Source organism: Synechococcus sp. UW179A (genome assembly GCF_900473965.1).
GTDB lineage: Bacteria > Cyanobacteriota > Cyanobacteriia > PCC-6307 > Cyanobiaceae > Synechococcus_C.
This window is the reverse complement of the sequence record NZ_UCNJ01000002.1, coordinates 172,757-284,080: the sequence shown is the minus strand read 5'-3', so window position 1 is coordinate 284,080 and position 111,324 is coordinate 172,757. Positions and strand designations below refer to the sequence as shown.

The 111,324-nt window shown below is 54.1% G+C and carries 129 protein-coding genes, 1 tRNA gene and 1 pseudogene (2 of these 131 only partly in view); 79 read left to right on the top strand and 52 right to left on the bottom strand.

Annotation, left to right across the window (positions count from 1 at the left end):
* Nucleotides 1–308 carry the 5' portion of a TVP38/TMEM64 family protein gene (locus DXY31_RS01430; RefSeq protein WP_114991011.1) on the bottom strand. It extends 334 nt beyond the left edge of the window, so 308 of the gene's 642 nt are visible here — the first part of the coding sequence; the start codon lies at nt 306–308; its stop codon lies beyond the left edge, outside the window.
* Nucleotides 309–532: 224 nt separating this feature from the next.
* On the opposite strand from DXY31_RS01430, the gene DXY31_RS01425 reads away from it, so the two are divergent.
* Both DXY31_RS01425 and DXY31_RS01420 read left to right on the top strand, forming a co-directional pair.
* Entirely contained in the window at nt 533–1,801 is a 1,269-nt protein-coding gene (locus DXY31_RS01425) for an extracellular solute-binding protein (RefSeq protein WP_114991007.1), read from the top strand.
* On the top strand, nt 1,798–3,180 hold the full coding sequence (locus tag DXY31_RS01420) for a mechanosensitive ion channel family protein (protein WP_114991005.1): 1,383 nt from the start codon (nt 1,798–1,800) through the stop codon (nt 3,178–3,180). Before DXY31_RS01425 ends, DXY31_RS01420 begins: the two co-directional genes overlap by 4 nt.
* On the opposite strand, the gene DXY31_RS17495 is transcribed toward DXY31_RS01420, so the two are convergent.
* Nucleotides 3,177–3,422, bottom strand: coding sequence for a hypothetical protein (locus tag DXY31_RS17495; protein WP_244279442.1), 246 nt, complete (start codon nt 3,420–3,422; stop codon nt 3,177–3,179). The two genes, DXY31_RS01420 and DXY31_RS17495, sit on opposite strands and share 4 nt — an antisense overlap.
* A gap of 69 nt (nt 3,423–3,491) precedes the next feature.
* On the opposite strand from DXY31_RS17495, the gene DXY31_RS01415 reads away from it, so the two are divergent.
* The 3 genes from DXY31_RS01415 to DXY31_RS01405 all read left to right on the top strand — a co-directional run bounded on the left by DXY31_RS01415 (nt 3,492) and on the right by DXY31_RS01405 (nt 7,089).
* Nucleotides 3,492–4,280, top strand: coding sequence for a mechanosensitive ion channel family protein (locus tag DXY31_RS01415; RefSeq protein WP_371638935.1), 789 nt, complete (start codon nt 3,492–3,494; stop codon nt 4,278–4,280).
* Nucleotides 4,281–4,522: 242 nt separating this feature from the next.
* Nucleotides 4,523–5,731 (top strand): ABC transporter substrate-binding protein, encoded by a 1,209-nt coding sequence (locus DXY31_RS01410; protein WP_170953472.1) that lies wholly within the window; start codon nt 4,523–4,525, stop codon nt 5,729–5,731.
* A gap of 209 nt (nt 5,732–5,940) precedes the next feature.
* Complete coding sequence (locus DXY31_RS01405; protein ID WP_244279425.1) at nt 5,941–7,089, top strand: mechanosensitive ion channel family protein; 1,149 nt, start codon at nt 5,941–5,943, stop codon at nt 7,087–7,089.
* Here DXY31_RS01405 and DXY31_RS01400 read toward each other — a convergent pair.
* The 4 genes from DXY31_RS01400 to DXY31_RS01385 form a co-directional block, all read right to left on the bottom strand.
* Nucleotides 6,982–7,770 carry an ABC transporter permease gene (locus DXY31_RS01400; protein WP_114990996.1) on the bottom strand — a complete coding sequence of 263 codons (789 nt, stop codon included), beginning with the start codon at nt 7,768–7,770 and terminating at the stop codon, nt 6,982–6,984. The genes DXY31_RS01405 and DXY31_RS01400 overlap by 108 nt on opposite strands.
* A gap of 1 nt (nt 7,771) precedes the next feature.
* Nucleotides 7,772–8,569 carry an ABC-2 family transporter protein gene (locus tag DXY31_RS01395; RefSeq protein WP_114990994.1) on the bottom strand — a complete coding sequence of 266 codons (798 nt, stop codon included), beginning with the start codon at nt 8,567–8,569 and terminating at the stop codon, nt 7,772–7,774.
* Nucleotides 8,569–9,543, bottom strand: coding sequence for an ATP-binding cassette domain-containing protein (locus DXY31_RS01390; protein WP_114990992.1), 975 nt, complete (start codon nt 9,541–9,543; stop codon nt 8,569–8,571). Before DXY31_RS01390 ends, DXY31_RS01395 begins: the two co-directional genes overlap by 1 nt.
* Nucleotides 9,544–9,607: 64 nt before the next feature.
* Nucleotides 9,608–12,352, bottom strand: coding sequence for a valine--tRNA ligase (locus DXY31_RS01385; protein WP_114990990.1), 2,745 nt, complete (start codon nt 12,350–12,352; stop codon nt 9,608–9,610).
* A 174-nt stretch (nt 12,353–12,526) separates the two neighbouring features.
* Between DXY31_RS01385 and DXY31_RS01380 the strand changes: the two genes are divergently transcribed.
* The gene (locus DXY31_RS01380; RefSeq protein ID WP_244279424.1) at nt 12,527–13,756 is read left to right on the top strand and encodes an extracellular solute-binding protein; all 1,230 of its coding nucleotides are present in this window, start codon (nt 12,527–12,529) and stop codon (nt 13,754–13,756) included.
* Nucleotides 13,753–15,027, top strand: coding sequence for a mechanosensitive ion channel family protein (locus DXY31_RS01375; RefSeq protein ID WP_114990986.1), 1,275 nt, complete (start codon nt 13,753–13,755; stop codon nt 15,025–15,027). The genes DXY31_RS01380 and DXY31_RS01375 overlap by 4 nt, the downstream gene beginning before the upstream one ends.
* Here DXY31_RS01375 and DXY31_RS01370 read toward each other — a convergent pair.
* Complete coding sequence (locus DXY31_RS01370) at nt 14,978–15,604, bottom strand: 2OG-Fe(II) oxygenase (RefSeq protein ID WP_114991144.1); 627 nt, start codon at nt 15,602–15,604, stop codon at nt 14,978–14,980. The two genes, DXY31_RS01375 and DXY31_RS01370, sit on opposite strands and share 50 nt — an antisense overlap.
* 17 nt (nt 15,605–15,621) lie before the next feature.
* Nucleotides 15,622–16,071 carry a protein phosphatase gene (locus DXY31_RS01365; RefSeq protein WP_114990984.1) on the bottom strand — a complete coding sequence of 150 codons (450 nt, stop codon included), beginning with the start codon at nt 16,069–16,071 and terminating at the stop codon, nt 15,622–15,624.
* Between the two features lie 68 nt (nt 16,072–16,139).
* On the opposite strand from DXY31_RS01365, the gene DXY31_RS01360 reads away from it, so the two are divergent.
* From DXY31_RS01360 to DXY31_RS01345, 4 genes are all read left to right on the top strand, one after another.
* A complete protein-coding gene (locus tag DXY31_RS01360) occupies nt 16,140–16,397 on the top strand; it encodes a hypothetical protein (RefSeq protein ID WP_114990982.1) in 258 nt (85 codons plus the stop codon).
* Nucleotides 16,398–16,435: 38 nt separating this feature from the next.
* A complete protein-coding gene (locus DXY31_RS01355) occupies nt 16,436–17,356 on the top strand; it encodes an oxidoreductase (protein WP_114990979.1) in 921 nt (306 codons plus the stop codon).
* Nucleotides 17,353–17,766 carry a transcriptional repressor gene (locus tag DXY31_RS01350; protein ID WP_244279423.1) on the top strand — a complete coding sequence of 138 codons (414 nt, stop codon included), beginning with the start codon at nt 17,353–17,355 and terminating at the stop codon, nt 17,764–17,766. The genes DXY31_RS01355 and DXY31_RS01350 overlap by 4 nt, the downstream gene beginning before the upstream one ends.
* Nucleotides 17,767–17,860: 94 nt before the next feature.
* Nucleotides 17,861–18,133 carry a DUF1651 domain-containing protein gene (locus DXY31_RS01345; protein ID WP_114991138.1) on the top strand — a complete coding sequence of 91 codons (273 nt, stop codon included), beginning with the start codon at nt 17,861–17,863 and terminating at the stop codon, nt 18,131–18,133.
* A gap of 81 nt (nt 18,134–18,214) precedes the next feature.
* Here DXY31_RS01345 and DXY31_RS01340 read toward each other — a convergent pair whose 3' ends face one another.
* A complete protein-coding gene (locus DXY31_RS01340; protein ID WP_114990975.1) occupies nt 18,215–18,412 on the bottom strand; it encodes a hypothetical protein in 198 nt (65 codons plus the stop codon).
* Between the two features lie 13 nt (nt 18,413–18,425).
* Here DXY31_RS01340 and DXY31_RS16630 point away from each other — a divergent pair, with 13 nt between their 5' ends.
* Nucleotides 18,426–18,566, top strand: a complete 141-nt coding sequence (locus tag DXY31_RS16630) for a hypothetical protein (protein WP_170953471.1) — start codon at nt 18,426–18,428, stop codon at nt 18,564–18,566.
* Nucleotides 18,550–18,714, top strand: a complete 165-nt coding sequence (locus DXY31_RS16285) for a hypothetical protein (protein WP_170951801.1) — start codon at nt 18,550–18,552, stop codon at nt 18,712–18,714. The genes DXY31_RS16630 and DXY31_RS16285 overlap by 17 nt, the downstream gene beginning before the upstream one ends.
* Before the next feature lie 31 nt (nt 18,715–18,745).
* Here the strand turns inward: DXY31_RS16285 and DXY31_RS01335 are convergent, their stop codons facing one another.
* Nucleotides 18,746–18,985, bottom strand: a complete 240-nt coding sequence (locus tag DXY31_RS01335; protein WP_114990972.1) for a hypothetical protein — start codon at nt 18,983–18,985, stop codon at nt 18,746–18,748.
* Here DXY31_RS01335 and DXY31_RS01330 point away from each other — a divergent pair.
* Complete coding sequence (locus DXY31_RS01330; RefSeq protein WP_114990969.1) at nt 18,984–19,217, top strand: chlorophyll a/b-binding protein; 234 nt, start codon at nt 18,984–18,986, stop codon at nt 19,215–19,217. The two genes, DXY31_RS01335 and DXY31_RS01330, sit on opposite strands and share 2 nt — an antisense overlap.
* Before the next feature lie 51 nt (nt 19,218–19,268).
* Here DXY31_RS01330 and DXY31_RS01325 read toward each other — a convergent pair whose 3' ends face one another.
* Together DXY31_RS01325 and DXY31_RS17255 are read right to left on the bottom strand one after the other, a co-directional pair.
* Complete coding sequence (locus DXY31_RS01325) at nt 19,269–19,484, bottom strand: hypothetical protein (RefSeq protein ID WP_114990965.1); 216 nt, start codon at nt 19,482–19,484, stop codon at nt 19,269–19,271.
* A 168-nt stretch (nt 19,485–19,652) separates the two neighbouring features.
* Entirely contained in the window at nt 19,653–19,826 is a 174-nt protein-coding gene (locus DXY31_RS17255; RefSeq protein WP_206749778.1) for a hypothetical protein, read from the bottom strand.
* A 491-nt stretch (nt 19,827–20,317) separates the two neighbouring features.
* Between DXY31_RS17255 and DXY31_RS01315 the strand changes: the two genes are divergently transcribed.
* The 4 genes from DXY31_RS01315 to DXY31_RS01300 all read left to right on the top strand — a co-directional run bounded on the left by DXY31_RS01315 (nt 20,318) and on the right by DXY31_RS01300 (nt 22,336).
* Nucleotides 20,318–20,932, top strand: coding sequence for an AAA family ATPase (locus tag DXY31_RS01315; protein WP_244279422.1), 615 nt, complete (start codon nt 20,318–20,320; stop codon nt 20,930–20,932).
* A 127-nt stretch (nt 20,933–21,059) separates the two neighbouring features.
* Entirely contained in the window at nt 21,060–21,182 is a 123-nt protein-coding gene (locus DXY31_RS17670; RefSeq protein WP_256359613.1) for a hypothetical protein, read from the top strand.
* A gap of 336 nt (nt 21,183–21,518) precedes the next feature.
* Nucleotides 21,519–21,704, top strand: a complete 186-nt coding sequence (locus DXY31_RS01305) for a chlorophyll a/b-binding protein (protein ID WP_114990956.1) — start codon at nt 21,519–21,521, stop codon at nt 21,702–21,704.
* A 365-nt stretch (nt 21,705–22,069) separates the two neighbouring features.
* The gene (locus DXY31_RS01300; RefSeq protein ID WP_114991132.1) at nt 22,070–22,336 is read left to right on the top strand and encodes a hypothetical protein; all 267 of its coding nucleotides are present in this window, start codon (nt 22,070–22,072) and stop codon (nt 22,334–22,336) included.
* Nucleotides 22,337–22,546: 210 nt separating this feature from the next.
* Here DXY31_RS01300 and DXY31_RS01295 read toward each other — a convergent pair whose 3' ends face one another.
* A complete protein-coding gene (locus DXY31_RS01295) occupies nt 22,547–22,969 on the bottom strand; it encodes a hypothetical protein (protein WP_137024846.1) in 423 nt (140 codons plus the stop codon).
* 199 nt (nt 22,970–23,168) lie between these two features.
* The gene (locus tag DXY31_RS01290; protein ID WP_114990949.1) at nt 23,169–23,861 is read right to left on the bottom strand and encodes a response regulator transcription factor; all 693 of its coding nucleotides are present in this window, start codon (nt 23,859–23,861) and stop codon (nt 23,169–23,171) included.
* Nucleotides 23,862–23,987: 126 nt separating this feature from the next.
* On the opposite strand from DXY31_RS01290, the gene DXY31_RS01285 reads away from it, so the two are divergent.
* The 3 genes from DXY31_RS01285 to DXY31_RS16280 all read left to right on the top strand — a co-directional run bounded on the left by DXY31_RS01285 (nt 23,988) and on the right by DXY31_RS16280 (nt 27,348).
* Nucleotides 23,988–24,956: a PhnD/SsuA/transferrin family substrate-binding protein gene (locus DXY31_RS01285; protein ID WP_114990945.1), complete on the top strand. Its 969-nt coding sequence runs from the start codon at nt 23,988–23,990 to the stop codon at nt 24,954–24,956.
* A gap of 18 nt (nt 24,957–24,974) precedes the next feature.
* Nucleotides 24,975–26,534, top strand: a complete 1,560-nt coding sequence (locus DXY31_RS01280; protein ID WP_244279421.1) for a cell wall metabolism sensor histidine kinase WalK — start codon at nt 24,975–24,977, stop codon at nt 26,532–26,534.
* 619 nt (nt 26,535–27,153) lie between these two features.
* Nucleotides 27,154–27,348, top strand: a complete 195-nt coding sequence (locus DXY31_RS16280; RefSeq protein ID WP_206749777.1) for a hypothetical protein — start codon at nt 27,154–27,156, stop codon at nt 27,346–27,348.
* A gap of 25 nt (nt 27,349–27,373) precedes the next feature.
* On the opposite strand, the gene DXY31_RS16275 is transcribed toward DXY31_RS16280, so the two are convergent.
* A complete protein-coding gene (locus tag DXY31_RS16275) occupies nt 27,374–27,808 on the bottom strand; it encodes a hypothetical protein (protein WP_206749776.1) in 435 nt (144 codons plus the stop codon).
* 194 nt (nt 27,809–28,002) lie between these two features.
* Between DXY31_RS16275 and DXY31_RS16270 the strand changes: the two genes are divergently transcribed.
* The 12 genes from DXY31_RS16270 (at nt 28,003) to DXY31_RS01225 (ending at nt 33,072) form a co-directional block, all read left to right on the top strand.
* Nucleotides 28,003–28,491, top strand: coding sequence for a hypothetical protein (locus tag DXY31_RS16270; protein WP_137024843.1), 489 nt, complete (start codon nt 28,003–28,005; stop codon nt 28,489–28,491).
* Nucleotides 28,492–28,797: 306 nt separating this feature from the next.
* On the top strand, nt 28,798–29,061 hold the full coding sequence (locus tag DXY31_RS01270; RefSeq protein WP_114990938.1) for a DUF1651 domain-containing protein: 264 nt from the start codon (nt 28,798–28,800) through the stop codon (nt 29,059–29,061).
* 40 nt (nt 29,062–29,101) lie between these two features.
* Nucleotides 29,102–29,383 carry a Nif11-like leader peptide family natural product precursor gene (locus DXY31_RS01265; protein WP_114990935.1) on the top strand — a complete coding sequence of 94 codons (282 nt, stop codon included), beginning with the start codon at nt 29,102–29,104 and terminating at the stop codon, nt 29,381–29,383.
* A 175-nt stretch (nt 29,384–29,558) separates the two neighbouring features.
* Nucleotides 29,559–29,831: a Nif11-like leader peptide family natural product precursor gene (locus tag DXY31_RS01260; RefSeq protein WP_114990932.1), complete on the top strand. Its 273-nt coding sequence runs from the start codon at nt 29,559–29,561 to the stop codon at nt 29,829–29,831.
* Between the two features lie 192 nt (nt 29,832–30,023).
* Nucleotides 30,024–30,272: a Nif11-like leader peptide family natural product precursor gene (locus DXY31_RS01255; RefSeq protein ID WP_114990928.1), complete on the top strand. Its 249-nt coding sequence runs from the start codon at nt 30,024–30,026 to the stop codon at nt 30,270–30,272.
* A 215-nt stretch (nt 30,273–30,487) separates the two neighbouring features.
* Nucleotides 30,488–30,718, top strand: coding sequence for a Nif11-like leader peptide family natural product precursor (locus DXY31_RS01250; protein ID WP_114990925.1), 231 nt, complete (start codon nt 30,488–30,490; stop codon nt 30,716–30,718).
* 209 nt (nt 30,719–30,927) lie between these two features.
* Nucleotides 30,928–31,212 (top strand): Nif11-like leader peptide family natural product precursor, encoded by a 285-nt coding sequence (locus DXY31_RS01245; protein WP_114990922.1) that lies wholly within the window; start codon nt 30,928–30,930, stop codon nt 31,210–31,212.
* A gap of 34 nt (nt 31,213–31,246) precedes the next feature.
* Nucleotides 31,247–31,555 carry a Nif11-like leader peptide family natural product precursor gene (locus DXY31_RS01240; RefSeq protein ID WP_114990919.1) on the top strand — a complete coding sequence of 103 codons (309 nt, stop codon included), beginning with the start codon at nt 31,247–31,249 and terminating at the stop codon, nt 31,553–31,555.
* Nucleotides 31,556–31,683: 128 nt separating this feature from the next.
* Nucleotides 31,684–31,887 (top strand): hypothetical protein, encoded by a 204-nt coding sequence (locus tag DXY31_RS17250; RefSeq protein ID WP_206749775.1) that lies wholly within the window; start codon nt 31,684–31,686, stop codon nt 31,885–31,887.
* Between the two features lie 54 nt (nt 31,888–31,941).
* Nucleotides 31,942–32,163: a Nif11-like leader peptide family natural product precursor gene (locus tag DXY31_RS01235; RefSeq protein ID WP_114990916.1), complete on the top strand. Its 222-nt coding sequence runs from the start codon at nt 31,942–31,944 to the stop codon at nt 32,161–32,163.
* A 170-nt stretch (nt 32,164–32,333) separates the two neighbouring features.
* Entirely contained in the window at nt 32,334–32,534 is a 201-nt protein-coding gene (locus DXY31_RS01230; protein WP_114990913.1) for a Nif11-like leader peptide family natural product precursor, read from the top strand.
* Between the two features lie 265 nt (nt 32,535–32,799).
* Entirely contained in the window at nt 32,800–33,072 is a 273-nt protein-coding gene (locus DXY31_RS01225) for a Nif11-like leader peptide family natural product precursor (RefSeq protein ID WP_114990910.1), read from the top strand.
* Nucleotides 33,073–33,253: 181 nt separating this feature from the next.
* On the opposite strand, the gene DXY31_RS01220 is transcribed toward DXY31_RS01225, so the two are convergent.
* Both DXY31_RS01220 and DXY31_RS01215 read right to left on the bottom strand, forming a co-directional pair.
* Complete coding sequence (locus tag DXY31_RS01220) at nt 33,254–33,904, bottom strand: hypothetical protein (RefSeq protein WP_137024842.1); 651 nt, start codon at nt 33,902–33,904, stop codon at nt 33,254–33,256.
* Between the two features lie 715 nt (nt 33,905–34,619).
* Nucleotides 34,620–34,691, bottom strand: a tRNA-Val gene (locus DXY31_RS01215).
* A gap of 1 nt (nt 34,692) precedes the next feature.
* On the opposite strand from DXY31_RS01215, the gene DXY31_RS01210 reads away from it, so the two are divergent.
* Both DXY31_RS01210 and mazG read left to right on the top strand, forming a co-directional pair.
* On the top strand, nt 34,693–35,259 hold the full coding sequence (locus tag DXY31_RS01210) for a metal-binding protein (protein WP_371638927.1): 567 nt from the start codon (nt 34,693–34,695) through the stop codon (nt 35,257–35,259).
* Nucleotides 35,260–35,288: 29 nt separating this feature from the next.
* Entirely contained in the window at nt 35,289–36,143 is an 855-nt protein-coding gene (gene mazG, locus DXY31_RS01205) for a nucleoside triphosphate pyrophosphohydrolase (RefSeq protein ID WP_114990904.1), read from the top strand.
* Here mazG and DXY31_RS01200 read toward each other — a convergent pair whose 3' ends face one another.
* From DXY31_RS01200 to arfB, 3 genes are all read right to left on the bottom strand, one after another.
* On the bottom strand, nt 36,144–36,836 hold the full coding sequence (locus DXY31_RS01200; protein ID WP_244279420.1) for a dienelactone hydrolase family protein: 693 nt from the start codon (nt 36,834–36,836) through the stop codon (nt 36,144–36,146). It abuts the gene before it with no gap.
* 102 nt (nt 36,837–36,938) lie between these two features.
* The gene (locus DXY31_RS16620; protein WP_170953470.1) at nt 36,939–37,115 is read right to left on the bottom strand and encodes a hypothetical protein; all 177 of its coding nucleotides are present in this window, start codon (nt 37,113–37,115) and stop codon (nt 36,939–36,941) included.
* Nucleotides 37,116–37,179: 64 nt separating this feature from the next.
* Nucleotides 37,180–37,614 (bottom strand): alternative ribosome rescue aminoacyl-tRNA hydrolase ArfB, encoded by a 435-nt coding sequence (gene arfB / locus DXY31_RS01195; protein ID WP_114990897.1) that lies wholly within the window; start codon nt 37,612–37,614, stop codon nt 37,180–37,182.
* Between the two features lie 110 nt (nt 37,615–37,724).
* Here arfB and speE point away from each other — a divergent pair, with 110 nt between their 5' ends.
* Both speE and speB read left to right on the top strand, forming a co-directional pair.
* Nucleotides 37,725–38,588, top strand: coding sequence for a polyamine aminopropyltransferase (gene speE, locus DXY31_RS01190; protein ID WP_114990894.1), 864 nt, complete (start codon nt 37,725–37,727; stop codon nt 38,586–38,588).
* A 44-nt stretch (nt 38,589–38,632) separates the two neighbouring features.
* Nucleotides 38,633–39,451 carry an agmatinase gene (gene speB, locus DXY31_RS01185; protein ID WP_114991123.1) on the top strand — a complete coding sequence of 273 codons (819 nt, stop codon included), beginning with the start codon at nt 38,633–38,635 and terminating at the stop codon, nt 39,449–39,451.
* Here speB and DXY31_RS01180 read toward each other — a convergent pair.
* On the bottom strand, nt 39,445–39,843 hold the full coding sequence (locus tag DXY31_RS01180; RefSeq protein WP_244279419.1) for a cyclic nucleotide-binding domain-containing protein: 399 nt from the start codon (nt 39,841–39,843) through the stop codon (nt 39,445–39,447). The two genes, speB and DXY31_RS01180, sit on opposite strands and share 7 nt — an antisense overlap.
* Before the next feature lie 83 nt (nt 39,844–39,926).
* Entirely contained in the window at nt 39,927–40,115 is a 189-nt protein-coding gene (locus DXY31_RS01175; RefSeq protein ID WP_244279418.1) for a hypothetical protein, read from the bottom strand.
* Between the two features lie 219 nt (nt 40,116–40,334).
* Here DXY31_RS01175 and gcvT point away from each other — a divergent pair, with 219 nt between their 5' ends.
* From gcvT to DXY31_RS01120, 10 genes are all read left to right on the top strand, one after another.
* Complete coding sequence (gcvT, locus tag DXY31_RS01165) at nt 40,335–41,438, top strand: glycine cleavage system aminomethyltransferase GcvT (RefSeq protein ID WP_114990880.1); 1,104 nt, start codon at nt 40,335–40,337, stop codon at nt 41,436–41,438.
* 48 nt (nt 41,439–41,486) lie between these two features.
* On the top strand, nt 41,487–43,322 hold the full coding sequence (gene aspS, locus DXY31_RS01160) for an aspartate--tRNA ligase (protein WP_114990877.1): 1,836 nt from the start codon (nt 41,487–41,489) through the stop codon (nt 43,320–43,322).
* Nucleotides 43,323–43,404: 82 nt separating this feature from the next.
* Nucleotides 43,405–44,535 carry an RNA polymerase sigma factor, RpoD/SigA family gene (locus DXY31_RS01155; protein WP_114990874.1) on the top strand — a complete coding sequence of 377 codons (1,131 nt, stop codon included), beginning with the start codon at nt 43,405–43,407 and terminating at the stop codon, nt 44,533–44,535.
* A 29-nt stretch (nt 44,536–44,564) separates the two neighbouring features.
* Nucleotides 44,565–45,047, top strand: coding sequence for a Dps family protein (locus tag DXY31_RS01150; protein WP_114990870.1), 483 nt, complete (start codon nt 44,565–44,567; stop codon nt 45,045–45,047).
* A gap of 61 nt (nt 45,048–45,108) precedes the next feature.
* Nucleotides 45,109–46,788: a CTP synthase gene (locus DXY31_RS01145; RefSeq protein ID WP_114990866.1), complete on the top strand. Its 1,680-nt coding sequence runs from the start codon at nt 45,109–45,111 to the stop codon at nt 46,786–46,788.
* Nucleotides 46,789–46,790: 2 nt separating this feature from the next.
* On the top strand, nt 46,791–47,408 hold the full coding sequence (locus DXY31_RS01140) for a 7-carboxy-7-deazaguanine synthase QueE (RefSeq protein WP_114991120.1): 618 nt from the start codon (nt 46,791–46,793) through the stop codon (nt 47,406–47,408).
* A 33-nt stretch (nt 47,409–47,441) separates the two neighbouring features.
* Nucleotides 47,442–48,098, top strand: coding sequence for a M23 family metallopeptidase (locus DXY31_RS01135; protein WP_244279417.1), 657 nt, complete (start codon nt 47,442–47,444; stop codon nt 48,096–48,098).
* A 3-nt stretch (nt 48,099–48,101) separates the two neighbouring features.
* Complete coding sequence (locus DXY31_RS01130; RefSeq protein WP_114990863.1) at nt 48,102–48,860, top strand: peptidylprolyl isomerase; 759 nt, start codon at nt 48,102–48,104, stop codon at nt 48,858–48,860.
* Between the two features lie 17 nt (nt 48,861–48,877).
* Entirely contained in the window at nt 48,878–51,814 is a 2,937-nt protein-coding gene (locus DXY31_RS01125; protein WP_114990860.1) for an ABC transporter transmembrane domain-containing protein, read from the top strand.
* Nucleotide 51,815: 1 nt separating this feature from the next.
* Nucleotides 51,816–53,096 carry an HlyD family secretion protein gene (locus tag DXY31_RS01120; protein WP_114990856.1) on the top strand — a complete coding sequence of 427 codons (1,281 nt, stop codon included), beginning with the start codon at nt 51,816–51,818 and terminating at the stop codon, nt 53,094–53,096.
* Here the strand turns inward: DXY31_RS01120 and DXY31_RS01115 are convergent, their stop codons facing one another.
* Nucleotides 53,097–53,642 carry an ecotin family protein gene (locus DXY31_RS01115; RefSeq protein ID WP_114990852.1) on the bottom strand — a complete coding sequence of 182 codons (546 nt, stop codon included), beginning with the start codon at nt 53,640–53,642 and terminating at the stop codon, nt 53,097–53,099.
* Nucleotides 53,643–53,669: 27 nt separating this feature from the next.
* On the opposite strand from DXY31_RS01115, the gene queC reads away from it, so the two are divergent.
* The 3 genes from queC to DXY31_RS01100 are packed head-to-tail and all read left to right on the top strand — an operon-like array spanning nt 53,670 to nt 56,487.
* Entirely contained in the window at nt 53,670–54,350 is a 681-nt protein-coding gene (gene queC / locus DXY31_RS01110; protein WP_114991111.1) for a 7-cyano-7-deazaguanine synthase QueC, read from the top strand.
* Nucleotides 54,347–55,654, top strand: coding sequence for an anthranilate synthase component I family protein (locus tag DXY31_RS01105; RefSeq protein ID WP_114991114.1), 1,308 nt, complete (start codon nt 54,347–54,349; stop codon nt 55,652–55,654). Before queC ends, DXY31_RS01105 begins: the two co-directional genes overlap by 4 nt.
* Nucleotides 55,651–56,487 (top strand): aminotransferase class IV, encoded by an 837-nt coding sequence (locus tag DXY31_RS01100; RefSeq protein WP_114990848.1) that lies wholly within the window; start codon nt 55,651–55,653, stop codon nt 56,485–56,487. The genes DXY31_RS01105 and DXY31_RS01100 overlap by 4 nt, the downstream gene beginning before the upstream one ends.
* Nucleotides 56,488–56,501: 14 nt before the next feature.
* On the opposite strand, the gene DXY31_RS01095 is transcribed toward DXY31_RS01100, so the two are convergent.
* Nucleotides 56,502–57,323, bottom strand: coding sequence for an HAD-IIB family hydrolase (locus tag DXY31_RS01095; protein WP_114990845.1), 822 nt, complete (start codon nt 57,321–57,323; stop codon nt 56,502–56,504).
* Nucleotides 57,320–59,050: an alpha-amylase family glycosyl hydrolase gene (locus tag DXY31_RS01090; protein ID WP_114990842.1), complete on the bottom strand. Its 1,731-nt coding sequence runs from the start codon at nt 59,048–59,050 to the stop codon at nt 57,320–57,322. The genes DXY31_RS01095 and DXY31_RS01090 overlap by 4 nt, the downstream gene beginning before the upstream one ends.
* 69 nt (nt 59,051–59,119) lie before the next feature.
* Here DXY31_RS01090 and DXY31_RS01085 point away from each other — a divergent pair, with 69 nt between their 5' ends.
* Both DXY31_RS01085 and DXY31_RS01080 read left to right on the top strand, forming a co-directional pair.
* Nucleotides 59,120–60,415, top strand: coding sequence for a glycosyl transferase (locus DXY31_RS01085; protein WP_114991108.1), 1,296 nt, complete (start codon nt 59,120–59,122; stop codon nt 60,413–60,415).
* Between the two features lie 216 nt (nt 60,416–60,631).
* Nucleotides 60,632–60,877 carry a DUF1830 domain-containing protein gene (locus DXY31_RS01080; RefSeq protein ID WP_114990841.1) on the top strand — a complete coding sequence of 82 codons (246 nt, stop codon included), beginning with the start codon at nt 60,632–60,634 and terminating at the stop codon, nt 60,875–60,877.
* 240 nt (nt 60,878–61,117) lie between these two features.
* Here the strand turns inward: DXY31_RS01080 and DXY31_RS17805 are convergent, their stop codons facing one another.
* Nucleotides 61,118–61,369, bottom strand: coding sequence for a DUF4278 domain-containing protein (locus DXY31_RS17805; protein ID WP_170953469.1), 252 nt, complete (start codon nt 61,367–61,369; stop codon nt 61,118–61,120).
* A 233-nt stretch (nt 61,370–61,602) separates the two neighbouring features.
* Between DXY31_RS17805 and DXY31_RS01070 the strand changes: the two genes are divergently transcribed.
* From DXY31_RS01070 to DXY31_RS01055, 4 genes are all read left to right on the top strand, one after another.
* Complete coding sequence (locus DXY31_RS01070; RefSeq protein WP_206749774.1) at nt 61,603–62,106, top strand: hypothetical protein; 504 nt, start codon at nt 61,603–61,605, stop codon at nt 62,104–62,106.
* A 247-nt stretch (nt 62,107–62,353) separates the two neighbouring features.
* Nucleotides 62,354–63,559 (top strand): formamidase, encoded by a 1,206-nt coding sequence (gene fmdA, locus DXY31_RS01065; protein ID WP_114990832.1) that lies wholly within the window; start codon nt 62,354–62,356, stop codon nt 63,557–63,559.
* Nucleotides 63,560–63,606: 47 nt separating this feature from the next.
* Nucleotides 63,607–63,885, top strand: a complete 279-nt coding sequence (locus DXY31_RS01060) for an FmdB family zinc ribbon protein (RefSeq protein WP_114990828.1) — start codon at nt 63,607–63,609, stop codon at nt 63,883–63,885.
* A 200-nt stretch (nt 63,886–64,085) separates the two neighbouring features.
* Nucleotides 64,086–65,159, top strand: a complete 1,074-nt coding sequence (locus DXY31_RS01055; RefSeq protein ID WP_114990825.1) for a formamidase — start codon at nt 64,086–64,088, stop codon at nt 65,157–65,159.
* 220 nt (nt 65,160–65,379) lie between these two features.
* On the opposite strand, the gene urtE is transcribed toward DXY31_RS01055, so the two are convergent.
* From urtE to ureE, 8 genes are all read right to left on the bottom strand, one after another.
* The gene (urtE, locus tag DXY31_RS01050; RefSeq protein WP_114990820.1) at nt 65,380–66,108 is read right to left on the bottom strand and encodes an urea ABC transporter ATP-binding subunit UrtE; all 729 of its coding nucleotides are present in this window, start codon (nt 66,106–66,108) and stop codon (nt 65,380–65,382) included.
* A 52-nt stretch (nt 66,109–66,160) separates the two neighbouring features.
* Nucleotides 66,161–66,910: an urea ABC transporter ATP-binding protein UrtD gene (gene urtD / locus DXY31_RS01045; protein WP_114990817.1), complete on the bottom strand. Its 750-nt coding sequence runs from the start codon at nt 66,908–66,910 to the stop codon at nt 66,161–66,163.
* A gap of 39 nt (nt 66,911–66,949) precedes the next feature.
* Complete coding sequence (urtC, locus tag DXY31_RS01040; protein ID WP_114990814.1) at nt 66,950–68,086, bottom strand: urea ABC transporter permease subunit UrtC; 1,137 nt, start codon at nt 68,084–68,086, stop codon at nt 66,950–66,952.
* Between the two features lie 23 nt (nt 68,087–68,109).
* The gene (urtB, locus tag DXY31_RS01035) at nt 68,110–69,267 is read right to left on the bottom strand and encodes an urea ABC transporter permease subunit UrtB (protein WP_114990810.1); all 1,158 of its coding nucleotides are present in this window, start codon (nt 69,265–69,267) and stop codon (nt 68,110–68,112) included.
* Between the two features lie 72 nt (nt 69,268–69,339).
* A complete protein-coding gene (gene urtA, locus DXY31_RS01030; protein ID WP_114990807.1) occupies nt 69,340–70,659 on the bottom strand; it encodes an urea ABC transporter substrate-binding protein in 1,320 nt (439 codons plus the stop codon).
* Nucleotides 70,660–70,798: 139 nt separating this feature from the next.
* The gene (gene ureG, locus DXY31_RS01025) at nt 70,799–71,398 is read right to left on the bottom strand and encodes an urease accessory protein UreG (RefSeq protein WP_114990804.1); all 600 of its coding nucleotides are present in this window, start codon (nt 71,396–71,398) and stop codon (nt 70,799–70,801) included.
* Nucleotides 71,398–72,069 (bottom strand): urease accessory protein UreF, encoded by a 672-nt coding sequence (locus DXY31_RS01020; protein ID WP_114990800.1) that lies wholly within the window; start codon nt 72,067–72,069, stop codon nt 71,398–71,400. Before DXY31_RS01020 ends, ureG begins: the two co-directional genes overlap by 1 nt.
* On the bottom strand, nt 72,066–72,554 hold the full coding sequence (gene ureE / locus DXY31_RS01015; protein WP_114991105.1) for an urease accessory protein UreE: 489 nt from the start codon (nt 72,552–72,554) through the stop codon (nt 72,066–72,068). Before ureE ends, DXY31_RS01020 begins: the two co-directional genes overlap by 4 nt.
* A gap of 99 nt (nt 72,555–72,653) precedes the next feature.
* Here ureE and DXY31_RS01010 point away from each other — a divergent pair, with 99 nt between their 5' ends.
* The 5 genes from DXY31_RS01010 (at nt 72,654) to DXY31_RS00990 (ending at nt 76,911) form a co-directional block, all read left to right on the top strand.
* Nucleotides 72,654–73,613, top strand: coding sequence for an urease accessory protein UreD (locus DXY31_RS01010; protein ID WP_114991102.1), 960 nt, complete (start codon nt 72,654–72,656; stop codon nt 73,611–73,613).
* Nucleotides 73,614–73,631: 18 nt separating this feature from the next.
* Nucleotides 73,632–73,934 (top strand): urease subunit gamma, encoded by a 303-nt coding sequence (locus tag DXY31_RS01005; RefSeq protein WP_066908813.1) that lies wholly within the window; start codon nt 73,632–73,634, stop codon nt 73,932–73,934.
* Nucleotides 73,935–73,944: 10 nt separating this feature from the next.
* Nucleotides 73,945–74,265: an urease subunit beta gene (locus tag DXY31_RS01000; protein ID WP_114990797.1), complete on the top strand. Its 321-nt coding sequence runs from the start codon at nt 73,945–73,947 to the stop codon at nt 74,263–74,265.
* Nucleotides 74,266–74,268: 3 nt separating this feature from the next.
* On the top strand, nt 74,269–75,978 hold the full coding sequence (gene ureC / locus DXY31_RS00995) for an urease subunit alpha (protein ID WP_114990794.1): 1,710 nt from the start codon (nt 74,269–74,271) through the stop codon (nt 75,976–75,978).
* Nucleotides 75,979–76,191: 213 nt separating this feature from the next.
* Nucleotides 76,192–76,911, top strand: coding sequence for a hypothetical protein (locus DXY31_RS00990; protein ID WP_137024841.1), 720 nt, complete (start codon nt 76,192–76,194; stop codon nt 76,909–76,911).
* Between the two features lie 435 nt (nt 76,912–77,346).
* Here the strand turns inward: DXY31_RS00990 and DXY31_RS00985 are convergent, their stop codons facing one another.
* From DXY31_RS00985 to DXY31_RS00965, 6 genes are all read right to left on the bottom strand, one after another.
* Entirely contained in the window at nt 77,347–78,021 is a 675-nt protein-coding gene (locus DXY31_RS00985; protein WP_114990787.1) for a DUF1028 domain-containing protein, read from the bottom strand.
* The gene (locus DXY31_RS00980; protein WP_371638950.1) at nt 78,018–79,307 is read right to left on the bottom strand and encodes a Zn-dependent hydrolase; all 1,290 of its coding nucleotides are present in this window, start codon (nt 79,305–79,307) and stop codon (nt 78,018–78,020) included. The genes DXY31_RS00985 and DXY31_RS00980 overlap by 4 nt, the downstream gene beginning before the upstream one ends.
* 95 nt (nt 79,308–79,402) lie before the next feature.
* Nucleotides 79,403–81,427 (bottom strand): asparagine synthase (glutamine-hydrolyzing), encoded by a 2,025-nt coding sequence (gene asnB, locus DXY31_RS00975; protein ID WP_114990780.1) that lies wholly within the window; start codon nt 81,425–81,427, stop codon nt 79,403–79,405.
* Nucleotides 81,428–81,436: 9 nt separating this feature from the next.
* Nucleotides 81,437–82,528: an aspartate carbamoyltransferase gene (locus tag DXY31_RS00970; protein ID WP_371638916.1), complete on the bottom strand. Its 1,092-nt coding sequence runs from the start codon at nt 82,526–82,528 to the stop codon at nt 81,437–81,439.
* 201 nt (nt 82,529–82,729) lie between these two features.
* Nucleotides 82,730–82,873 carry a hypothetical protein gene (locus DXY31_RS16615; RefSeq protein ID WP_170953468.1) on the bottom strand — a complete coding sequence of 48 codons (144 nt, stop codon included), beginning with the start codon at nt 82,871–82,873 and terminating at the stop codon, nt 82,730–82,732.
* A gap of 2 nt (nt 82,874–82,875) precedes the next feature.
* Complete coding sequence (locus DXY31_RS00965; protein ID WP_114990773.1) at nt 82,876–84,306, bottom strand: sodium:solute symporter family protein; 1,431 nt, start codon at nt 84,304–84,306, stop codon at nt 82,876–82,878.
* A 531-nt stretch (nt 84,307–84,837) separates the two neighbouring features.
* On the opposite strand from DXY31_RS00965, the gene DXY31_RS00960 reads away from it, so the two are divergent.
* From DXY31_RS00960 to DXY31_RS00940, 4 genes are all read left to right on the top strand, one after another.
* Nucleotides 84,838–85,005, top strand: a complete 168-nt coding sequence (locus tag DXY31_RS00960) for a DUF4278 domain-containing protein (protein ID WP_114990770.1) — start codon at nt 84,838–84,840, stop codon at nt 85,003–85,005.
* Nucleotides 85,006–85,418: 413 nt separating this feature from the next.
* Entirely contained in the window at nt 85,419–86,894 is a 1,476-nt protein-coding gene (locus DXY31_RS00950) for a circularly permuted type 2 ATP-grasp protein (RefSeq protein ID WP_114990762.1), read from the top strand.
* Entirely contained in the window at nt 86,888–87,883 is a 996-nt protein-coding gene (locus DXY31_RS00945) for an alpha-E domain-containing protein (protein ID WP_114990759.1), read from the top strand. Before DXY31_RS00950 ends, DXY31_RS00945 begins: the two co-directional genes overlap by 7 nt.
* Entirely contained in the window at nt 87,856–88,749 is an 894-nt protein-coding gene (locus DXY31_RS00940; RefSeq protein WP_114990755.1) for a transglutaminase family protein, read from the top strand. Before DXY31_RS00945 ends, DXY31_RS00940 begins: the two co-directional genes overlap by 28 nt.
* On the opposite strand, the gene DXY31_RS00935 is transcribed toward DXY31_RS00940, so the two are convergent.
* From DXY31_RS00935 to DXY31_RS00925, 3 genes are all read right to left on the bottom strand, one after another.
* Nucleotides 88,737–89,228, bottom strand: a complete 492-nt coding sequence (locus DXY31_RS00935) for a redox protein (RefSeq protein ID WP_114990752.1) — start codon at nt 89,226–89,228, stop codon at nt 88,737–88,739. The two genes, DXY31_RS00940 and DXY31_RS00935, sit on opposite strands and share 13 nt — an antisense overlap.
* Nucleotides 89,229–89,450: 222 nt before the next feature.
* On the bottom strand, nt 89,451–89,603 hold the full coding sequence (locus tag DXY31_RS17800; RefSeq protein WP_371638914.1) for a hypothetical protein: 153 nt from the start codon (nt 89,601–89,603) through the stop codon (nt 89,451–89,453).
* Between the two features lie 457 nt (nt 89,604–90,060).
* Entirely contained in the window at nt 90,061–90,684 is a 624-nt protein-coding gene (locus DXY31_RS00925; RefSeq protein WP_114990749.1) for a hypothetical protein, read from the bottom strand.
* Nucleotides 90,685–91,307: 623 nt separating this feature from the next.
* Here DXY31_RS00925 and DXY31_RS00920 point away from each other — a divergent pair.
* On the top strand, nt 91,308–92,243 hold the full coding sequence (locus DXY31_RS00920) for a DUF5672 family protein (protein ID WP_114990746.1): 936 nt from the start codon (nt 91,308–91,310) through the stop codon (nt 92,241–92,243).
* Between the two features lie 218 nt (nt 92,244–92,461).
* Here the strand turns inward: DXY31_RS00920 and DXY31_RS00915 are convergent, their stop codons facing one another.
* Nucleotides 92,462–93,505, bottom strand: coding sequence for a GTP 3',8-cyclase MoaA (locus DXY31_RS00915; RefSeq protein ID WP_114990743.1), 1,044 nt, complete (start codon nt 93,503–93,505; stop codon nt 92,462–92,464).
* Nucleotides 93,502–94,086 (bottom strand): molybdenum cofactor guanylyltransferase, encoded by a 585-nt coding sequence (locus DXY31_RS00910; protein ID WP_114990740.1) that lies wholly within the window; start codon nt 94,084–94,086, stop codon nt 93,502–93,504. The genes DXY31_RS00915 and DXY31_RS00910 overlap by 4 nt, the downstream gene beginning before the upstream one ends.
* A gap of 256 nt (nt 94,087–94,342) precedes the next feature.
* Here DXY31_RS00910 and DXY31_RS00905 point away from each other — a divergent pair, with 256 nt between their 5' ends.
* Together DXY31_RS00905 and DXY31_RS00900 are read left to right on the top strand one after the other, a co-directional pair.
* Nucleotides 94,343–95,911 (top strand): MFS transporter, encoded by a 1,569-nt coding sequence (locus tag DXY31_RS00905; protein WP_114990736.1) that lies wholly within the window; start codon nt 94,343–94,345, stop codon nt 95,909–95,911.
* 80 nt (nt 95,912–95,991) lie between these two features.
* Entirely contained in the window at nt 95,992–98,220 is a 2,229-nt protein-coding gene (locus tag DXY31_RS00900) for a molybdopterin oxidoreductase family protein (RefSeq protein WP_114990732.1), read from the top strand.
* On the opposite strand, the gene DXY31_RS00895 is transcribed toward DXY31_RS00900, so the two are convergent.
* The gene (locus DXY31_RS00895) at nt 98,201–98,668 is read right to left on the bottom strand and encodes a nitrate reductase associated protein (RefSeq protein WP_114990728.1); all 468 of its coding nucleotides are present in this window, start codon (nt 98,666–98,668) and stop codon (nt 98,201–98,203) included. The genes DXY31_RS00900 and DXY31_RS00895 overlap by 20 nt on opposite strands.
* Nucleotides 98,669–98,963: 295 nt before the next feature.
* Between DXY31_RS00895 and DXY31_RS00885 the strand changes: the two genes are divergently transcribed.
* Genes DXY31_RS00885 through DXY31_RS00875 form a run of 3 tightly spaced genes read left to right on the top strand, consistent with a single transcriptional unit; the run spans nt 98,964 to nt 100,945 of the window.
* On the top strand, nt 98,964–99,179 hold the full coding sequence (locus tag DXY31_RS00885) for a hypothetical protein (protein WP_114991100.1): 216 nt from the start codon (nt 98,964–98,966) through the stop codon (nt 99,177–99,179).
* Between the two features lie 37 nt (nt 99,180–99,216).
* On the top strand, nt 99,217–99,693 hold the full coding sequence (gene moaC, locus DXY31_RS00880; RefSeq protein ID WP_114990721.1) for a cyclic pyranopterin monophosphate synthase MoaC: 477 nt from the start codon (nt 99,217–99,219) through the stop codon (nt 99,691–99,693).
* Nucleotides 99,674–100,945 carry a molybdopterin molybdotransferase MoeA gene (locus DXY31_RS00875; RefSeq protein ID WP_114990718.1) on the top strand — a complete coding sequence of 424 codons (1,272 nt, stop codon included), beginning with the start codon at nt 99,674–99,676 and terminating at the stop codon, nt 100,943–100,945. The genes moaC and DXY31_RS00875 overlap by 20 nt, the downstream gene beginning before the upstream one ends.
* A 14-nt stretch (nt 100,946–100,959) precedes the next feature.
* Here DXY31_RS00875 and DXY31_RS00870 read toward each other — a convergent pair whose 3' ends face one another.
* Both DXY31_RS00870 and DXY31_RS00865 read right to left on the bottom strand, forming a co-directional pair.
* Nucleotides 100,960–101,418, bottom strand: a complete 459-nt coding sequence (locus DXY31_RS00870) for a molybdenum cofactor biosynthesis protein MoaE (protein ID WP_371638909.1) — start codon at nt 101,416–101,418, stop codon at nt 100,960–100,962.
* Nucleotides 101,415–101,678, bottom strand: a complete 264-nt coding sequence (locus DXY31_RS00865) for a MoaD/ThiS family protein (protein WP_114990713.1) — start codon at nt 101,676–101,678, stop codon at nt 101,415–101,417. Before DXY31_RS00865 ends, DXY31_RS00870 begins: the two co-directional genes overlap by 4 nt.
* Nucleotides 101,679–101,738: 60 nt before the next feature.
* Between DXY31_RS00865 and moaB the strand changes: the two genes are divergently transcribed.
* Complete coding sequence (gene moaB / locus DXY31_RS00860) at nt 101,739–102,254, top strand: molybdenum cofactor biosynthesis protein B (RefSeq protein WP_114990710.1); 516 nt, start codon at nt 101,739–101,741, stop codon at nt 102,252–102,254.
* Between the two features lie 3 nt (nt 102,255–102,257).
* Here moaB and cobA read toward each other — a convergent pair whose 3' ends face one another.
* On the bottom strand, nt 102,258–103,046 hold the full coding sequence (gene cobA / locus DXY31_RS00855) for a uroporphyrinogen-III C-methyltransferase (RefSeq protein ID WP_114990706.1): 789 nt from the start codon (nt 103,044–103,046) through the stop codon (nt 102,258–102,260).
* Nucleotides 103,043–103,702: a DNA mismatch repair protein MutS gene (locus DXY31_RS00850; RefSeq protein WP_114990703.1), complete on the bottom strand. Its 660-nt coding sequence runs from the start codon at nt 103,700–103,702 to the stop codon at nt 103,043–103,045. Before DXY31_RS00850 ends, cobA begins: the two co-directional genes overlap by 4 nt.
* A gap of 27 nt (nt 103,703–103,729) precedes the next feature.
* Between DXY31_RS00850 and DXY31_RS00845 the strand changes: the two genes are divergently transcribed.
* From DXY31_RS00845 to DXY31_RS00830, 4 genes are all read left to right on the top strand, one after another.
* On the top strand, nt 103,730–103,978 hold the full coding sequence (locus tag DXY31_RS00845; protein ID WP_114990700.1) for a hypothetical protein: 249 nt from the start codon (nt 103,730–103,732) through the stop codon (nt 103,976–103,978).
* A gap of 252 nt (nt 103,979–104,230) precedes the next feature.
* On the top strand, nt 104,231–105,787 hold the full coding sequence (locus DXY31_RS00840) for a ferredoxin--nitrite reductase (protein WP_114990696.1): 1,557 nt from the start codon (nt 104,231–104,233) through the stop codon (nt 105,785–105,787).
* A gap of 300 nt (nt 105,788–106,087) precedes the next feature.
* The gene (locus DXY31_RS00835; RefSeq protein WP_114991096.1) at nt 106,088–106,978 is read left to right on the top strand and encodes a formate/nitrite transporter family protein; all 891 of its coding nucleotides are present in this window, start codon (nt 106,088–106,090) and stop codon (nt 106,976–106,978) included.
* Between the two features lie 22 nt (nt 106,979–107,000).
* Nucleotides 107,001–107,720, top strand: coding sequence for a HEAT repeat domain-containing protein (locus DXY31_RS00830; RefSeq protein WP_114991094.1), 720 nt, complete (start codon nt 107,001–107,003; stop codon nt 107,718–107,720).
* Nucleotides 107,721–107,793: 73 nt separating this feature from the next.
* Here DXY31_RS00830 and cynS read toward each other — a convergent pair.
* Nucleotides 107,794–108,206: pseudogene (cynS, locus tag DXY31_RS00825) on the bottom strand (cyanase).
* 216 nt (nt 108,207–108,422) lie between these two features.
* On the opposite strand from cynS, the gene DXY31_RS00820 reads away from it, so the two are divergent.
* Nucleotides 108,423–108,587: a cyanate hydratase gene (locus tag DXY31_RS00820; RefSeq protein ID WP_114990692.1), complete on the top strand. Its 165-nt coding sequence runs from the start codon at nt 108,423–108,425 to the stop codon at nt 108,585–108,587.
* 72 nt (nt 108,588–108,659) lie between these two features.
* Complete coding sequence (locus DXY31_RS00815) at nt 108,660–109,730, top strand: anthranilate phosphoribosyltransferase family protein (protein ID WP_114991091.1); 1,071 nt, start codon at nt 108,660–108,662, stop codon at nt 109,728–109,730.
* Here the strand turns inward: DXY31_RS00815 and DXY31_RS00810 are convergent.
* Nucleotides 109,691–110,158: a GNAT family N-acetyltransferase gene (locus DXY31_RS00810; RefSeq protein ID WP_114990689.1), complete on the bottom strand. Its 468-nt coding sequence runs from the start codon at nt 110,156–110,158 to the stop codon at nt 109,691–109,693. The genes DXY31_RS00815 and DXY31_RS00810 overlap by 40 nt on opposite strands.
* Here DXY31_RS00810 and DXY31_RS00805 point away from each other — a divergent pair.
* Nucleotides 110,157–111,324 carry the 5' portion of an MFS transporter gene (locus DXY31_RS00805; protein ID WP_170953466.1) on the top strand. 104 nt of this gene lie beyond the right edge of the window, so the window shows 1,168 of its 1,272 coding nt (coding positions 1–1,168); it begins with the start codon at nt 110,157–110,159; the stop codon falls past the right edge of the window. The two genes, DXY31_RS00810 and DXY31_RS00805, sit on opposite strands and share 2 nt — an antisense overlap.

Genomic DNA, 111,324 nt, shown 5'->3' with positions numbered 1-111,324 from the left:
TCCCGACTAACGGCCTTCTCAATCGCCAGCAGCTTGGGAAAACGGCTAAGACGCTGCTGCGCCCAACCCCTGAGCCAGTGCCTGCCCAGCAGAAACGCGGCCTCGGCGCCAAGGGTTGCCCCGGCAAACACGATTAGGCTGCCCCACCAGGGTCCATACAGTGCACCAGCCAGCATCGAAGCCCAGATCCCTGGCAGCAGCAGGGTCACCCAGATGGCGTAAAGGGGCACAAACAGCAGGACTCCTATGGGCGACTCCAGCCATGCCAACACCGCTTCGGTGTCAATCAGATGAGCAATCGCGTCCATCCTTCATCCATCGGTGCCATCACCGTTCCATGGACCACAACAACAACGCAACTGCAACAGCGAGAGATAGGCCGCTGATGAGATCAGAACCCTGACCAAATCCTTATCAGGCTCTAGCGTCGTGGTAATGAGCGAGATACCAGTCAACTGATTGATGAGTTTCTGGCCGGCTGAAGCAATTCCACCCCGTTTAATCCGAAACCGACCGGTGAAATGAACGGCTCATGACCCTTCCCCTCTCAGGACCACCAGTCCGTCATGGCCTGCTGCTAGTTGGTCTTCTCTGCACAGCTGGGCTGCTGAGCGCCTGCAGCAGCAACGGTCGAACCCCGATCAAATTGCTGCGTGTGGCCCGCATCCTGCCGACCAATGAAAAAGTCACCCCAGCTGACAGTTCCAGGGACCGTCAGCGTCTGCGCAGTTTTCAAAACAATCTTTGGGATGTAGTTCCAGGGCTGCGCATCCAACCCGCTCTCTATTCAGAAGCGGCGGTTGAATCTGAACTGGAACGCCAGACCTTCAGCGGACTTGGGCCGGATCTTGTGATGGGCGATGCCCGCGTAATCCAGGAACTCTCCGTCGCAAATCTGCTGGACCCAGTGCCCATCACGCCAGAGCAACGCAACGCCATCGCACCAGGCCTGCTGCAACGCGTCACCAATTCTCGTGGAGAAATCACAGGTCTTCCGGTCTCCCAGTACATCCAGCTCGCCTGTTACGACAAACGCAAACTCAAGGAGCCGCCAGCAACGCTGGCACTCATGTCCAAACAGAGCAGCGCAGGGCAGGTGTTTGGCATCACCCAGAACTTTGAAGACCTCTATTGGAGCATGAGCGGATTCAAGGCCGGCGGCGCACTGGTGAATTCCCTGCGCGGCAAACAACCCACTGCACAACAAACCCAGCGATTGGTCAGCTGGCTGAGCTGGCTGCGGGACGCCAGCTATCAGCAGAACGTGATGTTCTGGAGGGATCAGGCCACACTGCGCAAGCAGCTGATTGGTGGAAAACTCCACTGGATCAGCTGCTGGACCTCACAGTTACCCCAACTGAGAGAAGCCTTGAAAGACAATCTCGGCGTTGCCTCATTGCCGGCTGGACCCGCAGCCCCTGCCATGCCCATCACCAAACTCCAGGTGTGGGGACTGGGCCGCAACTCCAGTACGCGCCAGCGGGAAACCGCCGAAGAACTGATGCAGTTCATCGTTCAACCATGGGCGCAGAAGACCTGGTCACTGCGCTACCGCACCAACTACCCAGTGAATCCCGCAGCCGCCACGATTATCAACCGCCAAATCCCTGGAATCGAGAACCTCTACTTATTCAAAGGCAAGGAAGAAATTCAAATTGGCGACGAAATTGTTGGTGCCATCGATGCCCAGCCAAAACTCGCTCGAGCCATCCAACAGGTCCTCAATGATGTGATCTTTGGGGCGAAAACTCCCGCCAAGGCAGCTGAGCGACTGCAGACCGTTTTGAGCCAATCCTCATGACTACCACCCTCTCCGATCTGCTGATCACGGTGGCGCCTGGAGACATCCTGGTTGAGATGCTCAGCTGGCTGTCATTTGTGCAGCGCTGGCCTGTTCTCATCCAATTGATATTGGTGTTGATCGTGCTTCTGATTGCGCGCACTCGCAGCATCCTTCTCAAGCGCAACCAACGCCTCCAGCGCCTGCTCAACCGAGCAGGCCTGCATCAACGCTTGCCCGATTCAATCCGCGTCTTGCTGGGACCCGCCGTGGTGCTGCTGATGGCAGGGGTCTTCGCACTGATCCAGGTTCCCTACGGTCTGCTGCGTTACTTCGGACTGCTCTGGCTGGGCTGGAATCTGTTCACGCCCTTGAAAACATTGGTGGAAAAAACCAATCCCCGCTTCCCGATCGGAGAAGTGGAGACCACCCTGTTCAAACCCATCTATGTGTTCACAGCCACGTTGTCGCTGCTAAGCCTGCTGGGTAGTCGGGAAAACCTTTCGAGGATTGGAGTTGCCAATCTCTTTGGAGTTGAGATCACTCTCGGCAAGATGTACACCGCCATCGTGGCGATCTACCTCATCGTGACCATTGCCTCCAGGCCGGCGGCACTGATGGCCTGGCTTAGCGGTGTGATCTTCGGAGTGCAGAAACGCAATCAACGCGGCCTTGAGTTGCTATTCCGCTACAGCGTGATCGGAATCGGCATTATCGGCGTGGCCTATTACATCGGCATTAACGGAAACGCCTTCGTAGCAATCGCAGGTGGCTTGTCAGTGGGGATTGGTTTCGGCACCAAGGAAATTATCTCCAACTTCATCAGCAGCATCTGGCTGCTGTTCGAAGGATCAGTCCGACCTGGAGAGATCCTGATGATCAACGGTGATCCATGCACCGTGCGAAAACTGGGTCTGCGCGCCACACAGCTAAGACGAGGACGTGATGGCGCCGAACTGCTGATTCCTAATCAGAACTTCTTCACCCAGGAGGCCGCCTCTTACACAGCAACAGAAACCTCAAGGCGCGACAGCCTGTTGGTTGCCGCTGCCTACCAACACGACCCAGACAAGATCATCGACATCCTGCTGGAGATTGCTGCAGAGCATTCCAAAGTGAAGAAATATCCACCACCAGCGGCATTTGTGATGGAGTTTGCAGAATCCTCAATCATGTACAAGGTGTCGTTCTGGGTTGCAGACCCTCTCGATGCATTCAACGTGGGCAGTGATCTTCGTCGCGCGATTTGGAAGCGCTTCGAGAAAGACAACATCACCATTCCCTTCCCTCAGCGCCAGATCTACCCGATGGAGTGGCCTCCCAGCACAGGCAAAAGCCTCACGCCGCAGCTACAAGCCGAGCAGGTGATTGAACCGGGAGCCACAGACCACATGAGCTAGGTTCGCGACTGCGACACACGAGTCTCATGGCTGAGCCGCATGCGGCAGTGAGGTTCCACCTGCAATTCCTGCAAACCAATACAGGATTGCTGGTAGGCACCCTGGCGCTTGTGGGGGCCTGGCTTCTGCTTCAGTTCCTGAGCCGCCATGGCCGCAACATGGGCAGCCATCTCGCGGCGGCACTCCGCAGACCTGTGCTGTTTGGCCTCGGCATCTCGCTGTATGCCAGCTGGATCATCCATCAGGTCAACGAGGCATTTGAACTGGGACTGCTCGCTCAAGCTGAAGTGAACAGAATCTCCACAACTCTGGTGATTGCCAGCATCACCTGGGCTGTGATGAACATCGGCCAGACCGTACTGAGCTCTGCATCCGTGAGGCGATGGATCCAGATCGAGGATCAACAGGATGAATCCATGCTGATCAATGTGATGAGCAGGCTCTTCACCATTGCAGTGCTGCTGGTCGCCACTGCAGCACTAATGGTGACCTTTGGGGTTCCATCGGGAGCCATCGCCACCATGCTCGGTGGCGCAGGAATCGGCCTCTCATTCGCGACCCAACAGATCAGCCAGAACTTCCTCTCAGGCTTCATGCTGTTTTTCAACCGCCCATTCCGTGAAGGCGACTGGATCAACGCCGATAGCCTCGAAGGAACTGTTGAATCCATCGGCTGGTATTACACACGAATTCGCACTTTTGACCGCAGGCCGCTTTATATCCCAAATTCCGTATTTGCCACGAACCCGATCGAAAATCCAGGTGAAATGTACAACCGTAGAATCCGTGCGAATATCAGCTTACGCTATGAAGATTTAGGCAAAATCAACGGCATTACTAAGGAAGTTCGCAAGCTCCTTCAGGAACATCCAGACATTGATCAAAGCCAGAGTATCCTGGTTAACTTCAATGAATGGGATGCATCATCCATCAACATGATGGTGTATTGCTTCACCAAAACAACCGTATGGAAAGACTGGCTCGACATCCAGCAATCCATTTTCCTAGACATCGCTGGCATTGTTCAACAAAGTGGTGCTGATTTTGCCTTTGACTGCATGACTCTTTATCAGTCACCAGGCACAGATGCAACCGCATGAATCAAGCAGATCAACAGCTGAAGCAAGAGAGATTAGAACCAGACAGGAAATGCGATAAAAGTCTCTGTTGCCTAGGCAAAACCTTGGGAGAGCATTCGGATCATTCCTTACAAAAGAACAAGTCTCATGGAAAACTTAGATGAAACAAGAATAAGTTAGAGCTAAGCTTGAAGAGGAACAAAGGCCGTACCATGCTTTCAGCACATCGGTCAGGGATATTCAATTTGACAGCTGCAGGTTCAATGACGATCCTGCTGAGCAGCTGTAGCAGCTTAAAGGCGCCAAATACCCTATTCATTTCGTACCCCGTCGACGCTTCATCATTCAAAGACGATGTACCGAAAATACAGTCGCGAATCGACGAGTACACCGAAGCATTTCAAAGTTCATACCCAGAAACGCGCCTCGTATACATCACCTACCCAAGCAGCAAGTTCGTTCAACAAATCGAAGCAGACGCCAATCTTAATCTTGGGCCGGACCTTATAATCGCAGACACAGGCACTGCAAACGAATTACTCAAGCGCAATCTCACAACAATACTTCCGGACAAAAAGTATTTTCAAGCAATTTATGGCTCCCGATTTCCATGGGCCAGAAACGCCAATGGTAAGTATGTTTATGCTCCATGGGTGGTAGACACTCAGATCGCATGCTTTAACAATACAAAAATAAAAGAATCACCAAGCACCATTCAAGAACTAGAAAACCTCAGTGCGAGCGGCCGCAAAATTGGACTTTCTTCTGACCCGCTTAACCTAATCTGGTCCGCTGGCAGCAAAGGTGCAATGGCTGAAATAAGTTCTCTTGGCAATCAGGTTACAAGCAAACAGGCTTTTCCATCCATACGGGGTTGGCTCGAATGGCTGCGCAAAGCAGCGCTTTATAACAATATTTATTTCTACGATAACCCAAGGGATCTGGGAAAGAATCTACAAAACAACAAATTGGACTGGTGTACATGCTGGGGCCTTCAAATTGATGACCTGAAAAGAAAAATGGGAAGCACTCTCAGTGTTGCTGCATTACCGAATGGCATGAAGTCAAAAGCCTCTCCGCCCATATCAACTATTGTCTTTGCACTAGGACGAAACTCCAGCAAATCCCAGCGAAAAATGGCATTAAAGTTTATCAAATCAAGTGTGAACACTATCTCGCAAAGAAAATTGCAATTGAGAGAATCCGGACTCCTGGCAGCCAATCAAAATGTAGCAATCCCGCCTCAAAGCTCGAAACAAAACAATGCCTTAGATACTTCTTATAACGAACAAAACAATCATTACGAAAAAGATTGGCATGGAATATATCGTTGGCTTTTTCCTCAAGAAAAAACCTCCAAGAACTCATTGAGCCGATACTGGCAATTGAGCAGGACATTCAGAGAATTCACAAATGGTTATCTTGGTATTAATGAGGCGATGAAAATCTTAACCATGACGAAAGAAAACTGATCATTATGAGAGATCTTCAGATTGAGGTTGCCGGGTGGTTGGGTTATCTCGACCGATGGGCTGTGAGCTGGCAGATCACTTTCATTCTTTGTGTCGTGTTTGCAACTATATTCATCCGTCGCAATAGACATTCCTCTAGTGTCAAACGAAATCTTGCCATTCTGTTTGGCCCTACGGCGCTGCTAGTCCCAGGCATGCTGTTCAGGGTAATGACCATTCCATCTGGAATCATCTTTCGAATTGGAATTGTCTGGGCGCTTTTAAGCTTTATCAACTGGCTTGAATCAAGGCTAAAAATCGATAACCCTAAAAATCAACTTGCATCCTGGCTTGGCTTGATTGTAAGGCCAGCGATATTGATAGGGGCCATCATTTATTTCATTGATCGGCTCAGCAGTCTTTCAACTGTAGGCCTGATAACCATAGGTAATTTATTCAACACTGATTTTGTAATTGCTAACATTTTTTTACTTTCAGTTGGCTTGTACCTGATCCTCGTCACCAGTCGAGCTCTTGCGGCATTGATGGCATATTTAATGCAGGTCGTACTTAAAACAAGTGATCAAAGCCGCAAAATACTTGAGCCACTTTTTCAATATCTTATTGTTGCGATCGGATTTGTAACGCTCGCACTCCTTGCTGGCGTACAAGGCAATACCTTCCTTGTTATCTCAGGCTCCATTGGCGTAGGTTTAGGGTTCGGCCTTAAGGATACGCTGGGCAATCTTTTCAGTGGAATCTATCTACTCCTTGAAGGTGCCATCAAACCTGGCGAAATACTGATGATCGAAAAAGAACCGTGTCGGGTTATAAGCCTCGGCCTAAGAGTGACCACTCTAAGTAGACAGCGTGACGATGCCGAACTCCTGATTCCCAATCAAGTTCTGTTCGCAACTCAGGCAGAATCTTTCACGGCAGGAGAGAATTACAGAAGAGAGTCAGTTGTGGTTGGAGCTGCTTACCATCACGACCCTCAACAAGTGATTTCATTGCTGGAACAGATTGCGCAGTCCCACAAACGCGTGTTGAACAAGCCCGCAGCCCAAGCGTTTGCAATCGATTTTGCCGACTCATCTATCACCTACAAGCTGAAATTTTCTGTACGTAATCCCCTTGAAGCCTTAAACGTAGGCAGCGAACTTCGTCAGCAGATCTGGAGCGCTTTCGAGGAGAACAACATCACCATCCCCTTCCCTCAGCGCCAGGTGTATCCCATGGAATGGCCACCTAAGGATGAGAACAATCTTCAGTTAACTGGAGGCCGAAGTGTAATGACGGAGCGCGAACAACCAGAAGCCACGGGCAGCAGCGAAAAAGACCCCAGCCAAGACAAACCCCAACGCCAACAACGGCAGTGATGCCCTCCCCAAGAGCACCTCAGCTGGAACTGTGGTGAGGAAAGCGACGGGAAGGACAAGGGTGAACAGCAGCCTCAACGACGCGGGATAAGCCTCGAGCGGGTAGCGACCCGAAGCCAGCAGGGCCCGCAGCACTTCCGTGGCGTTCCAGGTCTTCACGAACCAGATGCTGGTGGCAGCGATCAGAAACCACAGCGAGTAAAGAATCAGCGCAGCGACCAACAGCATCATCAACACCGTGACCAGCACAGCTGGGGTTAACACCACACCGGATAGATGCCCGCCCCATGCGGCCAGGCCAAGGCCCAAAACAACCTCCGAAAGACCCGCCGGAGCGAAGGTGCGCAGAGAGACCCAGAACTGACTGTCGATCGGTTTGAGCAGCACGAAATCAAGGGTGCCCTCACGCACATAGGTGACGATCGCTCCCAGGTTGGGCCTCAGCCAGGCGGTCGTCATGCCATCGAACACGGTGTAAAAACCCTGCACGATCAGGGCCTGGTTCCAGTTCCATCCCCCCAGCTCCCGGCCGGGGCCGAAAAACAGTGAGAGGAGCAACAGGCTGCCGCCCAAGCTGAGAGCCACCGCCAGTAGCTCCACCAGCACATTCAGCTGATACTCCAGCTGAGTGGCCAAAGCAGTGCCCCAGAAACGGCGCAAGGTTCGCCAGTAGCGCCCCATCTCAGGCCCCCATGGCGCTGTAGCGCCGCACACCGGCTCGCCAGAGCACGAGCACCAACGGCAGGAGCAACGCCACCCAGGCCAGCTGTGCGGCGAAACCTGCTGCCAGATTCACGGGATCACCGGACAGGACCCGGGCCGGAAAATCAATCAGATAGGGGAAGGGAGTCCAGCGCACCCACTCCTGAACAGCGGGCGGAAAGGCCGTCAACGGAGCGAGCAGTCCGGAGAAAAACAGGAAGGGAAGAAACAGCAAACGCTCCAACGCCGTGGCCTTCTCGCTCCAGAAACACAGAGACGCAATCAGGCTCTGAAGCAGAAAGGTGATGGCAAAGGCCATCCAGGTGGCGAGCCAGGCCAGCAGAAAGCCGCCCAAGGATGGAATCCAGAAAGCCTGCGGCTGAATCAGAAAAAACACTCCGGCGATGCCGGCGGCGAAGGGCAAACGCGTGAGCTGCTCACCCAGATGCGAGGCCACGTAGCGCCAGAGGGGATGCAATGGTTGCAGCAGATAGGGCGAGAGCCTGCCCAGCAGCGCATCCTCCTCGAAGGCATAGACCATCCAGACCACCGAAAACTGACGCACCAGAAAGGCGCTGAGGAAGTAACGGTCCAGAGCTACCCCGTCCAAACCCAGTTGTGAGCGTGCGTCACTGCCGCTCCAGAGGCTGAGCATGATGAACGGCAGCACTCCAGACAAGGCCCAGAGGGCAATCTCAGCGCGGTACTCGAGCATGTGGGCGTACTGACTGCCCAGCAGTGCACGCACAATGCGGCGGTTGAGGCCAAAGATACGCATCAGAGGCTTCCCTGGCGAAACAACTCGCCGATCAGCTGATCGATGGGTGGATCATTCACCTCCAGATCACGCACCTCAAAACGTTCCAGGATCTGTGCCAGCACCCTGGTGAGTGAGGCCGGATCCACCCGCAGGTTCACCTCACAGTTCTCAAGGCTGTCGAGGCGACCTAACCCGGCGAAGGCTTCTGCAGGGGCGGGCTTTTTCAGTTCCAGGCGCACATGACGCTCCGGCGCCAGACGACTGGCGAGGCGATCCAGGGCACCGTCGTGAAACAACTGTCCCTGATGAATCAGCAGCACCCGAGGGCACAGCGCTGTGATGTCAGCCATGTAATGACTGGTGAGCAGGATGGTCGCACCGGTGCGGCGGTTGTACTCAGCCAGAAACTGGCGCACCCGCATCTGGGCATTCACATCCAGCCCCAGAGTCGGTTCATCCAGAAACAACACCTCGGGTTCGTGCAGCAAGGCAGCCAGGAGCTCAGCCTTCATGCGTTGGCCCAGCGACAACTTGCGCACCGGCCGGGTGAGTTCTTCGCCCAGCTCCAGCAGATCCGACAAGTCGGCGATGCGTCTGCTAGCAACGCGATCCGGAATGCCATAAACCGCCGCATTGACACGCAGCGAATCCATCGGTGGCAGATCCCAGATGAGCTGTTGCTTCTGGCCCATCACCAGCGTGATGCGCCGCAGAAAATCGGGGTGCCGTCGTTGGGGTTGATGACCGGCCACCAACACCTGACCGGAACTGGGATAGATCAGGCCACACAGCATTTTGAGCGTGGTCGTCTTGCCGGCGCCATTAGCCCCAAGAAAGCCCACCATCTCGCCGGGAGCGATCGCGAACGACACATCGCGCACCGCCGACACGTCACGCTGCCTGCGGCGCAGAAAATGCTGCAGGGTTCCGGCCAGGCCAGGCTGTTTGTCAGCGACGCGGTACGTCTTGCTGAGCCTTTCGACCGTGATCAACGGAGAGTCCAGCTGTCAAGGGCAGAGCTTGCTGAAGGCTAGGGATCTGAACAGCCCAAGCGACTCAACTGAGATCCTCCAAACGCCTCCGCGCCAGATCAGCCTGGGCCTGCTTCTCAGCCAGGTTGGCCTGGCACTCCGCTACCACCTCCGGCGGCGCCTTATCGGCGAAGTTGGGATTTCCAAGTCGGCCTGCCAGACCCTTGATCTCCTTCTCGGCCTTGGCGATGTCCTTCTCGAGCCTTGCAGCGAGAGCATCGAGATCCACCAGTCCTTCGATCGGAAGCAGCACCTGAAGCTCACCGCTGACGCCAGCCAAAGCCTTGCTCACCGGGGCTGCATCCGCCTCAGACGGCATCATCACCTGAACCGTTTCAGCTTTAGTGAGCGCCGTGATGTCGGCCATTCCCTGCTGCAGCACCGCGACCAGATCGTCGCGGCCACTCACAAAACGGACCGGAACAGTCTGGGATGGCTTAAGACCGGCCACTGCACGCAGATTGCGCACGACGCGGATCGCCGCAATCAACTCGGCGAATGATGCCTCGAGATCGTGATCAAGGGCTTCTTCATCGACGGCCGGCCAGGTCTGCAGCGCCAGGAAGGTTGTCTCTGGCTCAGCGGTGACGCTGTGCCACAACTCCTCAGTGAGATGCGGCATCAGCGGATTCAGCATCAGGTGCATCTGACAGATCACCTTGGCCAAGACCTGCCTGACGGTGCGCTGATCAGCGCGTGCTTCAGCGCTGGCGTTTTCACCAGGATTAAGCCTGCGCTTGCTGAGCTCCAGATACCAGTCGCAAACATCGTTCCAGGCAAACTCATACAACCCCTTGGCCGCTTCCCCCAGGCCGTAGCGGCTGTAGCGGTCTGCTGTTTCGCGGTTCACCCTGGCCAGGCGCGACAGGATCCAGCGATCCGCGAGCTGCAGAACAGCGGGATCGGCTTCTCCCAACTGAGCAGGAGTCTTGCCATCCAGATTCATCAAGGCGAAACGGGTGGCGTTCCAAAGCTTGTTGGCGAAATTCCTTGAAGCCTCAATGGTGGCGGATGTGTCCTTCTTGCGGTCGTAGTCCAGGCGAATGTCCTGACCAGCACCAGCCACTTCCCGCACCAGAGCAAAGCGCAATGCATCGGTGCCGTAACGGTCAATCAGCAGCAGCGGATCGATGCCGTTGCCGGCACTCTTGCTCATCTTGCGGTTCTGCTCATCCCTCACCAGACCATGGATGTAGACGTCCTTGAACGGCATCTCAGCCGTGAAGGCGCCCGCCATCATCGTCATCCGGGCCACCCAAAAGAAAATGATGTCGAAGCCCGTCACCAGGGTGCTGGTGGGGTACCAGCGCTGCAGATCGGCGCTGCTCGCATCGGGCCAACCCAGAGTGGAAAAGGGCCACAGGCCACTGGAGAACCAGGTGTCGAGCACGTCTTCATCCTGCTCGATCTCCGCCGCCGCGCCGTACTCCGCCTTGGCCTTCTCCAGGGCTTCGGCTTCGTTGCGGGCCACCACATAAGGCGTGGTGTCGGTGTATCTGCCATCGGTCTCGCTGATCACGAACCAGGCGGGAATGCGATGCCCCCACCAGAGCTGGCGGCTGATGCACCAGTCGCGGATGTCGGTGAGCCAGTCGCGGTAGACCTTCTCCCAGCGCTCGGGAATAAAGCGAGGATCCTGCTGCTCCAATGCCTCACGGCAGCGGGCCGCCAAAGGCTCGGTTTTCACGAACCACTGGGTGGAGAGCAGGGGCTCCACCGGCACCTTGCCGCGATCGGAATAGGGAACGCTGTGGCGGTAGTCCTCCACCTTCACCAGCAGCCCCAGCTCCTCCAAGCCAGCCACCACGGCCTTGCGGGCCTCGAAGCGATCCAGCCCCTCGAACTGGCCCGCCTCCTTGTTCATCGTGCCGTTCTTGCGCATCACCGTGATCTGGGGCAGACCGTGGCGCTGGCCGATGGCGAAATCGTTGGGGTCGTGGGCCGGCGTCACCTTGACGCAGCCGGTGCCGAACTCCTTCTCCACGTGGTCATCAGCCACGATCGGAATGTCCCGCCCCACGAATGGCAGCGTGAGGGTCTGGCCCACCAGGTGGGCATAGCGCTCGTCGGTGGGGTTCACCGCCACCGCCGTGTCGCCCAGCATCGTTTCGGGCCGGGTGGTGGCCACCTCCAGATGGCCATCACCGCTACTGAGGGGATAACGGAAATGCCAGAGGTGACCGTCCACCTCCTTCATTTCCACCTCCAGATCGCTCACCGCGGAGCCCGAGGCGGGGCACCAGTTCACCAGGTATTCACCGCGGTAGATCAGCCCCTGCTCATGCAGCCGAACGAAGGCCTCCTTCACCGCCTCACTCAGGCCTTCATCAAGGGTGAAGCGCTGGCGCTTCCAATCAACGGAATACCCCAACCGCCGCAGCTGGCCCACGATGCGGCCGCCGCTTTCGGCCTTCCACTGCCAGGCCCGCTGCAGAAAGGCATCGCGGCCGAGCCCATGACGGGTCTTGCCCTCCTGCTTGAGCTGCTTCTCAAGGATCGTCTGCACAGCGATCGAGGCATGGTCAGTGCCAGGCAGGCAAAGCACATTTTTTCCTGCCAGGCGCTGGTAGCGCACGATCGTGTCGATCAAGGCCGTGTTGAAGGCGTGGCCCATGTGCAGGCTGCCAGTCACATTCGGAGGCGGGATCACCACCGAAAACGGATCTCCAGGCGCCTGGGGGTCGGGATGAAAAGCACCTTGGTCCTCCCAGGCCTGCTGCCAGCGGGCCTCGGTGCCCACCGGGTCATAGGTCTTGGCCAGTTCGGACACGGGACGCGCTCAACAACAGCGATCCATGCTCGCAAAACAGCTGTCTGAACCAACACCGAGGCCGCAAGATCAGCCTGCCGAGCAAACGGGGCAGCCTGATGGCCATGGAACGAGCTGTGGCGAGACAGCAACGAATTTGATTATCAGAATGGATCGACCAATCAACTCTCGATCGTGCGTGCTCGGCTGGCAGCCAGCGTCTTGCTCTCCACCCTGGCGCTCAGCGGTTGCAGCCGCCTCGGCAATGAGCTTCCGGTGATGCTTTACCTGGCGATGGTGATCGACCAGGACAGCAAGATCGATACCGCCACACAGACCGACTTCCGCCAGCGGATTCAGCTCATCATCAACGATTTCCGCAAGATCAAACCCAACGTGGAAGTGCAGGTTGCGCTGTACAAACGCGCCAATCTCAACCAGGAACTCCAGCGCCGCAATGCCTCGGATCTGGGGCCCGATCTGGTGGTCACGGATGCCCCTCAAGCCAATCAATTGCTGAGCGAAGGACTCACCGATGAGCTTCCAGTCAAGTCATTCAATCGTTATGAAACTGATCAAGGCCTGTGGGAAAGGGTGAAGTTGGACGATGGGCGAATCACGGCCCAGCCGATGGTCATCTACCCGCAGATTGCCTGCTTCAATCGCGAAATCGTTCAAAACCCTCCCACCACACTGCAGGAACTGCTCCAACAGGGCGCATCCGGTACAAGGGTGGGCTTGGCGGTGAACTTCTCGGAACTGCTTTGGACCGCAGGCAGCCTGGGAGCCATTCAAAGTCTGGCGACGGCCAACGACGACCAGACACTGACGCCAGAGAACACTGAAGCGATGGTGGCATGGCTGGGCTGGTTACAACGGGCCAGTGCCCAGCAGAACATCACCTTTTTCCAGGACCAGGGGCAACTGGAAAACCTGCTCAACGATGGGGAACTCGACTGGGTGAGCTGCAACTCCAACAGCCTGTTGCGACTCAGAAAACAGATGGGCGAAAACCTCGGGGTTTCGCCGCTTCCCAGCGGTCCTGCTGGAACTGCAAGCCCCATGAATGCCGTGAGGGTGTTGGCACTCGGAGCCAATTCAAGTCCAAGGCAACGCGACATGGCCGTGAGCCTGGCCAAGTTCATTACCAACCCGATGGTGCAGCGGAATCTATCGCTGCGCTCCCTCGCATTCCTGCCAGTCAATCCGGCCGTGGCCGTGCCGGTGCGCAGTTCCCGCACGCTGGCCACCCTTATGCAGTCCAGAGAGGATTCGATGCTGCATGAACCAGCTCTGGCTGGGCTGGCTCACCATCGCAGCATCGATCGCGATGGGTCGCAAGTTCTGGTTCAACTGGTGTTTGGAGCCTCAAACCCGCGTTCCAGCCAGGAATCTCTGGTCAAAGCCCTGGAGGGGGGATCATGAGCCAGCTGCTCTGGGAAATTCTCGGCTGGCTGGGTTACCTGCAGCGAAGCGCTGTTGTCGCCCAATTGCTTCTAATCCTTGGACTGAGCGTGGGATGGCACCTCATCAACCCACAACGGCGGCTTGGGAACCTGCACCCAGCATTGAGATTGCTGGTGGCGCCCATCGCCGTGTTGTTGATCGCCTGGCTGATCGAACTTCCCGGCGGAAAGACTGGGCTGGTGAGCTACGCCGGCCTTTGCTGGCTGGGCTGGAATCTGCTCAACCTGTTGAACCAACTGCTATTGCTGCTGCTTCCCACCTCAACAATCCATCAACTGGAAAGTCGACTGCTGAGACCGCTTTTCCTGGTTCTGGTGGGCCTGAACCTGATCAGCAAGTTCGACAATCCCGCTGATCTCGGCGTGATCAAGCTGGGCAGCCTCTTTGGCGAGATCCTCACCGTGAACAATCTGGTCATCGCCATGCTGGTGACCTATCTGCTGCTGGTTGGCACCAAACTTCCGGCCGCGGGTGTGGCTTGGATGCTGCAGAAACTGATCAGCTGCAGTGATAGCAGCAGAAAGGCTCTGGAGCTGATCATCCGTTATGTGGTGATTGGCATCGGCATCACGGCCGTGGGGTTTCACATCGGTCTGAATTCCACGGCTCTCGTAGCGATCGCAGGTGGATTGTCCGTGGGCCTCGGCTTCGGCATCAAGGAGGTGTTTTCCAACTTCATCAGCGGCATCTGGCTGCTGTTTGAAGGGTCAGTGCGTCCAGGAGAAATCCTCATGGTGGACGGAGATCCTTGCGAAGTGCGCAAGCTGGGCCTGCGCGCCACCCTGCTCTGGCGAGATCGAGACAACGCAGAACTGCTGATTCCCAATCAGATGTTTTTCACCGCGCAGGCCACCAGTTACACCGCCACAGACCGAATGCGGCGCAGCGAGATCCGAGTTGGCGCGGCCTACAGCCATGATCCCCAGATTGTCCTCAAGATCCTTGAGCAGACCGCTCTGAGCGTGCCCAGAGTGCTGAATCATCCAGCGCCAAGGGCGCTGCAGGTGCACTACGGAGACTCCGCCATCGAGTATTCATTGCGCTATTGGATCTCCGACCCGATGAGCAACATCGGCATCGTTAGTGAAGTGAATCAGGCGATCTGGACAGCATTCAAACGAGAAGGAATTGAAATTCCTTTCCCACAACAGGTCAACACAGTCCGTGAAATACCACCGCTCAAGAGCGAGCCAAGCGCCGCAGATAACCCTCCTTTGTCCCTGCATTGATCCAGCCGGTGGCGATGGTTTTGCTGTGATGCTGCGTCACCCTTCCACGGTGAATGTGACTGGGACCAGCAGGAAAAATCACCAATTTCCCGCGCACTGCCTCCTCGTGATGCTGCTGCCAGTGAAACTCCGTCCCCGCCTCAGCCACGGTGTCGCAGTAGAGGATCCAGGCCAGAATGCGATGGACAGGTTCCGTGGCCTCATCGCTGATGGTCCAGTCGCAGTGCCACGAACGAAATCCCTCACCGGGTGCGTAGCGCTGCAGATTGAAAATCGGCAACACGAAGAGAGCCTGATCAGGGCAGACCTCACGCAACAGGGGGCGTTCCTGCAGATAGCGATCCAGACCAGCAGAGACGCCCCTAACAATCACCTCTGAGAGGGCAAAAGACTCAGGATCCTCTCGATCAATCGCCACCAGGCTGATGTCGGTGCTCAGCTTCGACGGCTGCTGATCTCCGGCAGGACCGAAGGCAATGCCAGGACGGTGCAAGTCGGTGCGTCGATCAAAGAACGCCATCACCGCATCGGCGACGGCTTCGTAGCCGGCATTGCCGTAGCGACCGATCAGGCTGATGTCGTTCTTCTCAGACATCAATCCTTCCAGGGAATCGCCACCACTCCCTCCAGCCGTTGCCAGCGACTGCGGTCCGCCATAACCCGGCCAGTTAGTCCCACCCTGTCCAGAGCCGCAGAAAGTTGATCAGGGTTGAGCACGGCAGGATCCTCGGGAGCCTGAGACAACAGCAAGACCTGATGTTCCGCAGGATCCGCCAGCACCTGAAGCTCCAGATCCGCCAGCTCCCGCTCAAAAAAGGTTCGACGCAGCCGCGAAGTGATGCGTTCACCAAGAGCAGAGGCGAAGTGCTCCAGGGTGTCGCGTTCTCCGGACAAGCCGCAATTGAGCGAAAGCCAGATCATCAACTTGGCCCAGCTATCAACGGTCCAGAGCGGCTGAAAACTCTCGCGGTGCTGGCGAATCAATTCCAGCAGAGCGAAGTCCACGAGCGTGCCCTGCAACTGTTCGGGATCCGGACGGCTCATGCTGACCCTCACTTGAAGACATCCTCTCCCCCGGGGGTCAAACTGGTATTGCGCGTCTACGCCTGACCATGACCCTGGATCTCAATGATCCCGAACTCGAATTCTCGGATCTGGTTTATGCCTATCAGAGCTGGGTGATGGCCATCATCAACGACGAAAAACTCGATTCCGAGGAGATCCTGCTCAGCGACGAGATCGCTGAAGACGCTCTCAATGCCATGCGCTTCCTACCTGGTGAGGTGACAAGCGCCATCGAAACTTCGCTAGCACGCGTCTATGACGTGGATGCCGACGAACTCGCTGGCCTGCTCTTCCCCGAAGACTGAGCGAACCCGCGAGACTGAGCGAGCGCTGATATCGCCGCATGGGCTGGACCATCGACGACATGCCTAATTTACGAGGACGCATCGCCCTCGTCACAGGGGCCAACAGCGGCCTTGGCCTCGAGACCACGCGGGCCTTGCTCCGGTCCGGAGCGACTGTGCTGATGGCCTGTCGCAGTCGCCGCAAGGGAGAGGCGGCCCGCGCGGAATTGCTGGAGCTGGGGTCCTCTGGTGTGGACTTGCTCGAACTGGATCTAGCTGACCTCGACAGTGTCGATGCCTGCTGCCGAGAAGTCCAGTCGCGCTACGAGCGCTTGGATCTACTGATCAACAACGCGGGACTGATGGCGCCTCCACGGCTGCTGAGCCAGCAGGGGCATGAAATGCAGTTCGCCGTCAATCACCTTGGCCACTTCGCGCTGACCCAGGCGCTTCTCCCTCTGATGGAGGGCCGCGAGCAGGCTCGGGTCGTCACCGTCACCTCGGGAGCGCAATATTTCGGCGCGATCGCTTGGGATGACCTGAGCGGCGAAAAGCGCTACGACCGCTGGAAGGCTTACAGCCAGAGCAAATTGGCCAACGTGATGTTTGCACTGGAGTTAAATCATCGTCTCGAGCAATCGGAAAGCACCGTGAGATCGCTGGCAGCCCATCCAGGGCTGGCGCGGACAAATCTTCAACCGCTCTCGGTGGCATCCAGTGGTGCCTGGCAGGAAGCCCTGGCGTACCGATTGATGGATCCCATGTTCCAAAGCGCAGCCCAGGGGGCACTGCCACAGCTCATGGCGGCAACATCGCCATCCGCACAAGGTGGAGAGCATTACGGCCCCAGTAAATTTGGAGGTATGCGGGGTGCTCCCAAACGGCAGCCCGTGGCTCGCGCCGCTCGCAGCCAGGAACAACGAGCCCGTCTTTGGGCGCTTAGTGCCGAACTGATCCAAACCAGAAGCGCAGCAGTATGAGGTCAGAATTCACCATGGAGCAGCAGGGATCAACAGGGACGCAACGGCAGCAATTGCTGTTGGAAGAACTGCAAAACAGTGAGTCCGAAATGACCGGCCAGCAGCTTCATCGCTGCTTAGAGGGACAACCGGGAGCTATGGGGCTTGCAACGGTGTACCGCAATCTGCGCAAACTCCATCAACAAGGCAAGGTCCGCTGCCGGCATCTACCGACGGGCGAAGCTCTCTACGCACCAGTGGATCGTGATCAGCACCATCTCACCTGTGTGAGCTGCGGCACCACGCAGACGCTGCAGCAATGCCCGATTCATGAAATGAACGTGCAGGCTCCAGAAACAGGCAACTTCAAGCTGATCTTTCACACGCTGGAATTCTTCGGGCTTTGCAACATCTGCCGAACCAAGCGCTGAATCCCTCCGGGATCTCACGCTGTTCCATTCACCGGAATCAAACGACCATTAGTCCCGATATTTGTTTGAGCAGGGTGTGATCAGACTGCTGAGCATGCCAAACCGCAATCGAATCAGCAAAGAACCTCCAGTGAAGTCCGGAGCAGAAGGGTGGTTGGTCAATGGTGCACAAAAGTTACTGGTGCAGTTCAAACCAGACACGCCATCAGTTCAGGAGCAGTGGGTCTCTATAAGAACCTATGGATGGATACCACCGCATCCCCCTGAGCCTCAATCACGACGACGCATGCTCAGGTCAAACGCCATTGAAACTTGGGAAACGATGCTCAAGACCGGCTGGCGACGCTGCTCACCACCGGTGCACTAGAGATTCGAACATGTGATTCTCCACAGGAAACATGACTCTCCAGTGACTCTCCACAGCTCCAGGCCAGGATGCTTAGCGAGGTCAGGGCATCTGAGTCACTTTGGAGGACTGAACGCGATCCATCGCAGTGTCCATTGGCAGTCTGGAGCTGGTGGCTTGCGAAGCAGTAACAAGCCAGACGACCACAGCCACAACGCTGACCCCTACCAGAACCCCAAAAGCTCGAAGCAAATGGTGCGTGATGTCGTCGGGATGACGCTGGGGGGAGCTTGGTGCCATCAAGACTGCGCGGATGGTTCAGTTCTGGCCAACCCAGATCACCTGGGCAAGCAAATGCGCAATTGTTTTCTTAATTGCGGAAGCATTTGCAGGGCTGTCTGAACCAGGGTTAGAGCAAATGGATGCCATCCATCCCCATGACAAGCAGCACTGACCATTCCGAATCCCTGCTGGAAGATGTCGTTGCAGAGGAGATTGCCCTCCAGATTGATCACATTGCGGAATCACTGCAGCGCGAGGGTTGGCCAATGCCGCTGGTGAAGCGTTTCATGCATCGCGCAGTCGAAAACTTACCTGAGTAATCGGCGGGAAGTGTCCCGCACTTGGGACGACTCAATGATCCCTGATGTTGATAGGAGCCACAAACAGCACTTTGAACTCATTGCAGGCTGTTAGGGCAGATCCTGCACACGCACCGGCGCAGCCGTAAGCCAGAGCAGACAGTGGGTGAATTTGCTCCCGTGGAACCCGTCTGGGAAGGTCCTGAAACCGAACCTCCATGGGCGGCTGTCCTGCCTTCCATGGGGCTAGCAGCAGGCGTAGACCGAACAGGTCCCACTCGGAGACATCCATGACAGCAACCACACTTCAAGCACCAACAGGACTGGTCACTCACGATCTTGAAGGGCACGACAACGTCTATGCCAAGGAGCCACCAATGGAACTTGCAGGACCTGACGCCGGCTGGGGGTTCCACCAACGGGCAGAAAAGTTGAACGGTCGTCTGGCCATGCTCGGATTCATTGCTGCGATCGCGACAGAATTGATCAGTGGCGAGGGCTTGCTCCACACCATTGGCCTTTAACCAGGATCAATGCCAGATATCGATACTCCAAAGATGTCTGGGCATCATTGGTCAAGCGCAATCTTTCAATGCATACACATCCGTTGCTTCATTGCAGCGTGATGCAGTGCCCCAGGTCATCATTTCAACTGGATCATCAGCTTCGGGACATCCGATTGAATAGAGCCAGAACTGACTGCCCTGGGGGACAAGCTTCAGGATCCAGACTTCCATTGGATTTGCAACCCAGCGCACGAGTTTGACTCTGCCGTTAACTCCATTCCGCATGTCAATGGGAGCTAAGAAAAGGTGTTGTCGGAAGCCTCAGTTCCAAACATCACAGCCGAACTCGCTTGATCCAGGCCGAAGATTTGATCTCGCAATGATGCTTCCGTGTCGTATTGGCCTGGATTCAAGACACAATCCAGATCGCTGGACTTTGCTGAGACTGGTGCTTTAGCCAGAAGCATCACAACGCTCGTGGTAGTCGAGATACTCCCTCACTTGTAGGTCTGACATCTGCATGATCTTTTTCATCAAATCCTGCTTGTAGTTGTAAAGCCCTTTGCAGCCTTTCAGTGGTTCGAGCAACAGCTCTAGCAAATGGGCCTTGGCAGATGTTCCTGTCATTAATTTTCTCATTCAAATGATCCTGTTATTTGAAAGGTTTTGCCTAGAGATGGATGGCATGACTAGACGGCCCTGCTATTCCCTGGAAGGGCCATGCATGGTTTTCAACTCACTCAAAATGACTTCAGACTCCAGACCTTTCGATGAGTGGCTTCCATTTGATCGCCTGCGGCCAGCAAAAAGGCAGCTTTGGCAATCAAAGAGAAGAGTTTCACTTGTTTGTCATGGGTCGTGGAAGTCATCCCTCCGATGATTCCACCATCGCGGAAACAAGCCGAACTCACATCACCCAAAGGTGTGATTGCTCGGACCATTGAATCCCCCAAAAGGGGTTCCAATGCAGGCCACAGTCTGCAGACACTCCTGATATCTGACTTCTCATTTGGTGATCCTGAGCTGGCCTCGACCTGCAGACCATCGATTAACAACGTTGTTCAGCAATCCAGCTGGGCCCCATTTCTTTGAAGTCGAAACATAATGAATGGGGGTTCTTGACAACAGATCTCAACATGCGCATTGCCATCAGTGGATCCCACTCTCTTGGGAAAAGCACCTTGGTCTGGGACTGGGTGAAACGACATCCCCAATTCACACGCGAAGAGGAGCCTTTCCGTGCACTCGATGCAGAGATGTATGACATCCGATTCCGCCAAGAAAGCAACCGTCTTCATAACGGCATACAGATGTATTACAACGCTAGTCGTGTGAATCTCTATTCATCGATCAACGACTGCGTGATATTCGATCGCGCTCCTGTGGATTACATTGCTTACTCGCAATATACAGCTGATAAGAAAACAACCGATATCGATGATGCCTTTGTGAATGCGATGGTACCAAGAGTTAGAGAAACTCTGCAGAGACTTGATCTAGTGGTTTTTGTTCCAATGACTGAACGTTGGCCAGTTGACATGGAGGATGACGGCATCAGACCCGTCGATCTTGCTTACCGAGCAGAAGTCGATGCAATCTTTAAACAGATCTACCGGGATGAACGCTTCTCCGTGATGCCAGACATCAATCAGCCAAAACTGATTGAACTCTGGGGCTCCCGTGAGCAAAGGCTCGATCGACTCCAACAAGCAGCGGCGTCATGCATGCACTGATCGAATCGGCACAGACATGTGGCACTGCAGCTGAGCGTTGCGAGACATGTGTCCCCTACTTGACAGACACAGCGACAGATTTCCGGGAAGGTGGCTTGAACCGCGATGGATCAATGTCCAGAAGCAGTTGGCTGAAGAGCCCAACACGATGCTCAGCAGCCTCCACCTGGCAGACATCTCCACCGCCCGCACCAAAGAAGCCACAACAACGGGTCGAATTAATCTGGTCGATGCCTTCATCGGCACCTGAGGAAGCTCAAGACTCTGACCTGTGACACAGGCTTAAGCCTCACTGACAGGGATCAGTAATGAATAACAGCGCGACCATTGATCAACAACGTTGACCAACCCGACGCTGCAATCCGCATTACGCCGCCGGGTTTGTCGAGACGTGCATGGGCCTTTCATTTCCCCGCGGCAAAATAATGGCAATCGAATGGGTGCTTCTGTGGCTCCCGATTGCTGAACTGGTCCTCTTCAATCCGACTGGGGAAGGTCCTGAAACCGAACCTTCCAGGGCGGCTGTCCCCGCTTCCGAGCCAACTCCAGTGGTCATAGACCGGTCTGGTCCCACTCGGAGACACCCATGACAACTGCAACCCTTTTGGCTGATGAGCGGTACTGGCAGGACCTTGCTGCAGCTCAGATGCGCCGTGAGCGACTAGCGAAAGCTGAACGCCTAAACGGACGTCTGGCCATGCTCGGCTTTGTAGCTCTGATCGGTACCGAGGCCTTGCTCCACCAAGGACTGTTGATGGCGCTGGGTCTCTGATCCGATGAGCTCAGTCCGGTGACCAAAACCTCGAGCATGCCGAATCGCAAGCTCGCCACTGACAAGCCCACATTGATAAGGCCTGCACATGAGCACAAACAAGCAAGGCTGCTAGAAAGCACGACGTCCTAGCAGTCCGTTCTGAACCTCTCTATCAACCGGTTATCCGTGTTGAGTCATGCTTGGTCATCAATAACTGACTGGACAGCGCAGAGATTTCACGTTGAATGCAAGAGTCACGGACCTCACTTCGCGCCCCCTTGAGAAAGGGGCGTTTTTTTTGGCCATTAGTGAGCCCTTTCCAAGGCAGAACTCCCCGCCGAGTGCACTCGCGAGTAGGGTCTACATCCTTAAACGATATGGCCATGCTGCAAAGCCTGTTTTCAGTCGTCCTTGCAGCTGTGATGTGGGTGCAAGTTCCGCAATGGCAAGCCGACTGGTCGCAATGCTCCGTCGATGCTCCTGACGTGGCCTGCCATTGGTACGTCGTCGCTCCCGATAACACCTTTGGCGAAGGCTTCAGTTGGGAAAACTCTCCATGGTTCAGTGCTGAAGGTCTGCTGGATGTTGCCGAGCTCAAAGACACCATGAACGGAATCCAGCAGCCACAACTTGGATTAGCTCCTGCTTAGACCACTCTCCAGCCAGAAACCGTAGACCTCTTGAGAACTGCGTTTTGTCTGATCTCTCAAAATTATCGATAGAAAGGTCGAACCAATGACTATCTCCTTAAAAGCGATCAAAATCACTGTTTGATGCTTGATCTTCAAGCTATCGCTGATTAACTAAGAGCAGATTGATCCGCTCAATCCGATCAAAACGGATTACACAGTCCAACGGGACTACTGCGCGGGTGCATAGCTGATAATGGGTGTCATGAGCTGGCCTCTGGAACGGTCAATTTCATACAGGCTCAGTTGGCAAGTGCGATCAACCGATTCCTGGTTTTCACTGGTCTCCTGAGGTGCCTGCTCGATCAACAGCGTTTTTGCTTGCGTAACAGCAGCAATGCCAAGCGTGAGGGAAAGGGTGTAAACGAAGGTGGACTTGAAGGACATGAGTGGTGAGCGTGGATGTTTGGGGGTGCTGCCCCTCGACTCCTTCAAGCTCACAGTCCTTCTGGTGAACAAAGCTGCACAGCTTTGGTGCACTACTGGAAGATTTCTGGTGAAGGGCTGGTGAAACCCAGACACCATGCATCCCAACAGGGCTTTGGCCCACCAACATGTTTCGCCATTAAGACCATCATCGCCTTCAGCGGCCATGGCCAACAAGCTCCGATCCAAGACGCGAAGACGGCTGGTCTCCCTGCCGCGTTACTCAAATGCTGTTGAGATATCCGTGCGCTCAACAGACTTCATCTTGCTTCGTACACACAACAAACAGTTCACTGAAAATGGCTATTAAGCAGCCTCGCACCATTGATATCGAGGATGAAATGAAAAATATGCTGGATATTAATTATTACTGGTCGTCCGGCCTCAGGGCAAAACCGATGCCACGGATCGTTTGAATGATGCGTTCGGGCTTAACATCTTCGAGTTTTTTACGAAGATAACGGACATATACATCCACTACGTTCTCGTCACCAAAGTAATCATCTCCCCACACATTCTGAATTAACTGAGATCTGCTCATCGCTTGACGTGGGTTGCGGATGAAGCATTCCAAAAGGTCAAACTCCCTAACGGTCAGGTTTAAAGGCACCCCTGCGTAATCGCACCGGCGCTCGGGTCCATTGAGATGGAGATCTCCAAAGCTGAGCTGATCGGGGCTAACTGCAGAACTGCGCCTCAGCAAGGCCTTAACCCTTGCCAGGACCTCACGGATATTGAATGGCTTGGCAATAAAGTCATCTGCACCAGCCTCCAAAGCAGCAACACGATCATCCATTTCATCCCGTGCCGTGATCATGATCACTGGCAGGCTGTTACCGGTATCTCTCAGCCTGCGGCAAACATCTAGCCCAGTGATAATGGGCATATTCCAGTCGAGCAGAGCAATAGCCGGGGTGGACTCCCTGATCTGGGCTAAGGCTTTAGCCCCGTCGCCGCAGACGATAGTTTGAAACCCTTCGGCTTGAAGCTCCATTTCGAGAAGCATCAGGATGTTGGCTTCATCATCAGCGATGAGCACCACGTCAGTTGTTGTGTCCATCTCTCGTCACCAACAAATTCATTCTGGAAGGATCTGAAGCATTGCGGGGAATAACTCTTTTGATTTAATAAAGAGGGGAAAAGGAGTTAACGACTGTTACTAGAGTAACATTTTGTACGCTTGACCTTGAGTTTACGCCACAAACAGATTATCGGTCCAATCATCGCTGGGCTACTGTTATTTGGCTGCGATCAAGACAGCTCAGAAGTTGCTATCAAGGAATCGGAATCAAAAGCGGAGCGAGTAGACCTGCGTATCACAGAAGAGCCTAATTACTCGCAAGACAAGATGTACGAAAAAATGAAAATATTTACTGATTACCTTCACAGGCAAACCGGCCTCAATATTGAATACATTCCCGCAATTAACTATTCGCATGCATATGAGCTATTTGCCTCTGGGAAGGTGGATTTGTTTTGGTCTGGATCTTTGAATACCGCAAAAATTTTAAATGCAGATCCAGACGCAAAGCCAATAGCAATTGAGGAAAAGTCCTTCGCTAATATACTTCTTGTTAATCGTCAAATTTTAAATCAAGTCAAAGGTGGGCTTGATAGCGAGCAGCCACTTCAGGCATTGAAAGGAAGAAATGTTGTTTTTGGAAACAGCTCTTCTGGCTCTTCGTTTCTGACTCCTCTGCTGGAGATGAAATCTCAAGGCGTTACTTTATTGGACTTGAGAAGTTGTACGCATGAGCAAAAACATGAGCTTCGGGCAATGTTTCTTGGTGACAGCAATGATCAAGACTTTGCATTTGTTCCTGGCACGGTCGATAATCCTTTGCAACATGTACCTCCAGCAGCACAGTCGGAGGTTCTAGTTGGCTGGGCGAGTGACAAAAAACGAAACAACTATATCCTGGCCTCGTCAAGTTTGTTGAAACCGTCTATTTCGCCAATGGTTTTACAAATACAAGAAGCTCTATTGGCGTGGAACAAAGATTCTCGATCCAATCGACAACTTTTAAAAGATATCTGGGTGACCGGGTTTGAGTTGCCAAATAGCAAGGAAGACCTTAAGTCGTTTCAGGAGATGAAGGAATTTGTGAAGACCTTGGGTTCGCAGACACGTTGCACTTCGAACAAGAAAACCTAGGCTTTTTTTAGCATCTTTGTGTTTGGCAGGATTTTCACCAGAAAATCACCAGAAAAAACTGCTTCCGCTGGCTATCTTGCTTTTCAAAGGGGCATTCTTGTTGTGGGGTCATCAGATCTAGATTCATCGCAATCCCCTTCTGGTGGTCGCTCATGGTCCATCGCACGCCGCTTTTTTCTTACATCTTTCATTCTGATTGTTGCTCAGTCTGGACTGAGCCTGGCAATTTCAGGAAAGCTTTGGAGAGATTTCACCGCTTCCCACTTAAATTTTGTCCTCTCTAGAGAGCTGTTACGTCCATTAAATCTTGTTGACAACAAATTAGATTCTCTTTCTGCTCAAGAAGCAATGGAATGCTGCACTAGAGAAGATTACGAATATTTTTTGTCTGATATTGATTTGGCCGATGGCAAGGCCATCATGATCTCGGGCAGCGCTGGTCTTGTTCCAGGGAAAGGAGCCCAATCGCTTTATAGCTCCGAACGCCTGCATGAATTTGCGCGACAAGCTACGACGAGTAAGAATCGGTTTTCGCTGGTTGATTTTCGAGATAAAAAGGCCGTTGCTGTGAAGTCTATGAATCTGTCTGGTGGTCCGGAGACCGGATCTCTGATCTATATCAGACCTATCTACAGCATGTCTTTGTTTAATGCACTGAATAGAGTCAGACTTTTGTCTGAGGTTGTTTTAATGCTTTCTTTGGTCGTTTTACTTGCCATCGCTCTCACTTATATTCTCAGGCCGATTCAGTCAGTGCGTTCCCGGATATCCAATATTCAATTAGATAACCTTGATACTGCTCTGATTTCTTTGGACGGGCAACCAGTTGAGCTCCAACCCATTCTCACTGAGTTCAATCGCATGGTTCGGCGATTAGAAGTTTCTGCTAAGAATCAAAAGCAATTTGCCTCAACAATATCCCATGAGTTCAGAACACCACTCACAGTAATCTCCGGATTTATTCAGTCTGTTTTAAATCGTGCCCAAGATCTGGATTCGCGATATCGCGAGTCTTTGTTGGTCGCTGACAAAGAAGCCTTTAGGCTAAATAGAATGTTGAGTGATTTACTAGATCTTAGCCGTGCAGACAATCATCAACTCAAGGTCTTGCGTGAACCCTTCGAATGTATTTTGAGCTGTCGCGAAGCACTACGTCTTGCACAATTTGCCTTTCCGAATAATGTCATCACATTAGACGATAGTGGATTTGAAGAATCAATCTGGGTCATAGGTGACCCAGATTGCCTTGTTAAGTGCCTTGAAAACCTGATTGGCAATGCAGTGAAGTACTCAGAACCAATGAGCGCTATTGATCTTGGAATCGATGTAAAGGATCAGTGTGTTCTATTCACCGTTCAAGACTATGGTCAGGGAATTCCGGAGGATCAACAGGCACGAATCTTTGAGCGCTTTGTGCGTGCAGATGGAGTCAGTTTGCGCCGTGGCGACTCTAGCTCAGGGCTAGGTTTATCCATCGTCAAGATGTTGATGGAAAGCATGGGCGGTAGTGTAAGTGTGCAATCAGAAATTGGAGTTGGCAGTCGATTCACTCTTACCTTGCAGCGCTCTTTGAGCTAAATTGCACTAATTAATTGCAACATACTCCAAGCATATACCTAACCAATATTCATTAAAGTTGGTTTCATTGGCGATTGTTCCCTCTCTTTCCCATCAGGGATGTGACTCTGAAACATCACTTGGTTTACAGGCTCTGAAGCACTTCCAGCTCATCAATCAGCTGAGGTCTCATGCCAGCCTTGAGCCACTTGCTCTGATCAGTGGGCAAACGAATCAAAAACCTGGCGAGTGGTGTTGCTGAGCTGAGTTGCGGTGACTGATGGGCGGCACGAGGATCGAACCTGTGACAATCTCCTTGTAACCGAGAAAAATTCAGATTCAATGACTGCTTTTTTCAAGCTATGGCTAGGTTGTTGGAGTCAGAGGGCGTCCTAAGCATCCACCTGAAATGGCGAAAGCCGTCTCGTTTTAGAGGGCGGGCCACTCTGCAGATGAGCATCTGCCTTGAAGGAGAGTGCTCCCTTGCGTGAGAACAAGCGAACAGCGTATTCCCGAAGACATGAGTAGATGTACTTAAGTGTTAATACTCACCAGAATGGGTTCTTTTCTAATTCTGTGTTCCTAGCTCTTGCTCTTTTCCTGGGTATTGGCATCACCCTTAGCGCTGTTGCCGTTCTGGATGGCGCTTCCTCGTAGACCAGCCGACTGCATCGACATCAGCAATCAAAAACGGTTTGCAACACCCATGGGCAGGACGGTTGTCAAACCTGAAGATGATTGGCCTGAAGCGCGTGCTGCTCCCGGGGTCCAGCCCAGCAGCCTCCATGCAATAACACTGATCCACCTCGGCTGGGACCGCCATTCGGCTAACTAGCGAACCTGGCTAATAAAGCAGTCGCCTATTTAGGTATTGAACTTACCGGTTTATTCAGAGTATAAAAATCACGATTTAAATGCATCATCCCACCAGATTGATTAGTACAAGTAAGTCCGATTTGCTCTGATTTACAGACAATGGAACCGAACTTGATAGTGGCTCCATAATTCAGAACGTTACCTCCGGTAATTTCATCAGAACTTCTTATTGCTTGCGCAGGACCCTGCTGTGGAAGCATAAATCGAGTCCCGATGGAACCCCACTGCTGGCCCGTGCCCCAATCCTTCCAAGCATGATCATGAACATCACAGAGCAATGTTTTTGTTTTTTGCAATAATATGCACGAAATATTATGTTCTTCGCGTCCACCGCCTCTTAGCGATGGCAAAGCAAAACCGGGCAAACCAGTTCCTTCCGCATTGGATGTAGCAATCACCGTTGCATCAAATCCAATCAAAAGGAGAGAAAAAATATATACATTTTTTATCATAATTGACGCAAAGCAAAGTGCTAAACAAGTTCTTGAAAGAATTCTAATTGATTCAACAAATCACGCCTTCCCCAAGCTCAGGTCAATCTTGTGCAGCAGTGCGACTTCGACTAAGAACTGCAGCCGTTCTGGCGGCATCGGAACAGAACTAAACCGGCGCGGTGCCATCACGACGACACGACCTAATCGGCAGCCACTCATCAACTGTTCAAAACCAGCGATCTCTTCAGAACGGTCATTCCATTCGTGGCCTAAGAACGGATGGTGACGTGATCAACAACCTGGAGCCCCAGTGCATCGGCGGCCCTGCAGTTGGCTTCGCGGTGTTGTTCTGTTCATTCGACGGATACCTCGACCTCGCTGCTGACGATCGATCGCTGCATCTCCGGATCGTTTTTGATCAGCCAGTGGCTGAGCTTCTGCGCCCTGAGGGTGCGCTGCATTTCGCAGCGCATCAGTTATTGCTCAGATCTGATTTCATCGAGCTGATGCCGCCGCTAAACAGCTGCACTGCTGGGTGTCCGGTGGTATCAGCGGTATGGTCCGAACCCTCCAGGTTGCAGAGGTCATCGCGATGCACCTGCGGGATCGGCACTGTCTGCCACCAGTCGCTTCGGCCTTTACTGAGTTACAGGTCTGGCATTCCCTGACCGGAATGGCGGAACAGCTTTGAAGCCACCTGCTAGCCGTTAACCCGCCGGGTGGCGGGTGGTATTGGCTGAGATGCGCTGTAGTGACCGATGGAAGATACGAGGATCGAACCTCTAACAAACGGCTTATAAGGCAACACCTCGCTCTAGTCAGGCACTGCGGTCTCAGCGATTTGAAGGGGGTTTGTGAGCAGATATGTACGCAAATGTGACCCCTGACCAATTCTTGGCGTGCGCACGAATCAGCAATCGATCAATAGATCAATCAGCCGCCAGTCTGATTCGAATGGTGGCCAGACTCCTCCGATGCCGAACAAGGATCGCCCACTTGTTGATCGCCATACAGCGAAGAACGGTGTCGGCTGGTTGATGAATGACCAGGAAGGCAAGGTCTGTAGCTTCACTAACGACATGCCAACCCAGCACGCTCAATGGGTCATCGTCGAGACCCGACCGCTACGGGGTAGAGGTCAGCCGGTCATCAGACGAATGCTCAGGCACAACGCCATCGAGGCATGGGAAACGATGCGGAAGTCAGGCGGGTGGAAGCGATGCGAGCCAAGGTGGTGATTCAGACCTCTGCTATGACAGCAGAACAGACCTGATACCCATGTCAGAAGAACAGCTCAAAGCCTTCTTAGAAAAGGTCAAAGGCGACACCGAGCTTCAGGAAAATCTCAAAGCAGCTGCTGATGCTGATGCAGTTCTTGCGATTGCGAAAGAGGCTGGGTTTAGTGTTTCTGTTGACGACTTGAAAGAGGCTGGGTTTAAGCAATCAGAGATTTCTGACAGGGAGCTGGAAGACGCGGCTGGTGGCGATTCCGGTGCTTTGTGTGCCGACACCTTGTGTTGTCCGGTGCGGTGCGGGCAAACCTTTAGCTGTATTGCATAACTATCCCGGCTACAGGGGCAAAAGCCCCTGCCGCCGCAGGGGTTTTTATTTCTTCAATCACCCCTAAAAAGCTCATAAATCAGCCTTCAATGCCTGGCACGATTGAGCACTTTAATTGTTAGTTAAAGACACTGCAGAAGACTGTTGCTATAACCGTTAAAGACTCCTGAAACCCATGTCAGAAGAACAACTCAAAGCCTTTCTAGAAAAGGGAAAATCTGATACCAGCCTTCAGGAGAAACTCAATGGAGCTGCAGATGCAGATGCTGTTGTGGAGATTGCCAAAGACGCAGGCTTTTCAATTACCGCAGAAGATATTCAATCTAGATATTCAATCCGCTCACGAGAATTGGCAGACGAGGAGCTGGAGGGCGCAGTTGGTGGTGGACAAAATTGCGGTCCGGCGGTCACCTGGCGACGGTCCGGCTTCTGGGCACCACGTTTTTAAGTGGACCTTACTAGTTTAAACAAGCCTACACACCCGCGAAAGCCCCTGCATTGACAGGGGTTTTTATTGCTTCAATAGTCTGACTAATCCCATAACTCAGCCTTCAATACCTGGCACGATTGAGCGCAGTAATTATTAGTTAAAGACACTTCAAAACATCGCTGCTATAGTTATTAAACAGAGCTTATACCCATGTCAGAAGAACAGCTGAAGGCCTTCCTTGCCAAAGCTAAGGACGACCAGTCCATTCAAGACAAACTAAAGGCAGCAAAGACTCCTGAAGATGTGGTGGCTATCGCTAAAGAACATGGCCACGAATTCACTGATGTAGAATTCACTGGTGATAAGATCACTGCACTAAGTGAAGAGGAGCTGGAAGGCGTGGCTGGGGGATGTGTAATTACGCAGGTGTGTGGCTGGGTTGAATTCTCGAAATGGTGAATTATGTGCTCTGGTGGGCGGAATTGTGCTCCTGAATTTTGCTCCCTGATTCTACTCATCAAACCCCCTGCTGCCGTAGGGGCTTTTTATTACTTCAACAGTCTGACTAATCCCATAAATTAGCCTCCAATACCTGGCACGATTGAGCGCAGTAATTGTTGTCTGAAGACACCGCAACAGACCGTTGCTATGACTACTGAACAGACCTGTTACCCATGTCCCTAGAACAACTCAAGGCATTCCTCTCCAAGGTCAAAGGTGATTCCAATCTTCAGGAGAAACTAAAAGCAGCAAAGTCACCTGAGGATGTTGTAGGTATCGCTAAAGAACATGGTCATGAATTCACTGCTGATAAGATCAACCAGCTCAGTGAAGAGGAGCTGGAAGGTGTGGCTGGGGGATGTGGCTGTTTAGCTCTTGAGTCTCAATATTCTGGTGCAGCTTAGTCACAATAGTGATTATGGGTGTTAGTTCACTTTTATATGATTGAGTCAAACTCATAAAACCCCTGCATTAGAGGGGCTTTTTATTTCTTCAACCATCCCAAAAAGACCAACAATCAGCCTTCAATGCCTGGCACGATTGAGCGCAGTAAGTATTAGCCAAAGACACTGCAGCAGACCGATGCTATGACTGCTGAAAAGACCTGCTAACCATGTCAGAAGAGCAACTCAAAGCCTTCCTTGCCAAAGTGAAAGAAAATTCCAATCTTCAGGAGAAACTAAAAGCAGCAAAAACATCTCAAGAAGTGCTTGATCTCGCTAAAGAACACGAATATGAATTCACGGCAGATCATCTGGAGAATCTAAGTGCTGATGAGTTAGAGTTACTTTCTGGCGGGGTGGGTTGTCTATGGAGAACGCTCAATTGTTGCGCGAATAGCGGTGTTCCATCAGCGCAAGGTCCGGGTGTGCATGGACCCATTGATCCAATCAGTTAACTGTTGCTATGACTGCTGAAAAGACCTGCTAACCATGTCAGAAGAGCAACTCAAAGCCTTTCTCGAAAAGGTCAAAGGCGACACCAGTCTTCAGGAAAAGCTTCAAGCAGCGGCTGATTCAGACGCAGTTCTTGCGATTGCGAAAGATGCTGGCTTTAGCATCTCTGCTGATGACTTGAAGAAGGTTCAAGATGAGGTTACAGAAGAGGAGCTGGAAGGCGCAGCTGGTGGATTCACGAATTTTACACCCATGACGCCAGGCATGGGGGCACAAGGAACCATTGCCAGGCCTATAGTAGCGAAACCAGTTGACACATCAGTCCTCAGCCCCTGCAATGGCTGATTTCTTAAATAGTCTGACAGTAATCCCATCAATCAGCCTTCAATGCCTGGCACGATTGAGTGCGTTAAGTATTAGCTAAAGACACTGCAGCGGACCATTGCTATAACTGCAGAACAGACCTGATACCTATGACTGAAAAGCAAGCTAAGAGCAAGAAAGATGAGTCACCGGAACTCATGGAAGAGTTGACTGATGAAGAATTGTCAGTGCTATCGGGCGGGACGGATCCTGGAGTTGTCACAGGAGAACCAGGAGTCAGCGGAGGTGTCGTCGACACATCTCCACGAAAATCCAAGGAACATTATTCTTACCCTTCCTACCCTCATTTGTAATCAATGCTTGCCCTTTTACTATCATTCACAGTCACCATTATCCATGACTGATAAATGACACTTGATCAACTCAAGGCATTCCTCGCCAAGGCGAAGGATGACCAGTCCATTCAAGGCAAACTAAAGGCAGCAACGTCACCTGAAGATGTTGTAGGCATTGCCAACGAACATGGACACGAATTCTCCGCTGATCTGATCAGCCTGCTCAGTAAAGAGGATCTGGAAGGCGTGTCTGAGGGTGTGTGTGGTTTGAGTCGAGCCTGTTGTGTGGTTTGAGTCTAATTCATTATCAAACCCCCTGCATTAACAGGGGCTTTTTATTACTTCAATAGTCTGACTAAGCCCAAAAATCAGTCTTCAATACCTGGCACGATTGAGCGCAGTAATTATCAACCAAAGCCTCTACAGAAGACCGTTGCTATCACTGCTGAACAGAGCTCATACCCATGTCCCTAGAACAACTCAAGGCATTCCTCGGCAAGATCAAAGGTGATTCCAGCCTTCAGGAGAAGCTCAAAGCTGCTACTGATGTTGACGCAGCTCTTGCAATTGCGAACGAGGCGGGATTTAGTATTTCTGTTGAAGACTTGAAGAAGGCTCAATCAGAGATTTCTGATGAGGAGCTGGAAGCTGCAGCTGGCGGCTAGGGTAATTTGATCTGCTTGGCGTTTTTTGGTGGCTCAAAAACTTTCCTTGAACAATAAAATACAACAGCCCACAATTTCATTGCAGAACAAACCCCCTGCAACCTCAGGGGTTTTTTATTTCTTCAATCACCCCATACAGCCCACAAATTAGCCTTCAATACCTGGCATGATTTGATATTTAAAGATTCTCAGCAGATGGAGTGTGCCATCCGGAACATCAGCTAACAAGCAATTCTGCTATTCACAGTACAGATACGTTCAAGCCATGTCAGAAGAACAGCTCAAAGCCTTCCTTGAAAAGATTAAATCAGATACTGAATTGCAGGAGAAACTCAAGGAGGTAAGCACCCCTGAAGCAGCAATTGAAATTGCTAATGCGGCAGGTTTCTCAATTACTGCAAACGATATTCAATCGATGCAATCTGAACCGCCGGGTGATCAGGAATTGGAAACCGCCTCTGGTGGTTTTTGTGGTGGCTCGGAGTCATGGATGATTGCTTGCCAATCGGGGGGTTTGGGATGCGGGTTTATCAGATGATGGATGAATGGCTAGTCATGCCTGCAGTTCGCAAAAAATAATCACCAATCTGCAGGTGCTTTTTATTGCTTCAATTACCCCAAAAAACCATCAATCAGCCTTCAATATCTGGCACGATTGAGCGCAGTTGAGCAGAGATCAATAAAACTAAATTATTGATTATTGCCCACCTAAGTGATGATCACCAGACCGAGACGGTCTCGCTTCTGCCGACTGTCCAGGGTGTGAGGCCCTTGCTGATCGCGATCGCCACATAGGCCGTGGCCTCGGCCATGTGGCTGTTGTCGTCATCCATCGGCTCGGCCTTGCCGGGTTTGAAGGTCAGGTTCCGCAATAAGCGGATCACCCGCTTGCAGGTCGGGTCCACCTGGAGTCGGCACTGGCCATCGGCCGACAGGATCCACATCCGCAGCGCATTGATCGTGTCCCTCTGCCGCCAGGGAGCCTTCGGCGCGTGGATCACAAAATTGCCCACGTCCTTGAGGATCTTGTGATCGCTCAGTCCCAGGCTCGAGGTCTGCAGCCGCTTGCCGGTGGGGTCAGGGCAGCAGTGAATGGCTCTGCTCGGGTAGCGGTCGCGGATTGTCAACGCCATCTCTCTGGAGTCGCTTTCCATCAAGACCACCTCGTCGATCACCGCCAGCGTGTTGCCCTGCATCTGGGCAACGCACGCGCAGAACGGTGTGCGGTTGAAATCCATTCCGATGATCAGCGGGCTCACGCCGTCATCCACCACCGACTTGATATTGCCGCTGCCAAACGAGGGGTAGACGCTGCCAACGAGCGATTCGATCGAGGCGTGGAATTCTTGCCTCCAGAGCTCGAGGGCCATGGTGGATTTCGCCTCTTCCACAAAGGCATCATCAACCCAGCCGCCCTGGGTGCTGCTGTAACTCCAGCGGCCCCACTCCGGAGTGCCTTCAGCCCTTTCCCATAAATCGTGGCTGTAGTTGCCCCACCAGCGGGGGTGCTTGCAAGTAAAAGCTGGCCTTTTTCAGCTGTTCCGAGCATTGGCCAAACAGCACCCTCGAGGGCTTCCTGCAGACGGTCCTGCTGGGCAGAGGCGAATTCATGCCCCAACACCAGATTGGTCGACTGGCCACGCAGCGCGTCGGCGTGGTCCCATCCGCCGAGGGGCATTCATCGGAGAAGCCCCTAATCCCATGCTTTCCCAAAGTGAGGACACGCTCACCTAGGTATTTATAACTACGAAGTATCTGGTCGCCGTACTGCACTGTTAGCTCGTCTGAGGACGGGAAATCCGAAGACGCGTCGAGCTGAGGAGGGTGGGGCCCTCCTCTTTTTTTATCTGTCCATTGCAGTTTTGTCATCGCAACCTCGAGAGCAGCTGGGTCACCAGCAGTGCGGCCTTCTGGAGGATGATCACCAGCGAATCGCTCAGGCCTGACGATTCAGGCATCCGGTCCAGTTCAGTGAGCATCCTTATGAGTGCTCGCAATGTGACGCCCGCCCTGAGCTGTGGGCAGTCAGTAACAAAAACTCTCAAAAGCCAGTTCTGAACGGCATTCAAGAGTGGTGGTCCGGGATGGGCGATACGGGGATCGAACCTGTGACAATCTCCTTGTAAGGGAGGTGCTCTACCGCTGAGCTAATCGCCCGGTGAGCCGATTCTGCCTGATCGAGGCAGGCTGGAACAGCTCAACACCAATTGATGTGGCCTCAGGCCGAGACCATGACCGGGCCACCTTGGCCTGGTTCCTGCCCATTGGCCTGCTCACGAGCTGGTGGCTGGGATGGATCAACGGTGCTCTAACGGCGCTGGCCTTCCTGGTTGGAGGCCTATGGCTGTCACCGGACCTTGACGTGCGCTCGACCGCCCTCAGGCGCTGGGGGGTGCTGAGTGCGATCTGGTGGCCCTATCGGCGACTGCTTCCGCATCGATCGCTCTTATCCCACGGCCCCCTGATCGGCATGACACTGCGCTTGGCATGGCTGTCAGCCCTGATACTGCTGATCTGGACAGCCACTGCATCGCTGTTGTCCCCTGCCATTCCAACCCCATCCCAGGCATGGCCAGACCTGCTTTCAGCATTGAGAGAACATCCCCGGACTTGGATCGGCGTCCTGATGGGTCTGGAAAGCAGCGTGTGGCTGCATCTGATTCTGGATGGGGATCCACTGCCTGCGGAGTGGTCAAAATCCTGGCGCAGGCATCGACGTCGGTGAGAAGGTGACCACAAGCGTGCACGGTTTCCATGGCCTCAGGCTCCGAAGTGACCCAGCACCAGGACCCCCTGCGCCGGCTGGAGGCCTTAGTGGCACGGTTACGTGATCCAGAAGAAGGCTGCCCCTGGGATCTGGAACAGACCCACCAGTCACTCATCCCCTATGTGCTGGAGGAAGCCCATGAGGTGGCCGATGCCATCCGTCATGGCGATGACAAGCATTTGAAGGAGGAGCTCGGTGACCTGCTGTTGCAGGTGGTGCTTCATGCCCGCATCGCCGAGGAAGACGAGCGATTCGATCTGAATGCTGTGGCAGCCGGCATCAGCGAGAAACTGATTCGCCGCCATCCCCATGTTTTCGCTAATGCCGAAGTGCGCGACAGCGCAGCTGTTCGCATCAGCTGGGAGGCCATCAAAGCGCAGGAACGAGCAGAAACAAAAGCTGCTGCAATCTCGGCCTCTCCGCTCAGCGATCAGCTCGCCGGCAAGGTGCGTGGACAGCCGGCCCTCTCTGGGGCGATGACCATCTCCAAAAAAGCCGCAAAGGCCGGCTTCGAATGGGCGGACATGACCGGTGTCTGGAGCAAGGTGAACGAAGAGCTCGAAGAGCTCAAAGAAGCCATTGCCTCAGGCGACAGGGCCCATGCCCAGGAGGAGCTTGGGGATGTGTTGTTCACCCTGGTGAATGTGGCTCGCTGGTGTGAGATCAGCCCGGAGGAAGGACTGGCAGGAACCAATCAACGCTTCCTGGCTCGCTTTTCAAGGGTCGAAGCAGCCTTGGGCGGTGATCTCCACGGCCATAGCATCCAGGAACTGGAGGGGCTTTGGCAGCAGGCCAAACAAGCCATCCAGCGCGAGTGCGCGTCTCAAGATCAGGGAACCTAATCAGCTCAGTTCCCTTTCTAAGAAACCAGTTAGCTCTGCCCATGCCTGATCAGCGCACTGCGGATCCCAGCGCTCGCCGTCATCGCGCATAAAGGTGTGGTTCGCCTCATAAAGAATGGATTGGTGCCGCAGCTGAGGGATAGCCGCGAGCGTCGCAAGGATCAGTGTCCTGGCTTCGCGAGGGACATGGGGATCGAGACTGCCGAAGATCGTGAGCAGGGCTCCCTGGATCTCAGCAGCCCGTTGCAATGAATCAGCTGCTTCAAAACCGAGCTTGCCGTCCTGAAGTCCAGTGGGATAGATGCAGACACTGGCCCTGACCTGAGGCAGGAGCGCAGCACGAAAAGCAAGATGACCTCCGAGGCAGAAGCCAACGGCTCCCAGACGCCGGGCATCCACATCAGCATTCTCCGACAGCCAGGCCAATGCCGCCGCTGCGTCGGAGTCATAGGCAGCGATAGACGTGTTTGCAGCATTGTCGTTGCCTCGCAATCGGCCGATGGGATCAGGCTCGATCACCGAGCCGATCGGCTCACGGCGATGAAAAATCTCCGGCGCAGCGACCAAATAGCCATAGCTGGCAAGCCGATCAGCAAGACGGGTGATCGGCGCACCGAGCTGATAGATATCCGAATAAAAAAGGATGCCCGGCCAGCAACCATCGCTCTGGGGCCGCACAACGTGCAGACGCATCAGGCTTTTGTCGACGGTCAGCCCAACAGTGTCCTTGCGTACTTGCACATTGATCAGCGATGTTGCGCGGACCGTAGACAGAAATCAGCTTGGAGGCCTGGATCAGTCGTGAGCGGCAATCGTGCCTTCCGTTGTGCCCCAGAGATGACGCTTGACCTGGTCGGCTTCGCGGATGAAGGCACGCGCCTGATCACGGGTTGTGCAGCTACGCGCCCCTTCTTCCAGACGCATCAGGTTGACCAATTCGGCTGAGGGGTGGTGATCATGTGATTGATTCATTCATCCACCTCCAAGACAGCTTGGTTAACCCAATCTTAACCAAGCAATCCATCTGGACCAACCCCTAGTCATCCAATGAAGGCCTGCCTTGGCGGCGACGTTTGAGTTCGCTGCGCCTGCCTTTGGCCTCAAGTCTTCGTTTGACTGCAGCACGGCCCGGACGGGTGGGCCTGCGCTTCGGCGGAGGCGGCTTAAGCCCCTCCCTCAACAAATCGGCCAGTCGCGCCATAGCTCTCTGACGGTTCTGCCACTGCGAACGCTCCTCAGCCGCAACCACCCGCAGGCAATTTCCCTCCAGGCGCGACGCCAATTGCTCACGCAAGCGGGCCTTGCGAAAGGGACCAAGGGCCTTGGAACTCTCCAGGTCAAATCGCAACTCCACTCTGGAGTCGGTGGTGTTCACAGCCTGCCCACCCGGACCAGAGGACCTGGAAAACCGCCACTGCAGCTCAGCGGCTGGGATCACCAAACGGTCATTGATCGGCAGATCCTGAATCACGCTCCGACCCCGACGAGCAATAGGAGTGGTATCAGCAGTCTGCGTTGGCTCAGCGCAAACGCTGAGCCAACGCTGTTCTTAGCTGGAGGAAGGATTCCACCACCACCTTCATGACCAAGGCATCCCCGGCCAGCGGCGGCTGGATCGATGAACACCATGAAGGGGTTCGTTATGGGCTCACTGGGCAGGTGCTAGTGGATGAACTGAGCAGCTTCCAGCGCATCACCGTGATCGAGAGCGAGCGCTATGGCAGAGGCTTGCTGCTGGACGGTTGCTGGATGACCGCCGAGCACCAGGAAAGGCACTACCACGAAGCACTGGTGCATCCGGCTCTTTGCAGTGCCGCGGCCATTGAAAGCATCCTGGTCATCGGCGGTGGCGACGGCGGCACAGCTCGCGAATGCCTTCGCTATCCGGGCGTGCGACATCTCGACATGGTGGAGATCGATGGCCGGGTGGTGGAACTCAGCCAGAAGCATCTGGCTTCAATTGGCGGAGGTTGCTGGCAGGACCCGCGCTTTCACCTGACTGTGGGAGATGGCATTGCCTGGGCAGCGGAGTGCACCGACGCCAGCTACGACGTGGTGATCGTGGACGGCTCCGATCCGGCAGGTCCAGCTGAGGGTCTGTTCAACCGCAGCTTCTTCGAGCACTGCCGGCGCATCCTCAGGCCGGGGGGCGTCTTCGCCACCCAAAGCGAGTCGCCCGAAGCCTTTCGGCAGGTCCACATCGACATTGTTCGCCTGCTGAGGGATGTGTTCGACCATGCCGACCCCCTCTACGGCTGGGTGCCGATGTATCCCAGCGGCTGGTGGAGCTGGACTTTCGCTGCGGTGGAAGGCCCGCGCTACCGCAAAGCCGTCGCGGAGCGGGCGGCCACCATCGCCGCAGGCTGCGAGATCTGGAGCACACGCTGGCAATCCGGTGCCTTTGAAGCGATACCTGCCTTCATCGAACGGGAGCTATTGGCGTGAACATCCCGGGCCATTCACTGTTTGACCAGGAGGGAGCGGTCTACATGGGCGCGAGCCGGGATCCGAACGGCTGCAAAGTGGGCCTGTTCGGCGTGCCCTACGACGGCACAACATCCTTCAGGCCAGGCACCCGTTTTGGACCCGCAGCGGTACGGGATGTGAGTACTGGCCTTGAGACCTACTGCCCCCAGCTTGACCTTGACCTCGAGACCATGGCCTACGCCGACCTTGGAGCGGTCGAGATCCCTTTTGGCGCCGCTGAACCCGTCGTGGAGGCCGTTCACAAGGCCACGATCCACGCCATGGACTTGCAGCTCAAGCCCTTGATGCTGGGTGGTGAACACTCCATCAGCTCCGGAGCTGTCGCCGCTGTCGCCGAACGACATCCGAATCTGGCGCTGGTGCAGCTGGATGCCCACGCAGATCTCCGCCATGAATGGCTGGGATCTCGCCACAGCCACGCCTGCGCCATGCGGCGCTGCCTGGAGGTGCTTCCCAGTAGAGAGCTGCTGCAGATCGCCATTCGCAGCGGCACCAAGGAGGAATTCTCAGAACTGCGCAGCAGCAACCGCCTGGTCCCCTTCGATCAGATGGTCTCCCGTTTACAGAATTTGCGCGGCCAGCCGCTTTATCTGACAGTTGACCTTGACTGGTTTGACCCGGCCGTGATGCCTGGCACAGGGACCCCTGAACCAGGAGGCTTTCTCTGGCAACACTTCGCCGAACTGGTGAGCGAGTTACAGCACCACAACCTGGTCGGAGCCGATGTTGTTGAACTGGCTCCTCAACTAGACCCCAGTGGCAGCAGCAGCGTTTTGGCAGCCAAGGTGACCCGCAGCCTGTTGTTGCTGATGGCTCAGTAGAAGTGAGCAGCTTCCAGACGCTGCTGCCGCAGTCGTCGGTGCTGACCGCTGAGCAGGCTGAGCACGAGTGTGGGATGCCCGTGAATCAACTCCAGAAAACTGTTGCGATCCAGTCGAAGAACGTGAACCGGGGTAATCGCTCGCGCTGTTCGGCTGTGATGTGCGTCTTCCGCCACCAGGTCTTCATAGAAAAAGACTTCGCCATCGCCGTAGCGGAGGCGGTCTCGACCGCCGGTCGTGAGCTCTACAAGTCCGCGCTCAATCGCATAAAGAGCAGTCGCCGATTCACCCCGATCAAACAGGATGCTGCCCGTGGGCAACAGCAACTGATCAACATTGCGATGCTCAGCGATCAGCTGAACAGCGGTCGGCATGGATGTGGAGACCGACAACGGAAACGCAAACAATCTTCAGTCTCTTCATTTTTACGACCGATTCAATGGGTGTTGTAACTGAAACGACACACCGTCTTTGTTCACAACACCTGGGCAGGCTCTCCAGAGTGACCGAGACCGTCAACGGAAGCTCCCAAATCCAACTGTCGGTCGCCTCCGACCAGAGGCTGGTCGGAGGACACAAGGCCAGGGAGCACCGGAGCACGGGCTGTCCAGTGATGGCACCAAATCACCCGTGCAAGCTCAACATGCACCGTCAGATTGCGCAACCTGCACCAGCTGCCGCCCCCACCACCCTGTGCAGGGATGCAGTGCTGACACGACTGGCAGGAAGACTTGGACAGAAGGCTTTCTGAACAGAGGAGTTCAAGCTAAGGACACTTTCCGCAGCGGTCGACGCTGGTGGCTCAATCTGCGGCTTTGCTTCCACTTCCAACGCAAACCGGAACTGCATCCATAGGATCCGCTTTAAACGCCTGATCTCCGTCATGGATCTGCATCGCACGCCGCTTCATGACCTCTGTCGAGAGGCCAAAGGCCGCATGGTTCCTTTTGCTGGCTGGGAGATGGCGGTGCAGTTCTCAGGATTGATCGCCGAACACAAAGCCGTTCGTGAAGCCGTAGGGATGTTCGACATCTCTCACATGGGCGTAGTTCGCATCGAAGGCAGTAATCCCAAGGACGCACTCCAGACTCTGGTGCCAACGGACCTGCACCGGATCGGAGTGGGCCAGGCCTGCTACACCGTGCTGCTCAATGACAACGGCGGCATCCGTGATGACCTAATCATCTACGACCAGGGGGAAACTGCATCCGGCGACGGCACCCTGCTGGTAGTCATCAATGCTGCCTGCGCTGACAGCGACACGGCCTGGCTGAAACAGCAGCTGGAACCACGAGGTCTGCGTGTGCGGGATGAAAAGGGGGATGGCGTGTTGTTGGCCCTGCAGGGCCCGAAGGCGATTGGCATTCTCGAGACACTCAGCGGAGAGTCTCTGCACGAGCTACCCCGCTTTGGCCATCGCCAGTTGCACTTGCAAGGGCTCAGCGAACAGGTGTTCTGCGCCAGAACCGGCTACACCGGAGAAGACGGTGCTGAGTTGCTGCTGAGCCGGACAGACGGACGCAAACTCTGGGCGCAACTGCTGGCCCTGGATGTCGTGCCATGCGGCCTGGGAGCACGCGACACCTTGCGTCTTGAGGCCGCCATGCACCTCTATGGCCAAGACATGACTGCCAACACCAATCCGTTCGAATCAGGCCTGGGTTGGCTGGTCCACCTTGAGATGCCTCAGGACTTCATTGGCCGCGCAGCTCTAGAGCAGGTGGCCGCCAATGGAGCCTCCCAGCGACTTGTGGGACTGAAGCTGCAAGGACGAGCTATTGCCCGGCATGACTACCCGGTGCTGCACAACGGTAAAAAGGTGGGAGTGGTCACCAGCGGCAGTTGGTCACCCACCCTGGAGGAGGCCATCGCCCTTGCGGTCGTACCAAAGGAGCTGGCGAAAGTCGGCAGCGAACTTGGTGTGGAGATACGAGGGCAGGTACAACCGGCCACCGTGGTGAAGCGGCCCTTCTACCGACGTGGTTAAAGGGGCCCGGGCTATGGGAAACTCGCCTGTCAACAGTTGAAAGATCCGATGCGCAGCAATGGTTGCGGCGACCTGCGCAAGCAGCACATAGATAAGCAGGTGCAGCTGTGCGGCTGGGTGGATCGACGCCGCGACCACGGCGGTGTGATTTTCATTGACCTGCGCGACCGCAGCGGCACCGTGCAGATCACCGTGGACCCCGACCTGGGTGCTGAGGCTTTTGCTGTAGCCGAACATCTACGCAGCGAAACCGTGCTGCAGGTGAATGGCAAGGTGCGAGCCCGCCCAGCCGAATCCCTCAACGACAAGCTGGCAACCGGTGCTGTGGAAGTGCTGGCCAGTGGAATCAAGGTGTTGAACAGCGTGAAAGGGAACCTTCCCTTCCCCGTTTCGGTGCACGACGAAGAGAACACACGCGAGGAGCTGCGACTGCGTCACCGCTATCTGGATCTGCGCCGCAAGCGCATGAACGACAACCTGCGCCTGCGGGCCCAGACCATCCAGGCCGCCCGCCGCTTCCTCGAGGACGCTGGCTTCATTGAGGTGGAAACGCCAGTGCTCACGCGCTCCACTCCTGAAGGCGCACGCGATTACGTGCTTCCAAGCCGCGTCTGCGGCGGCGAATGGTTCGCCTTGCCGCAGTCACCCCAGTTGTTCAAGCAGTTGCTGATGGTGGGCGGCATCGAGCGCTACTACCAAGTAGCGCGCTGCTTCCGCGATGAAGACCTGCGCGCCGACCGCCAGCCGGAGTTCACCCAGCTGGACATCGAGATGAGCTTCATGGACCAGGAGCAGATCCTGGAGCTCAACGAATCACTGATCTGCGCCATCTGGAAGGCGGTGAAAGGCATCGAGCTGCCGAGACCGTTCCCGCGCATGACCTGGCATGACGCCATGGAACGCTATGGCACCGACAGGCCCGACACCCGTTACGGCATGGAGCTGGTGACCGTTTCGGACATCGTCGAGGACATGGGCTTCAAGGTGTTCAGCGGCGCGGTGAAGTCCGGCGGCGCGGTGAAGGTGATTGCCGTGCCAGGCGGCAATGATGCCGTCTCCAATGTGCGCATCAAACCCGGTGGAGATGTGTTCAGCGAAGCCCAGGCCGCCGGTGCCGGTGGTCTGGCCTTCATCCGCGTGCGAGATGGCGGCGAGATCGACACCATCGGCGCGATCAAGGACAACATCAGCGACGAGCAGAAGCAGTTGCTACTCAGCCGCACAGGCGCGGAACCCGGCACCCTGCTGTTGTTCGGTGCCGGCGACACCGCCACGGTGAACAAGGCCCTCGACCGGGTGCGTCAGTACCTCGCCAAAGAGCTGGGAATGGTCCAATACGACAGGGAAAACGACCAGTGGAATTTCCTCTGGGTCGTGGATTTCCCGATGTTCGAGTTCAACAGTGATGAGAATCGTTTTGAGGCTCTGCATCACCCCTTCTGCGCTCCGAACGCCGAAGACCTGGGCAACGACCCATCGGAGTGGGCTCAGACACTGCCAGAAGCCCGCGCTCAGGCTTACGACCTCGTGCTCAATGGGCTCGAACTCGGCGGTGGCTCGCTGCGCATCCACGACTCGGCCCTGCAGCGACAGGTGTTACAAACCGTGGGACTGCCTCTGGAGGAAGCTCAAGAGCAGTTCGGTTTCCTGATGGACGCCCTGGATGTGGGAGCTCCACCCCACGGAGGCCTGGCCTTCGGCGTCGACCGGATGGTGATGCTGTTGGCAGGCGAGGAATCGATCCGCGACACGATCGCCTTCCCCAAGACCCAGCAGGCGCGTTGTTTGATGACCAATGCTCCCGGCGATGTCGCCGACAAACAGCTAGAGGAGCTGCATGTGGCCAGCACCTGGGTGGAAGAGAACGACGAGACCGAAAACTAGAACCCGAACAGAAACCAGCGTTTCGGAGCACTGAGCCCTCAAAGCATCAACCCTGGAAGAACAGTGAGCCATTCAGGGTTTCTTGGCCAAACACTCCCGATCGACGGGGCATGCCCCGATCCGCTGGAGCGGTGGCAACGATCTGCTGCGCCTGTACTTGCAGGACATCGGTCGAGTCGACCTGCTCACCAGCGAAGAAGAAGTCACCCTCTCTCGTCAGGTCCAGGCACGGGAGAAACTGCTCGTGCAGGAGCGGGACCTCAGCAATCAGCATGCGGCAATCCGGATCCTGCTGGATCTAGAGGAGCTGCAGTTGCGCGAAGCCAATCAGGTGAGCCACTGGCCCACACGTCAGGAATGGGCACGGGCGGCTGAATTGCCCATCGAAGAACTCAATCGAAAGCTGAATGAGGGGTACAGCCTCTGGGCAGATGAGGTGGGCCTTGAGGCTAAGGAATTGCAGCGACGGCTTCGGGAGGGCCGCAGGGCCCGCGACCGGATGATCCAGGCCAACCTGCGCCTTGTGGTGGCGGTGGCGAAAAAGTATCAGCAGCGGGGCATGGAACTGCTGGATTTGGTTCAAGAAGGAACGCTTGGCCTCGAGCGGGCGGTTGAAAAGTTCGACCCCACCCGAGGCTTCCGCTTCAGCACTTACGCCTACTGGTGGATCCGTCAGGGAATCACCCGAGCGATCGCCACCCAGAGCCGAACGATTCGTCTACCGGTGCATGTCACCGAAAAACTGAACCGCATCAAACGCGTTCAGCAGGAGATCGCCACCGAAAAGGGACGACTGGCATCAGTGACTGATCTGGCCAGGGAACTGGGGCTGAGCGAAGAAACAGTGCGCATGACGCTGATGCGGGTTCCTCGCTCGATCTCCCTGGAAACCAGGGTCGGCAAGGACCAGGACACCCAGTTGGGAGACCTGCTGGAAGACGGCAGTGCCACACCTGAGCAGACCCTCACCCGCGATTCCCTCCATGACGACCTGGAGCACTTGTTGGATGAGCTCACACCAAGGGAAGCGGAAGTGATCCGTAGTCGTTTCGGCCTCGAGGACGATCACCCGCGCACCCTGGCGGAAATCGGTGAAGCGATGGCGCTGTCGCGAGAAAGGGTTCGCCAGATCGAGACGCGCGCCCTACTCAAGCTGCGCCAACCGCAGCGGCGATCCAAGGTAAAGGACTACATCCTGGGCCTGGATTCCTGACTTCAACCACCCTTATTCCAACCAATTGCATGGCCAGCGCACCCCAGATCAACATTGGTATCCCTCAGGAACAGCGCGAGGAAATCGCAGCTGGGCTAAGCCGATTGCTGGCGGATACCTATGTGCTCTATGGAAAAACGCATGGATTCCACTGGAATGTGACCGGTCCGATGTTCAACACCCTGCATCTGATGTTCATGGACCAGTACACCGAGCTGTGGAATTCCCTGGACGAGATCGCTGAAAGAATCAGGGCTCTTGGCATCGTGGCCCCCTATGGCGGCGCAACCCTTGCTGGACTGGCATCCATCAAGGAAATCAGCCAACCACCTGCTGCTCTCGACATGGTGAGGGAACTGGTTGCTGGCCATGAGGCCGTGGCCAGAACCGCTCGCAGCATTTTTCCTCTGGCGGAAGCCGCGAGCGATGAACCCACCGCTGACCTGCTGACCCAGCGGCTGCAGATTCACGAGAAAACAGCCTGGATGCTCAGAAGCCTGCTGGAGGGATGACCTTCAGCCAAAACTGGGCCCCTTGGTGCAATGGGTACATTGAAGAATCGACCAGGGGTTCATGGCCAAGTTCGTCTTCGTCACCGGTGGTGTCGTCTCCAGCATCGGCAAGGGAATCGTGGCCGCCAGCCTGGGACGCCTGCTCAAATCGCGTGGCTACAGCGTTTCGATCCTGAAGCTGGATCCATACTTGAATGTGGACCCAGGCACGATGAGCCCCTTTCAGCATGGCGAGGTCTTCGTCACTGAAGACGGGGCTGAAACCGACCTCGACCTGGGTCACTACGAACGCTTCACCGATACGGCAATGTCGCGCCTCAACAGCGTGACCACCGGTTCGATCTACCAGTCGGTGATCAACAAGGAGCGCCGCGGTGATTACAACGGTGGCACGGTGCAGGTGATTCCCCACATCACCGGTGAGATCCGCGAACGGATCCACCGCGTGGCCGCCAATAGTGGCGCCGATGTGGTGATCACCGAAATCGGCGGCACCGTGGGTGACATCGAGTCGCTGCCCTTTCTGGAAGCCATCCGTGAATTCCGCGGCGATGTGGGTCGCCATGACCTGGCCTACATCCATGTGACCCTGCTGCCCTTCATCGGCACCTCTGGAGAACTGAAAACCAAACCCACCCAGCATTCAGTGAAGGAGCTGCGATCCATCGGCATCCAACCCGATGTGCTGGTGTGCCGAAGCGACCGGGACATCAACCAGGAGCTCAAACGCAAGATCGGCGGCTTCTGCGGGGTTCCCGAACGAGCAGTCATCCCTTCCCTAGACGCCGACAGCATCTATGCCGTGCCCTTGACCCTCGAGGACGAAGGCCTCTGCCGCGAAGTGCTCGATGTTCTGCAACTGGAGGACCACGACAGCGACATGGCCGGCTGGGCCCAGCTAGTGCACCAGATGCGCAACCCAGGACCGACTGTCAAGGTGGCGTTGGTCGGCAAGTACGTGCAACTCAACGACGCCTACCTCTCGGTGGTCGAAGCTCTTCGCCACGCCTGTCTGGCGCAGAATGCCTCGCTGGATTTGCACTGGGTCTGCGCTGAGCAAATCGAGAACGACGGAGCCGAAAGCCTGCTGAAAGGCATGGACGCCGTCGTGGTGCCAGGGGGCTTCGGCAACCGGGGTGTTGACGGCAAGGTGGCCGCCATTCGCTGGGCAAGGGAACAACGGGTGCCCTTCTTGGGTTTGTGCCTCGGCATGCAAACGGCGGTGATCGAGTGGGCACGCAATCAGGCCGGTCTCACGGATGCATCCAGCGCTGAGCTCAATCCGGACACCCAGCATGCGGTGATTCACCTGCTTCCTGAGCAGCAGGACGTCGTCGATCTCGGCGGCACCATGCGTCTGGGGGTTTATCCGTGCCGGATCGCGGAGGGCTCGATGGCCGCACGCCTCTACGGCGATCAGGTGGTCTACGAACGCCACCGGCACCGTTATGAGTTCAACAATGCCTACCGCAGCCTGTTCCTCGAATCGGGTTATCGCATCAGCGGCAGCTCACCCGATGGCCGGCTGGTGGAACTGATTGAGCTGCCGGGTCATCCCTTCTTCACGGCCTGCCAATACCACCCGGAATTCCTGTCGCGCCCGGGCAGACCGCACCCCCTGTTCCGCGGTTTGATCGAGGCAGCCCAGCAGCGCCTGCCCTCAAGTCCTAGTGAAGCTTTGCGTCAACAGGGTTCTGCCATCGGTGGCCGCGACTTCCCTGAAGCCAGCCGCAACCCTTGAGAATTGCCGAGTCCATAAACAACCTGCCTTTGGTGGAAACCTTCCACTCCCTGCAGGGGGAAGGTCTACATGCAGGTCGCAGCGCCTTTTTCATCCGCCTCGGCGGCTGCAAGGTGGGCTGCAGCTGGTGTGACACCAAGCATTCCTGGTCCGCACACGTGCATCCGCAACGAAGCGTCGAAGACCTGGCGCAGGATGCCTTGCAAGCCGCGAAGGAAGGAGCTGCATTTGTGGTGATCACTGGCGGAGAACCACTGCATCACGAGCTTGAACCACTCACCAGCGCCATCCGCAGCAGCTGTTCACTTCCCATCCACCTTGAGACCAGCGGCGTTGATCCCCTCAGCGGCAGCCCCGACTGGATCACGCTCTCGCCGAAACGACACAAACCACCAAGGCAGGATCTGCTCTGCTGCTGCCATGAACTAAAGGTGGTGGTTCATGAAGCTGCAGATCTGCTGTTCGCCGATGTGGTGGCCTCTCAGGCTCCTCAGGCTCACTGGCTTGTGCAGCCGGGATGGGAGAGCCAGGAAGGCCAGGAGCTGGCGGTGACCAAAGCACGGGGAGACGGACGCTGGCGGCTGAGCCTGCAGAACCACAAGTGGCTTGGCGTGCGCTGAATCGATACAACAGCGAAATCAGATCCGCTTGCCATGCAGCGCAACAATCTGCTGATGCTTGCAGCCACGGCGATTGGGGGGATCACATGGGCCTTGGTCGCTCTGACACCAACCATCTCTGCACAACCTCTCCCTCCCAAACAGGTCCCTGAACGCACCGGTGTTTCCAATCTGGCTTTGCTCAGCCAATCCCGCCCGCGACGGCTACCCGACTCCCACCGTCCGTTCCGCAAAGGCGAAACGCTGCGTCTGGTGTATCCCTTAGCTCAGCCCGCGCAGGAGGTTCAGCCCTATGGCTGGCGCTACTCAGACCGTCGCCAACGCTGGCGCATGCACGTGGGCCACGACCTGATCGCTCCTGCGGCCACACCCGTACTGGCCATGCTTTCAGGACGGGTACAACTGGCGCAGTCGATCAGCGGCTATGGGCTCACGGTTCTGCTGGACCATGGCCGGGGCTGGCAAACCGTGTACGCCCATCTTCAGAGTGCTGACGTTCATGCTGGTCAGCTGGTGCGTGCCGGTGACCGCATCGGCCGCGTCGGTCGCAGCGGCTCCGCCAGCACCGACCATCTGCATGTTGAGCTCAGACGACTGGAAGGACGCCAGGCCTTTGCGCTGGACCTCGGTCCACTACTGCTGTCAACATCCAAACGCTCGGAGATCGATGGCCCGCCGGCTAACTTCTGATGCATGGATGACTTTCGGCCCGCTGTTCTGGCCTCGCTGACCACTCTGGGTGCCAACACCCTTGATCTGCTGCGTCGCAACGATTTACTGCATTCCTTAGCGCGAAAACAGCTCATGCTTGAGGCCACTACCGGCCTCAACCCCTCACCTGAACTGATTCAGAAGGCGCTGGTCAATCACTGCCAGAAAGCACAGATTAAAGATGAAGCAGCTCTAAAAGTCTGGCTAGACGAGCGTTGTTTAAGCAGGGATGAGCTGCTTTTGCAATTGAGCATGCCTCTCAAGCTTGCCGAACTGGCTCTAAACAGTTTTGGCATCCAGGCAGAAGCACGTTTTCTGCAACGAAAGGAATCGCTCGATCAAGTGACCTACAGCCTGCTGCGGGTTAAAGATTCCGGAATGGCCCATGAGCTCTACCTGCAGTTGGAAGCAGGTGAAGCAAGCTTTGAGAACTTGGCCACCGATCACAGCGAAGGGCCCGAGAAGCGCAGCAGTGGCAAAATCGGTCCAGGAAGCCTGATGCGTGCTCATCCCAAACTGCGTTACCAGTTGCGCACAGCCACCCCAGGAGTGGTGCTGGAACCCATCCTCATCGATCAATGGTGGGTGGTGAGCCGGCTTGATGAGCGTCATGAAGCCAGCTTCAATGATCCAATGCGTCAGCGCATGGCCAGCGAAATGCTCGACGATTGGCTGCGGATTGAGACCAAGGAACTAGTCAAATCACTCTCAAGCATGGAAAATAGTCCGGCCGTGCCCTAACGACTCTGGAATCCGCAATGTCGATCGGGCTCGAAGCCCTGCGTACCAGATTCCGCGAACAGGGTGAATCCCAGCGGTTTGCCCTGGGCCAGCCTCTCTGCGAGAGGCAATTCATCCCTGGCCGCGTCCTGCTGATCGAGAGTGGCAACGCCCGACTACTCGGAGAACAGGGGGGTCGACTCAGCACCCTGATCCGTCTTCAAGCCGGCAGCTTTGTAGGTGTGGCTTCACTCCTGCGTGCAGCTCCTTGCGAAGAGGTCAGAGCCGCCTCAGAGATGGTCGCCATCAGCCTCAGCGATGAGCAACTGCTTGCACTTGTGAACAGTGACCCAACAATCGCTGCTGCTTGCCGCAATCACCTGTGGGAAGCGGAGCTGGCAGCGCTTCTGCAGCAGCAACTCGATCGCGTAGCCAAGCAATCACTGTCCCTGAGCGAATTGCTCGTGGAGCTGCTGCCGACAGCACGACTGTTAGACGCCTCGAACGACGGCGCCATCCGCACCTCCCTGGACAAAGGAGAGCGACTGTTCCTCGCCAGTCAACCCGCTGAGGAAACTGAGGCTGTGCTTGGAGATGAACTCATCGATCCTGGCCTCATCGCTGCGATGCCAGTCGATGTGCATGGCCTGCCAATGCGGGTGATCGCCCTTCCAGGCGGGGCTTTTGCAGCTATCGACGCAGTCATACACGAACAAACGATCGAACCCGAGGCCATCAGCAACTCCGCTGACAACTCCCAATCTCGCAGTGAGATCACGCAGGCCCCTCGGCACGTGCCGGTGAGCCGCTTCAACCAAACCAATGAAGACAACCGCGACTTCTTCGTGGCGGGTGAAGGCGTTGTCGAAGAGACATTGGCCTGCTTCCAGATGCTGACCAAGCTGATGAAGCTGCCGTTCCGGCGCGATGCGATTGAGCGGGTCCTGCGCGATCAGCTGCGCCGCAACCAGACACCCACATTGCGACTCTGTGGCCAAATCGCAGCTGGTTTAGGCCTGCATGTGTCGGGTGCGAAGGTTCCGGCAAGCATGGGCCTACGTCTGCAGACACCAACATTGGTGCCCTGGGGACAGGCCTTCGCCTTGGCAGTGCGCAGCGATCAACGCGGCCTTGTGCTGGCGTCTCCGAGCCAGGGCTTTGTGGAACTCGACTCAACCCAACTGGAAAACGCCTTTCCAGAGGGCATCGATCTGTTGCTGATCGACCGCACCAGCGCCACACCAGAGCAAAAATTCGGTCCCTCCTGGTTTTGGCCTGCTCTCAAGCGCTACCGCGGAGTGCTGGTTCAGGTGCTGATCGCCAGCTTCGTGGTGCAGTTGTTCACGCTGGCTAATCCACTGCTGATCCAGGTGATCATCGACAAGGTGATTGCCCAGCGCAGCTTAGACACCCTGGAGGTACTTGGCATCGCGCTTGTGGCAGTGACGCTACTTGAAGGAGTTCTTGGCAGTCTGAAGACCTATTTATTCACCGAAACGACCAACCGCATCGACCAGCGCCTCGGCGCAGAAGTCATTGACCATTTGCTCCGGCTCCCTCTCGGCTATTTCGATCGCCGCCCGGTGGGTGAGCTGGGATCACGAGTCGCCGAACTGGAAAAGATTCGCAACTTTCTAACTGGTCAGGCTCTGACCACTGTTCTTGATGCAGCTTTTTCAGTCATCTACATCGTGGTGATGCTCTTCTACAGCTGGGTGCTGACATTGGTGGCTCTGGCCGTTCTGCCGATTCAGATCACACTCACCCTGCTGGGTGCTCCTCTGTTCCGGCGTCAGTACCGCAAAGCTGCTGAAGCCAATGCTTCAACTGCGAGCCATCTCATTGAGGTGCTGACTGGAATCCAAACGGTGAAAAGCCAAAACGTTGAAATGGTGAGCCGTTGGACCTGGCAGGAACGCTACGGCAAATACATCAGCCGCACATTTGAACAAACCATTACCGGAACAGCACTCAGCCAAACATCACAGGTTCTGCAGAAAATCTCCCAGCTCTTGGTGCTCTGGGTGGGCGCCACATTGGTTTTATCCGGAGAGCTCACCCTTGGTCAGCTGATTGCCTTCCGAATCATCTCCGGCTATGTCACTCAACCACTTCTGCGCCTTTCATCGATCTGGCAGACGATCCAGGAATTACGGGTGAGCTTCGAGCGATTGGCCGACGTGATCGACCACAAACAGGAATCTGACGATCAGGACAAAGCCAAAGTGCCCCTACCGCCCATTGAAGGTGCAGTGCACTTCGACAACCTCACTTTTGCCTTCAATCCAGGATCAGCGCCTGTCTTGAACGATGTATCACTGCAAGTAAAGCCCGGCACCTTTGTCGGAATCGTTGGACAAAGCGGAAGCGGCAAAAGCACGCTGATGAAACTCCTGCCAAGGCTTTACTCGCCAAACCAGGGGCGGATCTTGATCGATGGATATGACATCGACAAAGTCGAGCTCTACTCGCTGCGGCGCCAGATCGGCATCGTTCCCCAGGACCCTTTGCTGTTCTCGGGCAACGTGAATGAGAACATCGCTCTGACCCAGCCGGATGCCAGCAGCGAACAGATCGTCATGGCCGCAAAAGTGGCTTGCGCCCATGACTTCATTATGGAATTACCGGCTGGATACAGCACCTCAGTGGGTGAACGTGGAGCCTCTCTCAGTGGAGGACAGCGTCAGCGCATCGCCATAGCCCGCACACTTCTGGCCAATCCAAAGCTGCTGGTGATGGACGAGGCCACGAGCGCACTTGACTACGAAACCGAGCGCAGGGTCTGCGACAACATGATCCAGGCCTTGCACGATTGCACGGTTTTCTTTATCACCCACCGCCTATCCACCGTGCGTCGGGCAGATCTGATTGTGGTGATGCACCAGGGCGCGGTGGTTGAAATGGGTTCGCACGACGAACTGATGAGCCAACGCGGTCGTTACTACGCCCTTTATCGCCAGCAGGAGGCCAGCTGAGATGACGAACGATTCAAACAACAACAATCCTCAGAACGACACTGGCAGTCAGGAGAACGGAAGCAACAAGGAAAGTGCTCCTGGAAAGCTTGTCCGGCAGGCACGCTCAGCACTCGAGAACCGCATCACTCTGGTCAGCGAGCAGGAGAACGTTCTGCAGCAAAGTCGCTTCTGGATGAAGACAGTCACCTGGGGGCTGATTGGTACCACCGCTCTGGGTATCGGCTTCTTGGCGGTGGCTCGAACAGAGGAAGTGGTGGTTGCCAAGGGCAAACTGGAACCGATCGGGAACGTCAAGGAGGTTCGAGTCCCACCCGGCGGACTCGTCGAAGAAATTCTGGTGAAAAACGGCGAACGCGTCTCTGAGGGGCAGGCACTGATCCGTCTCGATCAGGAAAGCACAGCGGAACAACTCAAGTCCTCGATCAAAGGAGTGGAAGAAAAAACCACACAAATCAAGCAAAAAGAGCAACAGCTAGTTCTGAAAAAGCAGGAAAAAGAACGCACTGAGGATTTAAACCGCGAGCAAGTAGCCACCACGCGTGCCAAACTTGCTCTTGAAGAAGATATCCTGGCACGATTAAGTACCCTGGCTGAAGAAGGTGGAATTAAAGATATTCAATATCTGCAGCAACGCAACAAGGTTGAGGAGGTGAAAGGTGAACTGATAAAACTAGAGCTCGATGGACGTCGACAAACTAATCAGATCGACCAGCAGATTAAGTTAATTAACTCAGAACTTGCAGGTCTACGTAGCGAGAAAGCTCAGCTCAATGCCGAACTAACGCAAATAAGAGTCGCCAATAAAAACAAGACCCTACGGGCACCTGTTAACGGCATTGTTTTTGATTTGAAACTGAACAATCCTGGTTTCGTCTCCCAGGCCATGTCGTCCGATGTGATGTTGAAGGTGGTCCCCTTCAACAGCATGGAAGCCGATGTAGAGATTCCCAGCAACAAGATTGGCTTTGTACGCGCTGGCCAGCCAGCGGATATCAGCATTGATTCCTTTCCAGCCACTGACTTCGGCGTTCTGGAAGGGACCGTTCAGTCGGTGGGATCAGACGCACTTCCTCCCAATCCCCAGCTGATGCAACAGGAGTACACCTACCCAGCAGTAATCAAGTTGGACAGCCAGCAACTCAAACTGAGCAGCGGCACCAAATTGCCACTGCAAGTTGGCATGTCGCTTACCGCCAATATCAAGTTGCGCAGTGTCAGCTACTTGCAGCTGTTGCTGAACACATTCCGAAGCAAGACTGACTCACTACGCCAGATTTGATCAAAGCCTGACCCCAGGCAGCTGACGCGTCTCTGCTTTCCAGATCCGCCAGCGCAGTTGCAAGTTCTCGGGCAGATCCACAACGATCGGCCAGGAGGCGTTGTAAGGAACCAGATAGGGCTGCTTGCCCAGCGACAGGAAAGATGTTCTGGTGGACTGATCATCAGGACAGGCCATCGCGGTGCTGATCACAGCCACAGGAGACTTCACTTCAAACAGGGCCTTGCCAGATGCCTTAGGAAGCATGCGCATGGTCATCCCGGAACCTGAAAGACGCTTGGAGTTGCAATCAAGCGTGACCGTCTGGCCCACGATCAGCTGAATCCGCCAGTCGATCGGTTGTGCAGAGATGAATGGATCTGAACTCTCAGGCAGCAGACCCGAAGGCTGAATCACCCAACGTTTGAGGCCAGGGGCTGGCTCCGGATAGCCGGTCAGATTCAGACGCGGAATCGCAACACCGGGTGGCGCAGAAAAAGCGGCGAGCGACAGAGCAGCTCCAACGCAGGCGATTGGCTTCAACAGCTGATGCGGAGGCTTCGTCATCACCCCATGGACAACAGAATGCACAGCATGACCGATTTCACAGCGATTGCCCTTCTATCTGGCGGACTGGACTCCGCCACAGCGGCAGCCCTGGCGATGGAAGCGGGCGGGCGGGTGATCGGGCTCTCCTTCGATTACGGCCAGCGCCATCGGCGGGAACTGCAGGCCGCCAACACCATCGCCGAAGCTCTGAACCTGGCCGAGCACCACACGATCAGCGTGAACCTGGCGAGTTGGGGTGGATCATCTCTGACCGATCAGCAGCAGGATTTACCGACCAAAGGAGTGCAGGAGGGAGTCATCCCCAACACCTACGTCCCGGGCAGAAACACTGTGTTCATCAGCATTGGCCTCAGCCTGGCCGAGGCTCGCAACGCCGAGCGAGTCGTTCTTGGGGTCAATGCCGTGGACTACTCGGGATACCCAGATTGTCGGCCCGACTATCTGGAGGCCTTCCAGACCCTGGCAAACCTCAGCAGCAGGGTTGGCCGCGAGGGACATGGCCCTCGACTCTGGGCACCGCTGGTGCAGTGGAGCAAGCAACGCATCGTGGAGGAAGCCCTGCGCCTGGGTGTGCCGATCGATTCCACCTGGAGCTGCTACAGCGGAGGGAGCAGACCGTGCAGCGTCTGCGACAGCTGTCGCATTCGTGATGCGGCTCTGCGTGATGCCGGTCGCCCCGATCTATGCAGCAGCGCAAGCCGATGACCCTGCTGCGCAGGCGTCTGCCCTGGCTCGAGCCGGCAATGGTCGCGGAAAACCTGGCTCATATTCACGGTGAGAACGGCCTGATCTGGCTCGATGGAGATGGCAGCGAACTTGGACAGCACATCACCCTGGCGGTGGACCCTCTGGAGCAGCACTGCTGCAGAGGTCTGCCGGGTGAGCCAGGAGCATCCAATCCCTTCACAACTCTGCGGCAACTCCAAGGCGGCCACTGGACTGGATGGCTCAGCTACGACGCTGCCGCCTGGATGGAACCCGGCAACCCCTGGCGTCGTGATGCGATGGCAACCCTCTGGATCGCACGCCACGATCCTGTGCTGCGATTTGATCTCAAAGCTAGGGAGATCCATTTGCAAGGCATCGACCCTGAACGCCATGCCGCCATGGCCAGGACATTGGAGAACCTGGGTACGACCAAAACCACATCACGGCAAGAGAAGACGCTTGGATGCACCTGGCATCGGCACAGCGACCGCGCCACATTCAAAGCAGGCGTCAGCAAAATTCGTGCGCTGATTGCCAGCGGCGATCTGTTCCAGGCCAACCTCACCAGCTGCGCAAGCAGCACTCTCAAGAGCAACGTCAGCAACTTGGAGCTCTATGGGCGTCTGCGCCATCGATGCCCTGCTCCCTTCAGTGGTCTGCTGGTTGGAGGGGGTGCTGCCGCAGGAGAAGCGGTTCTCTCTACCTCCCCGGAACGCTTTTTGCAGGTGGAGCCTGGCGGAGCGGTTCAGACAAGACCAATCAAAGGAACCCGGCCGCGCCACGCTGATCCGCGCATCGACGACGACCTAGCGGCGGACCTGGTCTGCAGCGCCAAGGATCGAGCCGAAAACGTGATGATCGTGGATCTGCTGCGCAACGACCTCGGTCGTGTCTGCCGTCCTGGATCCGTCCAGGTGCCAGACCTCGTACGGCTCGAGAGCTACGCCCGCGTGCACCATCTCACCTCAGTTGTCACAGGCCAGTTGCGTCCGGACGCGTCCTGGGTGGATCTGCTGGAGGCCAGCTGGCCAGGGGGGTCGATCACCGGTGCACCCAAGCTGAGAGCCTGCCAACGGCTCCATGAACTGGAAGCGCAGGGCCGTGGCCCCTATTGCGGCTCGCTGCTGCACCTCGACTGGAACGGCCGCTTCGACAGCAACATCCTGATCCGCACCCTGCTACGTAAAGACGCGCAGCTACGGCTCCATGCAGGTTGCGGAATTGTGGCTGACTCCGACCCCGAAACGGAAGCAGACGAACTCGACTGGAAGCTGCTGCCTTTGCTGGAGGCACTGACATGACCGCAACAACTATCAGCTGGCTTAACGGCGAATGGGGCAGTGCCGATGCGCTGCGCATGCCGCTCTTGGATCGAGGTCTGCAGCTTGCGGATGGATTGTTCGAGACGATCCTGATCCAGGACGGAAGAGCCCAGCTACTGAGTAAACATCTACAGCGGTGGCAGCACAGCTCAGCACTGCTTGGAATGGCAGCTCCTCCCGCTCGCCTCTGGCTGGAGCAAATAGTTGATAAAGCCATCACTCGAGCAGGCCTGAACACTACCGGCACAGCAGGGGCGATGCGTCTCAACTGGAGCCGTGGCAGCAGTGCTGGCCGCGGAATCGGCTTAGCCACCGGTGATCCGGATCCAACTCAGCACCGCTTCTGGCTCACCCTTCAGCCCCATCAGCTGGATTTTGAACCCACGCAGGCCTGGATCAGTGTTCAGGAACAACGCAACGCCAATAGTGTTCTCAGCCGTTGCAAAACCCTCGCCTACGGCCAGTCGATTCAGGCCAGGCGGGAAGCGCAAGAACATGGAGCAGAACTGGCGCTGCTGCGCAACACAAGCGGTGATCTCTGCTGCGCAGACAGCGCCAACCTGCTGGTAAAAAGACAGGGTGCGTGGATCACCCCACCGCTAAGCAGCGGATGCTTACCAGGAGTGATGCGAGCCAGAGCACTGGAACAGAGACTTGTGAGTGAAACGTCGATCGGTCCTGCGCTGAGAGCCAATGACCAGGCGCTATTGATCAACAGCCTGGGCTGCAGATCGCTGAACAGCGTGAACGGAATGGACCTGAATCCATATCCCGAGCCAGAACAACTGTGGCAGCAGCTGATCGTTAGCTGAGACATGACGGACCTCTAGACAAGCACCGTGTCGTTGTCCTGCAAGCCTGGGATATAGCGCAGCACGGCCGCCGACCAACCCTCGCCATGGGGTGCAGGCGCCAGTTGATAACGACCCTCGGCCACTCCGTTCTTCAGCTCGGGATGCGGTCCGGTCGGTCCTGGAACCACCACAGCACAGTCGCCGGCATTCAGCAGCGGTAGGTCATTGGGCGAGTCCCCCAGGGCAAGCACCTTCACCTTCGGAACCCCCAGGTGTTGCTTGAGCGTCTTCAGTGCCTGGCCCTTGCTAACGCCAGCACCAAGCAGATGACCCAAGCGATTGCCCTGCACCAAACCCAGCTGGCGCATCTCTGCCAGCCCCTGAAGACGCTGCCGAGATTCAAGGGTCTTCGGCGGAACGAAGGGAACACTGCACTGACGGCGCTGTGCTTGCTGTAGGGCCTCACCGCTGAGGCCCAACAGTCGATCAGCCTCGCTGTCACTGAGATCGTCTAAAGCCTGGAGCGGTTCGCCGAGCTCGCGCTCGAGGTCAGCAAGTTGCGGTCTGAGCTGTCTCCAGGATGGACCTAAGTCATGGTGCCAAAGCTCACCAGTCGCGGATTCTCCATAGATGGCTCCACCATTCTCGACGATGAACGGATCATGCAGATCCGCCATCTCACGAAAACGGAGCACCTCCTCTGCCGTCTTGCTCGTGCAGGGAATCACAGGGATGCCATGACGCTGAAGGCAACGAATCGCGTCCATCGCGGCAGACCAGTCGTAGTGATGATCCATCAGCGTGCCGTCGAGATCGGTCACGACCCACCAGCTGGAGTATGGAGTCAGCGTCATTCCTGCACCAGCCAGAGCACTGCATACGGCTCCAGTGCATGCCGCTTTCGGGGAACAAACTGCTGATCAGTGAGGCGATCGACCCAGATCAGGTCATCTCGCTCACCCAGAACGGTGGGATCAAACGTGAGGCGAGAAGCAGTGAAGTTGTGGACAGCCACCAGAGTGTGACCCTGATGAGAGCAGCGAAGGACGACACGATCCACACGGTCCACACTGAGCACATCAAAGACGCTGTCTGGATGCAGAGCAGGCAGCTCGGCCCGCAGCTTGAGTGCATGGCGAAGAGACGTCAACACAGCGGTTGCATCACTATCAGGATCATCAAGGCGCCGCTCGAGCGCCGCTGCTTTGAATTGAGGACGGTTGAGATCCCTTCGATGACCACTTTGACGAAAGCGAGCCAGATCGTTCGGACTGGCCAGCAAAGCTGGTAAATAAAAAGCGGGAATGCCAGGAAGCACCAACTTCAGCATTTCGGTAAGCAGAAAACGCTGGCGCTGAAGATGAGCTGGGTCAAGACCTCCGTCTGCCATGGCGCTCCACCAGCTGATGTTGATCTCATAGGGAACGTCCTCCCCATCAGCGAGACGACGATGACTGACCAAGCCACCTCGCTGCTCACAAGCAATCAGCAGATTCAACAAACGCCGCTGAGGCATCAGTCCCTCCAGTGGCCTCAACCCCACACCGTCATGGCAGGCCGTGAAGTTCAGCAGTGCAGTGGAATTTGGGAGTTGGGGCCAACGCGAGAGCCAGCTGTTGAGCAGATCAGCAGAACCACTCATGGCGGCCTCCATCAACAGTGGAGGAAGCGGGAAGTTGTAAGCGAGATGGGCTTCCCGACCACTGCGCAAATAGGAGAGATTCTCTTCTTCCGGAACATTGGTCTCCGTCACCACCACGCCTCGGCCAGCACAGGCATGCGTAAGCAAATGACGCAGCACCTCAACAAGCCGGTGGACCTCAGGTCGGTGAATGCAAGAGGTGTTCGGCTCCTTCCAGACGAAGCCAACAGCATCAAGACGAATCCAACGCACACCATGGGCGAGCTTCTGCTTCAACAATCGCGTGAAGCCAAGCAAAACCTCCGAGCAACGCCAGTCCAAATCAACCTGATCGGGTCCGAAGGTGGTCCACACCTGACGCTGACCCCCAGAGCTCTGCAGATGGGTGAATAGTGCTGAACTACGAGGACGAACCACGTCGTCCCAGCAGGGATCAGGGGCAGCCTCCAGAACACAGAAGCAACCAGGCTCCTCATCTCTCAGAAACTGGCGCACCCATGGATGGGATGCAGATACGTGGTTGAGCACCAGATCCGCCATTAAGCAGCGCCCCTCTGCCAACGCGGCAAGGTCACTCCAGTCGCCATGGCGTGTCTCCAACTGCTCATGACTCGAAACGGCAAAACCTCCATCGCTAGTGGACTCAAGAAACGGAAGCACATGAATCACAGGTGCAAAAACCTGCAGATGGCGGTTCACAAAACTGCGAAGCCCCTGCAATCCAGGTTTGGCATCATCGACAACAGAATCCGCATAGGTAATCAACACCACATCATCTCCATTCCAGCGGTGGTCCACGACTGCCGGGTCGGCATGCGCTGAAGCCGGTCCGAGAATTTGCAGCAATTGCGACGACAACTCTTGGAGATCGCCGGAAGAATTGTTTGGGTAGAGATCTCTTAGCAGGGTTCGCAGCGTTTCATCGCGCGGAGGCTGCATCAGGTTCCACCAGAACGTCGTTCAGGTATGGAACAGGTTCTTCTCCTCTGTTGTCGCATCGAACACCGCATGGATTTTCAGCAAAGCCTGATCACCACGGTTCATGATTACAGCCTTGGCAATCTCGATGCCATCGAATTCAACAAGGAGCTTCAGCAAAGACCCACAGCTCTGCTGATTCCGTGTCTGATGGAGGAATTCAACCGGCCGGCACTGAGCCTGATCCGCGACACCCTGTCCACACTCCCGGGACTTTCCAGTCTGGTGATCGCCCTCTACGCCGAAAGCATCGAGGACGTCAACGCCGCAGAAGCCTTCTTTGCAAACATGCCTTTCCCAGTGCAAGTGCACTGGACAAACGGCCCAGCAGTGGGTGAAGTGCTCTCCTCCATGGGCAGCCTGGGCCTAGATCTAACCGGCCCCCCCGGTAAAGGATGGGCTGTCTGGCAAGGGCTCGGGGTGGCCTGTCAGCAAGCTGAAGTCATTGGACTGTTTGACGCAGACATCCGCACCTTTGGTTCCGGGTATCCCGAGCGGATGCTGCGACCACTGCTCAATCCATCCCATGGGATGGCTTACGTCAAAGCCTTTTACAGCCGACTATCTCTAGAAACCCAAGCACTGCAGGGGCGCGCCACAAGACTTTTCGTTGGCCCATTATTGGCGAGCTTAGAGGAGATTTTCGGCGCACTGCCCTATCTCCGCTACCTCCAGACCTTCCGTTATCCACTGGCTGGAGAGTTTGCTTTCACGCGCGACCTGGCGATGAACCTGCGGATTCCATCCGATTGGGGCCTCGAGATGGGACTGCTCTCCGAGGTCTATCGACACGTAGCACCCAGCCGGATCACACAGGTGGATTTAGGTCTGTTTGATCACAAGCACAAAAGCCTTGGAGACAAGCCTGACGAAGGTCTACAACGCATGGCCAGTGAGATCTTCTGCACTGTGTTGCGCAGCCTGATGGAGCATGAAGGCTGCGTGATGTCGATGGATCAGCTACCCACTCTGGAAGTGCTGTATCGGCGTGTCGGAGAGGACAGGGTTCGTCAATTTGGACTCGACTCCGCCATCAATCGACTTCCCTACGACCGTCATGGCGAAGAACTGGCGATCCACCGTTTTGCCGACCTGCTGCGTCCAAGCCTGAGCGGACTGCTGGCATCACCAATTGCTCATCAACTACCAAGCTGGTCGAGACTCAACAGCTGTAACCCATCCTTTGCAATGGATCTTGCCAAAGCTGGCAGAGTCGGCCACCAGTCGTCGAGTTACACACCAACTGCCATAAAACTCAGGCGTCCTAACCATTCACCAGTAAGACTCGAACTTGAGGCCAAAGCATCAACAACAGCAGCAGCTTGAGGAGTACCGCAAAAACGAGACCTCCCTCACCAATCAGTGAGGAAGAAATAACAGGTGTAACACAGCGAACCAATCCAAATGTTGCATCGACTACCCAATAAGTGCGTTTGGTATCAAGCGAGAAAATTCATATCAACAAAGTTTGAGTTTGGTTATAGATTAGACATTTTTACAGATCAATCCTCGAGAAATTAAAGATACTCTATTTAATTTCAGATGATTGAATGCGTGTACCAGAACGAGACCAACAAGATGGTGATCGTTAAATGCATAGGCCAAAATAATTTCTACCTCGAGAAGGTTGTCATGCCGAAAGAGTTCTTCTGGTTCGAGGCTCCAAAAGAAGCACGCCTTGAACTGTGGAAGATGTCACCACAGGGACAAATGCTCGATATTCGCGGCTACGTCGCCGACCACTCAATTAAAAGAGACATAACGACAGAAACTGCATATGCAAGTTGAAAATATTGAAATTATTTACATCAACGACAAACTCTAGTAGAATCAAATTAAATCCCAACAGAAGATCCTTCCAAGGCCCATCTAAATAGCTGCTGACTCAAAACAAATCTTCCATCTGCAGGAAACAATCATAATTAGACCTGCCTATGCAAAGTTCGGGCGGCCTTATTAACTGTTTTGAAATCTGCAACATCCCATAAGTTTAGAACTCAAGAAAATGAGCTCTTGTTAACGGTGTTATTAACACTTTGAGTAGGAAATACCTCGATACACGAGGTGCTTAGTTGCGCATGACTCCAAAGGAACCCCAATCAGTTTGGCCGTCTGCTTTGAGCGGATGAAGCCGTCGGGCACACACAGGTCACCCGCGAGGGATGCCTCGAGCTGGCGTACTCGATAGGTTGCTCTCCGGTAAGTGAGGGTTTGACAAGGCTTATCAACCGGAAGGGAACGCGGCTCATAGCGAACGCCACGAAACGTAAGTGTTGTCATTGAAGAAATCCGAAGCATCTCAGGTCCCCGTTCCATGGCCTGAAGTGAATGCGCCTTTTCGCGTTAAACAAAAAGGTGAACGAATCATGTAGCTAAGACTACAATTCAAAAGTGCTCAAAAGATCTATAAAAGTAAAGCCCTTTGACCAAATTGAGACAATTCTTAGCATCTGGCCCTCTAAACAATTCCTCTGCAATCAGATCCAAACTGCATGAACAAAAAAAATCAACTGATGAGCTGCATCATCATCATGGCAACATTGGGCCTTGCCAGTGGGTGCGATTCGAGTCCAAAAAAAATCGATGATCAATCTCAAGTCGATGAAGTTCCAGCGAAAAGTGCCAAAGTCGGCGAGGTTCTTGTCGCGACCGATGATGCTCAAGTAGTACTAACAGCACCATTTCGAGCTGGCCAACCAAACGGCCTCTATGACGGAGGAGTAAAAATTGAAACTCCTTCAGCAGGGACCACACATTACGAGATTAACGCGATCTGCAGCATGCCTGGCCTGGAAGGCTGGCCTGATTATGACAACATTTATGGAAAGACAATTAGTAATCCAAGTGATGCAGGCCAGGAAGGAGGAAATACAGAGTGGCAACTATTATTAAAGTTTAACGGCGAAGACATATCGAAAGGCAAAGAGAAACCACCCGCATGGGCAAAGAGATTGGCACAAAATCTATGCAGAAAGGGTGACTTCAACGATCAGAACATTGAAGCCAAGAATTCATAACCCAAACCAGCCAATCCTATTAAGCCAAGGCAACAGAAGTAAATGATTCCAGAAAAAATCACAACAGCGCTGCCCGAACCGCACAAACGAAAATGATTATCATTCCTATATTCATACATAGCACAAAACGGCAAATATTGCAGCCGGCATAGATACCATAAAGTCATTGATAACTAGTAAATAATGTAGCTCTTTTGACAGTTTATGTAGATGGCCTGAGCTATTTATTAAATATTGAAAATTCATTATGCCTAAAACATTATTCGAGGTTGATCTCACAAAATCAATGGACCAGCAGGAAATGCCTGGGCATAATCGCTGGCATCCAGACATTCCGGCAATTGCATCGGTGAACCCGGGAGAAACCTTCAGAATCGAGTGTAAAGATTGGACTGACGGGCAAATTAAAGATAATGACGACCCACAGGACATAGCGGATGTCAACCTAGAAGTTGTTCACGTTCTTAGTGGACCAATATGGGTCAATGGAGCACAACCTGGAGACATTTTGGTTGTTGACATTCTTGAAGTTGGAGCACTTCAAGGAGACGAGTGGGGATTTACTGGAATTTTTGCAAAGGAAAATGGTGGAGGATTCCTTACCGATCATTATCCAAAAGCAGCAAAAGCGATTTGGGACCTTCAAGGTGTCTATACAAGCTCACGTCATATACCCGGAGTTCGATTTGCTGGGATTACTCACCCTGGCCTGATTGGTTGCGCTCCATCCCACGAACTTTTAAAAGAATGGAATCGCAGAGAAACAGAATTAGTGAATACAGCTCCTGATCGAAGAACCTACGGTGCGGGATTATCTGGAAGCGAACCGGTCTTAGCAGCTTTACCAAACCCAAACAGCGCGATCCTGGGAACTGTCGGTGCTGAGGAATTCGATCGAATCGCCAATGAGGCAGCGAGGACCGTGCCGCCACGGGAGCACGGCGGTAATTGCGATATCAAAAATCTGACCAAAGGGACACGTATCTATTTTCCCGTTTATGTTGAGGGAGCCAAGCTATCAATGGGTGACATCCATTTCTCACAAGGAGATGGTGAAATTTCGTTTTGCGGAGCAATTGAGATGTCGGGTTATCTTGATCTTCACGTAGACATCATCAAAGGAGGTGTCGCCAAATACGGAATGATCAACCCTATGTTCAAAACCAGCCCTGTAGAACCTCATTACAGTGATTATCTCGTTTTTGAGGGAATTTCTGTAGACGAGTTTGAAGGTAAGCAACACTACATGGATGTTCATATCGCTTATCGTCGAGCATGTCTGAATACAATTGAATACCTGAAGAAATTTGGATACACGGGCGAACAAGCATATCTTTTATTGAGTTGTGCGCCAGTTGAAGGGAGAATAAGCGGCATCGTAGATATTCCTAATGCATGTTGCACATTGGCATTGCCAACGGCCATATTTGACAAAGACATACTTCCCTGCTAGCAATAAAAAATCTTATCTTAATAAAAGCACTTAATCAGATTGACTCAATGCCTATTTATGAATTTCTCTGCGAAGAGAACAACTGCGGCCAGTATGAAATATGGGCAACAATTCAAGATCGATCAAAAAATACTCTTTGCCCCAAATGCGGAGGAGCAGGGCAGCGTGTCTATTCACCACCTCTAACTTTAACGGGAACACTCCGACTCAAAACAAGCACAAAAGAGCCTAAACTTGTTCGAGGTGAAGATTTAATAGATAATAGAGTTAAGCCTAGGCTTAAACAAAGTGATTCAAGACCATGGATGCTTAACAGGGGATGCTGACTTCTAAGGCAAAACTGATTTCAGCATTTTTATTTATTTTTACTTCAAAAAAGAAATTGGAGGGGATGCAAAAACAAAAAAATTTCTATCAATTGATACAAAAATCTTCCAGTCCGTTCACAAGTATTCAATAATGTTGCATTGGCTACTTATACCCTTTTGAGCAAGTGGCATGGTGAAAATGGTTATCATATCCATTCATGGCAAGTACAGGAAGCGTCAGCTCATGGGATGAAGCATTGCTCACAGCAATGGTTCAATATCCTGTCCCTGTTATTACAGGACCGGAGGATATTCAGACCCAAGTCGATAAAATCTGCAAGTGCTTAGCGAATACGAAGGCTGGCTATCCGGGCTTAGACCTCATTGTGTTTCCCGAATACTCAACTCAAGGGCTAAACACTAAAATCTGGACCTACGACGAGATGCTGCTGCGGATCGATTCACCAGAAATCGATCGATTCCGCCAAGCATGCAAAGAAAACGACGTGTGGGGTGTGTTCTCCCTCATGGAGCAGAACGACGATCCGAGTCTCCCACCATTCAATACTGCAATCATCATCAACTCAGATGGAGAAATTGCACTTCACTACAGGAAGTTGCAGCCTTGGGTACCCATTGAACCTTGGTCTCCAGGCAACTATGGAATGCCAGTCTGTGAAGGTCCAAAGGGATCAAAGCTAGCGGTTTGTATTTGCCATGATGGAATGTTCCCAGAGTTAGCTCGAGAAGCAGCCTACAAGGGAGCCAATGTTTACATCAGAATCTCTGGGTACTCAACGCAAGTCAATGATCAATGGATTTTGACGAATCAAACCAATGCCTGGCAGAATTTGATGTATACAATTTCTGTTAACCTTGCAGGCTATGATAACGTTTTCTACTATTTTGGAGAAGGAACTGTCTGCAATTACGACGGCAATGTAATCCAACAAGGCCACCGAAATCCATGGGAGATCGTTACCGCAGAATTGTTCCCGCGTCTTGTTGACAAAGCAAGGGAGAACTGGGCGCTTGAAAACAACATTTTCAACCTTGGGTGCAGAGCTTATGTTGGCAAGCCAGGGGGAGAAAAAGAAAACTATCTCACATGGGTCAAAGATCTAGCAAACGGTGAATACAAACTACCCTGGGACGATAAAGTCAAGATTAGAGACGGTTGGAAGTATTATCCAGAAGGAGTCCAACTAGGTCCGTTGCCTGCATCAGGCAATGGACACAGCACCGAAACACCTTCAATCTCAGAAAAAGTGCCTGCAATGGCACAGACATAACAAAATCATTAGCTCATTAACAGAAAAATTTAGACCTCAGGTATTCACCTGAGGTCTTTTTTTGCACAGAGACAGTTGAATCAAACCAACTAGGAAACTAAAGGCCCAATTGCATGACAAGACATAGGGCTAAGATATTTGACTATGCCTGCATTGAGTAGAAAGGCAATCAATAACTGAAACGTGGATGATAGTTTTGCTCCTATTAAATTAAGACTGTTCAGACTGTCAAGAACTCCTGAATAACATCATCGGACAATGCTCCAGTAGGACCACTTGAAACGATTCCTCCACGTTGCATCGCATAATAGTAACTAGACTTTTTAACAAAATGAAGATGTTGTTCAACTAGAAGAACACTGATCCCTGTTTCACGTACAATTCGCTGCACAGCATTCTCAATATCAAGGATAATAGAAGGTTGAATTCCCTCAGTGGGTTCATCCAAAAGCAAAAGCTTGGGCTTTCCAAGCAAGGCGCGAGCAATAGCAAGTTGTTGCTGTTGACCGCCACTAAGGTCGCCGCCTCGCCGATTAAGAAATTGCTCGAGAATGGGAAAAAGCTCAAAAACAATTGGATCAATATGACGATTTTTAGCGAGGCCTCCCGGTAGTGACTCCATACCTAGAAGTAGATTTTCCTTGACTGTAATGCGTGGAATGATGTCACGACCCTGTGATACATAGCCAATACCCTTATTGGCACGTTGATAAGGTGCCTGAGCTTGCAGTAAGGTTCCATCGTACTCAATCGTGCCACTTTCTTGATTTAGAAGGCCAATGATTGACTTCAGGAAAGTGGTTTTTCCAACTCCATTCCTGCCAATCAAGCATATCATTTGACCTTCAGGAATGTGCAAGTCAACATTTCGAAGAATATGACTTTCCCCATAATAAACATTCAAACCTGAGACCTGGAGAATTGTCTTAGTGGTTGTAGAAGAAGTCATGGCAAATTAACACAAACAAGAAAAATGGACAGCATTATTTAAAGATAGAGAGTCAATCATCATCAGACTGACCTAGATAAACCTCAATCACTCTAGGGTCCTGTTTAACATCATCGATCATGCCCTGAGTCAGCAGCTTACCTTGGTGGAGAACAGTAACCGGTGCTCCTAGGTCGCGAATGAACTCCATGTCGTGCTCAATCACAACAACCGTATGATCACCGGCGAGTGATTTGATGAGTTCAGCGGTTCTTGCGGTTTCTTCGTCAGTCAGACCTGCGACAGGTTCATCCAATAGAATCACATCCGGAGCTTGTGCAACCAACATGGAGATGGCAAGCCATTGCTTCTGACCGTGAGAAAGGGAACCCGCATCAACTTTTGCATATGGTGCAAGACCCACATAATCCATGATTCGATGTACCTCATCTTTGACAGTTGAGGTAAGAGATTCAAACATTAATTTGAAAGGAGACTTGTTTGGAGAAGCAGCAAATTCAAGGTTACGAATAACAGACAAATTTTCAAAGACGCGCGGTGTTTGAAACTTACGGCCAACACCGAGACGAGAAATTTTCTGCTCAGACAGCCCAAGAATGCTTTGCCCACGCAATGATACAGAGCCTTTTGTAGGCCTGACTTTGCCAGTAATGACGTCGAGAAAAGTAGTTTTCCCTGCACCATTAGGCCCAATAATCGATCGAAGCTCTCCAGGGTGAAGTGATAGAGAGAGATCGGTCAATGCAAAGAAGCCATCGAAATCGACGCTTACATCATCTAGCTCAAGAATTGGTGTTGGCATAGAAGGAAGGGATAATGGATGGAAATCAAATGGATCTTGCTATTTTTGAATAATTGTTTTCGGCTCCAGATTAATCTGCTCATCAACATCGATGCGCGGGTATGTTTTAGATTTTTTAGTAATTCCAAATGCCGCAAGCATAGTGGTTAAACCTCCTTTTGTTATCCATCCATAAATTCCGTCTGGCATAAGGACTACCACAAAAATGAAGAGACCTCCTTGAACAAAAAGCCAGGCTTCTGGTAGTGCTTCACTGACCAAACTTCGAAGATAATTAACCAAAACGGCTCCTATAATAGGCCCGACTAATGTGCCCCTTCCACCAACTGCAACCCAGATAACCATCTCGATAGACATCGAAATAGCCATGTATTGTGGCGAAACAATTCCCGACTGTACTGTGTACAAAGCTCCAGAAACTCCAGCGAGTCCTCCAGCAACTAGGAAAACAATGACTTTAAATGGAACTGGATTAAATCCTGTAAAACGGACCCGAGCTTCATCATCTCTAATCCCAATTAATGCATCTCCGAAACGACCACTAGTCAGAAATTTGCACAAAAGATATGCAAGTGGGAGCAATATGAGTGTGATTCGATAAAACACTAATTGAGCACTATCGGAACCAACAATCATGCCAAAGAGTTCGGTCGTGGATGTTTTTAGACCATTTGTTCCGTTTACAAGCTTTTGTTGTCCATTAAAGAAATGGTAAAAAACCATCAATGAAGCTTGTGTGATAATTGAGAAATAAACTCCTTTAATCCTGTTCCTAAAAATCAGATATCCAACAAGGCCAGACACAACAGCAGGTATGACCCATATAGCGATTAAAGTGACTGGAAATGACCAAAATGGCTCCCAAAAGAAGGGCAAATTGTCAACACCATAGTTTTCAAAAAACTTAGGCAATCCATTTGCTCCGGTTGTGAAATCATTATTCGTGACAAGCAGCAAATGCATCGCTATAGCATAACCTCCTAAGGCAAAGAAGATACCTTGTCCCAAACTTAATAGGCCTGTATATCCCCAAATAAGATCAATACCAAGAGCAACAATTGCCAAAGAGAAATAGCGACCAAAGAGATTCAATCGAAATTGGGAAAGAATCGCTGGCAGCACAAAGAATGCGAAGGCCAGAAGAATCCAAGGGATGAGTTGGCGGAAAAGTTTCATGAGTAATACAGGGAATTAGTTAATCAGGCCTCAACAGAACGTCCCTTCTGGGGGAACATGCCTGTTGGCTTGAACTGCAAGAAAGCGATAATGAAAATAAATATCAGGACATATGACATGCTTGTCGTTGCGAAAAATTCAACGACTGCTGCTGCTGCAGTAGGCATTTCTGGAAAAGCAATCAATAAAGATCCAGATCCAATGATGGATTGAATGATTCCCAGCATCAAAGACGCGATAACAGTTCCGACAAGGTTTCCAACACCTCCCAGAACAATAACCATGAAGCAGGAAACGATATATGCTGCGCCCAGATTGGGACCAACGGATCCAAGAAGGGTGATGGCTGCCCCAGCAACACCAGCCAAACCAGAGCCAATTCCAAAGGTGATGCTGTCAACACTATCGGTTGGTATACCAAGACAATTGCTCATCTGACGATTCTGTGTCACTGCTCTAATCCGCAGTCCCCACACACTTTTAGTGAGGAACCATGCAACAAGAGCTAGCAATAAGGCTGACAAAACAATGATAAAAATTCGAATACCTGGAAGCTCAATTCCAGCGATTGATCCCCAACTACCCTGTAGCCATTTCGGAGCAGTAACATCAATATTTCTGGGGCCAAACCATGGCTTTGCTAATATCTTAGACTCTGACATAGCGGAAATTGCTATGAATCCCACAATCGCAGAGACAATCCAAATCAAGCCTGATAAATATGGATAAAATGATGCTTTGCGAATTTTTGTAGGTGTAAATTTCTTAGCTGCAAAGCCAATAATAAGTGCAATTGCAATGCCTATCGCCATACTAGTGGAGACACTTCTGATGAATTGAATCAAAACAAGGCTGACGCCCCATGTTGCCAACAATGTTTCTAGAGGTCGTCCATATAACTGCCTAATTAATGTTCTCTCCAAGAGGACACCAACCAACGCAGTGACGATGAAAGCTACGAACAAAGCGACAATATAATAAAGTTGAAAAATGCCATCTCCTAATGGCTTAAACAAATTCTGAATCACGAAAGTCACATAGGCGCCGACCATCATCAACTCGCCGTGCGCCAAATTAATGACGCCCATCAATCCGAACACGATTGCCAAGCCAGTTGCAGCAAGCAAGAGCACAGCTCCAATGCTGATCCCATCTAAAAGCTGAGAGAAAATTAATTCCATGAGTTCATATAAAAAAAAAGATGGACCTCAATCAATTGTGGCCCATCCAATGAATCATTTCAGACGCAATAGTTACATCTTGAATTTACCCGCATCAGGCCGATCTTGAGTCCAGTCGCACTTGTAACCCTTTGTCTCTGGGACGTATTGGTTCCAGGTGATTGGAGCCACTGGTTTCTTACTATCCCAAAGGATCTTGAATTGACCATCATCCTGAGCTTCACCAATTCTCACTGTTTGTGAGATATGGTGATTCGGATACATCTCGATAGGGCCTTGCGGCGCATCGAGTTTGATGCCAATTAGAGCATTTCTAACCGCATCAAGATCGTCATAGGTTCCTGCTTTCTCAACTGCAGCTTTCCATAGATAGACCATGTTGTATGCAGACTCCATCGGATCATTAGTAACCCGGTCATCCCCATACATAGCCAGGAAGGCATCGTTGAAATTATTTGCCGCTTCAGTGCCTAAAGACATGAAGAAATTCCATGCAGCGTAAGTACCACCGACATACTCAGGACCAATCTGACGAATTTCTTCCTCAGCAATTGAGAAAGACATAATGGGGTACTTGTCAGGAGTGATTCCTGCAGCTTTAAATTGCTTGAATAAAGCAACGTTGGAGTCACCATTCAAAGTGTTAATGATGATTCCGCCATCAGGAAATTCCTTTTTAATCTTGGCAATAATAGGTGCAACCTCAGTGTTGCCAAGCGGAATATAGTCCTCACCAACAGTTTCACCGCCCAGGCTCTTGACCTGTTCTTTGATAATGGTGTTGGCAGTTCTTGGATAAACGTAGTCGGAACCAACTAAATAAACTTTTTTACCGTATTTATCTGCAAAAGTCTCAAAGAGCCAATCAACGGCGGGCTCAGCTTGTTGGTTGGGTACAGCGCCCGTGTAAAAAATATTTTTGGAACATTCCTGGCCTTCATACTGGATTGGGTAGAAGAGGAAATGATCTTTAGCCTCATAAACCGGAAGCATTGCTTTACGGCTTGCTGATGTCCATCCACCAAAGACAACAGCTACTCCATCTGCATCAATAAGCTTCTGCGATTTCTCCGCAAAAGTTGGCCAATCGGAAGCGCCGTCTTCGGAGGTGTAAACGATTTTGTAGCTTTTGCCGTCGATGTTGACACCTCCGGCCTGGTTAATTTCCTTGATGGCCATCTGCTCAGTCTCTTTGAGAGTGGTTTCAGAGATGGCCATGGTCCCACTCAATGAGTGAAGGATCCCAACTTTGATTTCACCGTCAAAATCGCCGGCAGTGTCACCGCCACCGCCACCGCCGCCGCCGCCGCCGCCGCCGCAAGCAGTAACTGAAACACCAAGGGCAGTGGCAGCAAAGCCGGCAATAATGCGCTTAGAAAGCGAGAGTGTCATTGCACATCGTGAGTTGATAGGGAGCCGAACATGTCAGCACTACAACCATGGATGCTTGCAAAACTAGAAATTGTGCTCACCGCTACGAAATCTTTTTTAGGGCTCAGCGAAAAGCGATCAAGTAACCATTAAGACATTATCAAGGTAGTTGTTGCAACAAAAACTTCTCGATTGCGCTTACACCCTCACCTGAACGCAGATTGGTAAAGCACCATGGCCGATCACCACGCATTGATGTTGTGTCGCGCGCCATCACTTCAAGGCTGGCGCCCACGAACGGAGCAAGATCCGTCTTGTTGATGGCTAAAAAATCGGATCTTGTAATTCCGGGCCCTCCTTTGCGAGGAATCTTGTCGCCAGCGGCAACATCAATCACATAAATGCATAGGTCAACCAACTCAGGACTGAAGCTGGCAGCAAGATTGTCACCACCACTTTCAACAAAAACCAGATCAAGACCGGAGAACTGGCTTTCTAACTCCTTCACAGCCGCCCGATTGATCGAACAATCTTCACGGATGGCTGTATGGGGGCAACCCCCAGTTTCAACTCCACGAATACGCTCTGGCTGTAAAGCTCCAACCCGGGTCAAAAACTGTGCATCTTCCTGCGTGAAGATGTCGTTGGTAACCACAGCCAACTCGAGCTGATCTCGCATCCGAAGACAAAGAGCTTCAACCAACGCGGTCTTGCCTGAACCAACCGGTCCAGCGATGCCAACGCGCAACTTGCTAGACATCAATTTCGAAACAAGCGGGAATACAACTCAGCATGGGCCAGCTGAGCCATCGAGGCGCCAACACCACCGGACCACAAATCATGGGGGTGAAGACCAGACAGCTGTTCCGCCAAATCCACGATCTGGGGAGACAGGCGTTGCTGCAGCACCTGAGCTCGCGTAGGCCCCAAAGGCACTAAACGGACAGCCGCACTGAGTTGATTAGCGACCCAACCGTAGAGATAGCCCTCAACCATCTCTCGCTCAGGAACCTGTAGGGCAACAGATGCCCAAGCCCATGCAGCAGGCCAAGCAAGAGAGTGCTCTTCAGAAAGACAGTGGCCCATGTCTTTAAGGAGCTGCAGCAGTGAACTACCCATCTGACGCTGTTGGGTGCGCACAGCTTCAGCTTCGCGCATAGCCAACAGCCAGCCATCCAGGTTGATCACCCGTTCCCGCGCACTGGCATCAGCACTGTGATGCCATCGCCTGAGATCAACAGCCAAGTCGGGAAGTGCTGCAGCTTCGAAGCGCAAGGCACCCCGCTGAAGCTCTGCTGCCAGCCACTGCTCAATCCCATGCTCATCCTGGAGTGCACCGGACTGGATCAACATCTCAAGTCCCTCGGAATAACTGAATGCGCCCACGGGCAGCGCCGGACTGACCATCTGAAGCAAGGCGAGCGATGTCATGCAGAAGCGTGAGCATGAGGATGCGAATGAATAGCGCCGTAAGCGCCAGCATCAGGAACAAAAGGCCGTTCACAGGCAGTCAACTGAAGTCCGCGACTCTTCAACATGACGGCCAGCACCGCATCCTCAAGCAGCAGAAGCTCCTGTTCATGAACCTCAAGCGGCACGTGACGGTTTCCAAGGTGATAGGCAGCCTGCAACAGCTCAAGAGGCGAAGCTGCCTGAACTCGTAACAACCGTTCTGGCGCTGCGATCACTTCCACCTGCAAGTGACGTAATCCATCCAGCAGCAGATCACCCGGCTGAAGGGCGCCATCACGAGGCAACTGCAGCAACAGTGCCCTGCCGCAGCGCGTGCGACGGCTCCCACGCAAAACCTTGCGTTCGTCTGCAGTGAGCAGCAGTTGCAAACGACCGACAGCCTCGGCGTTGGTCCATCCCCCGGCCACTTGGCGGTGCTCCAGCACAATGACACGTTCAACCACCACCTTTCCCTGTCCAGCGCTGAGCCTGCCTAGGACCCAAGACTTCTTTTCGTGTGCATTGATACAGAGTGATCATTGGGAGCCATCGAGCTTGGTGTGATGCAACGCCTCGATCCCTGGCAGGGACACTGCCGGCTGCAGTTTGTTCAGCAAGGTGAGAGCACCATTCACCAGGGCGGCTGCAATGCCCCCTTCAAACTGCTGCGGGCTGAAAACGGTGAGAACGGCCGCTGTGAGATCCCGCTTCTGCACACAGCTGGCGGATTGGTCGGCGGGGACCAGCTCAACATCAGCCTTGATCTCGAGGCCAACAGCCGCAGCCTGATCACCAGCGTCGCAGCTCAAAAGGTGTACGGCTCCATCGGTCGCAGCCGCCTGAATCCGCAGGGCTCCTGGGCTCGACAACACGTGAATTGCCAACTCTCCAACAACAGCGATTTGGAATGGCTGCCCCAGGAACTCGTGGTCTACGCCAACGCCCTCTATGAACAGCAACTCAGTGTGCGTCTTCCGGAGGATGCCTCGTTCCTGGGAGCCGAGATTGTTCGCCTGGGCCGAACGGCCTCTGGCGAAACACTGCAGCGAGGCCGCTGGCGGTCGTCTTTGAGTATCCAAAGGCTGAGCGCAAACAAATCCGAGCCGCAGTGCTGGGAACTGGTCGACAGGCTCGAACTGGGGGACTCAAGCCTCCATGATCTACACGGCCTACATCACCAACCGGTCTTCGGAACACTGGTATGGGCCGCACCAATGCCGCTACAAACCCCCATCCTCAATGAATTGGTCGATGCTGCGCGTGGCGATCGCGAAGGGCTTGAAGGAACGATGCGATGCGGAGGGCTCCAGCAGGGATTCGTCGCCCGCTACGCAGGTCCTTCGAGCAGAGACGCCCGTTTCTGGTTCAGCCGCATCTGGCGACGGACCCGTCTGTTGAGAAACCTGAACGAGCCAAACATTCCACGGGTTTGGCCTTTGCAGGAAAAGCCTTTGCAGGAACAGCCTTTGCAACGATCACTGTTCACAGCGAACCGTGCGTTCAAGCCAACGGCGACACACTGACTTTGACCCAGGCTTCTCATGCAACTCAGTCCCCAGGAAAAAGACAAACTCCTGATCGTGACCGCAGCACTGCTGGCCGAACGACGCCTCAAGCGCGGCCTTCATCTCAATCATCCTGAAGCCGTGGCCTGGCTCAGTTTCTTGATCCTCGAGGGTGCCCGTGACGGTAAAAGTGTTGCCGATCTGATGCAGGAAGGCACCACATGGTTGCGCCGTGATCAAGTGATGGAAGGAGTCTCCGAACTGGTGCAGGAGGTGCAAATCGAGGCTGTATTCCCCGATGGCACCAAGCTCGTCACACTTCATGACCCGATCCGCTGAACACTGACCAATGACCCCCTTGATTCCTGGCGAACTTCTCTGCGAACACGGCGAGATCGAACTCAACGCAGGCCGACCCACCACCACAATCAGCGTTGCCAATAGCGGTGATCGTCCTGTGCAGGTGGGCTCTCATTTCCACTTTGCGGAAGCCAATGCAGCCCTCCAGTTCGACCGAGAGGCCGCTCGCGGTCAGCGGCTCGACATCCCTGCAGGAACGGCGATCCGGTTTGAACCGGGAGATAGTCGCGACGTCAACCTGATTCCGTTCGCCGGTGCCCGTCGGGTCATCGGTTTCAACGGCTGCATCAACGGACCCCTCGACGCCTGATCCATGGCCTACCGCATTTCCCGACAGGCTTACGCCGAGACCTACGGCCCCACAACGGGCGACCGCGTACGTCTTGCTGACACGGATCTGATCCTGGAGGTGGAACAAGACTGCACCGTCTACGGCGATGAAGTGAAGTTCGGCGGCGGCAAGGTAATTCGTGACGGCATGGGCCAGTCGCAAACAGCACGGGCCGAAGGAGCCGTTGACACGGTGATCACCAATGCACTGATCCTCGACTGGTGGGGAATCATCAAAGCCGATGTAGGCCTCAAAGACGGCCGCATCGTTGGTATCGGCAAAGCCGGTAACCCCGACACACAGCAAGGCGTCACCATCGTTGTAGGCCCAGGCACCGAAGCGATTGCGGGCGAGGGCCACATCCTCACAGCAGGTGGAATCGATACCCATATCCACTTCATCTGCCCCCAGCAAATTGAAACGGCGCTGGCCAGCGGCGTGACCACCCTGATGGGCGGCGGAACAGGACCGGCCACCGGCACCAACGCCACCACATGCACCCCCGGAGCCTTCCACATCGGCAGGATGCTTCAGGCAGCCGAAGGACTTCCCGTGAACTTGGGATTCTTCGGCAAAGGCAATGCCAGCACACCCGAGGCCCTTGAAGAGCAGGTGCGCGCGGGAGCCTGCGGCCTCAAGCTGCATGAAGACTGGGGCACGACACCAGCATCGATCGACGCCTGCCTTTCAGTAGCCGACCGCATGGATGTGCAGGTGTGCATCCACACCGACACGCTCAACGAAGCTGGTTTCGTTGAAGATACGATTGCCGCCATCAAGGGTCGAACGATTCATACCTTCCATACCGAGGGCGCCGGTGGCGGCCATGCACCGGACATCATCAAGATTTGCGGCGAAGCCAATGTGTTGCCGAGCAGCACCAACCCCACCAGGCCCTACACCACCAACACGCTCGAGGAGCATCTCGACATGCTGATGGTCTGCCACCACCTAGACCCGAAGATTCCCGAAGACGTGGCCTTTGCCGAATCGCGCATCCGCCGAGAGACAATTGCGGCCGAAGACATCCTTCACGACCTCGGAGCCTTCTCAATTATTGCCAGTGACTCCCAGGCGATGGGTCGTGTCGGGGAAGTGATCACACGAACCTTCCAGACGGCGCACAAAATGAAGGTTCAACGCGGCCCGCTGCCTGAAGACTCCAGTCGCAATGACAACCATCGACTGAAGCGCTACATCGCCAAGGTGACCATCAATCCTGCACTCGCCCATGGCATCAGCAAAGAAGTGGGATCCATCGAAACCGGCAAGCTCGCTGATCTGGTGCTTTGGAAGCCTGGCTTCTTTGGCATCCGCCCTGAGCTGGTGATCAAGGGCGGCTCGATTGTGTGGGCTCAGATGGGTGACGCCAACGCTTCGATTCCCACCCCGGGCCCGGTGCACGGCCGCCCAATGTTCGCTGCCTTCGGCAAAGCTCTCGCCCCCAGTTGCCTCACCTTTATGAGCGCTGCTGCGATGGATGCCGATCTCCAACAACAATTGGGGCTTGAACGAACCTGTGTAGCGGTGACGGACACACGCAGCGTGAATAAAAGCTCCCTGAAGCTCAACAGCAACCTGCCCAAGATGAGCGTCGACCCTCAGACCTATGAGGTGTTCGCCAATGGTGAACTGCTGAGCTGCGAGCCCGCCGAAGTGCTGCCACTCGCCCAGCGCTACCTCTTGTTGTGAATCACCCCTGCAGGTGATTCAACACGTTGACCACGCAACAACCAATCCCAAACGCAGCGTGTCACTGATTCACAAAAAGCGGGCAAACCAGCACCCACAAACGTGGCAATCTCCAAGCAACATTGCGGTAAACCAGGGCACCTTGCCTATGGCATGAATCGCCATAGAGCACGATCATCAATCAGAACAGCGTTATTTGCTTGAGTGCAACCAGTGGAGTCAACGCAATCATTGGTCGCCTTCGCTGACCACATCACAACCGTTCTCACGATCGAAGACCTGCGAGTGGTCAGCAAGGCACTGTTTGACATCGGGTTACCGGTGGGCTGGCCACTCTCTGAACAACCAGGTTTCTCCACCGCAGGCATCAGGCTCGGCAATCTGAACCTCGAACTCTGTGCTGTAGACCGCCAGCAGAATGCACTCGATGACTGGTTGACATTTGAGCCAACAAACCTCGACAGCCTTGAAAGCGAGCTTGTTGCACGTGGAATCGAGCATGATCCTTTTGACGCAGTTGTGATTCAAGGAAATCCGATTTACACACGCGTAGGACTACCAGGCCTAAGCGTTGGCAAAACGGCACTTCAGCTCTGTCACACCTTTTATCCCACGCGAACGAGTGGTCCAATTGCCCCAAAGAACAGTGCGGGCATTCAGGCAGTGACACAAGTCATTGTCGGGATGGATGATGCTCATAAACAGATAATGCGCAACCTATTAGTTCCGCAGCCATGGACTGAATCGATCGATTTCCTAGAAGGGCCAAGTCTTGCTGTGTCATCGGCGCAGCATCTGGAGATCAAAAGTCTTGAGGTTCGAGTTGATAATACCTGCACTGCAGTCAAGACCTTGACTGCGGCAGGGATGTCTCGCGTTAATGAACACATGGTTCAAATTGGTTCACTGAAGCTTGCCTTGAGAGACTCATAACTGGCAGATCTTCTCCTACAAAGAGCTAACGGTTTCATGCCAATTCAACAAGCTAATAACTCAATCTCCGAACAAAATACGTCATCAATTCACCTTTGTTGCGCGGCTTGATGTCTTTGAGCAGAAAACCAACACCTGTAGCGTCAAGCCTCGCAACAACCACAACGCCATACCTCCTCAACACATCCATCGATAATATGAGTAATGCATTGGGCAGTCCCTATTGCGGAAATAGGCCAACAGTTGGCTCACCAATCACTCAGATCGAGACCACAAATAAACAGTAGATAACTAATTAATGATGACTTGAATCAACCAATAGAAAGCTAAATTTAAAAAAGCAAATAGGCGGATGGTTCTGGTTTCTTTGAATTCCAGACAAGCAGATTTCGTGAACTACAACATCCATCATCACAAAAGCTTAGTAACAGTCGGTCAGGCCGCAAGTTGATCAAGCTTGGGCAGGTCGGAGAAACCATCACGCCACTCTTGAGCCCAAAGATCCTGACTCCTCTCATAGATTTCCATCAATTCTGCAACTGCCCCCTCACGAAAATCAACTCTCAAATCAAGTAACGGGAAAGAGGCCTCGCCGCTCACCTGCAGCGCCGCAGAGGTTGATGTTATCGACCGGAAATCACCACCCGCTGCTTCACCAGCCTGCAGAGCATGCATCATTCGCCGTCCAAGCTTCCACTCGGAATTACTGGTCACAAAGGCATGTTCGATTGCATCCAACACCTCATCGCCGATTAGGCAATTCCCAGCGATCGAGAGATTGTGTTGATGACGATGACCTGACCAGGCCTGGCAACAGCGTCCGGTCCATGCAGCCGTGCGGCCATCGGAATCAATGAGATGAAATTGACGATAATCATGATATGGATCATCTTGGAGCAGACTTTCCAGCACCACATCAGCCTGGGCATTTGCTTGGAGCCTTTCGAGACCGCGAATGCCGAGATAAGGATTGGTATGCGCTTGAGAAGCCACTGCACCTACTTCGGATCGAAGATGAGGAACTGTCGATCCGACTGCGAGATGGCAACTCGCAACAGCTATAGCGAATCGACCATTGCAGGGATCACGGGCAACAATCGAGAAGGTCATGGCAAGGCCCGGTCAAGGCGTTGCAATGTCTCAAGAAGCACAGCCGTGCCAGCCCAGCATTGATCATCGGTGGTGAATTCAGCAGCCGAATGACTCAATCCACCTCGACTGGGAACAAAAATCATGCCCATCGGCCAACGTCGACCCATCTCCTGAGCATCGTGACTGGCACGGCTTGGCATATAACTTCGGGAGAGGCCAAGAGATGAGGCAGCGTCATCGATTGCAGCCATCACTAGAGCAGAAGCCGGAGTCGGCGCCACCTCAAACTGAGGCTCTAAACGAATCTCACAATCCGTCTGAAGTGCAATTCGTTCAAGGCTCTGTGTCAAAGAGTCCAACAACTGGTCAAGAACCTGGGGGTCAAGGTCTCGAAGATCCACCGTCATGGTGACGGCACCCGGAACAACATTGGCTGCGTTCGGCCAAACCTCGAGCCGGCCAACAGTGGCCACAGGATCGCCGGGATGGCATTGGGCCATCTGCTCAATGGCCAAAATAATCCGAGATGCAGCTGCGAGCGCATCTTGACGCATGCTCATTGGAGTGGTTCCAGCATGGTTGGCCTGGCCGATCACACGAATCGTGAACCTGCGCTGACCCACCACTCCCTCGACGACGCCGATGTCATCAGCGCGTTGTTCAAGAACAGCGCCTTGCTCCACATGAAGTTCAAGAAATGCCGCAATCGCAGAATCTGGCCGACAGGCAGAAGGCAAGTCAGTCCAGTTTCCACCGATGCATTCAAGGTTTTTTTGAATCGACTCACCATTGCTAGTGATAAAAGCAGAGGGATCAGGCGATGCACTGCCGGCCATTCCCTTGCAACCAACCATGGTTGATTCTTCATCCGCGAAGGCCACAAGCTCGAGGGGATGGCGCAGTCGGATGCCTTCATCAAGGAGAGCATGCACGGCTTCAAGCCCAGCCAGTACGCCAAGAACTCCATCAAATCGCCCGCCAGTGGGCACAGTATCGAGATGGGAACCTGTAACTAAAGCGGGCAAGGCGGGGTCTAATCCTTCCAAGCGTCCGATCAAATTGCCTGCCGCATCAACTCGGACCTGCAAACCAAGGTCACCCATCCAGCTCATCAACTGATTGCGACCGATCACGTCAGCTTGACTAAATCCACGTCGACAAACAGACCCATCGGGCTGCATGCCAATGGCTGCCATTTGATTCAAAAAACGGATCAACCGCTCTTGATTGGGACGGACGGCTGAAGTTCGCGCTGCTTGCTGTGAAGGGAAACGATGATTTCGTGCGTAGAGCAGCTGCGGCAATGTCTGGATCCTTACGTTCAAAAGGAGCATGAGTATGCCCTGGTTGAACGTAAAAACCTGTCGTCATTGCGACGGTTTAATGCTGATCAAAGAATTTAGACCGGCATCAGGACACTCCAACCCAGTCGGTCGGCTTCCTGACGAGCCAGTTCTGGAATATCAGTTGCGACAAACAAGCGATGCAGCATCTGCACACCAAGCAGATGATTGATCACTGCATCCATCTGCACCCGCTCCGCATCACTGGTAGCAGGGTCCTCATGCCGATCAAACAACGCCTGAACACCCTCCTGACTCAGCAAACCGGCAGCATCAATCGCCTTAGGACTGAGATAGTCCTCTGCCAGAGACTTCATCTCCTTCCATTTCTCAGAGTCGACATGGGCGGGAGGTGCCATAAAAGCAAACTTCTCACGGGTGTATAAAACTTCAGGGAGCAAACCAGACATCGCTTCCCGCAACACATATTTCTCGGTTTTTCCCTTAATCCTCAACTCCGGCGGAACTTGAACTGCAGTGGCGGCTAGGTGATGATCAAGGAATGCAGGCCGTGCCTCCATCGAATTCGCCATATCAACCCGATCACCACCCCAGGTCAGGATCTGACCCTCAAGCATCGTTTTAATCCAAACGTATTGAGCCTTATCAAGTGCATGGCGTCCTTCCAGCTGGTTTGAATCCAACTGTGCTGCAATTGCCTTGCCAGGGCTGTAACCAGTAAGTGCCGCGCGATGCTCGGGGGCTAACAGGTCCGGAACCAGTGGAGCACAAGCAAGCCATGGCTGAAGACAACTGGGTGTAAACCCAACAACAGCCTCTAGATCTGGATCATCCACCTGATCCGCCGACAACATCGCCCCCTGAACAAGAGCATTGGACTGCTGAAGCAGAGACTCCCAAAGCCCACGCTCCTCCTCCGGGAGATCATCAAGACCATGGAGGAACATGTCGCGACGGAAAGCGGGATATCCACCAAAAAGCTCGTCCGAGCCTTCCCCAGTCATCACAACTTTGTAGTCAACATTGTTGACATGACGACTCATCAAATATTTCGCAACAGCCAAGGTGTTGTAGATGGTTCGCTCGGTATGCCACAACGTCTTTTCCATATGACCGTAAAGCTCTCGACCTGACAATCTCAGAAGATCCTGTTCAGCTCCTGTGGCTTCTGCCATCTCTTTGGCAATGGGTGATTCGTCGTAACGAGCATCATCAAACCCAATGGTAAAAGCCTTAACAGGAGACTGGCTTACAGCCGATGCGAGACCAAGAATCGAGCAACTATCAATCCCACCGGAGAGATAACAACCGACTGGAACATCAGCGACCATTCGCATCTCCACCGCCTCAAGTAACGCCGCGCGAACAGCTGCGATGTGATCGCTCTCTGTGAGACTGCGATCCCGCTCATCCTTACGAGGGAAATTGACATCCCAATAGGGCCATTCCGAGACATCTAAATGTTCTCCGGAGCGCTGGACCTTAAGGACGTAGCCGGGTTTGACCTGATGCACACCGGCGAATGCGGTGGTCCCGGGGACCATGGTCTGCATCAATTGATGAAACAAGCCCTCAGAAGTAAAGCGGCGCTCAACAGCAGGATGGGCAAAGAGCACCTTGAGCTCGGAACCAAAGACAAATCCCTCTGATGTCAACGTCCAGTACTGAGGTTTAACACCAAAACGATCCCTTACGAGATAAAGACAATCCTGTTCACGATCAAACAAAGCAAAGGCAAATTCGCCTCTCAGCAATGGCAGGGTGCGTTCAAGACCCTGCATCTGATACATCCGCAGCAAAATCTCCGAATCGCTCTTAGTGCTGAAGTGAACTCCCTGAGCAGTGAGATCAGCACGGATGCGCTGAAAGTCATAGAACTCGCCGTTGTGAGCCATCAGCACCTGGCCATCAGACGTGAGGAATGGCTGGCGGGCCCGCGATTCATTCAGATCAATGATCGAGAGGCGAGCATGGCAAAAACCAACCCCCATCTCATCAAGGCACTCGACTCCATATCCATCAGGACCACGATGGGCCTGAATAGCTGCCATGTTGACGAGCAGTTGTCGATCAACTGACTGATGCCTTCTGGCATTGAAAACGCCACCGATTCCGCACATAAGATTGATTCAGACGACGTCCATAACCCGTTCAGCCCGATTGACCATGCAGGTCAGTAGGGCCATTCGCAGGAACACTGCTCCACGAGCCTGGCTGAAATACCAGTTGTGAGCGGTGTCATCGAGGCTCGTACACAATTCAGGACCACGAGCGAGGGGGTGGAGCACAATCGCTTCAGGCTTGTAGGGCATGTCTCGAGTAAGACGGAAACCCTTTCCGTGCACCTCATAGGTGTCACCCACCCATGAAATTGCATTGATATAAATCACATCAAGCTCTGGAATCTCCCTATGTAAGTCAGTGCTGACGCGAACATTGAGTCCTGCCGTCACCAACTCTTCAAGTTGATCAGGGTCGAAGACAGAAGTACTTGAATCGAGATCAGCAGCATGGATGACCACCACCTCCTCAACTGCTTCAGGAAATTTGGCCAGGATCCGCAGAAGTGAGCGCACAGTGCGCATCCTTGATGGCAAACCAATAATGCCAATACGAATGCGATCCGAGGCAGGCACTGAAGGCTTGGCAAGAGAAGGACGCCATTTAAAAATGGTGTACAGGTCAGCCATGGCCTGCGTTGGATGCTCATCAATGCCATTGCCTGCGTTGATGATTGGAATACGCAGGGTTGAGCTCATCGCATAGACCGCATGCGGGTTGCCATCTCTCAGCACGACACAATCGCCGTAATTGTTGAACATATGCGCAACATCCTCCAAGGATTCACCCTTGGCGATGCCTGTGGTGCTGCGGTCGGTGATGTTGATCGAATCACCACCAAGACGATGCCATGCGCTATCGAAGGACAAACGTGTCCGCGTGCTTGGCTCGTAGAAAGCATTGATCAAGATCTTTCCCGTCAGCGGGGTGTTGTGCCGGCAATAACGATCTGGATTGCTCTCGTACTTGGCAGCAAGTCGAAAAAGCTGAAGCAGCGTTTTCGAGCGAAAAGCTTGAATCGAGACAACATGCTGATTCACCAGGTCCAGCAGTGGTTCACCATCTTCGGCGATGGCAGCAAGGAGTTCCTGAGGGTGGGTTCTGCCGAAAACATCCGGACCCAACGGCTTGAACCGAATCGGATCCTTCAGCTCATCCAAGAGTGCAAGAGGGTTATGCGTCATTGCAGAAAAGCATTCACACGCTGTTTGCCAATCAGCGCGCGTCGTAAGGCTGCCAATCCTCTATCGGTAACCAATCCAACATTTCTCCGTCCACACCTAAACGAACTTCTTAACCAGAAAACCCGATAAAAAGTTCGACTCAATACAAAAACATCGGTTTTTGTTCGTTGTAAACACTTACCAGAGCCGGCCACCTCTCCACTCCACCAACCAGATCAACAAGAGCACGATCACGGACAGGACCAAAGCAACCTGGCTACCAAGCAAAACAATGCTGAACCAAGTGGCATCGATCAACACAGCCAAGAGGTTGGAAACCATGGTCATGCTTCCTCCTCGAGCAGTGCGAAATCAAACCGTTCCGAGCAGTAGCGACTGCCGATCACCATGACCAAAGCTGAAAGCGCTGCCGAAAACACTGCCGCGCAGTAAGGAGCGATCAGGTTGTAAGCAAGCAATCCGACGATGCTGCCCGAGAGCATGGCTGCAATGGCCGCATTCGCATTCGCAGAACGCCAATACAAACCACAGGCCACAGGCCACACCGTCGACGCCACCAATGACCCAGTGAAAAAAAGAACCGATGCCAGCGAATCAAGCCGTGGCCATGACAACAGAAGCGTGACCAGCGCTAAGCCAACGACCATCAACTTGGCCGCATGCTTCAACTGAACATCGGTGGCCTGAGGTCTCAACAGCCGAAAATAGACATCCTCGGCCAGTAGATCCGCCGTGGAAGCCAGCAGTGAGTCGAGGGTGGAGGTCAGCGAAGCAAAGACCACCACAAACACCAGAGCAGCTCCACCAGCCCCTAGCAAATCAGCCGCCATTACAGGAAAAACCATGTTGACCTGTTCCAGCGGTAGCTCACGAGCCAAAGCCACCAAGCCAATGGAGCCGGTCACCAACGGAACACTCATCCAAGCCAACCCACCCAACAGAAAAGAGTTCATCACCACACTGCGACGACTCGCGAAGACTCGGGACCACCAAATGTTGTTGTGAAACACCTCACCCATCGAAAACAACGCAGAATTCCAGGCAATCAACAAACCCGCGGGCAGGAGCAAATTGAGGCGATCCGGGTGATACTCCATCAATTGGCTGTGCACCTCAGGCATGGGAAAAAGTCGAAAAGCGAGTACGGCAACGACAGCAAGCAGCACCATGATCAGCAACGATTGAATGAAATCGGTGCCAATCACTGCGCGCATTCCTCCGAAGAGTGTGTACATCGTGGCCACCCCAATCACCACGAACATTCCAATGTGGTAATCAAACCCCGAGAGGGCCTGGAGTAGCAGACCAGCTCCCATCGCCTGAGTCATCAGGAAACCAAAGGTGTAAATCGCGGTGATCAACATGAACACCCACCACGCCATCCGGCCATATCGCAAACGGATGAAATCACCGCTAGTCCGTCCATTAGGCATCAGCTGCTTAATTCGCAGCGCCAGAGGTGCAAATAGGATCAGTCCGAGGCCAGCAAGGGCGTAGCTGAACATGCCCCAGAGACCAGTGCGATAGCCGAATTCCGGCGCCAACAGTGTTGTGTTACCGGTCACCCAGGACGCCATCAGGGTGGCCGTGCTCAAGGCCAAGCCGATGTTGCGGCCAGCCAACATGTACTCGTCAGCATCACCTTTACCGCGACGACCCCAAGCGATGCCAAGCGCGATCCAAAGCACCGAGAAGATCACAACCAAACCCCATGCAAAGCCTGGTGCGAGGAATGGAGTGGAATTGAGAGTCATGCGCGCTTCCCTTTATTGCGCCAGTGAAGATGTCCTTGAAGGATCATCACAACAGTGGCGGCCGTGACCACTGCACCCAGCGCAAAGATCAGCCTCGCCCAAAGCAACTCATTCATTGATGATGTCGTTCTCTGCTCATGACCAGATAAGCAAAGAGCCCAGAGGCCTGCTCACCAAGCGGCCAAGTGGTTGGAGCTTGGTCATCCACACATGACCAGCATTTGACCAATCGCCAATGAACATCTGACGATCACCAGCTGCCATCACTGAAACCTGAACAGCTTGAGCACAACGTGCAGGGGACGGTCGACGAAGCTCTAGAAAATCAAATCAGCAGCCGGCACTCGATTTCATCGACAACAAAATCCAAAACTTTTCTGAACTGGTAACACGCCGAACACCCTCAGAAAGTCGACAGCCATAAGCTGAATCAGTAGCCGTTGCTACACAACGTTCACCTCTCCTAATGGAAAGGCGCAGGACGACTCAGGCCATGGAACGGGGACCTGAGCTTGCTTCGGGGAACTGATCATGAGCACGCTTCTCTATCGCGGCCACACCTACGCTCAACATAAAGATTGTGTAAAAAAACCAGCCCTTCAACTCACCTATCGGCGGCAGACTTATCAGACACGTCAAGCAGAAGCTCGTCCGATGGTGGTCCAGCTGAAATACCGGGGAGTGGCTTACAGCCACTGAGCCAATCGACTCGCAATCGACTCTTTTCATTCAATCAAAGAGTAATAGCTGAGTGCTTCAGGCTCTGTTTCTGCTTGGAACACAGCTGAGGTGGCTCAACGGGAGACCGAACAAGGCTTGCAACTGATCCCTTTCAAGCCCCAGGAAGTTCTCCTGCTGCAAGCACAAACAGAAGGCAACTATTCAGCATCCTCTTTCAGGATCATCAGCTGTCTTTTTGTTCCAACAGCTGAAAACTCTTTGTCAGCTCTCGGTGATCTACTGATCAAGTCCAAATCAGCGAATTGAGTACCGAGCACTACACAAATTTTGCGATCTTTGGAGATCAGATCACCCTCAACAAGAATCCGTAGCAACAGTCACAAGAAGTGGCTAAAGCGAGCTCTTGGATGAAGTAAACCTGCCTTTAAGGAATGTTCACCGACTACAGACCATCGGTCGGCTACGACGAATATTTCTGCAGTGGTACAGCAAGTCCCCGCAAGAATCTGGCCCCCCTGCTGAGTTCATTGGGACAGATCGGACTGCCGGAACTGAAACGCAACCATGCCTCTGCAAGCAACTTGCTGCGCCGGCTTGGGGCCACATTTCGCCTCAATGACTCTGGCCAGGAGGGAAGCGAACGGATTCTTCCATTCGATCCCCTGCCTCGGCTGATTGCCCTTAGCGAGTGGAAAGCCCTGGAGCAGGGACTGCTCCAGAGACTGGAGGCAATCGACTGCTTCCTCGCCGACGTCTATGGGTCACAGCTGATCATTCGTGACGGCGTCATCGACCGCGAGGACGTGGAGAGTTCATCAGGCTGGCTCCCACAGATGCAAGGGATTGAACTTCCGTTCAATCGTTGGTGCCACATCTCAGGCCTAGACCTGATTCGCGATGGCAACGGCCACTGGCGTGTACTGGAAGACAACTTGCGCTGTCCGTCAGGCGTTGCCTATTTCCTAGAAAACAGACGGGTCATGAAACGCCTTTTCCCCAGCCTGTTCGAGGGGCGCACCGTCAAGCCCATTGAGGATTACCCGTCCCACCTGTTTCGAACCCTTCAGGACCTGGCTCCCTGGAGCGATTCACCACAGGTTGTGATCCTCACTCCTGGGGTTTTGAACAGTGCTTACTTCGAGCACAGCTACCTGGCCCAGCAGATGGGAATCCCATTGGTGGAAGGACGGGATCTGATCTGCGAGGACAACAGTGTTTGGATGCGCAGCACAAACGGTCGCACACGGGTCGATGTGATCTATCGCCGCATCGACGACGACTTCCTCGATCCAAGCGTTTTTCGTAGGGACTCCATGCTGGGAGTCTCCGGCCTCATGGATGTGCTGCGTCAGGGCAGGGTCTCCATCGCCAATGCACCTGGAACAGGGGTTGCCGATGACAAGCTCATCTATGCCCATGTGCCGGCAATGATTCGCTACTACCTCGGTGAGGAGCCAATCATCGAGAACGTCCACACCTATCTGTGCGCGCGCCCAGAGGATCGCCAGTTCGTCCTCGACAACCTTGAACAACTAGTGGTGAAATCTGTTGCTGAAGCAGGGGGCTACGGGATGCTGATCGGGCCGCAGGCAAGCCGCTCAGAATTGGCCGACTTCGATTCGAAGATCAGGGAGAATCCACGCAACTTCATCGCCCAGCCAACGCTTCAACTCTCCACCGTGCCATCGCTCAGCGAAGGTGAACTTTACCCATGTCATGTGGATCTTCGCCCTTACGTGCTGCGTGGGAAAAGCAATTGGGTTAGTCCAGGTGGACTCACCCGTGTTGCTCTAAAGCGAGGTTCTCTGGTGGTGAATTCCTCCCAAGGTGGCGGCTGCAAGGACACCTGGATTCTGGATGAGCAGCTGGTCACAACCGAGCAGAAAAAGGAGGCCGTGCTGTGCTGAGCCGGGTTGCCGACTCGCTTTACTGGATCAATCGCTATCTCGAACGAGCCGAGAACATCTCGCGCTTTCTCGAGGTCAGCGAATCGATGGCTCTCGACTGCCCTCCAGGCAGCGCCGAACCGTGGCTGCCTTTGGTGGATGCCACCGGCGACCGCCGCAGCTTCGACAAGACTTATCCATCTGGATCATCCAAGGATGTCATCCACTTCCTGCTCCTGGATCAAGACAACCGCAACAGCATTGTGAGCTGCATCGCCATGGCTCGCGAGAACGCTCGGCAAATCCGCGACGTCATTACCACGGAGATGTGGGAGCAGATCAATGACCTTCACTGGAGCCTGCTGAAGGGCGAAACCATCTGGGAAGAACCACCGCAGGAACAATTGAGGATCATCCGACGCGGCTGCCAAATCTTTTATGGCATCACTGATGCCACGCTGAGCCGCGATCTGAGCTGGTTGTTCAGCCAGCTGGGACGACTCATGGAACGAGCGGACAAAACCTCTCGGATCCTCGATGTGAAGTACTTCCTGCTGTTGCCCATGCCCGAAGAAATCGGAGGGGTGCTCGACGAGCTGCAGTGGATCACGCTGCTACGCACCGCCGGGGCTTATCAGATGTATCGACAAAGCATGCAGAAGGGAATCACACCAATATCCGTCGCCCAATTCTTGCTGCTCGATCCAATCTTTCCGCGATCGGTTCGGTTCTGCCTGCAAGGCATCAGCGACACGTTGCAACAGATCCAAGCCCAACCGGTCGCGAGGCAACCGGATGACCTGGATTGTTTGCGTGGTCAACTGCTTGCCCGCTGGAGCTATGTCCGAATCGACTCCCTCATCGAAGGTGGTCTTCACGAAGCGATCGATCAACTGCAGCAGGACCTCAATCGGCTCCACTGCCTCATCGAGGAGCGCTATTTCATGAGCGCTGACTTTCCTCGCACATCATCTGAATCGGCATGCGCGCTTTCATCATTCACCGCCTGAGCTATCGCTACGAGGCGCCGGTCAACCTCGGCGATCACCGACTCTGCCTAAAGCCCCGAGGACAAGGTTTCCAGACACTGCTGGACCATGAACTCATCGTTTTGCCCGAGCCACATTTGCAACGAGAGGTGCTCACTGCCAGTGGCGATGAGGTCCAGCGACTCCACTTTGCCGGCAGCACCAACCAATTGTGTTTCGAAGCCCGAAGTCGTGTAGAGACCCGCCCGGCGCCATCGCTGGAACTCTGCTTTAACGACCTCGAGCCACCGTTGCCCTTTCCACGTGGCCAACTGAATGTTGACCTACTGGGAGCACTCGAGGGTTGGCTGCCCAATGGACAGCATGAACCCTCTGCCATCGACCTAACTCAAGAGGCATTGATGGGTAGCAACCAGCAGATGCTGGCTTTTCTCAACCATTTGCTGGAGCTGATTCAGGAGCGAGTCATGTATACACAACGGCATGTTGGTCCCGCATGGACGGCAGGCCGCACCCTGCGGGAACGCATCGGCTCCTGCCGCGATCTGGCGATGTTGATGGTGGCCTGCTGTCGCGTTGCAGGACTGCCGGCTCGCTTCGTGAGCGGTTATCAGCTTCAGCAACCGGCACCGGAACAGTACGACCTGCATGCCTGGGCGGAGGTCTACCTTCCCGGAGCAGGATGGAGGGGATTCGACCCAAGCGCCGGTCACGAAGTCAATGAGCGCTATGTGGTGTTGGCCACATCGTCGAAACCGGAGCTCACAGCAGCGGTGAGTGGAACATTCAGTGGTCCACCTAATACCGGTAATGAACTCAGTTGGACGATCAATATCGAGGAAGAAAACAGCGAAACAGCTTCACAGTCCTTGGTTCAGGCCGCTTGAGGCAAGGGCATCACCCCATGCAACTGGGGTTTCGGCGCCGAAGTCGTCGTTGCGTCCATCAGCGAAGGGATCCGTGCGCTGTTGTACACACGGAATTCCTGCAGGAGAGACACTCCAGGCTTGCGAACAGCCTGGTTTAACACCACCGAGCCATCTGGATCAGAGATGGATCGGTGAAATGTCCTCGGAGGAATGCGCAGGATGTCACCACCACTATCAAGCCGGACGATGTGAAAGGGCTGGTCCCAGGCAAGATTGACCAGATAAAAAGTTCGTCCGCCACTGGCGGCCAACAGATTGTCTTCCTGATTGGGATGCATGTAAAACTGCCAGGCCCCCGTCTCCGGGTCATCCGGAGGACTCACGGCAGGACCGGAGTGAACGACCAGGTCACGCGCATTAGACGTCTCGACCGTCACGTCAAAAAAACGCACGGAAGGCGTATCGCGAAACCTCTCGAAAGACAACAGTTCAAACATCACCAATGGGCCGGATCAAAGCCCGAACTCTGCACTCTTTTACCGAGCTTTCTTTGCTGAAACGGTGGCATCGATAACGTTTCAGCCACCCAGGTGAGCCATCTCAGCATGAGCTGTGGTCCCGGAAGCAGTCCGACCCTCTTCGCTGTACTGGTCGAGCCTCCCTTGCCAAAGGGTGCAAGATCGCTTGCTCCAGGTCATCGTCACTGGTCAGAGCCGGTTTCAGGTCTGTTCCACGGGAGCCAACAGACAAGTGAAGGCTTGACCATCAGCAGTGATGCGCAGTCGGTTGCAGTCTCCGCAAAACGGCTCACTGAGTGAGGCGATCACACCAATGCCGCGGCGCCAACATCGCCAAAGGAATCCAATGATCATCATTGACGTCCCGAAGGATCACCGCATGGAGCTTCAGGAAGCTAAGTGGAGGGTCAAATGCGGCAGGACGCGTGACTCAAAACCCGCCAGCACTTTGCAATACAGCTCGCCGCATGAATAGATCCCAAAGAGATGTGCAGCCTTCTGGAAGCAATGCCATATGGACCTCCACTGATAGGCACCACATCAACACCGGTCAAAGAAGTGATTGAAGAAGGCAAAGATAGTTTGCCTGTCAATTTCTTAGGGCCTTAAAATTGAACAACACCTACAGCAGAAATGGTAGAAAGCAAGAACTATCTGATAACCGAAAAAGGGAGACAGCAATGAAGAAATACAGACTTTTACAATGACTCAACAAACAGCTGCAACTGAGTAAACCAGTGAGATCCGGCGGCTGACTCCAGAGACATTAGCCAGACAATTAAAGAGATGAATGCTGACATTCACAACTGCGTTATGAGGGAATTGATAGAAGTCCATACTTACAAAGCCAACTAAGCGTCAGCAAAACGTGTTCACTGCGCGATGGGAGAAACAGATTCTTCAATTCACGAACAGAACAACAGGGCTTACGATGCAGGTGTGATCTCAGGAGCATCAGCTCTTGCTGATTTAAACGAAAACCAGGGTAAACGCTGTTGAGATTCACATCCTGAAGCTGATCCCAAACGAATAACCACTGATCGGGTTCAACACTACATTGAACAAAATCATCATCACCCCAAAGAAACAAGCCTACCGGTAAAAAATGCAGATTCTTAGATGTCTCGGATACTGCTTTTTTAAGTGCAAGAAACGTGCTCTGAGGAAATGTCTTTTCAAAAAAGGACAGTCTTCCTACCCACAAAACCACAATATCGTCGAACTCAATCTGTATTTTTGCTGTGAGCGCAGAAGCAAAATCTGCCGACACATCAGAAGAGACTTCGAGCAGGTCGACTGCCAAAGGAATCAGTGGCAACTGAGGGCGTTGAACGCAACGACCTCCAAAACGTTCAAAAGCGTATTCTTCATAGGCATCAAAAAGACGCCGAACATTATCCTGCACCACGATGATATGCAGATCAAGGCATCCCATACCTGAACAGGCGAAAACAACGAATGACCAACGCGCTCGCGTATCTGAGCTGATGCAACCGTATGAATCAACCCGGCAAGACTCAATTCGTAATCTAAACATTGAGATCGTCTCAACCAGTCAAGCTCACTGAGATAGGGTTGACCAAGAAGCAAAATTCCCGACGATCTAAGTGCTTCGGTCTCACTTCCTGGCACTGAACGAATATCAGTACTCTCGAGATCAAGAGCATGAAATCCTCGCGAAGATCATCTGAAAAAACATTAATCTGGTTAAAGATATAAACTCTGTCGAAATTTCCCCAACGCACCAAAGCTCTTTATAAGGCTGCGTTAGCGATATCCTTACCAAATGGATTATTGACATCCACCAATCGCCCAGGATAATGGAAAATGGCTATACGACTCAACTGCAAAGGACCAATTGAACACTTGCAAAGAACTATGCTTGACAAGTGCTAGATCGGCCACAATGCGAGATCTTGAAACATTTTTAAATCGAGAAACCCAGGCAATCACTACTCCCTGAGATGTGATCGAGTCAGAGAATCAGCGCACGAAAAGAATATCTTTTCGATACAGGCTAAACTTGATTAATAGTCCACGTTAGCTCGAAGATTCACCATGCCCTCACGCTTAAAAAGTCTAGAACTATACCGCGTAAATGCTTTCCAAGCTCACTGCCAAATCATCCAGATGCAGTTTCTCGAGCCTTGGGTTCGATCAATACAAAACAAACCGACCGAAGATATAAATATGCTTGCGGAGAGTTGGTCCAAAGAGAACATTGTAGCAATCATCATTGATGATCGAGCGACATCCCAATTAAGAGCCTCCGTTCTCAATACTTTGTTGATGGGGATGGGACGATGGCAAGTGTCTGTTTACACGACTTCCCAGGCACTGGATGCCATGAGGACCTTATTCAAGGATCTCGAACCATTCGTGAAAATCAATTGCCTTGAGCAAACTGATTCTGAATTTGGCTGGAACGGATACAATCAACTTTTGAAAGACGCCAATTTCTGGCAAAGCCTCGATCACGATAAAATTCTTATCTTTCAAACCGACACTTTACTCATCAAGCCAGTTGATTTTGAGTATTTTAAATACGACTATGTAGGATCTCCTTGGGCTAAAAACCGCTATGACTCGCATTCATTTCCAAGATATTCAAACACATTTAATCGAATTGAAGCAACTATAGAATCTCGCATCTATTGCAATTCCGTACCTGACGGACTAATCAACGGCAATGGTGGATTAAGCATCAGGAATCCAAAGCTTATGGCTGAGATATGCATCAAACACTCCAACGAATCCCCTTCGGATGAAGCTGAGGACATCTTTTTTGCACAGCACATTAACTCCCATAGTCGTGCTATTGCTCCACCGGAGATTGTGGAAAGCTTTTGTTGCGAAACGGAGTATCGGGGCACATGCGGAGCCCATGCAGCATGGCGATACATCGATGCAAGGGACTGCGCTGCTCTTTATGAAGAGCATTGCAAACACGTCATGGCACTAGTCGAAGCATCGACAACCAGGACACAGAATTAAAAAACAAATCAATTGATGACGTCGCTGGCCAACAATCGCAGCACGATCACATCACTCTCCAGCTCAACCATGATAAAAAGTGAATGACTCACCATGCTCGATGACTTTCTCAGCTTCGGCGGGGTTAGTGAGACCATCATCAATGGGCCGGATCCAAGCCCGAACTCTGCACTCTTTGGTCGAGCTTTCTCTGCTGAAACGGTGGCTTCGACAGCGGTTCAGCCACCCAGATAAGCCATCTCTGCGTGAGCTGCGCTCCCGGAGGCGGACCGTCCCTCTTCGCTGTACTGGTCGAGCCTCTGCTGCCAGAGAGAGCAGATCGCTCGCTGCAGCTCGTCGTCACTGGTCAGGGCCGGTTTCAGATCTGTTCCACGGGATGCAAACAAACATGTGAAAGCTTGCCCATCAGCGGTGATGCGCAGTCGGTTGCAGTCTCCGCAAAACGGCTCACTGATTGAGGCAATCACACCAATGGCTGCGACGTTATCGCGATAACGCCAGCGCAGGGCGGTGCCACCAGGGGAGCGCCCGAGAGACGACAACGGCCAATGGCGGCTGATGCGCTCAATCATCACGGCGGCAGGCAGAACCTGCTCCATGGCCCAGCCGTTGCGATTACCCACATCCATGTATTCGATCAAGCGCAGCTCCAGCCCTTGCTGACGCGCCAACATCGCCAAAGGAATCAACTGATCGTCGTTGACGCCCCGCTGGATCACAGCATTGAGCTTCAGGGCCCCAGAAGCAGGGTCAAATCCGGCAGAACGAGCTGCCTCAAGACCCGCCAACACCTGCTGAATCAGACGGGCTCCGGCAAGTTCCCCCCCGCTCAAACCAGCCATACGCGCCACCACTGCGGCCTCGACCGCATCGAGACTGATGGTGATCCGTTCGAGGCCAGCAGAGCGAAGTGCACGCGCCCGTTGCTCCGTCAGCAACACACCGTTGCTGGTGAGTGCAACCTGCCGCAAACCTTGCAAAGGGTCTCCAGGAGTGGCACGCCCCAAGGCCACCTGCTCAAGCAGGGGAAGCAACCGATCACTCAGCAACGGTTCCCCTCCAGTGAGCCGAAGGGTGTGAGCTCCCAGCCTGGAAGCAACCCTGATCAGGCGCAATTGCTGCTCAAGACTGAGCAAGCCCGGGGGATCCACAGCATCAGGGCAGCAATAGGGACAAGCCAGATTGCAGCGGGCCGTGAGCGACATCCGCAGCACCCCAAGCGTTCGAGCCCGCTGGTCAATTGGGGGGAATGCGGTAATCATCCGGTCAACGCTGACAGATCAAGGGGCCGATTGACATTGACCAGCTGATCAGGAGGAAGTTTCACCGTGTCATAAGGAATGCGCTCAAGCCAGCCACACCAACGGCCCTTCCCCTCCGTCAGCTCATCATCAAGCGCCTTGCGAAACAAGACACCGCACGGATAAATCCCAAAGAGGTGCTGGAGCCTGGAGCCGTCATCCGCAACAAGCGCCCTGGCTTGCCGCTGTCTCCAGCGAAGGATCAGTTGCTGCAATGCATCCAGACGTAGGCCTGGCATATCCACAGGCAGTGTGAGCAACGCTTCATCATCACGATCATGCAGAACACAACTCAAAGCCCAGAGGGGACCTGCAGGCTGCCAGGGCTCCCCTTGAACAGTCACTCCCTTACAAGTGCTGAGCAGCGCGTGATGCGTGCCATGACCTGTCATCACACAGACCTCAAGACCCGCTGAGCGCACCAGCCGCACTTGAGCCTCCAGCCAGCTCGATCCATCTGGATGGGTCAGCAGGGCCTTGTCGGCACCCATGCGACGACTGGCACCACCGGCAAGAACAACGCCCAGAAGACGACGAGTCATAGGACCGAAGATCTTGAGCCTTGGTAACACCTCAAGCCAACGACATTGCAGTTACAACGACTACTAAAAAGACTTGGGTCACCCACGAACTCGATTGGCATTGAGACCTCAACGCTGCAATTTTGTAGCCAATGCAACGATTCATGTAGCCGCCAAATGGTGCAATTATCTGGCGGTCTGCATGAGCGCCGCATTTTGAAATCCTGAGTGCCTTCGTTTCGACACCGGGGTTTGATTCTCCACACCAACAAACCCCATGCTTGGCGAACTCTGGTCATTCCAGGGGAGATATCGAACACTCCATCTCACCTGGTTTGCATTCTTTTTAACTTTTGTCGTTTGGTTCAACCTGGCGCCTCTGGCCACAACAGTGAAAGCGGATCTTGGCCTGACCGTTGGCCAGATCCGTACAGTTGCAATCTGCAACGTTGCTCTCACCATCCCAGCCCGTGTGCTGATAGGCATGTTGCTGGATAAATTTGGTCCTCGACTCACCTATTCCACCCTTCTGGTTTTCTCGGTGATTCCCTGCCTGATGTTTGCATCAGCACAGGATTTCAATCAACTAGTGGTGTCCCGTCTGCTGCTCTCAATCGTAGGCGCCGGCTTCGTGATCGGCATCCGCATGGTGGCCGAATGGTTCCCTCCCAAAGAGATTGGTCTGGCAGAGGGTATTTACGGCGGCTGGGGCAACTTCGGCTCCGCCTTCTCGGCACTGAGCCTTGTTGCACTGGCTGGGTTTCTCTCCTTCTCCGGGGGATTTGAGCTGCCGACTGGCGCCACCCTGAACTGGCGAGGAGCGATTGCTTTAACAGGAATTATCTCCGCCGTTTACGGAGTGATCTACTTCTTCAACGTCAGCGACACCCCGCCAGGCAAGGAGTATCAACGTCCTGAGAGGACTGCAGGCCTTGAAGTTACTTCAATGAGGGATTTCTGGGGGCTGCTCGGCATGAATGTTCCCTTCGCCGCAATCCTCTGTGTTCTTTGCTGGAGACTTCAGAAAGTTGGATTCTTGAACGCTGGAACTTATCCACTGGCCCTGCTTGCTGTACTCATCTGGTTCATCTTCCAAACCTGGGGAATCATCCGAACCAACCGTGAATTGATCATGGGAACCAAGGTGTATCCGAAAGAGGATCGTTATGAGTTCCGCCAGGTCGCCATTCTCGAACTCACCTACATCGTGAACTTCGGTTCCGAACTGGCTGTGGTTTCCATGCTTCCTACTTTCTTTGAAACCACATTCGACCTACCGAAGGCAACAGCGGGAATCTTGGCCTCTTGTTTCGCCTTCGTGAATCTGGTCGCTCGTCCCGCCGGTGGTCTGATCTCCGACAAGCTCGGCAGCCGAAAAAACACCATGGGCTTCCTCACGGCAGGACTGGGCATCGGCTATCTGGTGATGAGCCTGATCAAACCTGGCACTTTCAGTGGTTCCACAGGCATCTTCATTGCTGTGGTGATCACCATGCTTGCTTCCTTCTTCGTTCAATCCGGGGAAGGCGCAACATTTGCCCTCGTACCGCTAGTGAAGCGTCGCGTCACGGGTCAGGTGGCAGGCCTGGTTGGTGCCTACGGCAACGTCGGCGCCGTGACTTACCTCACCATCTTCAGCCTGCTGCCGCTTTGGATGGGTGGAGGGAAAGATCCTTCCCCTGAGGTGATTGCAGCCTCCAACAGCACCTTTTTCCAGATTCTGGGAATCGCAGGACTGATCGTGGCTTTCTTCTGCTTCTTTTTCCTCAAGGAACCCAAAGGATCCTTCGCTGAGTTGCATGAAGGTGAAAGTCCCTCCCAATCCTCACCTGCGATGGCTCGCTGAACCATCAGCACTCTCGACTGAGATCACGGATCCCTGGTGCTGTCTGCATCGGGGATCTTTCATTCCATCGAACTCCCTTGATGACCAGTCCCTGCATGAGCATTCAAAGTCAATGCCCGTACTGCGGCGTGGGTTGCGGTCTGGAACTGATGCCACCGGGAGAGGCCGGAAAATCCGTAAAACGGGATAGCGAAGGTAACCCGATGTGGACCGCGCGTGGCAACAAGCATCATCCATCGAACCTGGGACAGGTCTGCATCAAAGGGGCCACCGTGGGAGAGACCCTGGCTAAGGGAAGGCTCACTCAGCCCCTCTACCGGCCGACATTCAATGATGATTTCCAACCGATCAGCTGGGACAGTGCCTTTGACCTACTAGCAGGGCGGATTCGCAGCACCCTCAGTGGCAAAGGTGCCGATGCCATCGCCATGTACGGCTCCGGCCAGTTCCATACCGAGGACTACTACATGGCCCAGAAGTTTTTAAAAGGAGCTCTGGGCACCAACAATTTTGATGCCAATTCACGCCTCTGCATGAGTTCAGCCGTTGCCGGGTATACCCGCAGCCTTGGCTCGGACGGTCCTCCCTGTTGCTACGAGGATCTCGATCACTGTTCCATGGCATTCCTGATCGGCACGAACACCGCCGAATGCCATCCCGTGCTGTTCCAGCGCCTGCTCAAACGCAAAAAACGTGATCCCAAGAGCCTCAGCATCGTTGTGGTGGACCCTCGTTGCACAGACACGGCCAAGGTTGCCGACCATCATCTAGCGATTGCCCCTGGCACCGATCTCGCCCTACTCCACGGGCTGGCTCGACTCGTGATTGAAGACAACGGCTTCGACAGCGATTTCATCGATGCCGCCACAGAAGGATTCTCGGCCTACGCCAAAACCATCAATACCTGGACAGCTGAGGAGACCGCCAAACTCTGCGGGATCACGGAACAGCAACTTCGAGAAGTTGGCAGGCTCTGGAGCCGAAAAGAAGGGATCCTCAGCCTCTGGTCCATGGGCGTGAACCAGCGCAGGGAAGGCACGGCCGTGGTGAGTGGATTGATCAACCTGCATTTGCTCACCGGTGAAATCGGTAAACCCGGTGCTGGGCCCTTTTCACTGACAGGCCAGCCCAATGCCATGGGCGGCCGCGAAGCGGGAGGCCTGGCCCACCTACTTCCTGGCTACAGGCTGGTGACCAACCAGGACCATCGCACTGAAGTGGAGCAGGCCTGGGGATTTGCATCGGGATCAATCGCTGCGAAACCAGGGCTGAGCGCCTGGCAGCAAGTGGAAGCGATGGAGCGGGGTGAGCTGGATCTCTGGTGGGTCGCTGCCACGAACCCCCTTGTGAGCATGCCTGATCTAGAGCGGGTGAAAGCAGCTATGGAACGCTGCCCTCTCGTGGTGGTGAGCGAAGCCTACGCCGACACAGAAACGTCTCACTACGCGCATCTCCTGCTGCCTGCATCGCAGTGGAGCGAGAAATCAGGCGCAATGACCAATTCAGAGCGTCGCGTGACGCTCTGTCCAGCATTTCGACCCCGCCATGGCGACAGCCGACCCGACTGGGAGGTCTTCGCAGAGCTAGGACGTCGCCTAGGTTTCGTCGATCAGTTCAGTTATGACACATCAGCGGAGGTGTATGCAGAATTTGCCGCTCTCACCAAGAGTCGTGTCTGTGACGTGTCAGGCCTGAGCCACGAACTACTGGAGGCCCATGGTCCCCAGCAATGGCCATTCCCCCTCGGCCACGATCCGACACAATCAGCCAAACGGCTGTACGTCGGCAAGCGATTCCCAACAGCCAGCGGTCGCGCCCGATTTCAGGCGGATGCGCCTCTGGGACTGGCGGAACCACCCTGTGAGATCTACCCGTTGGTGCTCACCGTTGGTCGCTATCTCGGACAGTGGCACACGATGACGCGCACTGGAAAAGTGAAGCGACTTAATAGTATGCATCCGGAACCCCTCCTGGAAATTCATCCCAGCGATGCCGAGCAATTCGCCATCGAGGATCGGGGAGTGGCAGCGATCACCTCCAGGCGAGGCACGCTCACAGCACGGGTCAGCGTGACTGATCGGATCCGCAGGGGATCAGTCTTCCTGCCGATGCATTGGGGCTTCACGCAATCCGAAGCCTGCGAGGCCAACACGCTGATGCACGATCAGGCCTGCCCGATCTCCAAACAACCTGAACTCAAGGCAACGGCAGTGGCTATTGCCCCTGCCGTCTCGGTAATGCAACCGCTCGAACAACAAAGCGGACGACTGGAGAGGCTGCGCAGGATGCTCATCCCAGCACTTCGCTGAACGCAGCTTCAAGGTTGTGATGATCATGGCCCGGGCGAGCCAGCTTGCAGAGGGCGAAGCGATCCAGCTCCCGCAACCTCATCCAGGCCTCGAACGTCAGGTCGATGCCACGCAGTCGAGCTGCATCCAGAAGCTGATCCGGAGGCCGAGCCGGCAGTTGCCAGGGCTCCTCCACTGCAGGAGGCAAATCTTTGACCATGCCATCAGCCATCGCAGCGGTGCAGACACGCAGGTGCTCGCGCATCTGAGCCAACTGCTCGGGTGAATCGCCCCATTCGACCAAGCCTTGACGCTGCTCATGACTCATCGCCAACCAGTGACTGAGCTTGAGCTTGATGCCTGCCAAATCAAGTTTGCGGCGAACACATAACGGGATACATCGCCAGGAGCCGATGAAGTCCTGCTCGAAGGCAAAACAGTGCCGCGACTGATCCAGCTGCGGATGCATTGGTAGTAACAACAACGCTTTGCACATCTTTAGCTGGAAACAGTGGCAACAACGACCAACGACGTGGCGCAAAGCAGAGATGCTCAATCCGAGGATGTTCATTGCAATGCGTTTCGCCCTCTCTCTGGGAATACTTTTCGGCTCGGCCCATGGCTGGTTGGCCTCCGAGGGACTCGCTTCCGGCCTGCTGCTGATCAACTCCCAGCAGGAAAGGCCCTCCCTGCAAAGTTTCAGTGGGTTCAGTAGCGGTTCTTACAGTTTTTATCCATAGTGGATGGAGATTTTCCATCTTCGAATGGCGAACTCCTACACAACAATCAGCTCGAGCCGTAGCCCAATCACGATTGCGGCAGGTTTCATCGGAGCCTTCATCGTGGCCTCTCTAGCCGTTCAGATGGTCCGTAGCCAACGTGCCGCAGTCGCTCCAGTCGCGACATCAGGGACTTCAACCCAGGTGGAGCCCGTGATCACTTCCCAGGCTGCTATGTGGTCAGTGCTGGCTGAGCGCTGATCCACGCTGACAAACTGAGTCAGCACCCGATTCATCGATGTCTGAACAGCTTTCGCACCTCACCAGTCAGGGTGAGGTGCACATGGTTGAAGTCGGTGATCGTGCCATCACCAAACGTGAAGCCACCGCGATGGGTTCTTTGGCGATGAGCACATCCACATTGGAGCTAGTGCTGCAAGGCGAAACTTCTAAAGGCGACTTGATGGCCGTGGCACGCATTGCTGCCATTCAAGCGGCCAAGCGTACGTCCGAGCTCATTCCTCTTTGCCATCCTTTACCCCTGAGTGGCATCGACGTAGCGATTGAACCGGACTCCTCATTGCCTGGTCTGACTGTGCAGGTCAGCTGTCGCACAACCGGTCAGACCGGCGTTGAAATGGAGGCGATCACAGGGGTCTCCATTGGGCTGGTCACTCTGTACGACATGTTGAAGTCGATTGAACCAGGCATGACGATCAACCGAATTCAGCTGCTGCACAAAGACGGAGGTCGCCATGGCAGCTGGAGCTGCTGACCCCTATGGCCGCGAGGGCCTGCAGCTTGTAGATGCTCGACAACGTGTCCTGGCATCTATCCAGGCTGGCAAGGCTCAACGTGCTGAAGGGTCGACTGAGACAGTTCCACTGGCAGAAGCTCTTGAACGCGTGAACGCAGCCCCAGTGCTGGCCAGAGCCGATATTCCCGGCTTCAGGGCCTCGATCATGGATGGCTATGCCCTAGGCCAGAGTGTGCAACCAGCCGTTGATGACACCTGGAGGTTGGTGGGCCGCTCCGCGCCAGCCGCCCCCTACCCCGCTGTCCTCGCCCACGGTGAAGCCATCCGAATTCTCACCGGTGCACCTTTGCCTGAGGGGGCTGAATGGGTTCTCCCCCAGGAACTGGTGCAGAGGCTGAACGACACTCTTTGCTTGAAACACGAGGCCTCTGCCAATCCATGGATCCGGCCGGCCAACGAAGAATGCAGTCAAGGATCCACCTTGCTGCACCCTGGCCAGCGCCTCGGACTCGCAGATCTTGCCCAAGCTGCCAGCTGTGGCGTTAGGCAACTCAGTGTGCATAGGCAACCACGAATTGGGCTGCTGATCAGTGGCGATGAGCTTGTTCCTCCGGGTGAACAGCGCCCTGAGGGATCCATCTGGGAAAGCAATAGCACCTTGCTCAAAGGCTTGCTGATGCAACTGGGCTATCGAGCGTGCGATTGCAGGGTGGTGGCCGATCAACCGCAGGCACTGCGAGAGACAATCCTTGAACTCAGTGCTTGCTGCGATGTGTTGGTGAGTACGGGAGGTGTTTCCGCCGGTGACAGCGATTGGATCCGACCGTTGATGAAGGAGCTGGGTCAAGTGGACTTCTGGAAACTGTTCCTCAAACCAGGGCGGCCCTTCGCCTTTGGGTATGTGGGAAATCAGCTTCCGTTCTTTGGCCTGCCAGGCAATCCCGTTGCAGCAGCCATCACGGCATTGCAACTGCTCTGGCCAGCACTACAGCTGCTAGAGGGGCAGCAGGAACCAGAGCTCTTACCGCGATTGCTTGTGAGCCTTGAAACGCCTTACCGGCGCAAGCCAGGACGACCGGAACTGGCCAGGGCTTCGCTGATCTGCACTGACGACGGACAACTGCGTGCCTGTATCGGTGGATCCCAGGCCTCCTCACGCATCGGCTCACTCCAGAATGCGGATCTGCTGTTGGAGATCCCCGCAGAATCAGACGAACTGGAATCTGGTGATCAGTTCTGGGCACAGCTATTACGACGGCGAATCCTCTGAGCCAACGTTCGGGCTCAAAGCGGCGTGTTCTCCGACAGCCAGGTCCCCTCGCCATCGCCATCGCTCCATTCCCGCTTCCAGAAGGGAGCGTCATGCTTGAGAACCTCAAGCAGCGCGGCACAGCAGCGTTGTGCAGGTCCACGCCGATCAGCACCAATCGCCACCAGAACGATCAACTCCCCGGGCAGCAACCGGCCTACACGGTGCAGCACAAGCGCGGAACGGACACCATGTTGCTGTAGCAGCTGGCGGGCAGAAGTCTCAATCAAACGTTCACACAAACCCGGGTAGTGACTGAGCTCAAGGGCCTCCAGCGCTCGTCCATCCATGGCGACATCGCGCACGCGCCCGATGAATATCGCTGTGGCGGCATCCATCTGAGAACGCAACCAAGCGTCGAGCTCCAAAACACCCGAAGTGGGTTGGTCAAGAATGACAATCTCCAAGTCGACCGGCTTCGACACCACGATCAACCTCCAGTGAATGGTGGCAGGAAAGCCAATTCATCACCCGCGTGCACCAGATGATCGGCGCTGACGATCTCCTGGTTAATGGCAACAAGCACCACTCGAGGTAAGTCACCAAGTTCAAGCTGATTCCAGATCTCTCTAGCTGTCTGCACAACTGAAGAATTCAGTGGGATATAACGATCAGACCAGCCAGCCTGGTCCCGCAGTGAGGCAAACAGCAGCACTTTGACCGAATCAGCCGGATCGGACTGCCTGCCTTTCATTCATGCCATCCGAAACCATCACGGTTCTAGCGTTGCCGCTCACACCTCAATCAACGCTGCGTGCTGTCCATTGCTCTGCTGACGATTTCAGACAGTCGGACCCTGGAGAACGATCCAAGCGGAGATCTGCTTCAACAACGACTGATCGATGCCGGTCATCAATTGCAGACTCGTGCAATCTGTCCCGACGACCGCTACCGGATTCGAGCGCTCATCAGCCAATGGATCGTCGATTCAGCTGTTGACGTGGTGATCACCACAGGCGGCACAGGCCTGACTGGACGCGACGGCAGCCCTGAAGCGATCGCCCCGTTACTGGACAAGACCATCGATGGGTTTGGCGAACTGTTCCGGATGCTCTCTTTCCAGACCATCGGCACGAGCAGCCTGCAGAGTCGCTGCCTTGCCGGAGTGGCCAATGGCACGTTCATCTTCGTTCTGCCTGGATCGCAGGATGCCGTCACCACAGCCTGGGAACAACTGATCTCAGCCCAGCTGAACACCGAGACACGCCCCTGCAACCTGGCGCAGCTCAAATCGCGGCTGAAGGAATCCGCAGACAGGCCGGCAATCTGATCGTCAGAACGGGATCGGCATCGTGACATCCGCTGGCCGGGGCGCACAGGACTCCACCTGTTGGTTAACCACATCTCCCACCACAATCACAGAGGGGGAAGCAAAGCCTTCACTAAGGGTGCGTGCGGCCACATCGGAGAGGGTCGCCTTGAGACAACGTTGTCCGGCCACGGTTCCCTGCTGAATCACAGCCACTGGGGTCTCGGCACTGAGACCTCCTGCCTCAAGCTCAGCAGCGATCTTCGGCAGGTTGTGAAGGCCCATATAAATCACCAGCCCATCACTGGCTGTTGCCAGAGACCGCCAATTCACCGTGGGGCGCCGTTTGTCGATCTCTTCATGACCGGTCACAAAGGTGACGGAAGAACCAGCGCGACGATGGGTCACTGGAATCCCTGCGTAGGCAGGTGCAGCGATTCCGGCGGTGACCCCAGGCACCACCTGAACCGACACGCCATGTTTGACCAGATGCGCCGCCTCCTCACCACCGCGTCCGAACAGAAAAGGATCCCCGCCCTTCAAACGAACAATGCAGCGGTACCGAGCTGCCAACTGCACTAAAACCGCGTTAGTGCTTGGCTGCGGCACGGAATGATGCCCACGACGCTTGCCAACGAAATGGCGCTCGCAGTTCTCAGGCACCAGATCAAGAACCTCTCGAGGAACCAGAGAGTCGTAAACCAGTGCATCACAGCGACCCAAAAGCCGGTGGGCCCTCACCGTGAGTAAATCGGGGTCTCCAGGGCCTGCACCAACGAGGTAAACGGTTCCAATGAGTTCGGCAGTCTTCACGGCAGAGCGGCAAGCAAGTCGATCAGGCCCTGACGAATCAGGGCAAGGTCAAGAAGCGGTGGAAGACTCCCAGCCTCGCTCAGTGCCTCCGTCATGCGGTTGGGGGCGAGCGCAAGCATCAGTGGGTGCGCCTCCGGGTGGCTCTTCTGATAATCAAACCAATAGTCGAAAGACAGCAGCGGTAGCCCCATTCGAGCGGACAACCCCAAGAGAAAACGATCCGCCTCCTCAGAACTCAAGGGGTGATGAACAAGAACCGAGCCCTTAGTAGCAAAAGGCTGAAGCGCTTCAGCCACAAGAGCCCACCAACATTGCCAGGAGCCGAGAAAAGGAAGCAACTCAACGTCCGCACCTTCACGCTGCATACGATTTCTGATCTCAGGCACATCCGCACGCGCATGGGATCCCGGCCAGAGCAAAAGAGGAACCAACCAACTCGCCTGCTCAGGACACTCTGGTGGCGAGTCGGCAGTGAGCACCTCCAGCTGCACAGGAGCCTGACGACGCTGCTGAAGTGCCCGGCGCAATTCGATCAATGATTCAGGCACAACACCACCAGAACGCCCATGCACAACCAACCTGATCGCCCGCTGACCACCCAAATCACTATTCCGTAGCAATGGCCACGGATCGATGGCCGAGCTGGCTGTTGTCATCGATGGTTCATCATTACCCCTGCTGCCATGTCGCGCCATCGATCTATCGATCGCACTGTCTTTGAAGGTCGATACCAGCGCGACACGACCGTTCAAAGCTATCGCTCGAGGAGAAGTGACCGGCATTGGCCTGCCGATGGCAGACCCAGAACGCTTCGGGGAGATGGGCAACTCAGAAGCGAACTTGACAGGGATTTCGCCGCCATGAAACGCGTCTGGCAGATGCTTCGCTACGGAGCCATCCGAATGGTCGGCGAAATTGGACGTCAATACTGAGTCTGCTAAAGGCTGCCTTCTAGGGCTCAGCCAGGCGGATCAGATGTAGTCACAGTCACCAATTCGCCCATCCCATTGATTTCAAGCGTCAGCAGGGGAAATTGTTCGATCCACTACGGACAGCCCACTGACAAGCCTCTTAACTGCTGCTGCTGCAGCGCTCCCTTTCTTTTTGAAGCGCAGGTCTTTTGGCCACTCTGATTGATCAGCACCATTTCATGACCAATCACTCGCCCCTCGCTCAACAAGATCATGACGATTAGCTCTCCTTCCAGACCCTATCTGGATGGCAAGAAGCTGAATAGGATTGAACAGAATAAGTCGGCAAAAGATGGACTTCTAGTTGGTAGTGAAATCGATAAATTTGCCGAAATGGGTTGGGAGCAGGTTGATGAAACTGACCTTCAACTTCGCCTCAAGTGGTATGGAATGTTTTGGCGGCCAAAAACTCCAGGCAAATTTATGTTGCGCCTGCGAGTCCCCAACGGTGTTCTCTCAGCTCAACAATTGCGGGTCGTCGGATCCATTGTTGAACGCTACGGAGATAACGGTAGCTGCGACATCACTACAAGACAAAACCTGCAGCTAAGGGGAGTTCTTCTTGGTGACCTGCCAGAAATTCTTAAGCGGCTAGAGGAAGCTGGCCTTAGTACGATCCAATCGGGTTTCGATAACCCTCGTAATGTTACAGGAAATCCAATCGCTGGAATTGATCCGAATGAAATCGTCGACACCAGACCGTACACAGATGAACTGGAACAGTTTTTAACAAATAATCGCAAAGGAAATTCTGAGTATTCCAATTTGCCACGAAAGTGGAATACAGCAGTCGCTGGTGCAAAAGACAACTTCCTGCTTCACAACGACATTGCATTCCACCCTGTTGAAAAGGATGGGGTGTTGGGCTTCGGTGTCTGGATTGGTGGCATTCTCTCATCACAGATGAATGCCTATGCAATCCCCCTAAATGCCTGGGTCAGACCAGATGAAATTTGTCGAATGACCGATACGGTGATCCGCCTCTGGAGGGATAACGGCGAGCGCAACAAGCGTCCGAAAGGCCGATTCAGAATGTATCTCGATGAAGTTGGCCACGACAACTTCCGCAATCAGGTTGAAGAACTTTTTGGGCCGCTTACGCCCGATCCCGGGTCTGTCTTCGACACCACACCCCGATCGCATTACGGCATTCACCCGCAAAAACAAGAGGGATTTGTTTTTGCAGGTCTTCACGTGCCGGTAGGCCGCCTGACAGCACAGGATCTGCATGATCTGGCCACTGCGAGCATCACCTATGGAGGCGGAGAAGTGCGTTTGACCGAGGATCAGAACGTCATCATCGTTGGACTGCCACAAGCACAGGTCGAATCCTTTGAAAGTGATCCTCTGCTCGAAAGATTTCCATTAGAACCCGGCGCGATTTCAGCTGGCACCGTGTCATGCACAGGCAGCACCTACTGCGGTTTTGCACTGACCAACACCAAGGATCAGGCTCTGGCCGCCGCAAAGGAACTCGATCAAGAGCTAGAACTACCTGAAGAATTGAAAATTCACTGGACCGGATGTCCCAACAGTTGCGGACAGGCCTACATGGGGGCAATCGGTCTAACGGGGGCCAAGGCCAAAAACAGTGAGGGCAAAACAGATGACGGATACACGATGACACTTGGAGGGTCCCAGGGACCTAATCCAACAGTGGGTGAATTACATCAGAAAGCAATTCCTGCGGAAAACATCAAAGAAGTTCTAAAGGAAGTTCTGATCGAACGCTTCGGGGCAAAGCCACGGCGTGAAATGTCGAACAGATAATTAGATCAGGAACTACGCCAGTGTTGGTGCTGACTTTTTGAGACCACCACGGATCACTGATCTGATTGCAAACGTGTAGGAGGTTCTTGATGTCTAGGAACAATGATTTCTACTCAAGACTGATCAACAGGTGTACAAAAGCTGAAAAGGACAAACAGCCCATTTCACGAGCAGAACATCAACCGGATCCATTTTCCAAATTGATGGACATGATCAGCAGTTAATTGTTGATCGCAGTAGAGCGTTTACCACTAATCCCCAATTATTCACATTGAAATCATGAATGTGACTGCTTCTCAGATGGACTATGTCTTACCCAACGAACTTGTCGACGGCATGATCGGTGCTGGCGGCAAAAAATCCACCGTCAGCGTCAAAAATCTCTTAATCAGAGGATTTTATTCAGGAGCAATCCTTGGCCTGGCCGTGATCCTTGCGCTCACAGTGGGTCTGAAAAGCGGTCAACCCTGGCTAGGCTCACTTCTCTTCCCATTCGGTTTCGCCAGCATCGTTCTGTTTGGCATGGAATTGGTGACAGGCAACTTTGCCCTTCTGCCGATGGCCACCTGGGCAGGCAAAAGCACCTGGGGGGCAACCTTCCGTAATTGGGGCTGGGTTTGGCTCGGCAACTGGATCGGAACTGCCGTGGTGGCAATTCTGATGGCCATCAGCCTCACCAGTGGAGGAACTGTTGACCCCGCATCAGCTGCTGAAGGAGGTGCGATGTGGCAACAGGTGGCTGCAAAAATCATCGCGTTAAATAAAACCAACGTGGTTGTTAAATATGAGAATCTTCAATCTCTTGGTTTCTTCCTAGCCATCGTCCGGGGTTTGATTGCCAACTGGCTAGTTTGCCTGGGTGTGACGATGGCCCTGGTCAGTAAAAGCGTTCCTGGAAAGATTCTGGCTTGCTGGCTGCCAATCACAGCCTTCCAATCGATGGGCATGGAGCACATTGTGGTGAATCAATTTCTGCACACTGCAGGGCCAATCCTCGGTTCTGGAGTTCCCTTTTGGAAATGCATTTTCTGGAACTTCCTACCCGTCACCATTGGCAACATCATTGGTGGCATGGTGTTTATCGGAATGCTCTTTTACAGCACCCACCGCACCAACATTGGCAACGTGCTGCCCGGCGAGCACGATGACAAACTGGAACGCGAACTAGCCGCTGAGCTCGGCGCCCGCTAATTGACATTCTGTGTCTCAACCCGTGAATGAATCCGTTCTCTGGGAACGGCTTTCAAAATCACGACGAGCTCCATTGGAGCCCGAATGGCTGGAGGAGGTTTACTCTCCCAGCGTTTCAGTTGAGCTGCGTCGTGCTCTCTGCGAAAAAATTGGAATGCTGGCTGAACGCGGCTGGCCAATCATTGAACAATTAATTCAGCGGCATGGCCCCCTGCCCGATCTGGTGCATGCCGCTGGACTCTGCCACCAACCAGGTGCAAGGGACTGGCTGCTTGATCAACTGAGAAACAGCTCCGGATTAGCTGAGGTCAACCTCTGCATCCTTGAGGCATTGTCTTGCTGGGGTGCAGATGTTCCAGAAGATGTGGTGCAGGAGTGTTTAGAGCATCCCGGTCAACATCATCGCTTGGCGGGCTTGCAGTTACTGGGTTTCCGCTCTCACAGCCTGAGCGACGACGCATTGCTCAAGTTGTGCACTGAACCACTGAGTGACTTTAGGGATCCGGTGGTGATTGCCACCATTCGGGTATTGCAGCGCAGAGATGGCGCCAGCATCAGTGAACGCTTGTCGGATCTATGCAAAACCGGATCCGATGATGTGGCTGCCGCAGCTTTCAGAGCCCTGGGCTGCATCGCAACCCCGATCAGTCAAGGTTGCCTAAAGGAGCTCAGTGAAACACTTAGGAGTGAATCACGCAAACGACTTGCCTGCCAACAATTGCAACAGCAGTTTCGAACCTGAGCAAACAAAAGCCCGACAGATGCCGGTCTTGAAAAATTTATCGCAAATACTTCAGTGAAAAGAAACCATTGAATCACCACTTTTTGCATGGAAGGAACTTTCCGCACATCGTGATCTGAACACGATCGCCGTTGGAATCTTCAATTTTATCCACATCAAGCGTGAATCGATAGCACTCATGATTCCATCTCCGAACTTTTCCTGAATCACATCCTTCAACGGCATTCCATAAACCTGCATAATCTCGTAAAACCGATAAATCAGAGGATCAGTTGGAATCACAGGTTCCAGGCTGCCTTTGGTCGGAAACTCTTGAATCGCGGCTGTGACCGCAGGGTCCAACGACAGCAAGGACGCCAACTTTTCCGCCTCATCGGCAGAGGCTGTGGACTGTCCATAAAACAGAGATGCAATCCACACTTCGTCAAGCCCAAGAGCTGCCACAAGATCCGCGAAACTCATCCCTTTCGCTTTTTTTGCAGCCATCAATGAAGCGGTCAATGTGGTTGGCGAAGGAGCTGTCAAAGATGGCGTTGAGATGGACGAAATAGTCATAAAATTACTGAAACGCAAAGACCAGCGTCAGGCCTCCCACTAGAAAACAGCTACAAAGACAACCAAAATCAAATCCTAATTTGGATGCATTGACTACATCTTTACAGATTCACAAATGCTCTATTACATTCATTAAACGTGTGATCGATGAACAATCTTCTCCGCACACTCACCACGCTTCTGAATAGCCAACAACACAACCCCAGCGTCACCACAAGCTTGGTGCTCGAGCGCCTCTATTACGCCGATGGCCGCCACAACCCAAGCCATCCTCAACATGGACGTTTCGATGGTCTCTCGCTGCTGACCTAAATCAATTGGTAGCAAACGCTACCCCTTAGAGTGACCCCGCTGCAGAACACTGCATCCAGTGGAGTTACGACCTTGACAAGCACTGTCTATGGCGGTCGTGAACGCTTTAAGCAGCACCTGCGCAAAGTCGGGAGCGGCGAACACACCAGCAAGGGCTTGAGTCGCGAGGAAGCTGCCGATGCTTTGGAACTCATGCTCAGGGAGGAAGCCACGCCGGCACAAATTGGCGCTTTTCTGATTGCTCACCGCATCCGCCGGCCTGAGCCCCAGGAGCTCACCGGCATGCTCGACACCTACAGAACGATGGGGCCCGTTCTTCACAGTCCTGCTGATCAGAAAAGGCCACTCTGCTTCGGCATGCCGTTTGACGGTCGGACAAGAACTGCGCCCATCTACCCCCTGACCAGCCTGGTATTGGTGGCCTGCGGTCAACCGGTCGTCCTGCAGGGAGGTGACCGGATGCCGATCAAATACGGCATCACAGCCGTCGATCTATTCCGCCTTCTGGATCTCAATCTGAGTGGACTGCCGCTGAGCACTGTTCAGGAAGGGTTCAACACGCATGGCTTCGCTCTGATCCACCAGCCTGATCACTTCCGTATCGCGGAAACCCTGATTGATTACCGGGAGCAGCTGGGGAAGCGACCTCCGCTTGCCAGCCTTGAGCTCATGTGGACGGCCCACCAGGGTGCGCACCTCCTGGTGAGTGGATTTGTGCACCCTCCAACCGAAAGCCGGGCCTGGGAAGCGCTCAGGCTCGCCGGCGAAACCGACCTGCTCACAGTGAAAGGCCTCGAAGGCGGGACGGATCTGCCCATCGGCCGAGCCTGCATCACGGCCCGTGTCCGCAATGGAAAAGCAGAACGCATGATCCTTCATCCGCGCGACCACGGATGCCACAACGCAGATGTGGAATGGACATCGGAAAGCACCTGGCAGAGCCAGGCATTCGAGGCACTCAGAAACCATGGCCCCCTCAGCGAAGCTCTGCGCTGGAATGCAGGTGCCTATCTCTGGAACGCTGGCCTGAGCGACAGTCTTGACTCGGGCATTGAGATGGCCACCGCAGTGCTCGATCAGGGTCGAGCACTGGATCAGCTTGATCAGCTGCGCAGCTTGTCCAGTACTTTGTGCATCCGATAGCGCTCAAAGGGCACTCCGGCGATCGTGATCGTTTCAGGAGCGACAAGCCTCCAGCCATAGCGCTCGAACAACGGGCGACTGAACTGACTGGCTTCAGTGCGCAGAGATGTAACTCCATCCGCGATCGCATCGGCTTCAATCCTCGCTAGGAGTGCTTTGCCGTGGCCCTGACGCGCCGAACGCCCTCGGCAATACAGAAGAGCAAGCCTGTCCAGCGGATAGCGGATCGCAAAGGCGGCATCCTCGCCACTGATCCAGCCGGATCCCTCCTTCAGGGTTTGATCCAACACTCCCGGCAACCAGGCGAGTGCAGCCCAGGACTTCACTTGCTGGTCCGAATACAACTGGGGAGCCTGACTCTCAATGGCATCGGCATAGATCTCCCGCAGGAGAATCTCATCAGCTGGAACGATCAAACGCAGGACCATGGCCGATGCCTATGGGAATGTGAGTCTCACCTGCCCAGCGGCTGCCTTGCAGCGACCACGCATTCCCACCCTGCTCAGCGCCTTTCTGACGCTGCTGAATGACCGACTCAGCGAAAGCATCGTCTTCCCACTACTGCCCTTCCTGTTGGCGAGCTTCAACGCCGACGGGCGCACACTAGGTCTGCTTGCCGGCAGCTATGCACTCGCACAATTTGCAGCCACTCCCCTGATCGGAGCCCTGAGTGATCGATTTGGCCGCCGGCCAGTAATCGCTACCTGCGTTGCTGGGTCGGTGCTGGGTCTGGGCCTATTCGCACTCACAGTGAGCCTGGACTGGCCAAAGGGGGCCATCCTGCCGCTGATGCTGCTGTTCGGCGCTCGACTGATCGATGGTGTGAGCGGCGGAACCGCCGCCACCGCTGGAGCCGTGCTGGCTGATATCACTCCAGAGGAACAGCGGGCACGCGCCTTCGGTCTGATCGGAGTGGCCTTCGGTCTCGGTTTCATCATTGGACCATTCGTTGGAGGACAACTGGCCCGTATCAACGTGACGGTGCCGATCTGGGTGGCCACCGGTTTCGCCCTGGTGAACCTGCTGGTGGTGCTGGGTTTACTGCCGGAGACCCATCCCCGCACAGCCCGCCAAGCCATGCCGCGCAAACGGGACCTCAACCCCTTCGCCCAGATCGCCAAGGTGATTGGCAACCCCGCTGTCGGGCGACTCTGTCTCAGCTTTTTCCTGTTCTTTCTGGCCTTCAACGGCTTCACCGCCATCCTGGTGCTCTATTTCAAACAGCGCTTCAACTGGGGCCCAGAGCTGGCCACAACCGCCTTCCTGATTGTGGGCGTGGTGGCCACCGTGGTGCAGGGAGGCCTGATCGGTCCCCTGGTGAAACGACTCGGAGAATGGAAACTGACCTTGATCGGTCTGGGCTTGGTGATCCTCGGATGTCTGCTGATTCCCTCGACAGATCCTCAACAGGCCCAGGCCGGTGTGTTCAGCTCCGTGGCAATCCTGGCCACTGGTACTGGCCTGGTCACCCCTAGCTTGCGCAGCCTTGTGTCACGTCGGCTTGACTCCGAGGGACAAGGCACGGCACTGGGCAGTCTTCAAGCACTGCAGAGCCTGGGAAGTTTCCTAGGACCACCCTTAGCAGGACTGAGTT

Bases quoted from the DNA above. Each gene is read 5' to 3' on its own strand.
- DXY31_RS01425 (WP_114991007.1), top strand. From the start codon at position 533: ATGACCCTTCCCCTCTCAGGACCACCAGTCCGTCATGGCCTGCTGCTA.
- DXY31_RS01420 (WP_114991005.1), top strand. From the start codon at position 1,798: ATGACTACCACCCTCTCCGATCTGCTGATCACGGTGGCGCCTGGAGAC.
- DXY31_RS17495 (WP_244279442.1), bottom strand. From the start codon at position 3,422: ATGGATGATCCAGCTGGCATACAGCGAGATGCCGAGGCCAAACAGCAC.
- DXY31_RS01410 (WP_170953472.1), top strand. From the start codon at position 4,523: ATGACGATCCTGCTGAGCAGCTGTAGCAGCTTAAAGGCGCCAAATACC.
- DXY31_RS01405 (WP_244279425.1), top strand. From the start codon at position 5,941: ATGACCATTCCATCTGGAATCATCTTTCGAATTGGAATTGTCTGGGCG.
- DXY31_RS01400 (WP_114990996.1), bottom strand. From the start codon at position 7,770: ATGGGGCGCTACTGGCGAACCTTGCGCCGTTTCTGGGGCACTGCTTTG.
- DXY31_RS01395 (WP_114990994.1), bottom strand. From the start codon at position 8,569: ATGCGTATCTTTGGCCTCAACCGCCGCATTGTGCGTGCACTGCTGGGC.
- DXY31_RS01375 (WP_114990986.1), top strand. From the start codon at position 13,753: ATGAGCCAGCTGCTCTGGGAAATTCTCGGCTGGCTGGGTTACCTGCAG.
- DXY31_RS01365 (WP_114990984.1), bottom strand. From the start codon at position 16,071: ATGAGCCGTCCGGATCCCGAACAGTTGCAGGGCACGCTCGTGGACTTC.
- DXY31_RS01360 (WP_114990982.1), top strand. From the start codon at position 16,140: ATGACCCTGGATCTCAATGATCCCGAACTCGAATTCTCGGATCTGGTT.
- DXY31_RS01355 (WP_114990979.1), top strand. From the start codon at position 16,436: ATGGGCTGGACCATCGACGACATGCCTAATTTACGAGGACGCATCGCC.
- DXY31_RS01350 (WP_244279423.1), top strand. From the start codon at position 17,353: ATGAGGTCAGAATTCACCATGGAGCAGCAGGGATCAACAGGGACGCAA.
- DXY31_RS01345 (WP_114991138.1), top strand. From the start codon at position 17,861: ATGCCAAACCGCAATCGAATCAGCAAAGAACCTCCAGTGAAGTCCGGA.
- DXY31_RS01340 (WP_114990975.1), bottom strand. From the start codon at position 18,412: ATGGCACCAAGCTCCCCCCAGCGTCATCCCGACGACATCACGCACCAT.
- DXY31_RS16630 (WP_170953471.1), top strand. From the start codon at position 18,426: ATGGTTCAGTTCTGGCCAACCCAGATCACCTGGGCAAGCAAATGCGCA.
- DXY31_RS16285 (WP_170951801.1), top strand. From the start codon at position 18,550: ATGACAAGCAGCACTGACCATTCCGAATCCCTGCTGGAAGATGTCGTT.
- DXY31_RS01330 (WP_114990969.1), top strand. From the start codon at position 18,984: ATGACAGCAACCACACTTCAAGCACCAACAGGACTGGTCACTCACGAT.
- DXY31_RS01335 (WP_114990972.1), bottom strand. From the start codon at position 18,985: ATGGATGTCTCCGAGTGGGACCTGTTCGGTCTACGCCTGCTGCTAGCC.
- DXY31_RS01325 (WP_114990965.1), bottom strand. From the start codon at position 19,484: ATGCGGAATGGAGTTAACGGCAGAGTCAAACTCGTGCGCTGGGTTGCA.
- DXY31_RS17255 (WP_206749778.1), bottom strand. From the start codon at position 19,826: ATGACAGGAACATCTGCCAAGGCCCATTTGCTAGAGCTGTTGCTCGAA.
- DXY31_RS01305 (WP_114990956.1), top strand. From the start codon at position 21,519: ATGACAACTGCAACCCTTTTGGCTGATGAGCGGTACTGGCAGGACCTT.
- DXY31_RS01300 (WP_114991132.1), top strand. From the start codon at position 22,070: ATGCTGCAAAGCCTGTTTTCAGTCGTCCTTGCAGCTGTGATGTGGGTG.
- DXY31_RS01295 (WP_137024846.1), bottom strand. From the start codon at position 22,969: ATGGCCGCTGAAGGCGATGATGGTCTTAATGGCGAAACATGTTGGTGG.
- DXY31_RS01290 (WP_114990949.1), bottom strand. From the start codon at position 23,861: ATGGACACAACAACTGACGTGGTGCTCATCGCTGATGATGAAGCCAAC.
- DXY31_RS16280 (WP_206749777.1), top strand. From the start codon at position 27,154: ATGGCGCTTCCTCGTAGACCAGCCGACTGCATCGACATCAGCAATCAA.
- DXY31_RS01270 (WP_114990938.1), top strand. From the start codon at position 28,798: ATGCCGAACAAGGATCGCCCACTTGTTGATCGCCATACAGCGAAGAAC.
- DXY31_RS01265 (WP_114990935.1), top strand. From the start codon at position 29,102: ATGTCAGAAGAACAGCTCAAAGCCTTCTTAGAAAAGGTCAAAGGCGAC.
- DXY31_RS01260 (WP_114990932.1), top strand. From the start codon at position 29,559: ATGTCAGAAGAACAACTCAAAGCCTTTCTAGAAAAGGGAAAATCTGAT.
- DXY31_RS01255 (WP_114990928.1), top strand. From the start codon at position 30,024: ATGTCAGAAGAACAGCTGAAGGCCTTCCTTGCCAAAGCTAAGGACGAC.
- DXY31_RS01250 (WP_114990925.1), top strand. From the start codon at position 30,488: ATGTCCCTAGAACAACTCAAGGCATTCCTCTCCAAGGTCAAAGGTGAT.
- DXY31_RS01245 (WP_114990922.1), top strand. From the start codon at position 30,928: ATGTCAGAAGAGCAACTCAAAGCCTTCCTTGCCAAAGTGAAAGAAAAT.
- DXY31_RS01240 (WP_114990919.1), top strand. From the start codon at position 31,247: ATGTCAGAAGAGCAACTCAAAGCCTTTCTCGAAAAGGTCAAAGGCGAC.
- DXY31_RS17250 (WP_206749775.1), top strand. From the start codon at position 31,684: ATGACTGAAAAGCAAGCTAAGAGCAAGAAAGATGAGTCACCGGAACTC.
- DXY31_RS01235 (WP_114990916.1), top strand. From the start codon at position 31,942: ATGACACTTGATCAACTCAAGGCATTCCTCGCCAAGGCGAAGGATGAC.
- DXY31_RS01230 (WP_114990913.1), top strand. From the start codon at position 32,334: ATGTCCCTAGAACAACTCAAGGCATTCCTCGGCAAGATCAAAGGTGAT.
- DXY31_RS01225 (WP_114990910.1), top strand. From the start codon at position 32,800: ATGTCAGAAGAACAGCTCAAAGCCTTCCTTGAAAAGATTAAATCAGAT.
- DXY31_RS01220 (WP_137024842.1), bottom strand. From the start codon at position 33,904: ATGGCCCTCGAGCTCTGGAGGCAAGAATTCCACGCCTCGATCGAATCG.
- mazG (WP_114990904.1), top strand. From the start codon at position 35,289: ATGGCCTCAGGCTCCGAAGTGACCCAGCACCAGGACCCCCTGCGCCGG.
- DXY31_RS01200 (WP_244279420.1), bottom strand. From the start codon at position 36,836: ATGCGTCTGCACGTTGTGCGGCCCCAGAGCGATGGTTGCTGGCCGGGC.
- DXY31_RS16620 (WP_170953470.1), bottom strand. From the start codon at position 37,115: ATGAATCAATCACATGATCACCACCCCTCAGCCGAATTGGTCAACCTG.
- speE (WP_114990894.1), top strand. From the start codon at position 37,725: ATGACCAAGGCATCCCCGGCCAGCGGCGGCTGGATCGATGAACACCAT.
- speB (WP_114991123.1), top strand. From the start codon at position 38,633: ATGGGCGCGAGCCGGGATCCGAACGGCTGCAAAGTGGGCCTGTTCGGC.
- gcvT (WP_114990880.1), top strand. From the start codon at position 40,335: ATGGATCTGCATCGCACGCCGCTTCATGACCTCTGTCGAGAGGCCAAA.
- aspS (WP_114990877.1), top strand. From the start codon at position 41,487: ATGCGCAGCAATGGTTGCGGCGACCTGCGCAAGCAGCACATAGATAAG.
- DXY31_RS01150 (WP_114990870.1), top strand. From the start codon at position 44,565: ATGGCCAGCGCACCCCAGATCAACATTGGTATCCCTCAGGAACAGCGC.
- DXY31_RS01145 (WP_114990866.1), top strand. From the start codon at position 45,109: ATGGCCAAGTTCGTCTTCGTCACCGGTGGTGTCGTCTCCAGCATCGGC.
- DXY31_RS01135 (WP_244279417.1), top strand. From the start codon at position 47,442: ATGCAGCGCAACAATCTGCTGATGCTTGCAGCCACGGCGATTGGGGGG.
- DXY31_RS01130 (WP_114990863.1), top strand. From the start codon at position 48,102: ATGGATGACTTTCGGCCCGCTGTTCTGGCCTCGCTGACCACTCTGGGT.
- DXY31_RS01125 (WP_114990860.1), top strand. From the start codon at position 48,878: ATGTCGATCGGGCTCGAAGCCCTGCGTACCAGATTCCGCGAACAGGGT.
- DXY31_RS01120 (WP_114990856.1), top strand. From the start codon at position 51,816: ATGACGAACGATTCAAACAACAACAATCCTCAGAACGACACTGGCAGT.
- DXY31_RS01115 (WP_114990852.1), bottom strand. From the start codon at position 53,642: ATGACGAAGCCTCCGCATCAGCTGTTGAAGCCAATCGCCTGCGTTGGA.
- queC (WP_114991111.1), top strand. From the start codon at position 53,670: ATGACCGATTTCACAGCGATTGCCCTTCTATCTGGCGGACTGGACTCC.
- DXY31_RS01105 (WP_114991114.1), top strand. From the start codon at position 54,347: ATGACCCTGCTGCGCAGGCGTCTGCCCTGGCTCGAGCCGGCAATGGTC.
- DXY31_RS01100 (WP_114990848.1), top strand. From the start codon at position 55,651: ATGACCGCAACAACTATCAGCTGGCTTAACGGCGAATGGGGCAGTGCC.
- DXY31_RS01095 (WP_114990845.1), bottom strand. From the start codon at position 57,323: ATGACGCTGACTCCATACTCCAGCTGGTGGGTCGTGACCGATCTCGAC.
- DXY31_RS01090 (WP_114990842.1), bottom strand. From the start codon at position 59,050: ATGCAGCCTCCGCGCGATGAAACGCTGCGAACCCTGCTAAGAGATCTC.
- DXY31_RS01085 (WP_114991108.1), top strand. From the start codon at position 59,120: ATGGATTTTCAGCAAAGCCTGATCACCACGGTTCATGATTACAGCCTT.
- DXY31_RS01080 (WP_114990841.1), top strand. From the start codon at position 60,632: ATGATTGAATGCGTGTACCAGAACGAGACCAACAAGATGGTGATCGTT.
- DXY31_RS17805 (WP_170953469.1), bottom strand. From the start codon at position 61,369: ATGACAACACTTACGTTTCGTGGCGTTCGCTATGAGCCGCGTTCCCTT.
- DXY31_RS01070 (WP_206749774.1), top strand. From the start codon at position 61,603: ATGAGCTGCATCATCATCATGGCAACATTGGGCCTTGCCAGTGGGTGC.
- fmdA (WP_114990832.1), top strand. From the start codon at position 62,354: ATGCCTAAAACATTATTCGAGGTTGATCTCACAAAATCAATGGACCAG.
- DXY31_RS01060 (WP_114990828.1), top strand. From the start codon at position 63,607: ATGCCTATTTATGAATTTCTCTGCGAAGAGAACAACTGCGGCCAGTAT.
- DXY31_RS01055 (WP_114990825.1), top strand. From the start codon at position 64,086: ATGGCAAGTACAGGAAGCGTCAGCTCATGGGATGAAGCATTGCTCACA.
- urtE (WP_114990820.1), bottom strand. From the start codon at position 66,108: ATGACTTCTTCTACAACCACTAAGACAATTCTCCAGGTCTCAGGTTTG.
- urtD (WP_114990817.1), bottom strand. From the start codon at position 66,910: ATGCCAACACCAATTCTTGAGCTAGATGATGTAAGCGTCGATTTCGAT.
- urtC (WP_114990814.1), bottom strand. From the start codon at position 68,086: ATGAAACTTTTCCGCCAACTCATCCCTTGGATTCTTCTGGCCTTCGCA.
- urtB (WP_114990810.1), bottom strand. From the start codon at position 69,267: ATGGAATTAATTTTCTCTCAGCTTTTAGATGGGATCAGCATTGGAGCT.
- urtA (WP_114990807.1), bottom strand. From the start codon at position 70,659: ATGACACTCTCGCTTTCTAAGCGCATTATTGCCGGCTTTGCTGCCACT.
- ureG (WP_114990804.1), bottom strand. From the start codon at position 71,398: ATGTCTAGCAAGTTGCGCGTTGGCATCGCTGGACCGGTTGGTTCAGGC.
- DXY31_RS01020 (WP_114990800.1), bottom strand. From the start codon at position 72,069: ATGACATCGCTCGCCTTGCTTCAGATGGTCAGTCCGGCGCTGCCCGTG.
- DXY31_RS01010 (WP_114991102.1), top strand. From the start codon at position 72,654: ATGCAACGCCTCGATCCCTGGCAGGGACACTGCCGGCTGCAGTTTGTT.
- DXY31_RS01005 (WP_066908813.1), top strand. From the start codon at position 73,632: ATGCAACTCAGTCCCCAGGAAAAAGACAAACTCCTGATCGTGACCGCA.
- DXY31_RS01000 (WP_114990797.1), top strand. From the start codon at position 73,945: ATGACCCCCTTGATTCCTGGCGAACTTCTCTGCGAACACGGCGAGATC.
- ureC (WP_114990794.1), top strand. From the start codon at position 74,269: ATGGCCTACCGCATTTCCCGACAGGCTTACGCCGAGACCTACGGCCCC.
- DXY31_RS00985 (WP_114990787.1), bottom strand. From the start codon at position 78,021: ATGACCTTCTCGATTGTTGCCCGTGATCCCTGCAATGGTCGATTCGCT.
- asnB (WP_114990780.1), bottom strand. From the start codon at position 81,427: ATGTGCGGAATCGGTGGCGTTTTCAATGCCAGAAGGCATCAGTCAGTT.
- DXY31_RS16615 (WP_170953468.1), bottom strand. From the start codon at position 82,873: ATGGTTTCCAACCTCTTGGCTGTGTTGATCGATGCCACTTGGTTCAGC.
- DXY31_RS00965 (WP_114990773.1), bottom strand. From the start codon at position 84,306: ATGACTCTCAATTCCACTCCATTCCTCGCACCAGGCTTTGCATGGGGT.
- DXY31_RS00960 (WP_114990770.1), top strand. From the start codon at position 84,838: ATGAGCACGCTTCTCTATCGCGGCCACACCTACGCTCAACATAAAGAT.
- DXY31_RS00950 (WP_114990762.1), top strand. From the start codon at position 85,419: ATGTTCACCGACTACAGACCATCGGTCGGCTACGACGAATATTTCTGC.
- DXY31_RS00940 (WP_114990755.1), top strand. From the start codon at position 87,856: ATGCGCGCTTTCATCATTCACCGCCTGAGCTATCGCTACGAGGCGCCG.
- DXY31_RS00935 (WP_114990752.1), bottom strand. From the start codon at position 89,228: ATGTTTGAACTGTTGTCTTTCGAGAGGTTTCGCGATACGCCTTCCGTG.
- DXY31_RS17800 (WP_371638914.1), bottom strand. From the start codon at position 89,603: ATGATCATTGGATTCCTTTGGCGATGTTGGCGCCGCGGCATTGGTGTG.
- DXY31_RS00925 (WP_114990749.1), bottom strand. From the start codon at position 90,684: ATGGGATGCCTTGATCTGCATATCATCGTGGTGCAGGATAATGTTCGG.
- DXY31_RS00920 (WP_114990746.1), top strand. From the start codon at position 91,308: ATGCCCTCACGCTTAAAAAGTCTAGAACTATACCGCGTAAATGCTTTC.
- DXY31_RS00915 (WP_114990743.1), bottom strand. From the start codon at position 93,505: ATGATTACCGCATTCCCCCCAATTGACCAGCGGGCTCGAACGCTTGGG.
- DXY31_RS00910 (WP_114990740.1), bottom strand. From the start codon at position 94,086: ATGACTCGTCGTCTTCTGGGCGTTGTTCTTGCCGGTGGTGCCAGTCGT.
- DXY31_RS00905 (WP_114990736.1), top strand. From the start codon at position 94,343: ATGCTTGGCGAACTCTGGTCATTCCAGGGGAGATATCGAACACTCCAT.
- DXY31_RS00900 (WP_114990732.1), top strand. From the start codon at position 95,992: ATGACCAGTCCCTGCATGAGCATTCAAAGTCAATGCCCGTACTGCGGC.
- DXY31_RS00895 (WP_114990728.1), bottom strand. From the start codon at position 98,668: ATGCATCCGCAGCTGGATCAGTCGCGGCACTGTTTTGCCTTCGAGCAG.
- DXY31_RS00885 (WP_114991100.1), top strand. From the start codon at position 98,964: ATGGCGAACTCCTACACAACAATCAGCTCGAGCCGTAGCCCAATCACG.
- moaC (WP_114990721.1), top strand. From the start codon at position 99,217: ATGTCTGAACAGCTTTCGCACCTCACCAGTCAGGGTGAGGTGCACATG.
- DXY31_RS00875 (WP_114990718.1), top strand. From the start codon at position 99,674: ATGGCAGCTGGAGCTGCTGACCCCTATGGCCGCGAGGGCCTGCAGCTT.
- DXY31_RS00865 (WP_114990713.1), bottom strand. From the start codon at position 101,678: ATGAAAGGCAGGCAGTCCGATCCGGCTGATTCGGTCAAAGTGCTGCTG.
- DXY31_RS00850 (WP_114990703.1), bottom strand. From the start codon at position 103,702: ATGACAACAGCCAGCTCGGCCATCGATCCGTGGCCATTGCTACGGAAT.
- DXY31_RS00845 (WP_114990700.1), top strand. From the start codon at position 103,730: ATGTCGCGCCATCGATCTATCGATCGCACTGTCTTTGAAGGTCGATAC.
- DXY31_RS00840 (WP_114990696.1), top strand. From the start codon at position 104,231: ATGACGATTAGCTCTCCTTCCAGACCCTATCTGGATGGCAAGAAGCTG.
- DXY31_RS00835 (WP_114991096.1), top strand. From the start codon at position 106,088: ATGGACTATGTCTTACCCAACGAACTTGTCGACGGCATGATCGGTGCT.
- DXY31_RS00820 (WP_114990692.1), top strand. From the start codon at position 108,423: ATGAACAATCTTCTCCGCACACTCACCACGCTTCTGAATAGCCAACAA.
- DXY31_RS00810 (WP_114990689.1), bottom strand. From the start codon at position 110,158: ATGGTCCTGCGTTTGATCGTTCCAGCTGATGAGATTCTCCTGCGGGAG.